The 113373-nt window shown below is 65.1% G+C and carries 107 protein-coding genes and 4 pseudogenes (1 of these 111 only partly in view); 44 read left to right on the top strand and 67 right to left on the bottom strand.

What is annotated here, in order from left to right; translation table 11 throughout:
- Positions 1–916: the 5' portion of a LysR family transcriptional regulator gene (locus tag GVL12_RS07135; protein ID WP_159912328.1), read on the bottom strand. The gene continues 20 nt to the left of window position 1, outside the view; the window shows 916 of its 936 coding nt (coding positions 1–916); the start codon lies at positions 914–916; its stop codon lies off the left edge, out of view.
- A gap of 615 nt (positions 917–1531) precedes the next feature.
- Here GVL12_RS07135 and nrdA point away from each other — a divergent pair.
- The 3 genes and pseudogenes from nrdA to yfaE all read left to right on the top strand — a co-directional run bounded on the left by nrdA (position 1532) and on the right by yfaE (position 5304).
- Positions 1532–3850, top strand: a pseudogene (nrdA, locus tag GVL12_RS07130) (class 1a ribonucleoside-diphosphate reductase subunit alpha).
- A 12-nt stretch (positions 3851–3862) separates the two neighbouring features.
- Entirely contained in the window at positions 3863–4996 is a 1134-nt protein-coding gene (gene nrdB, locus GVL12_RS07125) for a class Ia ribonucleoside-diphosphate reductase subunit beta (RefSeq protein WP_159912326.1), read from the top strand.
- Positions 4993–5304, top strand: a complete 312-nt coding sequence (yfaE, locus tag GVL12_RS07120; protein ID WP_159912324.1) for a class I ribonucleotide reductase maintenance protein YfaE — start codon at positions 4993–4995, stop codon at positions 5302–5304. The genes nrdB and yfaE overlap by 4 nt, the downstream gene beginning before the upstream one ends.
- Positions 5305–5579: 275 nt before the next feature.
- Here yfaE and GVL12_RS07115 read toward each other — a convergent pair whose 3' ends face one another.
- The 13 genes from GVL12_RS07115 to GVL12_RS07055 all read right to left on the bottom strand — a co-directional run bounded on the left by GVL12_RS07115 (position 5580) and on the right by GVL12_RS07055 (position 17467).
- Positions 5580–6674, bottom strand: a complete 1095-nt coding sequence (locus GVL12_RS07115) for an aromatic ring-hydroxylating dioxygenase subunit alpha (RefSeq protein WP_159912322.1) — start codon at positions 6672–6674, stop codon at positions 5580–5582.
- Between the two features lie 44 nt (positions 6675–6718).
- Positions 6719–7678 (bottom strand): PDR/VanB family oxidoreductase, encoded by a 960-nt coding sequence (locus GVL12_RS07110; protein WP_159912320.1) that lies wholly within the window; start codon positions 7676–7678, stop codon positions 6719–6721.
- A gap of 38 nt (positions 7679–7716) precedes the next feature.
- A complete protein-coding gene (locus tag GVL12_RS07105; protein ID WP_159912318.1) occupies positions 7717–8280 on the bottom strand; it encodes a MarR family winged helix-turn-helix transcriptional regulator in 564 nt (187 codons plus the stop codon).
- 28 nt (positions 8281–8308) lie between these two features.
- Positions 8309–9037, bottom strand: a complete 729-nt coding sequence (locus GVL12_RS07100; protein WP_159912316.1) for an ABC transporter ATP-binding protein — start codon at positions 9035–9037, stop codon at positions 8309–8311.
- Positions 9038–9041: 4 nt separating this feature from the next.
- A complete protein-coding gene (locus GVL12_RS07095) occupies positions 9042–9791 on the bottom strand; it encodes an ABC transporter ATP-binding protein (RefSeq protein ID WP_159912314.1) in 750 nt (249 codons plus the stop codon).
- A gap of 5 nt (positions 9792–9796) precedes the next feature.
- Positions 9797–10801 (bottom strand): branched-chain amino acid ABC transporter permease, encoded by a 1005-nt coding sequence (locus GVL12_RS07090; RefSeq protein WP_159912305.1) that lies wholly within the window; start codon positions 10799–10801, stop codon positions 9797–9799.
- An 8-nt stretch (positions 10802–10809) separates the two neighbouring features.
- Complete coding sequence (locus GVL12_RS07085; RefSeq protein WP_159912303.1) at positions 10810–11667, bottom strand: branched-chain amino acid ABC transporter permease; 858 nt, start codon at positions 11665–11667, stop codon at positions 10810–10812.
- A 33-nt stretch (positions 11668–11700) separates the two neighbouring features.
- Positions 11701–12885, bottom strand: coding sequence for an ABC transporter substrate-binding protein (locus tag GVL12_RS07080; protein WP_159912285.1), 1185 nt, complete (start codon positions 12883–12885; stop codon positions 11701–11703).
- 246 nt (positions 12886–13131) lie between these two features.
- Positions 13132–14073 carry an NAD-dependent epimerase/dehydratase family protein gene (locus tag GVL12_RS07075; protein WP_159912283.1) on the bottom strand — a complete coding sequence of 314 codons (942 nt, stop codon included), beginning with the start codon at positions 14071–14073 and terminating at the stop codon, positions 13132–13134.
- Positions 14070–15065 carry a fumarylacetoacetate hydrolase family protein gene (locus GVL12_RS07070; RefSeq protein ID WP_159912281.1) on the bottom strand — a complete coding sequence of 332 codons (996 nt, stop codon included), beginning with the start codon at positions 15063–15065 and terminating at the stop codon, positions 14070–14072. Before GVL12_RS07070 ends, GVL12_RS07075 begins: the two co-directional genes overlap by 4 nt.
- Positions 15062–15643 carry a cupin domain-containing protein gene (locus tag GVL12_RS07065; RefSeq protein WP_159912279.1) on the bottom strand — a complete coding sequence of 194 codons (582 nt, stop codon included), beginning with the start codon at positions 15641–15643 and terminating at the stop codon, positions 15062–15064. Before GVL12_RS07065 ends, GVL12_RS07070 begins: the two co-directional genes overlap by 4 nt.
- Positions 15640–16446 carry a cyclase family protein gene (locus tag GVL12_RS07060; protein WP_159912277.1) on the bottom strand — a complete coding sequence of 269 codons (807 nt, stop codon included), beginning with the start codon at positions 16444–16446 and terminating at the stop codon, positions 15640–15642. Before GVL12_RS07060 ends, GVL12_RS07065 begins: the two co-directional genes overlap by 4 nt.
- 10 nt (positions 16447–16456) lie before the next feature.
- A complete protein-coding gene (locus tag GVL12_RS07055; RefSeq protein ID WP_159912275.1) occupies positions 16457–17467 on the bottom strand; it encodes a tripartite tricarboxylate transporter substrate binding protein in 1011 nt (336 codons plus the stop codon).
- A gap of 191 nt (positions 17468–17658) precedes the next feature.
- Between GVL12_RS07055 and GVL12_RS07050 the strand changes: the two genes are divergently transcribed.
- Positions 17659–18567 (top strand): LysR family transcriptional regulator, encoded by a 909-nt coding sequence (locus tag GVL12_RS07050; protein ID WP_159912273.1) that lies wholly within the window; start codon positions 17659–17661, stop codon positions 18565–18567.
- A 442-nt stretch (positions 18568–19009) separates the two neighbouring features.
- Here the strand turns inward: GVL12_RS07050 and GVL12_RS07045 are convergent, their stop codons facing one another.
- The 10 genes from GVL12_RS07045 to GVL12_RS07000 are packed head-to-tail and all read right to left on the bottom strand — an operon-like array spanning position 19010 to position 32282.
- Complete coding sequence (locus GVL12_RS07045) at positions 19010–20926, bottom strand: adenylyl cyclase (protein WP_159912271.1); 1917 nt, start codon at positions 20924–20926, stop codon at positions 19010–19012.
- 40 nt (positions 20927–20966) lie between these two features.
- Complete coding sequence (locus GVL12_RS07040) at positions 20967–22124, bottom strand: MFS transporter (RefSeq protein ID WP_159912269.1); 1158 nt, start codon at positions 22122–22124, stop codon at positions 20967–20969.
- 7 nt (positions 22125–22131) lie between these two features.
- Complete coding sequence (locus GVL12_RS07035) at positions 22132–23265, bottom strand: FAD-dependent oxidoreductase (RefSeq protein ID WP_159912267.1); 1134 nt, start codon at positions 23263–23265, stop codon at positions 22132–22134.
- A gap of 22 nt (positions 23266–23287) precedes the next feature.
- Positions 23288–23623: a Rieske (2Fe-2S) protein gene (locus GVL12_RS07030; protein ID WP_159912454.1), complete on the bottom strand. Its 336-nt coding sequence runs from the start codon at positions 23621–23623 to the stop codon at positions 23288–23290.
- Positions 23624–23625: 2 nt separating this feature from the next.
- Positions 23626–24561, bottom strand: coding sequence for a VOC family protein (locus GVL12_RS07025; RefSeq protein ID WP_159912265.1), 936 nt, complete (start codon positions 24559–24561; stop codon positions 23626–23628).
- 26 nt (positions 24562–24587) lie between these two features.
- Complete coding sequence (locus tag GVL12_RS07020; protein ID WP_159912263.1) at positions 24588–25748, bottom strand: S9 family peptidase; 1161 nt, start codon at positions 25746–25748, stop codon at positions 24588–24590.
- A 2-nt stretch (positions 25749–25750) separates the two neighbouring features.
- On the bottom strand, positions 25751–28177 hold the full coding sequence (locus GVL12_RS07015; RefSeq protein WP_159912261.1) for an RND family transporter: 2427 nt from the start codon (positions 28175–28177) through the stop codon (positions 25751–25753).
- Positions 28174–29235, bottom strand: a complete 1062-nt coding sequence (locus tag GVL12_RS07010) for a YCF48-related protein (protein ID WP_159912259.1) — start codon at positions 29233–29235, stop codon at positions 28174–28176. The genes GVL12_RS07015 and GVL12_RS07010 overlap by 4 nt, the downstream gene beginning before the upstream one ends.
- Positions 29236–29239: 4 nt before the next feature.
- Positions 29240–30589, bottom strand: coding sequence for a DUF1329 domain-containing protein (locus GVL12_RS07005; protein WP_159912257.1), 1350 nt, complete (start codon positions 30587–30589; stop codon positions 29240–29242).
- Between the two features lie 19 nt (positions 30590–30608).
- Positions 30609–32282 carry a DUF1302 domain-containing protein gene (locus tag GVL12_RS07000; RefSeq protein WP_159912255.1) on the bottom strand — a complete coding sequence of 558 codons (1674 nt, stop codon included), beginning with the start codon at positions 32280–32282 and terminating at the stop codon, positions 30609–30611.
- 221 nt (positions 32283–32503) lie between these two features.
- Here GVL12_RS07000 and GVL12_RS06995 point away from each other — a divergent pair, with 221 nt between their 5' ends.
- From GVL12_RS06995 to GVL12_RS06955, 9 genes and pseudogenes are all read left to right on the top strand, one after another.
- Positions 32504–33439 carry a LysR family transcriptional regulator gene (locus tag GVL12_RS06995; protein ID WP_159912253.1) on the top strand — a complete coding sequence of 312 codons (936 nt, stop codon included), beginning with the start codon at positions 32504–32506 and terminating at the stop codon, positions 33437–33439.
- 726 nt (positions 33440–34165) lie between these two features.
- Positions 34166–35257, top strand: coding sequence for an ABC transporter ATP-binding protein (locus GVL12_RS06990; RefSeq protein ID WP_159912251.1), 1092 nt, complete (start codon positions 34166–34168; stop codon positions 35255–35257).
- Positions 35258–35316: 59 nt separating this feature from the next.
- Positions 35317–36609 (top strand): PotD/PotF family extracellular solute-binding protein, encoded by a 1293-nt coding sequence (locus tag GVL12_RS06985; protein ID WP_159912249.1) that lies wholly within the window; start codon positions 35317–35319, stop codon positions 36607–36609.
- Between the two features lie 91 nt (positions 36610–36700).
- On the top strand, positions 36701–37615 hold the full coding sequence (locus GVL12_RS06980; protein ID WP_159912247.1) for an ABC transporter permease: 915 nt from the start codon (positions 36701–36703) through the stop codon (positions 37613–37615).
- 1 nt (position 37616) lies between these two features.
- A complete protein-coding gene (locus tag GVL12_RS06975; protein ID WP_159912245.1) occupies positions 37617–38504 on the top strand; it encodes an ABC transporter permease in 888 nt (295 codons plus the stop codon).
- A gap of 13 nt (positions 38505–38517) precedes the next feature.
- Complete coding sequence (locus tag GVL12_RS06970; RefSeq protein WP_159912243.1) at positions 38518–39282, top strand: GntR family transcriptional regulator; 765 nt, start codon at positions 38518–38520, stop codon at positions 39280–39282.
- Between the two features lie 20 nt (positions 39283–39302).
- Positions 39303–40073, top strand: coding sequence for an aspartate/glutamate racemase family protein (locus tag GVL12_RS06965; protein WP_159912241.1), 771 nt, complete (start codon positions 39303–39305; stop codon positions 40071–40073).
- 104 nt (positions 40074–40177) lie between these two features.
- A pseudogene (locus GVL12_RS26240) lies at positions 40178–40318 on the top strand (rubredoxin).
- 178 nt (positions 40319–40496) lie between these two features.
- Positions 40497–40709: a molybdopterin-binding protein gene (locus tag GVL12_RS06955; RefSeq protein WP_159912239.1), complete on the top strand. Its 213-nt coding sequence runs from the start codon at positions 40497–40499 to the stop codon at positions 40707–40709.
- Between the two features lie 181 nt (positions 40710–40890).
- Here the strand turns inward: GVL12_RS06955 and GVL12_RS26235 are convergent, their stop codons facing one another.
- The 5 genes from GVL12_RS26235 to GVL12_RS06930 form a co-directional block, all read right to left on the bottom strand.
- Positions 40891–41061 (bottom strand): winged helix-turn-helix domain-containing protein, encoded by a 171-nt coding sequence (locus GVL12_RS26235; RefSeq protein WP_200843562.1) that lies wholly within the window; start codon positions 41059–41061, stop codon positions 40891–40893.
- A gap of 175 nt (positions 41062–41236) precedes the next feature.
- Positions 41237–41587: an RNA-binding protein gene (locus tag GVL12_RS06945; RefSeq protein ID WP_159912237.1), complete on the bottom strand. Its 351-nt coding sequence runs from the start codon at positions 41585–41587 to the stop codon at positions 41237–41239.
- A 118-nt stretch (positions 41588–41705) separates the two neighbouring features.
- Entirely contained in the window at positions 41706–41945 is a 240-nt protein-coding gene (locus GVL12_RS06940; RefSeq protein ID WP_200843561.1) for a hypothetical protein, read from the bottom strand.
- Positions 41946–42429: 484 nt separating this feature from the next.
- On the bottom strand, positions 42430–44052 hold the full coding sequence (locus tag GVL12_RS06935) for a gamma-glutamyltransferase family protein (RefSeq protein WP_159912235.1): 1623 nt from the start codon (positions 44050–44052) through the stop codon (positions 42430–42432).
- A gap of 35 nt (positions 44053–44087) precedes the next feature.
- Positions 44088–45083: a tripartite tricarboxylate transporter substrate binding protein gene (locus GVL12_RS06930; RefSeq protein WP_159912233.1), complete on the bottom strand. Its 996-nt coding sequence runs from the start codon at positions 45081–45083 to the stop codon at positions 44088–44090.
- 110 nt (positions 45084–45193) lie between these two features.
- Here GVL12_RS06930 and GVL12_RS06925 point away from each other — a divergent pair, with 110 nt between their 5' ends.
- Positions 45194–46078: a LysR family transcriptional regulator gene (locus GVL12_RS06925; protein WP_159912231.1), complete on the top strand. Its 885-nt coding sequence runs from the start codon at positions 45194–45196 to the stop codon at positions 46076–46078.
- Between the two features lie 665 nt (positions 46079–46743).
- Here the strand turns inward: GVL12_RS06925 and GVL12_RS06920 are convergent.
- The 6 genes from GVL12_RS06920 to GVL12_RS06895 form a co-directional block, all read right to left on the bottom strand.
- Positions 46744–47589 (bottom strand): tripartite tricarboxylate transporter substrate binding protein, encoded by an 846-nt coding sequence (locus tag GVL12_RS06920; protein ID WP_159912229.1) that lies wholly within the window; start codon positions 47587–47589, stop codon positions 46744–46746.
- Positions 47553–47816 (bottom strand): hypothetical protein, encoded by a 264-nt coding sequence (locus tag GVL12_RS06915; RefSeq protein ID WP_159912227.1) that lies wholly within the window; start codon positions 47814–47816, stop codon positions 47553–47555. Before GVL12_RS06915 ends, GVL12_RS06920 begins: the two co-directional genes overlap by 37 nt.
- Before the next feature lie 122 nt (positions 47817–47938).
- Entirely contained in the window at positions 47939–48940 is a 1002-nt protein-coding gene (locus GVL12_RS06910; RefSeq protein WP_159912225.1) for a LacI family DNA-binding transcriptional regulator, read from the bottom strand.
- 152 nt (positions 48941–49092) lie between these two features.
- The gene (locus GVL12_RS06905) at positions 49093–50688 is read right to left on the bottom strand and encodes a UxaA family hydrolase (RefSeq protein WP_235033816.1); all 1596 of its coding nucleotides are present in this window, start codon (positions 50686–50688) and stop codon (positions 49093–49095) included.
- Between the two features lie 16 nt (positions 50689–50704).
- The gene (locus GVL12_RS06900) at positions 50705–51916 is read right to left on the bottom strand and encodes a UxaA family hydrolase (protein WP_159912223.1); all 1212 of its coding nucleotides are present in this window, start codon (positions 51914–51916) and stop codon (positions 50705–50707) included.
- A gap of 3 nt (positions 51917–51919) precedes the next feature.
- On the bottom strand, positions 51920–52888 hold the full coding sequence (locus GVL12_RS06895; RefSeq protein ID WP_159912221.1) for a tripartite tricarboxylate transporter substrate binding protein: 969 nt from the start codon (positions 52886–52888) through the stop codon (positions 51920–51922).
- Positions 52889–53555: 667 nt separating this feature from the next.
- On the opposite strand from GVL12_RS06895, the gene GVL12_RS06890 reads away from it, so the two are divergent.
- Both GVL12_RS06890 and GVL12_RS06885 read left to right on the top strand, forming a co-directional pair.
- Positions 53556–54380, top strand: coding sequence for an amidohydrolase (locus GVL12_RS06890; RefSeq protein ID WP_159912219.1), 825 nt, complete (start codon positions 53556–53558; stop codon positions 54378–54380).
- 21 nt (positions 54381–54401) lie between these two features.
- Positions 54402–55367, top strand: a complete 966-nt coding sequence (locus GVL12_RS06885) for a tripartite tricarboxylate transporter substrate binding protein (RefSeq protein WP_159912217.1) — start codon at positions 54402–54404, stop codon at positions 55365–55367.
- A gap of 264 nt (positions 55368–55631) precedes the next feature.
- On the opposite strand, the gene GVL12_RS06880 is transcribed toward GVL12_RS06885, so the two are convergent.
- Positions 55632–56492, bottom strand: a complete 861-nt coding sequence (locus GVL12_RS06880) for a LysR family transcriptional regulator (RefSeq protein WP_200843560.1) — start codon at positions 56490–56492, stop codon at positions 55632–55634.
- 240 nt (positions 56493–56732) lie between these two features.
- On the opposite strand from GVL12_RS06880, the gene GVL12_RS06875 reads away from it, so the two are divergent.
- A complete protein-coding gene (locus tag GVL12_RS06875; protein WP_159912213.1) occupies positions 56733–57071 on the top strand; it encodes an H-NS family nucleoid-associated regulatory protein in 339 nt (112 codons plus the stop codon).
- A gap of 306 nt (positions 57072–57377) precedes the next feature.
- Positions 57378–58739, top strand: coding sequence for a Fic family protein (locus tag GVL12_RS06870; protein WP_159912211.1), 1362 nt, complete (start codon positions 57378–57380; stop codon positions 58737–58739).
- Between the two features lie 46 nt (positions 58740–58785).
- Here the strand turns inward: GVL12_RS06870 and GVL12_RS06865 are convergent, their stop codons facing one another.
- On the bottom strand, positions 58786–59721 hold the full coding sequence (locus GVL12_RS06865) for a LysR family transcriptional regulator (protein WP_159912209.1): 936 nt from the start codon (positions 59719–59721) through the stop codon (positions 58786–58788).
- An 89-nt stretch (positions 59722–59810) separates the two neighbouring features.
- Between GVL12_RS06865 and GVL12_RS06860 the strand changes: the two genes are divergently transcribed.
- The 4 genes from GVL12_RS06860 to GVL12_RS06845 all read left to right on the top strand — a co-directional run bounded on the left by GVL12_RS06860 (position 59811) and on the right by GVL12_RS06845 (position 63931).
- Entirely contained in the window at positions 59811–61031 is a 1221-nt protein-coding gene (locus tag GVL12_RS06860) for a CaiB/BaiF CoA-transferase family protein (RefSeq protein ID WP_159912207.1), read from the top strand.
- Positions 61032–61035: 4 nt separating this feature from the next.
- Positions 61036–61887, top strand: coding sequence for a CoA ester lyase (locus tag GVL12_RS06855; protein WP_159912205.1), 852 nt, complete (start codon positions 61036–61038; stop codon positions 61885–61887).
- A 37-nt stretch (positions 61888–61924) separates the two neighbouring features.
- Positions 61925–62893 carry a tripartite tricarboxylate transporter substrate binding protein gene (locus GVL12_RS06850; protein WP_159912203.1) on the top strand — a complete coding sequence of 323 codons (969 nt, stop codon included), beginning with the start codon at positions 61925–61927 and terminating at the stop codon, positions 62891–62893.
- Positions 62894–62968: 75 nt separating this feature from the next.
- Positions 62969–63931, top strand: a complete 963-nt coding sequence (locus tag GVL12_RS06845) for a D-2-hydroxyacid dehydrogenase (protein ID WP_159912201.1) — start codon at positions 62969–62971, stop codon at positions 63929–63931.
- 169 nt (positions 63932–64100) lie between these two features.
- Here GVL12_RS06845 and GVL12_RS06840 read toward each other — a convergent pair whose 3' ends face one another.
- From GVL12_RS06840 to tnpA, 4 genes are all read right to left on the bottom strand, one after another.
- Positions 64101–65645 (bottom strand): PAS domain-containing methyl-accepting chemotaxis protein, encoded by a 1545-nt coding sequence (locus tag GVL12_RS06840; protein ID WP_159912199.1) that lies wholly within the window; start codon positions 65643–65645, stop codon positions 64101–64103.
- 367 nt (positions 65646–66012) lie between these two features.
- Positions 66013–66171, bottom strand: a complete 159-nt coding sequence (locus tag GVL12_RS06835; RefSeq protein ID WP_159912197.1) for a hypothetical protein — start codon at positions 66169–66171, stop codon at positions 66013–66015.
- Positions 66168–66422 carry an FAD-dependent oxidoreductase gene (locus tag GVL12_RS06830; protein WP_159912195.1) on the bottom strand — a complete coding sequence of 85 codons (255 nt, stop codon included), beginning with the start codon at positions 66420–66422 and terminating at the stop codon, positions 66168–66170. Before GVL12_RS06830 ends, GVL12_RS06835 begins: the two co-directional genes overlap by 4 nt.
- A 94-nt stretch (positions 66423–66516) precedes the next feature.
- The gene (gene tnpA, locus GVL12_RS06825) at positions 66517–66945 is read right to left on the bottom strand and encodes an IS200/IS605 family transposase (protein WP_159912193.1); all 429 of its coding nucleotides are present in this window, start codon (positions 66943–66945) and stop codon (positions 66517–66519) included.
- 20 nt (positions 66946–66965) lie between these two features.
- Here tnpA and GVL12_RS06820 point away from each other — a divergent pair, with 20 nt between their 5' ends.
- Positions 66966–68213, top strand: coding sequence for an RNA-guided endonuclease TnpB family protein (locus GVL12_RS06820; RefSeq protein ID WP_159912191.1), 1248 nt, complete (start codon positions 66966–66968; stop codon positions 68211–68213).
- A 262-nt stretch (positions 68214–68475) separates the two neighbouring features.
- On the opposite strand, the gene GVL12_RS06815 is transcribed toward GVL12_RS06820, so the two are convergent.
- Complete coding sequence (locus GVL12_RS06815) at positions 68476–69378, bottom strand: LysR substrate-binding domain-containing protein (protein ID WP_159912189.1); 903 nt, start codon at positions 69376–69378, stop codon at positions 68476–68478.
- 151 nt (positions 69379–69529) lie between these two features.
- Here GVL12_RS06815 and GVL12_RS06810 point away from each other — a divergent pair, with 151 nt between their 5' ends.
- Positions 69530–70525 (top strand): tripartite tricarboxylate transporter substrate-binding protein, encoded by a 996-nt coding sequence (locus GVL12_RS06810; RefSeq protein WP_306770578.1) that lies wholly within the window; start codon positions 69530–69532, stop codon positions 70523–70525.
- A 40-nt stretch (positions 70526–70565) separates the two neighbouring features.
- The gene (locus tag GVL12_RS06805) at positions 70566–71705 is read left to right on the top strand and encodes a PLP-dependent aspartate aminotransferase family protein (RefSeq protein ID WP_200843558.1); all 1140 of its coding nucleotides are present in this window, start codon (positions 70566–70568) and stop codon (positions 71703–71705) included.
- A gap of 219 nt (positions 71706–71924) precedes the next feature.
- On the opposite strand, the gene GVL12_RS06800 is transcribed toward GVL12_RS06805, so the two are convergent.
- Entirely contained in the window at positions 71925–72824 is a 900-nt protein-coding gene (locus GVL12_RS06800; protein ID WP_159912183.1) for a LysR family transcriptional regulator, read from the bottom strand.
- Positions 72825–72960: 136 nt separating this feature from the next.
- Here GVL12_RS06800 and GVL12_RS06795 point away from each other — a divergent pair, with 136 nt between their 5' ends.
- Genes GVL12_RS06795 through GVL12_RS06775 form a run of 5 tightly spaced genes read left to right on the top strand, consistent with a single transcriptional unit; the run spans position 72961 to position 76908 of the window.
- Positions 72961–73827: an amidohydrolase gene (locus GVL12_RS06795; RefSeq protein WP_159912181.1), complete on the top strand. Its 867-nt coding sequence runs from the start codon at positions 72961–72963 to the stop codon at positions 73825–73827.
- Between the two features lie 38 nt (positions 73828–73865).
- Positions 73866–74696, top strand: a complete 831-nt coding sequence (locus tag GVL12_RS06790; RefSeq protein WP_159912179.1) for an SDR family NAD(P)-dependent oxidoreductase — start codon at positions 73866–73868, stop codon at positions 74694–74696.
- A gap of 55 nt (positions 74697–74751) precedes the next feature.
- Positions 74752–75729 (top strand): tripartite tricarboxylate transporter substrate binding protein, encoded by a 978-nt coding sequence (locus GVL12_RS06785; RefSeq protein WP_159912177.1) that lies wholly within the window; start codon positions 74752–74754, stop codon positions 75727–75729.
- Positions 75730–75734: 5 nt separating this feature from the next.
- Positions 75735–76253 (top strand): carboxymuconolactone decarboxylase family protein, encoded by a 519-nt coding sequence (locus tag GVL12_RS06780; RefSeq protein ID WP_159912175.1) that lies wholly within the window; start codon positions 75735–75737, stop codon positions 76251–76253.
- 4 nt (positions 76254–76257) lie between these two features.
- A complete protein-coding gene (locus tag GVL12_RS06775; RefSeq protein WP_159912173.1) occupies positions 76258–76908 on the top strand; it encodes a hypothetical protein in 651 nt (216 codons plus the stop codon).
- Between the two features lie 140 nt (positions 76909–77048).
- On the opposite strand, the gene otnI is transcribed toward GVL12_RS06775, so the two are convergent.
- The 6 genes from otnI to GVL12_RS06745 form a co-directional block, all read right to left on the bottom strand.
- A complete protein-coding gene (otnI, locus tag GVL12_RS06770; protein WP_159912171.1) occupies positions 77049–77867 on the bottom strand; it encodes a 2-oxo-tetronate isomerase in 819 nt (272 codons plus the stop codon).
- Positions 77868–77887: 20 nt separating this feature from the next.
- Positions 77888–78556 (bottom strand): aldolase, encoded by a 669-nt coding sequence (locus tag GVL12_RS06765; RefSeq protein ID WP_235033815.1) that lies wholly within the window; start codon positions 78554–78556, stop codon positions 77888–77890.
- Positions 78553–79824 (bottom strand): 3-oxo-tetronate kinase, encoded by a 1272-nt coding sequence (otnK, locus tag GVL12_RS06760; RefSeq protein WP_159912169.1) that lies wholly within the window; start codon positions 79822–79824, stop codon positions 78553–78555. Before otnK ends, GVL12_RS06765 begins: the two co-directional genes overlap by 4 nt.
- Positions 79825–79830: 6 nt before the next feature.
- Positions 79831–80739, bottom strand: coding sequence for an L-threonate dehydrogenase (ltnD, locus tag GVL12_RS06755; RefSeq protein WP_159912167.1), 909 nt, complete (start codon positions 80737–80739; stop codon positions 79831–79833).
- A 34-nt stretch (positions 80740–80773) separates the two neighbouring features.
- A complete protein-coding gene (locus GVL12_RS06750) occupies positions 80774–82141 on the bottom strand; it encodes a GntP family transporter (RefSeq protein WP_159912165.1) in 1368 nt (455 codons plus the stop codon).
- 251 nt (positions 82142–82392) lie between these two features.
- On the bottom strand, positions 82393–83166 hold the full coding sequence (locus tag GVL12_RS06745) for a FadR/GntR family transcriptional regulator (RefSeq protein WP_159912163.1): 774 nt from the start codon (positions 83164–83166) through the stop codon (positions 82393–82395).
- A gap of 376 nt (positions 83167–83542) precedes the next feature.
- Between GVL12_RS06745 and GVL12_RS06740 the strand changes: the two genes are divergently transcribed.
- Complete coding sequence (locus GVL12_RS06740; RefSeq protein WP_159912161.1) at positions 83543–84328, top strand: enoyl-CoA hydratase/isomerase family protein; 786 nt, start codon at positions 83543–83545, stop codon at positions 84326–84328.
- 33 nt (positions 84329–84361) lie between these two features.
- Here the strand turns inward: GVL12_RS06740 and GVL12_RS06735 are convergent, their stop codons facing one another.
- The 7 genes from GVL12_RS06735 to GVL12_RS06705 form a co-directional block, all read right to left on the bottom strand.
- Positions 84362–85192: an amidohydrolase family protein gene (locus GVL12_RS06735; protein ID WP_159912159.1), complete on the bottom strand. Its 831-nt coding sequence runs from the start codon at positions 85190–85192 to the stop codon at positions 84362–84364.
- Positions 85189–85731, bottom strand: coding sequence for a carboxymuconolactone decarboxylase family protein (locus GVL12_RS06730; protein ID WP_200843557.1), 543 nt, complete (start codon positions 85729–85731; stop codon positions 85189–85191). Before GVL12_RS06730 ends, GVL12_RS06735 begins: the two co-directional genes overlap by 4 nt.
- Before the next feature lie 111 nt (positions 85732–85842).
- Positions 85843–86811 carry a LysR substrate-binding domain-containing protein gene (locus GVL12_RS06725; protein ID WP_159912155.1) on the bottom strand — a complete coding sequence of 323 codons (969 nt, stop codon included), beginning with the start codon at positions 86809–86811 and terminating at the stop codon, positions 85843–85845.
- A 118-nt stretch (positions 86812–86929) separates the two neighbouring features.
- Entirely contained in the window at positions 86930–87748 is an 819-nt protein-coding gene (locus GVL12_RS06720) for an alpha/beta fold hydrolase (protein WP_200843556.1), read from the bottom strand.
- Positions 87749–87788: 40 nt separating this feature from the next.
- Positions 87789–88838: a tripartite tricarboxylate transporter substrate binding protein gene (locus GVL12_RS06715; RefSeq protein WP_159912153.1), complete on the bottom strand. Its 1050-nt coding sequence runs from the start codon at positions 88836–88838 to the stop codon at positions 87789–87791.
- Between the two features lie 140 nt (positions 88839–88978).
- Positions 88979–90046 (bottom strand): mandelate racemase/muconate lactonizing enzyme family protein, encoded by a 1068-nt coding sequence (locus GVL12_RS06710; protein ID WP_159912151.1) that lies wholly within the window; start codon positions 90044–90046, stop codon positions 88979–88981.
- Between the two features lie 19 nt (positions 90047–90065).
- Complete coding sequence (locus tag GVL12_RS06705; RefSeq protein ID WP_159912149.1) at positions 90066–91034, bottom strand: tripartite tricarboxylate transporter substrate binding protein; 969 nt, start codon at positions 91032–91034, stop codon at positions 90066–90068.
- Between the two features lie 175 nt (positions 91035–91209).
- Here GVL12_RS06705 and GVL12_RS06700 point away from each other — a divergent pair, with 175 nt between their 5' ends.
- Together GVL12_RS06700 and GVL12_RS06695 are read left to right on the top strand one after the other, a co-directional pair.
- The gene (locus tag GVL12_RS06700; RefSeq protein WP_159912147.1) at positions 91210–92448 is read left to right on the top strand and encodes a CaiB/BaiF CoA-transferase family protein; all 1239 of its coding nucleotides are present in this window, start codon (positions 91210–91212) and stop codon (positions 92446–92448) included.
- A gap of 70 nt (positions 92449–92518) precedes the next feature.
- On the top strand, positions 92519–93124 hold the full coding sequence (locus tag GVL12_RS06695) for a glutathione S-transferase family protein (protein WP_159912145.1): 606 nt from the start codon (positions 92519–92521) through the stop codon (positions 93122–93124).
- A 205-nt stretch (positions 93125–93329) separates the two neighbouring features.
- Here the strand turns inward: GVL12_RS06695 and GVL12_RS06690 are convergent.
- Positions 93330–93580: pseudogene (locus tag GVL12_RS06690) on the bottom strand (Asp/Glu racemase); the annotation flags it as partial.
- Complete coding sequence (locus GVL12_RS06685) at positions 93577–93999, bottom strand: acyl-CoA thioesterase (protein ID WP_368855039.1); 423 nt, start codon at positions 93997–93999, stop codon at positions 93577–93579. The pseudogene GVL12_RS06690 and the gene GVL12_RS06685, both read right to left, overlap by 4 nt.
- Before the next feature lie 448 nt (positions 94000–94447).
- Between GVL12_RS06685 and GVL12_RS06680 the strand changes: the two genes are divergently transcribed.
- Positions 94448–96058: a PAS domain-containing methyl-accepting chemotaxis protein gene (locus GVL12_RS06680; RefSeq protein ID WP_159912141.1), complete on the top strand. Its 1611-nt coding sequence runs from the start codon at positions 94448–94450 to the stop codon at positions 96056–96058.
- A gap of 90 nt (positions 96059–96148) precedes the next feature.
- Here the strand turns inward: GVL12_RS06680 and GVL12_RS06675 are convergent, their stop codons facing one another.
- A complete protein-coding gene (locus GVL12_RS06675) occupies positions 96149–96880 on the bottom strand; it encodes a tripartite tricarboxylate transporter substrate binding protein (protein ID WP_200843554.1) in 732 nt (243 codons plus the stop codon).
- A 43-nt stretch (positions 96881–96923) separates the two neighbouring features.
- Between GVL12_RS06675 and GVL12_RS06670 the strand changes: the two genes are divergently transcribed.
- Together GVL12_RS06670 and GVL12_RS06665 are read left to right on the top strand one after the other, a co-directional pair.
- Complete coding sequence (locus GVL12_RS06670) at positions 96924–97376, top strand: LysR family substrate-binding domain-containing protein (RefSeq protein WP_306770577.1); 453 nt, start codon at positions 96924–96926, stop codon at positions 97374–97376.
- Between the two features lie 63 nt (positions 97377–97439).
- Positions 97440–97970: a hypothetical protein gene (locus GVL12_RS06665; protein WP_159912135.1), complete on the top strand. Its 531-nt coding sequence runs from the start codon at positions 97440–97442 to the stop codon at positions 97968–97970.
- A gap of 335 nt (positions 97971–98305) precedes the next feature.
- Here the strand turns inward: GVL12_RS06665 and GVL12_RS06660 are convergent, their stop codons facing one another.
- From GVL12_RS06660 to GVL12_RS06650, 3 genes are all read right to left on the bottom strand, one after another.
- Positions 98306–98752, bottom strand: coding sequence for a DUF441 domain-containing protein (locus GVL12_RS06660; protein WP_200843568.1), 447 nt, complete (start codon positions 98750–98752; stop codon positions 98306–98308).
- 104 nt (positions 98753–98856) lie between these two features.
- Positions 98857–99891 carry a tripartite tricarboxylate transporter substrate binding protein gene (locus GVL12_RS06655; protein WP_159912131.1) on the bottom strand — a complete coding sequence of 345 codons (1035 nt, stop codon included), beginning with the start codon at positions 99889–99891 and terminating at the stop codon, positions 98857–98859.
- Positions 99892–99985: 94 nt separating this feature from the next.
- The gene (locus tag GVL12_RS06650) at positions 99986–101134 is read right to left on the bottom strand and encodes a M20 aminoacylase family protein (RefSeq protein ID WP_235033821.1); all 1149 of its coding nucleotides are present in this window, start codon (positions 101132–101134) and stop codon (positions 99986–99988) included.
- 308 nt (positions 101135–101442) lie between these two features.
- Here GVL12_RS06650 and GVL12_RS06645 point away from each other — a divergent pair, with 308 nt between their 5' ends.
- The 3 genes from GVL12_RS06645 to GVL12_RS26850 all read left to right on the top strand — a co-directional run bounded on the left by GVL12_RS06645 (position 101443) and on the right by GVL12_RS26850 (position 105307).
- Positions 101443–102417: a LysR family transcriptional regulator gene (locus GVL12_RS06645; RefSeq protein ID WP_200843553.1), complete on the top strand. Its 975-nt coding sequence runs from the start codon at positions 101443–101445 to the stop codon at positions 102415–102417.
- Between the two features lie 36 nt (positions 102418–102453).
- On the top strand, positions 102454–102945 hold the full coding sequence (locus GVL12_RS06640) for a DUF6882 domain-containing protein (RefSeq protein ID WP_159912125.1): 492 nt from the start codon (positions 102454–102456) through the stop codon (positions 102943–102945).
- Between the two features lie 247 nt (positions 102946–103192).
- Positions 103193–105307, top strand: coding sequence for a tyrosine-type recombinase/integrase (locus GVL12_RS26850; protein ID WP_159912123.1), 2115 nt, complete (start codon positions 103193–103195; stop codon positions 105305–105307).
- Between the two features lie 87 nt (positions 105308–105394).
- On the opposite strand, the gene GVL12_RS06630 is transcribed toward GVL12_RS26850, so the two are convergent.
- On the bottom strand, positions 105395–105790 hold the full coding sequence (locus GVL12_RS06630; protein ID WP_200843552.1) for a nuclear transport factor 2 family protein: 396 nt from the start codon (positions 105788–105790) through the stop codon (positions 105395–105397).
- Between the two features lie 122 nt (positions 105791–105912).
- Here GVL12_RS06630 and GVL12_RS06625 point away from each other — a divergent pair, with 122 nt between their 5' ends.
- Entirely contained in the window at positions 105913–106299 is a 387-nt protein-coding gene (locus tag GVL12_RS06625) for a helix-turn-helix domain-containing protein (RefSeq protein ID WP_159912119.1), read from the top strand.
- An 86-nt stretch (positions 106300–106385) separates the two neighbouring features.
- On the opposite strand, the gene GVL12_RS06620 is transcribed toward GVL12_RS06625, so the two are convergent.
- Positions 106386–107102, bottom strand: coding sequence for a DUF2807 domain-containing protein (locus GVL12_RS06620; RefSeq protein WP_159912117.1), 717 nt, complete (start codon positions 107100–107102; stop codon positions 106386–106388).
- A gap of 364 nt (positions 107103–107466) precedes the next feature.
- Between GVL12_RS06620 and GVL12_RS06615 the strand changes: the two genes are divergently transcribed.
- A complete protein-coding gene (locus tag GVL12_RS06615) occupies positions 107467–107829 on the top strand; it encodes a tyrosine-type recombinase/integrase (protein ID WP_159912115.1) in 363 nt (120 codons plus the stop codon).
- Positions 107830–107832: 3 nt separating this feature from the next.
- Here the strand turns inward: GVL12_RS06615 and GVL12_RS06610 are convergent, their stop codons facing one another.
- Both GVL12_RS06610 and GVL12_RS06605 read right to left on the bottom strand, forming a co-directional pair.
- Positions 107833–108807: a tripartite tricarboxylate transporter substrate binding protein gene (locus GVL12_RS06610; protein ID WP_159912113.1), complete on the bottom strand. Its 975-nt coding sequence runs from the start codon at positions 108805–108807 to the stop codon at positions 107833–107835.
- Positions 108808–108842: 35 nt separating this feature from the next.
- Positions 108843–109967 (bottom strand): mandelate racemase/muconate lactonizing enzyme family protein, encoded by a 1125-nt coding sequence (locus tag GVL12_RS06605; protein WP_159912111.1) that lies wholly within the window; start codon positions 109965–109967, stop codon positions 108843–108845.
- A 101-nt stretch (positions 109968–110068) separates the two neighbouring features.
- Between GVL12_RS06605 and GVL12_RS06600 the strand changes: the two genes are divergently transcribed.
- The 3 genes from GVL12_RS06600 (at position 110069) to zigA (ending at position 113113) form a co-directional block, all read left to right on the top strand.
- Positions 110069–110950, top strand: coding sequence for a LysR family transcriptional regulator (locus tag GVL12_RS06600; RefSeq protein WP_159912109.1), 882 nt, complete (start codon positions 110069–110071; stop codon positions 110948–110950).
- Entirely contained in the window at positions 110947–111741 is a 795-nt protein-coding gene (locus GVL12_RS06595; protein ID WP_159912107.1) for an inositol monophosphatase family protein, read from the top strand. The genes GVL12_RS06600 and GVL12_RS06595 overlap by 4 nt, the downstream gene beginning before the upstream one ends.
- A gap of 163 nt (positions 111742–111904) precedes the next feature.
- Positions 111905–113113 carry a zinc metallochaperone GTPase ZigA gene (gene zigA / locus GVL12_RS06590; protein ID WP_159912105.1) on the top strand — a complete coding sequence of 403 codons (1209 nt, stop codon included), beginning with the start codon at positions 111905–111907 and terminating at the stop codon, positions 113111–113113.
- Between the two features lie 38 nt (positions 113114–113151).
- Here the strand turns inward: zigA and GVL12_RS06585 are convergent.
- Positions 113152–113373, bottom strand: a pseudogene (locus GVL12_RS06585) (IS4 family transposase); the annotation flags it as partial.

The following is a 113373-nucleotide window of genomic DNA, read 5'->3' as shown; positions in this document are numbered from 1 at the left end:
GGGCGGCGACGCTGTTGGGAGCTGAGGCCGTGACAGTGCGCGCAATTTCCAGAAAATTGCGCAGCAGTGGCCGTTCGTCGTTGGCGCGCCAGGCCAATTGCATGGTGGCCATGGGAGCCACACCCCGGGTTTGCAACGTGCGGTAGACCACGCCTTTGACGGGGGCCTGAGCAGCAGCCTGGGGCACGATGGCGACCCCGAGCCCCGAGCTGACCAGTGACAGCATGGTGTGGGGTTGTGTGGCGCGCTGCGCTACACGGGGCTGGACCCCTGCGGCTGTGAGCATGTCGTCCACCAGCTCTTGCAGATAGCGTGCCTCGGTACTCGTGAAGCCGATCAGGGGCTGTCCTTGCAGTTGGCTCACCTGCACCTGAGACAGGGCGGCCAGCGGGTGGTCCGCAGGCAGTGCCAGAATCATCGGCTCTTGCAGCAGCGTCTGCCTGCACAGTTCAGCATGGTGTCGGAACGGACGCAGCAGTCCCATGTCCAGGCGCTGCTGGGCCAGCGCCTCAGCCTGCTCGCTCGACAGCAGTTCCATCAGCACCACTTCGACATAGGGGTGGCGCTTCTTGAAAGCCCGGATCAACGAAGGCAGCAATGTGAATGCACTCGCTGCGGTATAGCCCAGGCGCAGCAACCCGCGGTCGCCGCGCGCCATGGACTGCACCAGCTCCACCGTGCGCTCCAGCTCCGCATGGATGATGTGTGCCTGCGTGAGCAGTACCTCACCCGCGGGCAGCAGTTGCACGCCGCGGGGGCCGCGCTGGAAAAGCTGTACGCCGAGCTGTGCTTCCAGCTGTCGGATTTGCTGCGAAAGTGGTGGCTGCGACATGTGCAGCCGCTCGGCCGCTCGGCCAAAGTGCAGCTCTTCGGCGACAGCGACAAAGTAGCGCAACTGACGGGAATCAAGTTTCATGGAGCGCGGGGCCGTGATCGGTGCAATCAGAGGCCAGCAGCGAAGGAATGGTGAAGGGCGCGCCATGGTAGCCCATTCGACTTTGCATGCATACAGGGCTTTACGCTGCATTCGCGCAGGGCTCATCCTGCCAGGGGCTTGAGTCGATCTTGGCGTCTGAAAACTTCACGATCTCGCCGCACTTCTTGATGTCGGGATTTTGCGCCAGCCAGGCGCCGCAGCTTTGGCCAGATCAGCGCGCAGTTCAGCGACGCCTTGGCGTAACTCATGCCCCTGCACATGCTTGAGAGCCAAGCCACGCACACCAGAGTTCTGACCTACCTGCCGCAGCTCAGATGCATGCATCGCCCCCTGCGCCATGGACAAACAGCGCCGGCCTCACCGCACCGACCTGGGCCTTCTGCGCCGCGAAGTTGCAGCTGTCCCCAGCCCCCCTCCGGGCGATGGTTTTTGCCATTTAGCACACAAAAAAGGCGCTCGAGAGCAAGAAATGAAAAAACACAAAACGCTATATGTAGTGCATCTCATAAAAAAAAACACTACCTATAGCGTGTACGATGCAGGTTCGCCATCTCAAAACGATGGGCGTTTCTGGTGCTGCAGACCATGAAATGCATGCAACTTCCAACCGCTACAACACAAGCCGAAAGGACAACAGTGAACTCTCCACGCACCAACAAGGTGACCAAACGAAATGGCAGCTCGGAAGCCATTGATCTGGACAAGATTCATCGCGTCATCCGTTGGGCCGCCGAAGGCCTGAACAATGTCTCCGTATCGCAAGTGGAGTTGAGTGCTCACATCCAGTTCTACGACGGCATCAAAACGAAAGACATTCACGAAACCATCATCAAGTCCGCCGCGGATCTGATCTCTGAATCTGCCCCGGATTACCAGTACCTGGCTGCGCGCCTGTCCGTCTTTCACCTCAGAAAAATTGCGTTCGGACAGTTCGATCCACCACATCTGCTGGTGCATGTGCGGCACCTCACCAGCCTGGGAAAATATGACGGCCATCTGCTCAAGGACTACAGCGCCGAGGAATTTGGTGCGTTGAACGAGTACCTTGATCACTGGCGAGACATGAACTTCTCCTACGCCGCAATCAAGCAGTTGGAAGGCAAATACCTGCTGCAAAACCGCGTGAGCAAGCGTATCTACGAGAGTCCACAATTTCTCTTCATGCTCGTGGGTATGTGTCTGTTTGCCAAGTACCCCCAGCAGACCCGGCTCGGCTTCGTCAAACGCTTCTACGACGCCGTATCCAAGTTCAAGATCTCGCTCCCAACCCCCATCATGTCGGGAGTTCGCACACCACTGCGGCAATTCAGCTCGTGCGTATTGATCGAGTGCGATGACAGTCTGGACAGTGTCAGCGCCACCACCAGCGGCATCCTCAAATATGTGTCTCAGCGTGCTGGCATAGGCATCAACGCAGGGCGTATCCGTGCCGTTGGTAGCGAAATTCGTGATGGCGAGGCCTTGCACACGGGCTGCATCCCGTTCTACAAAGTTTTCCAGTCGGCTGTGAAATCCTGCTCCCAAGGCGGAGTCAGAGGCGGTGCGGCCACCTTGTTCTATCCGTTGTGGCACCTGGAAGTCGAATCTCTGCTGGTGCTCAAGAACAATCGCGGAGTTGAAGAAAACCGCGTCAGACATCTTGACTACGGCGTGCAGATCAACCGATTGATGTACCAGCGCCTCATCAAGGGGCAGCAGATCACCATGTTCTCACCACACGAGGTGCCTGGTCTTTATGAATCGTTCTTTGCCGACCAGGGTGAATTTGAACGGCTCTACACAAAATACGAGGAAGATGCTTCGATTCGCTCGAAAAGAATTCCTGCGGCAGAACTGTTTTCGCTGATGATGCAAGAGCGCGCAAGCACGGGACGGATCTACATCCAGAACGTTGATCACTGCAATACCCATGGCGCTTTCAAGCCCTCATTGGCACCGATCCGGCAGTCCAATCTGTGCATGGAAATCACTCTGCCGACCAAGCCCTTGAACGATGTGCATGACATCGAGGGGGAAATCGCCCTTTGTACGCTGTCGGCCTTCAACCTGGGGGCTCTGCAATCTCTGGAAGAACTGGAGGAGCTCGCAGAGCTGGTGGTGCGCGCGCTGGATTCCCTGCTCGACTACCAAGAATATCCCATTGCTGCAGCGCGCCTGTCTACGGAAAAACGCCGCTCACTCGGCGTGGGTGTCATCAACTATGCCTATTATTTGGCCAAGCATGGCACGTCCTACTCGAAGCCGGACGCTCTTGCTCTGACCCACCGCACCTTTGAAGCGATTCAGTATTATCTGCTGAAGGCTTCCACACGCTTGGCACAGGAGTTTGGTCCGTGCCAGGCATTTGGCGAAACGGTTTACAGCGATGGCTGTCTGCCCATAGACAGCTACAAGAAAGATATAGACGCCATCTGCGATGAGCCCCTGCACCTGGACTGGGAGGCATTGCGCCAACTCATCCGCACACATGGGCTTCGAAACTCCACGCTCACGGCACTGATGCCTTCTGAAACCTCCAGCCAAGTTTCAAATGCGACCAATGGCATTGAGCCTCCCCGAGGCCTAGTCTCCGTGAAATAATCAAAGGATGGAATTCTTCGACAGGTAGTACCTGACTTTGAACAGTTCGGGAGCCACTATGAACTGCTCTGGCAACTGCCGAGCAATGAGCCCTACCTGCGCCTTGTCGGAGTCATGCAGAAGTTCGTGGACCAATCTATCTCTGCCAACACCAATTACGACCCTGGCCGCTTTGAGGACGGCCGCGTTCCCATGACCCTGCTGCTCACGGATCTTTTGACAGCCTACAAGTATGGGGTCAAGACCCTTTATTACCACAACACTCGCGACGGAGCAGAAGACTCCCAGCAGGAATTCGAAGATGCCTGTGCTGGCGGTGCATGCAAGATTTGAGAGGCTATCCCAATGACCTACAGCATTTTTCCAAAGGCCCAAAATAATCAAATCAAGGAACCCATGTTCCTTGGCAGTCCTGTCAATGTTGCACGTTACGATCAACAGAAGTACACCATCTTTGAGAAGCTTATCGAAAAGCAGCTGTCCTTTTTTTGGCGCCCGGAAGAAGTGGATATCTCGCAGGACCGGATCGACTACGACGGTCTTCCCGCGCACGAAAAGCATATTTTCATCAGCAACATCAAGTACCAGACCCTGCTGGATTCCATACAGGGGCGCAGCCCGAACATTGCCCTGCTGCCCCTGGTGTCGCTACCGGAATTGGAGACCTGGGTTTCCACATGGGCCTTCTCGGAGACCATCCACTCACGCTCGTACACGCACATCATCCGCAACATCGTGAACGATCCGTCGGTAGTCTTCGACGACATCGTCGGCAACGAAAACATTACCCTTCGGGCCAATGACATCAGCTTCTACTACGATGATCTGATCCAATATTCGATGCTGTACACCCAGCTTGGTGTCGGTACGCAGCTGATTGATGGTCGCTCCGTGCAGATTTCAGCGTATGAGCTTAAGAAGAAGATATACCTCTGCCTGATGAGCGTGAACATTCTGGAAGCCATTCGCTTCTATGTGAGCTTCGCCTGCTCCTTCGCGTTTGCCGAGCGCAAACTCATGGAAGGCAATGCGAAGATCATTCGCCTGATTGCGCGTGACGAAGCACTGCACCTCACTGGCACCCAGCACATGCTGAACATCCTGCGGTCGGGACGCGATGACGCCGACTTCGAAATAATCGCCCGTGAAACGGAGACTGAGTGCTTTGAGATGTTCAGGCAGGCTGCGCTCCAGGAGAAAAAATGGGCAGAGTATCTGTTCAAAGACGGCTCCATGATTGGCCTGAACAAGGAGATCCTTTGCCAATATGTGGACTTCATCACGAATGCAAGGATGAGCGCAGTCGGTCTAAAACCCGCATTCGAAAAAGCTCGTAGCAACCCCATTCCCTGGATCAATACCTGGCTGACATCTGACACCGTACAGGTTGCACCTCAGGAGGTAGAACTGAGCTCCTATCTGGTGGGTCAAATCAATGCGGAAGTTTCTGCCGACGAACTTCGGGAATTCGAGTTGTGAATTTCGTTGCAACAAGAGACAAGGTGTTGTACTTGCTGGAGGGCGAAACACTGCTCGAAGGACTTGAGCGTACTGGTCACGAGGTGAATTTTCAATGTCGTGACGGCTTCTGCGACTTATGCTCCGTTGCACTGATAGCTGGCTCCGTCACCTACAGCAAGCCACCACTGGCCTTAATCCCCCCGGGGGAGATACTGCCTTGTTGCTGCCAGGTGACTGAATCTATCATTATCGATTGCAGCTTGCGCGAAGGCTTGAAGGACAAGTCGGCGATGCTTTCAGAGCATTTGTTCAACTCGATTGAGTGATCAACACAGCTGAAGTGGATTGGGGGCTGCCCAATTTTCCGCTGTGACGCATGGCCCGTGAGATGCGGCACAGCCTCATGTCGACCATGGCCTTCCGAACCGCCAAGTTGCACAATCACGTAGGCGAGCTTGAGCGGATCGCCACCTTGCTTGCTGCCCATGCCGCTGCACACGTCCACGGCCAGACGAGGTGGCCGCGAAGCGGATCAAGGCGGACGCCGCCGGTACCCTGGTCGCGGCGAGAGCACCCATACCTGGCAGGCAATGCCTGCGGCCTATGCCTCCTGGGCTTGCTGCTCCAGCAGCTTGGAGACAATACGCCGCGCGCGATTGCCGCCCACGTCGACATGGATGTCGGTCCAGGTCGCGCGCTCGCCGAACTCCAGCATGTTGCGGTACTGGGCTTCGATCACCGCGCGGTCTTCGTCGAAAGTGAACGCGGTCTGCTGGATCACGGCGTCGATGTTGTCGGGCATGTCGGGGTGCTTGGTGCTCGACATGCTCCAGAAGTAGTGGCAGGTGTCGTCGGTCTCGGGCGTGATGCCGTGAAAGCCGCGCATGTGAAAGCCACCGCGCTCGGGATCGTCGATGGCGTCGGTGCCCGGCTCGACCGCGCCCGTCCAGATGCGCAGATGGCTTACATCGAACTCGATTTCCTGCCAGCGATCGCACTTGTCGCCAAACGGCCAGGCCGCCTTGTAGGTAGGCGGCGGCGTCGAGCCGGGCATCAGGCGCACGACTTTCACGCGATCGCCTTCGGAGGTGACTTTCATCTCGGCGTTCATGTGCAGCCGCGCATTGCCGCCAATGGTCTGCAGGTGCACATAGCCCAGGTGGCTCAGGTCCAGCAGGTTGTCGTGGATCAGCTGCCAGGGCGAGTTGTAGTGGTAGTTGCCGCTGCCGAACTTGTAGCGCGGGTCATCGTGGAACGGATAGTCGGGCGGCGCCTTGGAGGCTTGCGCGCCTTCGACGCGCGGCATCCAGATCCAGACGATCTGGTTTTTCTCCTGCACCTGGTAGGCCAACACCCTGGCCTTGGCCGGAATGCGCTCCTGCCCGGGAATCTCTATGCACTGGCCGCTGGGCGCATAGAGCATGCCGTGGTAGCCGCAGCGCACGCCCGCGCCTTCCACGGTGCCGCACGACAGCGGCAGCGAACGATGACAGCAGCGGTCTTCGAGCGCCGCCACCTCACCTTCCCCGGTGCGAAACAGCACGACCTTCTGGCCCAGGAAAGTGCGCGCCAGCGGCTTGTCGGTGAGCTCGGACGAAAAACCGGCCACATACCATTGGTCGAGCGGGAAACGGCTGGCGTCCGGCGCGCGGGCGGCGGACTGGGCCTGGATGGGAATGCAAGCGGTGGCGGTCATGGGAAGTCTCCTGTCGGATCGGGGGTGGAATGGAAGTGCAGCCTTCAGAGATCAAGTACCAGCAGCGGTGTCTGGGCGCGGGAGCAGCAGGGCGTGAACTGGTCGTTGGCGGCGCGCTCGCTGTCCGTGAGGAAGCTGTCGCGGTGGTCGGGCACGCCGTCGAGCACGCGCGTCAGGCAGCTGCCGCAGATGCCCGATTCGCACGAATACGGCACGTCGACGCCTGCGGCGGTGAGTACTTCGAGCACGCTTTTGTCCTTGGCAATGGCGTAGCTGCGGCCCGTGCTGGCCAGGCGCACGCTGAAGGCGCCGTCCGTTTCCAATGCCGTGGCCGTGCCCGCGAAGAACTCGCGGTGCAGCTGCGCCTCGGGCCAGCCATGGCGACGGGCGGTGTCGAGCACATGGTGCATGAAGCCCGCGGGACCGCAGACATAGAGATGGGTGCCGGCCTCGGGCGCGGCAAGCAGTGCATCGGCGTCAAAGCGCTGGGCCTCGGCGCCATCGTCGGCATGCACCTGCACCTGGCCAGCGAACGGGACCTGGGAGAGCGCCGGCACGAAGGCCATGCGCGCAGCCGACCGGCCACAGTAGTGCAATGCAAAGCGCTCGCCCCCCGCATGCAGCGCCTGGGCCATGGCCCAGATCGGCGTGATGCCTATGCCCCCGGCCAGCAGCAGGCTGCGAGAGGCCCCCGCTGTCAGCTCGAAATGGTTGCGCGGCGCGCTGATCGTCAGCGCCTGCCCCACCTGCACCTGTTCGTGCATGCCCTGCGATCCGCCGCGCGACTGCGGCTCGCGCAGCACGGCGATGCGGTAATGGTCACGCGTCGCCGGGTCGTTGCACAGCGAATACTGGCGCACCAGCCCGGGCGCGACATGGACGTCGACATGCGCGCCGGCGGTGAACGCCGGCAGGGCCTGCCCCTCGGGATGGACCAGCTCGAAGCTGCAGATGCCTTCGGCTTCCACGCGCCGGCTGCGGACGATGACTTGCAATGCATTCATGGTGGGTAGCGGGCCTTGTCGCCCTTGTCTCGGTTGAATCAGTCTTCGGCCTTGCGCCGGCTGGAGCCGGCGGCCTTGGGGAAATGTTTTGCCGCATAGTCCTGCGTCGCGGTCTCCACCGCAGGCAGGTTCTCGTGCAGGCGCCGCAGCATGTTCAGCAGCAGATCGGTTTCACCGCGGTCGAGCACGGAGAGAAAAGCGCGCTCGCGCTCCAGCGCCATGCCCATGATCTGGTCGTGCAGCGCTCGTCCTTGCGGCGTGAGCACGGCGATGCGCAGCCGGCCATCGGAAGGATCGAGCTCGGTGCGGATCAGCCCGCGCTCCTGCATGCTCTTGAGACAGCGGCTGATCGAGCCCTTGTCCATGCCGATCACGCGAGAAATCTGCTGGGCCGAGATCGAGCCTTCGATGGCCAGCAGCACCAGGCAGCGCCAGGTCTCTATGCCCACGTCGAAAATGTCGAGGTAGTACTGCGACGCGCCGCGCGAGAGCTTGTTGGCGATCCAGGTCAGATAGGCCGGTACGTAGTGCTCAAGATCCACCACGCGCTGCGCGGCGGGGAGTTGTGCGTCGGAAGGCTTGCTGGCGTTCTTTTTGGTCATGGTCAATCAGGTTGGAAACAGGAGCTTGTCAGTGGACAGCCATGCCCACCCAACGCTCTAGCGTAGCTTCGTCCGCGCGCAGTTCGGCGGCCGCGGCCGTATGGACTACCGTGCCGTGGTCCAGAATCAGCGCGCGCTGCGCGTAATGCAGGGCTTCATCCACCTGCTGCTCGACGATGATGGTGGCGATTCCGGTCTGCTGCGCCATGCGGGCGAACGCCTGCAGCAGCTCCTGGCGGATCAGCGGCGCCAGACCTTCGAGCGGCTCGTCGAGCAGCAGCAGCGTGGGCCGACCCAGCAGCGCGCGCGCCACCGACAGCATCTGCTGCTCGCCGCCCGACAGCTGGGTGCCGCCGTTGCGCCGGCGCTCGGCCAGGCGCGGGAACAGCGCATAGGCTTCGTCGAGCGCGCTGCGCGGGCGGTGCTTGAGGCCGGCGAGCAGGTTCTCTTCCACCGTGAGCGACGGAAAGATGTCGCGCGTCTGCGGCACATAGCCCAGGCCCAGCGCGGCGCGCTGGTGCGGCTGCAGGCCGGCGATCTCCTGCCCCATGAACTGCAAGCAGCCGCTGCGCAAGGGCACGAGGCCCATGATGGCGCGCAGCGCCGTGGTCTTGCCCACGCCGTTGCGGCCAATCATTGCCAGCCGTTCGCCGGCATGCATCTCGAACGACAGGCCGTCGAGCACCGTGGTCGGGCCGTAGCCGGCAACGACATCGTGCAGCGCGAGCACGGGCGTGGAGTGTGTGGCGGTGGTCATGTCTTCAGCCTCCCAGGTAAGCAGCGCGCACCAGCGGGTCGCGGCGGATTTCGTCGGGGCGGCCATCGGCCAGCACCGCGCCTTCGGCCAGCACCACGATGCGGGTCGCAAAGCGGAACACCAGGTCCATGTCGTGCTCGATGATCAGCACCGCGAGCTCGGGCGGCAGCGCGTCAAGTGCGGCCAGCAGCCGGGCGCCATCGCCCTTGGGCACGCCGGCCATGGGCTCGTCGAGCAGCAGCACTTTCGGCCGCAGGGCCAGCGCCAGTGCCATTTCAATCAGCCGCTGCTCGCCATAGGCGAGGTCCTGCGTGGGCGTGGCGGCATGGGCGCGCAGTCCGAAACGCGCCAGAATGTCCTGGGCCTCGGCCTGCAGCGCGGGGTAGCTGTCCATGCTGCGCCACAGGCGTGCGGTCAGGCCTTCGCGCTCGAACAACGCCAGCTCGATCTGCCGCTGCACCGGGAAATGGGGCGCGAGCGTGGTGATCTGGAAAGTGCGCGCCAGGCCGGCGCGCACGCGGCCCGCCTGGCTGGTGCGGGTCACGTTCTCGCCGCGCAGCCAGATTTCGCCGGCGCTGGGCGCGAGCACGCCGCTGATCTGGTTGACCAGCGTGGTCTTGCCCGCGCCGTTGGGGCCGATCAGCGCCAGGCGGTCGCCAGCGCGCAGCGCAAAGGAAACGTTGCGCGTCACATGCAGGCCGCCAAAGCGCTTGTCCAGCGCCTTCACGTCGAGCAGGGTTTCGGGGGTGGACATGCCGCTCATCGCCCACCTCCCGCGCGTTGGCGCAGCCAGGCCCAGGCCTTGGCCGGCGGCACGAACACCACCAGCATCAACAAACCGCCGACGACAAACAGCCAGTGGTAGGGATTGATGGACGCCGCCGTGTGGTGCAGCAGCGTGAACACCGTGGCGCCCACCAGCGCGCCGGTCAACTGCCCTGCCCCGCCCAGAATGAGCATCACCAGCGCCTCGGCGGAAAGCGCAAACGACAGGCTGTCGGTGCCGACCACCGCATTGGTCTGGGCCGACAGCGCACCGGCCGCACCGGCGAGCGCACCGGCCACGGTGTACAGCAGCCACAGGCGGCGAAACACCGGCGTGCCCAGCGCCGCCATGCGGGCGCGGTTTTCGTGGATGCCGCGTACCGCCAGGCCGAACGGCGACTGCACCAGGCGTTGCGCCGCGTAGAACAGCACCACCAGCACCGCCAGCGCGTACACCGCGGCAACCCGGCCCTCCAGATCGAACTCGAAGCGGCCCAGCAGCGGCGCCATGGTGAATCCCGACAGGCCGTCGTCGCCGCCGGTCCAGTCACGCGCCTTCTGCACCAGGCTCAACACGATCTGCGATACCGCCACCGTCAGCATCAGGAACGTAAAGCCTTGATAGCGCAGCAGGAAGGCACCCGAAACCAGCGCCGTCAAGGCACCGGCCGCGATGCCCACACCCAGGCCCAGCAGCGGATCGGCATGCACCTGCAGCGCGAAGATGCCGGCCGCATACGCGCCCAGGCCGAACAGCGCCGCATGGCCCTGCGTGGCCAGGCCCGCGACGCCCACCACCAGATCGAGCGACAGCACGAACAGGCCGGCAATGAAGATGCGCGTGATGAGCCCCAGTTGATCGGGGAACAGCACGCAGGCCGCGAGGCCGGCAATCAGCAGCAGCAGCGGAGCACGCCAGGGCGGTGCACAGCGCGGAGCGGCCTGGGCCGGCTGTGCGGGCCCGGCCTCGGCAGCCGGGGCGGACACGGAATGGGTCATGGTGGAGTTCATCGCTTGAGAAGACCGTTGGGACGCCAGGCCAGCAGCGCGGCCATGGCGACAAAGAAGAACAGGCTGCCCCAGCCCGAAGCCAGGTAGCGGCTGGCGGTCTCGATCGTGCCCAGCAGCACCGCGGCGACCAGCGAGCCCGCAATGGAGCCCATGCCGCCCACAGCCACCACCACAAGCACCAGCACCAGGTACTTGAGGGCGTAATACGGCTCGAGCGGCATCAGCTCGGCGCCCAGGATGCCGCCGAAGCCGGCCAGCGCCGCGCCCGCGGCAAAGCTGGCGCACTGCACGGTGCGAATCGGAATGCCCAGCGCCGAGGCCGTGCCGCTGTGGTCCACCGCGGCGCGCAGCCAGACGCCAAAACGCGTGCGCGCGACGGTCCACGCGGCGACTGCCGCGACGGCCAGGCCTGCGCCAATGACCAGCAGGCGCTGCGCGGGCAGCGTGCGAAAGCCCAGGTCGACCGAGCCCGCGAGCAGCGGCGGCAGCGTGATCAGCTGCACCTGCGGGCCGGCGATGGCGTTGGTGGTGGCGATCAGCACGAAGCTCAGGCCAATGGTGAACAGCACCTGGTCCAGTTCCTTGCGGCGGTAGAGATGGCGCAGCACCAGCGACTCGAGCACCGCGCCCAGCAGCGCCGTGGCGGCAATCGCCATCGGCACGGCGAGCCAGAAGCTCCACAGGGCTTCGCGGGTAAGCCAGGCCGCGCAGTAGCCGCCGACCATGGCAAACGCGCCATGGCTGAGGTTGACGAAGCGCATCAGGCCCAGCGTGACCGACAAGCCGACGGCGATGACGAACAGCACCATGCCGTAGGCCAGCCCGTCGATCAGGATATTGAAAAGCGTATGCATGGCAACGACTCGGGGTAAGGTCGGTCTGCGGGCTTACTTGCCCAGTCCGAAGTCGGTCTGCGGTCCGAAGCTCTGCACTTCCTGGTTGACCAGCTGGCCGCCCACGCGCTCCACCTTGCGCAGGTAGACGTTCTGGGTGATGTGGCGCGTCTTGGCATCGATGCGCACTGGGCCGCGCGGGCTTTCCCACTGCAAGGTGCGCGCCGCGGCCAGCGCCTTGGCGCCGTCCTTCTTGCCGTCCGTGGCTTCTATCATCCTGTGGATCACATGCATGCCATCCCAGGCGCCGACCGAGGCATAGTTGGCGACCGCGGCCGGGTCGCGTTTTTTCAGCGCTTCGACGAACTTGCGGTTCTCGGGCGAGTCATGGGCGCCCGAATAGTGAAACGCCGTAGTCAGGCCCAGCGCCGAATCGCCGAATTTCTGCAGATCGAATTCGTCGGTCTCGGCCGTGCCCAGGAACTGCACGCCGGCCTTGGCCAGGCCGTTCTCGTTGTAGGCCTTGACGAAGCCCAGGTTGGGCGGACCGCCGGGCAGGAAGGTATAGACCGCCTGTGCGCCGCTGGCCTTGATGCGCTGCACGAACGGGCCGAAGTCGGTGGTGGCAATGGGCATGCGGATGCTTTCCACCACGGTGCCCCCCTGCTTGGCGAACTCGCTCTTGAACGCGGCTTCGGCGTCTATGCCCGGGCCATAGTCGGTCACGGCCGTCACCACCTTCTTCATGTTCTGCTGGGCGGCCCATTGCGCGATCGGCACGGTGACCTGCCACAGCGTGTAGCTGGTGCGCAGGAAGTACTCGGATTTCTCGGTGATCGACGACGTCGCGGCGTTGAAGACCACGGTGGGCGTGCGCGACTGCTGAATCAGCGGCGCCACGGCCAGCGCGTTGGGCGTGAAGACAAAGCCGCCGAGGTAATCGACCTTGTCCTTGACGATCAGCTCCTGCACCAGCGTCCTGGTCTGGCCCGGGTTGGGGCCGCCCGTGTCGCGGTAGATGAACTCGATGTCCTTGCCCGCGAGCTTGCCACCCTGGCTGGCCACATAGGCTTCGACGCCCGCCTTGAACAGCGCGCCGTAATGCGCGAACGGCCCCGAGAACGGCCCTATCACCCCGACCTTGACGGCCGTGCTTTGCGCCAAGGCGGGCGAGGAAGACAGGGCCAGACCGGTTGCGGCCATGAGCGCGCAGGCAAGCGTGCGACGGAAGGGGTTCATCGGGTGTCTCCTGGGTTGGCGCTTGCGTGACAAATCTGCCGCAAGTCGTGTTGATATGCGTCAAATTATGGTTGGCATACCAACCAGTTGCAATACCAACTTGTTAGGTGTTTACCCGGAAGAATGCATCAGGTGAAAGCACGGGAGTCACCGTGACAGCATGGCGATGCCACGGTGAACGCCACTGCGCTGCAGCGCGCAGAAAGAGACGCAGGGATGCGTGAACCCGCGTGAAGAAACGGACGTTCAACGCCCGAGCGCCCGCCGTACCAACGCCTCGGCGCTGTCGTCATCGCGCAGGCCGAGCACTCGCGCCGCCTGGTCGTCCAGCCGGGGGTAGCGGCCGAACATGGCCTCCAGCGCTGGTTGGGGCGCGTAGCGCACAAGGCGCTCGCCATCGACGCCGTAAACCCGCGACAGCGTCTGCACCATCTCGGCCATCGACAGGCGCAGCACGGGCAGCGGCCAGGCGCGCCGGCTGTCCGTTCCGGGGTCCATCGCGGCAGCGTGCACCAGGTTCTCGGCACAGCGCCGCGCCGACATCCACCACGCAGTGGCCTGGGGCCCCACCGGGCAGATGAAGGGCTCGCCGGCTGCCAGCGCGTGCAGCAGATCGCTCATGAAAGCCGAGGCCAGCCCCGACGGCGCGCGTGGGCGCGCGACGATGCCGGGCAACCGCAGCGCGCGCCCGTCGAGCAGGCCGCGCCGTGTGTGGTCTGCCAGCAGGATTTCGCAGGCCAGCTTGTGTGCGCCGTAGATGAGTGGCGGGCGCAGCGGCATGGTGTCGGTCACCCGTTCGGGCAGATCGCTGCCGTAGACGGCGATGGTACTGGCGTAGACCACCACGGGCGGGCGCTTGCATTGCATCGCGCCCAGCAGGTCGAACAGGTCCAGTGTGGCGTCCAGGTTCACGCGCCGGCTGGTGCCGGGATCGGCCTCGGCGGCACCGCCGGGCACGGCCGCGAGGTGAAAGCACAGGTCGGGCGCGAAGTCCGCGATGCGGGCGCGCACGCCAGCATCGCGCAGGTCGCCCTCTATGGCTTGCACTCCCGGTGGGTTGGCGGGAAGTTGCCGGTCCACGGCGGCAATGGCGGTGACCGCTTGGCCCGCGATGCCGCCGCCCTCCCCCAGCAGCTGCAGCAAGGTCGAGCCGATGAAACCACCGGCACCCGTGACCAACGCCCTCACGGCTGAGGTGCCGTGGCCTGCGCCACGCGCTGCTGGATCACGCCGAATGGGCCATCGCGCCCGTCATCGTATTTGGCCTGCATGCGTACGCGGTCGCCGAAGCGCATGAAGGCGGTGCGGATGGCGCCGTCGTCGATCTTCTCGATCACGCGCCGCTCGGCAATGCAGGCCGAACCCGCATCGCGCGACTGATTGGAGACGGTTCCCGACCCGACAATGCTGCCGGCCGTGAGTTGGCGCGTGCGCGCCGCATGCGCGATGAGCTGGCCGAAGGAATAGTTCATCTCACCGCCATGCGGCTCGCCGAAGCGCTCGCCGTTCCACTGCACGTGCAGGCGCATCCGCACCCGCCCATCGTGCCAGGCGTCGCCCAGCTCGTCGGGGGTCACGGCGATGGGCGCGAAAGACGACGAAGGCTTGGCCTGCAGGAAACCGAAGCCGGTCTGCATCTCATGCGGCCCCAGCGCGCGCAGACTCCAGTCGTTGATCTGCACCACCAGCCGCACGGCGCTCTGGGCCTGCTGCGGCGTTGCCCCCATGGCCACGGGAGCGACCACCACGCCGAACTCCCCCTCGAAATCGATGCCGTCGGCCTCGCTGGGCAAGGGAACGTCCTCATGCGGGCCCAGGAAGTCGTCGCTCGCACCTTGGTACATGACTGGAATGGTGTCGAAGTGCGGGATCGGCGGCGTGTTGAAGGCCTGCTCCATCAAGCGGCCATGGTTCAGGAAAGCCGAGGCGTCCAGCCACTGAGGGCTGCGCGGCAGCGGCGCGGCACAGGCATGCGGGTCGAAGGCGATGGCATCCGTGGCGTCACCCGCGTTCAGCGCCGTGTACCTATCTTCCAACGGCGCGCGCACCGCCTCCCACCGCTGCACAGCGTCCAGCAGGCTGGCAGCGATGCGTGGCACCGGCAGCGCGTGCCGGCCGTCGTGCGAGACCAGCACCAGGGCGCCATCGGGCGTGCCGTTTCTCAGGGTGGCGAACTTCATACCGACTTCTCCAATGCCGTCGCGATGTCCGGCGCATAGGTCCCATCGACCAGGATGAACAACATGCGGCAGGGCTTGCCCGAGCGGTTTGCCCAGGCGTGATTGGTGCCGCGCTGCACGACCACGCTGCCGGCTTTCAGCAGCACGTCCGAAGTGTCGAGCACCAGCGTCATCTCGCCCTCGATCACGATGCCGTAGTCCACCGATTCGGTGCGGTGCATCAGCGGGTGCGGCGAATCGCCCTGCACGGTCGAGGCCTCAGCGTCGCCGATCTGCGCGAACGCCTCGTGCATGCGCGCCGCGCCATGGGCCAGGAATTCCGCGGTGTCGGGCGGAATGTCGACAAAGCGCATGCGGGTTCCGCGCGCGGGCGGCGGCAGCACCAGCGGCCCCAGTGTCGGGTCGGCCGCATTGGAAATCAGCGCCGGGCTTTCGGCGGTGCTCCAGACCTCGTGGAACACGGTGCCGGGAATCGCGGCGACTTCAACCACCGTGGGCAAGGCCCCGCTGCTCGTGATCACGGCCTGGCCGCGCGCGTCGTGGCCGGTGACGACGCGATGGATGGGAGCCAGGCTCATGGCGCGTCCTCGGAAAAAATGGCGACCGCACGCGTCCAGCCCGCCGACGCGCCGCGTATCTTGTGGGGAAAGCAGCTGATGGTGAAGCCGTGCGCCGGCAGCGCCTCCAGGTTGTGCAGCTTCTCCAGATGGCAGTAGCCGATATCGCGGCCGGCTTTGTGCCCTTCCCAGATCAGCGCCTTGTTGCCGGTCGCGGCGACTTTCGCTGCCGTGTACGAAAACGGCGCGTCCCAGCTCCAGGCATCGGTGCCCGTGAGGCGTACGCCGCGTTCGAGCAGGTACATCGTCGCTTCGTAGCCCATGCCGCAGCCCGCGCCGAGGTAGTCGGCGTTACCGTAGCGGCTGCCGGCACGGGTATTGACGACCACGATGTCGAGTGGCTGAAGTTCATAGCCTATGCGCTGCAGCTCCGCCTCCACGTCGGCGGCGGTGGCGACATAGCCATCAGCAAAGTGACGGAAGTCGAGCTTCACACCGGGCTGGAAACACCACTCGAGCGGCACCTGGTCGATCGTGATCGACGGCCGCGCGCCGCCGAGCTTGGCGTCCTGGGTCGAGTGGAAATGCCAGGGCGCGTCGAGGTGCGTGCCGTTGTGCGTGGTCAGCGTGACCCACTCGGCAGCAGCGGCCTCGCCATCGGGATAGTCCTCGGGTGTCGTGCCCGGGATCATCGCCATGAATTCGGGCAGCGTATCGGCATGCTTCTGGTAGGTGATCTTCGGCGCCAGAGGCGGCGGGTCCGAGAGCACGTCGTTCTCCAGATAGATGGACAGGTCGACGAAACGGTGGCGAGGTTTCTTCATGGCAATGCCTTCATTCGGGCACCACGCCCACGGCGCGTGCCAGGGCCTGGTGGGTCTGGATTTCGGTTTGGTAGAACCTGTCGAGCGCATCCAGGCTCAACGGGCTTTGCGGATCGGTGCCCTGGCCGCGCAGGAAGGCCTGCACTTCGGGGTCGCGCATCGCCGCCTCGAAGGCCGCATGCAGGCGCTGGGTCGCGGCTGCGGGCACGCCGCGCGGCACGAGCATCGCGCCCCAGGCGGTATGCACGAAAGTGCGCAGCGCGGGGTCCAGGGTCTTGAGCGGCGCCACGTTGGGCAGCAATGCGGGTGACTGGTCGGCGGTGCTGCCGAAGGCACGCAGCTTGCCGGTCTGGATCAGATCGAGCGCCAAGCCTCCCAGCGGCACGAACGACAGATCGATCTGCGCGCCCGCGAGGTCCTGCACCGCGGGCGGCACGCCGCGGTAGGGAATATGGGACAGCTGCACGCCGCACATCTGCGCCCACTGCGCGCCCATCAGGTGGATCATCGAACCCTGTCCGATATGGCCAAAGCTCAGCGGCTTGCCCGCCTTGTCGGCATTGCGTGCCAGCACCATCAGTTCCGCATGGGTCTGCGCCGGCAGATCGGGGCGGCCGGCAAGCACATAGCTGGTTCTGCCAAGCAGGCCCACGGGCCGCATCTGGCCGGGCTTGTAGCGCACACTCGCCAGCGTCGCCGGCGTGAGAATGGGTTCGGTCTGCGAGACCATCACCGCGGTCATTCCGTCGGCTGGCGCATTGAGCATGCGCTGCACGCCAATCGCGCCGCCCGCGCCGGGCAGGTTTTCGACAATGACCGTCTGGCCGAGCGCGCGCTGCATCAGCAGTTGGATCTTGCGCGCGAACACGTCGCTGGGATTGCCTGCGGGCTGGGGCACGATGATGGCGACATGGCGCCCGGTCTGGGCCAGGGCCCAAGGAGCGAATCCGCCCACGGCCAGCGTCGCCAGCAGGGACCGGCGATACAGGGCCGGTCCCTGGGAAGTTGGTGGTTTGTTCATGCGTTGCTCCTATCGCTTCTTGTTGTTTCTTGGCGCTTTCAACCGAGCGCCAGACTGCACTCTAGACATCCCGCTTGTATTCTTGAAATGGATTCTTTAGATTCCAGGAATCCACGCGATGAATACCAAGACAAACCCGGTGCAATGCGCTTTCAAAACCACAGCCGTGTACTGAATCCAAACTCCGAGACATGCGCTTCAACAAACTCGACCTCAATCTGCTGGTGGCGCTTGACGCGCTGCTCGCCGAACGCAACATCAGCCGCGCGGGCGAGCGCCTGCATTTGAGCCAACCGGCCATGAGCAACGCGCTGGCGCGCCTGCGCGACTACTTTGGCGATGAACTGCTGGCAGCGCAGGGACGACAGATGGTGCTCACGCCGCGTGCGCTCGGGTTGATCGAGCCGGTGCGCGACGTGCTGATGCGCATCGACAGCACGATCACCACGCCGCCTTTCTTCGACCCTGCGAAGTCCACGCGGACCTTCGTGCTGCTGCTGTCGGACTTCACGACCTCGGTATTCATTCCGCCCCTGCTCGAAGCGCTGTACCAGCAAGCCCGTGGCATCGGCATCGAGCTGCGCACGCTCAACGACAAGCCAGCGGAGCAGCTTGAGCAAGGCGATGCCGATCTGCTGATCATTCCGACGCAGTTCGCCTCACCAGACCACCCTTGCGCGCCGCTGTTCGAGGAGCAGTACCTGTGCGTGACCTGGGCAGGCCACAGCCGCATCCGCGATGAACTCACGTTCGACGACTATCTCGGATGCGGCCATGTCGTCGCGAACTACGCCACGGGCCAGCAGCGCGCATCGTTCGACAGCTGGTTTCTCGACCGATTCGGCATCAAGCGCCAGGTCGAAGTGTCCGCCCCCACCATGGCGGCCCTGCCCCAGATGGTCGTCGGTACCGACCGCATTGCCACGGTGCACAAGCGGCTTGCGCTGCAGGCCGAAAAAGTGCTGCCCATCAAGCTCTGGCAGCCGCCGCTCGAAGTCCCCACGCTGGTCCAGACCTTGCAATGGCACCGGCACCGCGATGCCGACCCCGCGCTGCAGTGGATGCGCGAACTCGCGCTGCGCGTGGGGGGCACCATCTAGGCGCCAGCGCATTGACATCCCCCCACCTTGGCCGGAGGCCACCGCTTGCGCGCGATGGTGGGGGATTCCTGCTGCGCCGCGCAGAGCCAGGCTCTTGCGTAGTCGCTTCGGCGGGTTCCTGCTTCACCCAGGCGGGTTGTGCGGTGACCTTGCGGCTGCACTCTCCACAAGCGAACAAGCGCTGTCCACGCTCTAGAACATTGATCGCGCCGACCACATCGGCACGGGCAGCGCCCGCAGGCCGTCGCGCGACACCGGCACCAGCGCACCGTCAGGCGGGCCGTTTCTCAACAGTGGCGAATTTCATGGAGAATTTCACTTTTCAAAGCGACGGGGCCCCCGCTGCGGGGGCCCCGTCGACCAGATGGATGGAATTCAGGCAGGACTTGCCAGTCCTGCGCCGCGTGCCATGGCAGCTGCCAGCGCGGGAATGGCGGCCGCGTCAAGGGAAGCTGGCAACCTGGCGGATGGCGGTCAAGCCGACGACAAAGGATGCCGGCCCGGTGTGGTCGGTCGGGTCGCCCAGGCTGTTGAAGACATGCTCGAAGCCACCGACACCGGCAATCACGCCCGCCGTGGTGTTGGTAAAGCGCACGCCCGGCGCCACGGGTGCTTTCACCGCGCTGTGGGCATAGACCTGGTTGGGCGGCGGCCCGAACGAGGCAAAGAACAGCGCCCAGTTGCTCAGGCCCACGCCCTCGTGCGTGGTCACGTGGTCCGCCACCTGGTAGCAGGGATAGCCTTTCTCGCTGGCGTTCATCCAGGCAGCCTGCGAAGGCGGATCGTAGGGAGGCTCACACTCCATGAAAACGGTGCGGCCGCGCTCGCCGTTCCACAACACCTGCGTCTTCTGGAAGTGTTCGGCAAACAGCGCGACGGCGTTGACATCGTTGCCGTTGACCTCGAGCGCATGGTCGGCGGTGTTGATCGCCCAGCCCGTCGTGCCGGCGTTGCCGTGGTCCCCGCGCCAGATCCAGGTGTGGTCGATCACCACGTGATTCTGCTGCACCACCACCGCCGTACCCACCCGCCCCGCCGAGGGGCCGCCCACACGCACGTAAACATCGATCAGGCTGCTGGGGTTGGCCGCATCGCCGGCCCGGCCGCTGGCCGATCCCACCTGCACCAGAACCTCGGAGCGCGTGGTGTTGGCGTCCACTGTCAGTGAAGCCAGAACCACGCCGGGCACATCGTCCACCGTGATCGCAGCCGTGCCCTTGGTGGGCGTGAGCGTAGCCAGTCCCATGCCCAGCACCACCGTGTTGGCGTGGCGCACCCGCAGCGGCTGGTCAATGCGATAGACCCCGGGCGTCAGCAGCAGATGCTTGCCGTCCTGCAGCGCGGCGTTGAGCGTGGCCGCCGAATGCTCCGGCCGGCCAACGAAGAAATCGCCTATCGGCAGCGCCACGCCGTCGCTGGCCGCCGTACCCCAGTGCACACCACGGGTGTTGCGCGCCACCGCAGGCACAAAGACCTTGAACTGCGTGCCGTCGACGTAGAGGAAAGGAGCGTCGCGCGACACGGTGGTGGTGGCCAGCGAAGTCTTGTCGCCCGGGGCGAACGCGGTGGCAGGCGCGCCTTCCACACCCGAGAACACCAGGCTGACCTCGCGCCCCTGCACGCCTCCCACGGATCCGTCGCGCACCATGAACTGCGCGGGGCCGCCCTCCACGGTGCCGGTCGATGGCGGATTGCGGTCCTGCTGCCAGCCCGCGCCAAAGCGCAGGTCGCCCTCGACCCGGGAGTTGGCAATGTACGAGCCGAAGGAGACACCGCCCGTGAGATCCAGATGGCCGGCCACGCGCACGCGGCGCAGCGACGACGCCTGCGAGGTGTTCCAGCGCATCGTGAACGCCGGCAGATCGGCCTGGATGGGGTTGATCTTCAGGTTGGCAAGCGAGCGCCAGAACGTGGCCAGCGCGCCGACCTGGGGGCTGCCCACGCGCAGGTTGCCGTTGAGGGTGACCGCATCCGGCGAAGCGCCCAGGCCGTGCACCGTCATCATGAAGCCCACGGGCGAATCCACATGGCCCGTGGCTGTCGCGGGATGGAAGCGGCCCGCATCGCTGCCATAGGTGCCAGGCATGAAATAGACGGCACTGCGCGCATCGTCGAAACCGTCGGACTGCGCCGCCAGCGCGCGCAAGCGGGTGTTGATGGCATCAACGCTCATGGACGGGTCGAAGATCGTGACATTGGGACCAAAGTCCGGCGGCGCGGGATCAGGCTGCGTGACCTCAGGCGGCTTGACCTCGGGCTGCGTGGCGTCGCCATTGCCTCCGCAGCCCGCCAAAAAAGCTGCAGCCAGCAGGGCAGCACAGCCTGATCGGCGCCGCAATGACATTTTGTGTTGTTTCATGGCTTGTCTCCTGGAAATGGTGTCGTTGTAGTTATGTGTCTCAGGTCGGCTTGCGAGCCAATACGGACGCAGTCCTGCCCTGCAATCGGGAAAAGCACAGCAATGCCAGCAAGGCAATTGCTACAGCGGCGACGGCCAGGCTGCCGTAGCCAAAGGCCTTGACCAGCGTGCCGCCCAGTACGGGGCCGATGGCGGCGCCCGTCATCAGCATGGCGGGCGTGGCGGCCAACGCGCGACCACTGCGGTCCAGCTGGGCCAGCAGGCCGAAGGCAAAGGTGTGCGTGAAGATCATCACGGCCGCGAACACCGAGGCGGCGATCGCATAGGGCATGAACTGCGTGGACAGCATGATCACGCAGACCAGCAGCGCCTGCAGCGCGGCGCCGCCCAGCAGCACGCTGCGCGCGACCAGGCGCTTTTCCAGCCAGGCCGCGAGCGCGGGCGGCGCGAGGTTGACAATGCCCAGTGCCACCAGCACGCCGGTCACGGCGGCCGCGCCGAAGCCCCGGTCGCTGCCCACGCGTTCGAGAAAGCTGAACGCCATGGCCTGCACCAGGCCCATGCAGGCAATGCCGACGATGCCGCACCAGACGCTGGCCGACAGCGGCGCGCGCGCTCCGACCTGGGCGGGCGTGCGCACCGCATCGGGCACCGGGAACGCGACAGCGGCGGCCAGCGCCGCGACCAGCATCACGGCGGCAAACACCTGGAACAGCACCGGGCCGCCGAGCCGGGCCACCAGCGGCGGCGTCGCGCCCATGAACACGATGCCGAACACCGCCAGCGCCATGCCAACAATGGCGAACAGCCGGTGCGGGTGGCCGCTGCGCGCGATGGTGCCGTGCGTGGCGCTGAGCGCCGCGCCCGAAGCCATGCCGCACAGCGCGTGCAGCACCGCCAGGGTGGTGAAATCGCCCAGCGTGGACGCGTAGCCAAAGCCCAGCGCCGCGAGACCGAAGCCCAGCGTCGCCACCAGGCGCACGTTGAGCCGGTCGAAGCGTGCGGCCAGGGCCACGCTGGCCAGCACCGCGCCCACGAGAAACAGCGAGGCCAGCATGCCGGCCTGCTGCGGATCGAATCGGTACTGCGCGACCAGCGTGCCGACCCAGACCGGCAAGGCCACCAGGTCGACCATGCCGGCGCAGTGGCCGATCATCAGCGCCACGCGCCCGCGCTTGGAATCTGTTTTGAATGCCATGGCAGCCTCAGATCGGTTCGGCCAGGGCCATCAGCGAGCTGCGCATGATGCGCGCGTGCTCTTCCTTGTCGCCACCTTCGATCTCGATTTCTCCCAGGCGCGAGGAGTTCTCCACCACCATGCGGCAGCGCTCCCAGCGGCGCGCCTCGAACGCGGCCAGCGCCGCGGGCACGCCGTCTGCACCGCGGGCCAGTTCCTCGGACAGTACCAGCGCATCCTCCATGCCTATGCAGGCGCCCGAAGCCAGGTGCGGCGTGGTCGCATGCACGGTGTCGCCGATCAGCACGATGCGCCCTTGCGACCAGGGACGCGGCACCAACAGGCCCTCGAGCGGGCGGAACACGATCTGCGAGTGTTCGCCCAACTGGGCGCGAATCGACTGCAACGTCGGCGCGCTGAAGCCATCGAGCAGGCCGCGCAGCCTATCGACAAAGCTCGCCGGGTCCACAAAGTCGTTGGTCGGCCGCGGCTCGGTGACGAACAGGTACATCTCGGACTGCGACACCGGGTTCACGCCGGGCTTGATGCGCGGCCCCATCCACATGGTCGCGGCGTCGATTTCGGGCAGCCGCGGCAGCACCGCACGCCAGACCGCCTGGCCGCTGTAGACCGGCTTGGGCGCCTGGGGCAGCAGCGCTTCGCGCACCTTGGAGTACAGGCCGTCAGCGCCTATCACCAGGTCGTAGCGGCGGCGCTGGCCATCGGTGAACTCCACGTCCACGCCGTCAGCGTCCTGGGTGAAGCGCGTGAACGTGCAGCCCAGGCGGATATCGGCGCCGCTGGCGCGCGTGGCATCGGCCAGAATGCGCGCCAGCACCGGGCGCAGGATGGCACCGCCGCCGGGCACATCCGCGCCGGCGATGCGCGGCGTGGGCAGCTCGGCGACCTGCGGGCCATGGGGCAGGCACAGCCGCACGCCGTCGGCCGCATGGCCTTGCGCCAGGAACGCATCCAGAATGCCCAGCTGGCGGAACGCGCGCAGCGTCGCGCCGCCCAGGCTGATGCCCGCGCCGTAGTTGCGCCAGCCCGCGTCGAGCTCGACGAGGTCGACCTGGGCGCCGCGGCGGCGCAGGTCGATGGCGGCCGACATGCCGGAAAATCCGCCGCCGATGATGAGAATGCGTTGGGTTGCGAGGGTCATTTTTTGTCTCCAGATATTTTTTTCAAGGCGCCAGGCGCAGGCTGCCGTCGGAATGCACTTCAATCGCCACCGGCGTCAAAGCATCGCCCAGGCAGGGGCCCAGGGTGCAGACGCCGGTGAGCGGGTCGAACAGCGCGCCATGGGCCGCGCAGACGATGTGGCGGCCGGCCGCGTCCAGATAGGCGTCACGCCGCCAGGGCAAGGGCGTGCCGTGGTGCGGGCAGGCATCGCGCCAGGCGCGCAGCTGCGTGCCCTGGCGCACGACAAACACCGTCGCCTGGCCCGTGCCCTGCGGGTCGAAGCCACGCGCCGCGCCGTCAGGCACATCATTCGCATGGCACAGCCGCGTCGCGTCCATGCTCAAGCCGTTGCCTGGGCTGCGGGCGGTGGCGGGCCGCCCGGCGCCCACTTCTCGCGGTGCTGGAACAGGAACAGCTGCGAGGCGTCGGCGCCCATGGGCGCTTCGCGCGCCGCCCAGTGCTCGTCGTGCAGGTCCATGTCGGCGTCGTATTCCACATGGCAGCCCAGCGGCGAATTGAAATACCAGAACCAGTTGCTGCCAAAGCGGTGGCGCCCCGGCCCCCAGAAGCTCTGGTAGCCCTTCTCGACAAAGCGTGTGCCCGCCAGCATGACTTCGGTGGGGCCGCCGAGGTGGAAAGTGAAATGCTCGCAGCCCTTCATGAACGGCGGCGTCTGGATCATGAACAGCGTGTGGTGGTCCTGCGTGCCGGCGGGCCGCAGGAAGGGGCCTACGCCCTTGAAGCGGTCGGTGCAGACAAAGCCCAGCCGGGTATAGAAGGCTTCGGCCTTGGTCGAATCGGGCACGAAGTACACGACATGCGACAGGGAACGCGGCAGCGCGGGCAGCTCATCGTCCACGGCGGCGACATTGGGCGCGCGCTGCGCGGCCGCACCGGGCGCATTGACGGTCTCGGCCGGCAGAGCGATGGGCCGGCGCACGCTGACCTGGAAGGCCAGCGCAAAGCCCATGTCGTCAAAGCAGCGCAGCACACCGCCTTCGCTGCGGACTTCGCGGTCGCGCCGCAGCTCGGCCTCGATGGCATGGAGCGTCTGCGCGTCGGCCACGCCATAGACGGTCTCGCGCAGCAGGCTGGCCGTGCCCATGGCCGCGGGCAGCGCCGGGTCGTCCTTGGCGCGCAGCACGATGCCCGTGCCGTCCAGCGCCTCGAAGAAATCATTGCCCGCGTCGCGCAGGCCGTAGTCGATCAGGTATTGCCGGCAGGCCGGCAGGTCGTCGACACCAAAAACCAGGGCATCGGGTCCGAGGATATTCATGGAATGGTCTTTCTTGCTTTCTTGGTTCAGACGGCCGTGCGGCCCTGCAGGGTTTCGGCGACCCAGTCGGCGATGTACTGGCCCGCGTTGATGCTGTTGTCGAAGCTCGAGTGCTGCACGCCGCCTTCGCGCTCGGTGAATATCTTGAGTTCGCGCCGGGGACTGTTGACGAGCTGCGCGTAGGTGCGCTCGGCCCACTTGAGCGGAATCTGCGAATCCTTTTCGCCATGCGTCACCAGGAAAGGCACGCGGATCTTCTCGACCACGCCGTCGAGATGCACGTCTTCGGCAATGCGCATGAAGTCATCCATGTCCTTGGCCCCCCAGACCCATTGCACATGGCTCCAGTAGTGCGGCACGGGAAAGCTGCCTTCCTTTTCGAGCCGGCGCTTTTGCACCTCGCGCCAGTCGTGGTTGGCGCCCCAGACCACGCCGCAGGCAAAGCGCGGCTCCATGGCCACGGCGCGCGGGCAGTAGTAGCCGCCCAGCGACACGCCTTCCAGGCCTATGCGCCGCGGGTCTACGTCATCGCGCGTCTCGAGCCAGTCGACCACGCGGCTGGCCCAGTGCTCGCTGTCGTAGCGCGCCGTGAGCCCGTGCAGGCGCAAGGCTTCGCCCGTGCCCGGCTGGTCGACGATCAGCGAGGAAACGCCGCGCCGCGCCAGCCACGCGGGCAGGCCGACGCGGTATTTCATCTCCTTGGTGGAGTCCAGGCCGTTGACCTGGACCAGCAGCGGCGCTCGACCGTTCACGCCTTCGGCGCGCACATACAGAGCCGACAACACCTGGCCTTCGTAGGGAATCTCCACGCGCTCGCAGTTCTCGCCCGCCAGGCGCAGCCCCTTGGCGAACACCGCGAGAAAGCGCTCGTAGAGTTCGAGCCGGCCCGGCGCGCCATGCGCCTGCAGGCGCTCGCAGGTCAGGTAGTAGGTCGCGGCGCGGCTGTATTTCTCGCCCGCGGACAGCAGGCGCCCGCGCGCCTCGTCTTCCTCGGCGAGCGCGCACAGCTTGTCGGCCATGGCGGCCCAGGTCGCGCGAAAGGCCTGCGTGCCCGCGGCGTCGGGCGCCTTGGCAGCGTCTTGCAGCGGCGCGCACATGGCTTCGATCTCGCCGATGCGCGCGCCCATCTCGATGGCCAGATTGACGGACAGATTCCAGACGTAGTTGGTGGGAAAGTACTTGAACATGGTCAATAGTTCGGTGTGAGAGTGGTCGCCGGCATTGCTGCGGGCTGGGCCGCCGGCTGTACGGCCGGCTTGAGGAGGAAATGCGCGAGCGCGGGCAGCAGCACCAGCGCGCCGAGCATGTTCCAGAGGAACATGAAGGCCAGCAGCAGGCCCATGTCGGCCTGGAACTTGATCGGGCTGGCGACCCAGGTGATCACGCCGACGGCCAGCGTCACGCCGGTCAGCATCACCACCTTGCCGGTGAACAGCAGCGCGCGGTGGTAGGCCTGGGCCAGAGTCCTGCCGCGGCGCAGCTCGGCCAGCGTCACCGACAGGATGTAGAGCGCGTAGTCCACGCCAATGCCCACGCCCAGCGCAATCACGGGCAGCGTCGCGACCTTGACGCCCATGCCCAGGGCCACCATCAGCGCTTCGGCCAGCAGCGAGGTGACGACCAGCGGCAGCACCGCGACCACCACGGCGCGCCAGGAGCGGAACGTGACCAGGCACAGCAGCACCACCGCGCCATAGACCAGGAGCAGCATCTGCCGCCAGGCGTCGCGCACCACGATATTGGTCGCGGCTTCTATGCCCGCCGAGCCCGCGGCCAGCAGGAACTCCGACTGCGGCCCGTTGTTGGCCTGGGCGAAAGCTTCGACATGCGCGACCACGCGCGCCAGCGTGTCGGCCTTGTGGTCGCGCAGATAGGCATAGACCGTCAGCAGCGAGCAGGCGTCGTTGTACAGGCCGCGCGGCGCGCTGGCCGTGGCGGTGTTGAGCATGTCCTGGTTGGGCACGAACTCATACCACTTGGGATTGCCTTCGTTGAGGCCCGACAGCACGCGCCGGTTGAGCAGCGATAGCGTGTTGGTCGACTCCACGCCGTCGAGCTGGCGCAGCTGCCATTCGAGGGCGTCGACCTTGTTGAGCGTCTCGTAGTTCGCGCACTGACCCGGCGGCGTGCGCACCATCACCGCGAGCACGTCGCTGGACGCGCCGTAGGCCGCGTTGAGATAGGCAACGTCACGGTTGTAGCGGCTGTCGGCACGCATTTCAGGCGCTCCGGGGTCGAGATCGCCGATCTTGAGTTGCGTGCTGGCCGCGAAGCCCGCGACGCCCAGCACCAGGCCTGCGGCCACCGCGGCCGTGGCCCAGCGCCTTTCGGTAAAGCGCGTGAGCACACGCCACAGATGTCCGCCTTGCGCGCCCGACCGGCTGGCATCGTCATCGCGCAGGCTGCGCGCGGCCGCCTTGGCGCTGACACCGGTATAGCTCAGCAGAATCGGCAGCAGGATCAGATTGGTGAAGATCAGCACGCCCACGCCCAGCGAGGCGGCGATCGCCAGCTCGCGAATGGCCTGGATGTCGATCACCAGCAGCACCGCAAAGCCCACGGCGTCGGCCACCAGCGCCGTGAGGCCGGCGAGGAACAGCCGGCGGAACGTGTTGCGCGCGGCCACGAGCTTGCCGGCGCCGCGGCCTATGTCCTGCATGATGCCGTTCATCTTCTGCGCGCCATGGCTCATGCCAATGGCGAACACCAGGAACGGCACCAGGATGGAATACGGGTCGAGCACAAAGCCCAGCAGCGGCAGCAGGCCCAGCTGCCAGACCACGGCGACCAGCGAAGCCAGCACCACCAGCAGCGTGGAGCGCACGCAGCGCGTGTACCAGTAGACCATCACCGTGGCAATGGCCACGGCCAGCGCGAAGAACAGCAGCACCGCCCGCACGCCTTCGATCAGGTCGCCGACGAGCTTGGCAAAGCCGGTGATGTGGACGCGAACGCCCTCGCCTTCGAACTGGCTGCGCAGTGCCTCGAGCTGATCGGACAGCCGCGCATAGTCGATCGCATTGCCGTCGGCGTCCCTGGCCAGCAGCGGCACGAAGATCACCGAGGAGCGCGCGTCGCGCGCCACCAACTGGCCGATTTCGCCGGAACGCGCAACGTTGGCCGCGAGCTGCTGCAGGCTGGCGGCACCGCCGTCAAAACCATCGGGAATGACCGGGCCGCCTTCGAGGCCCTCCTCGGTCACGCCGAACCAGCGCGTGGTCGGCGTCCACAGCGACTTCATGCCCACGCGGTCGACACCGGGCAGCACGAAGACCGCGTCGCTCAGGCGGCGCAGCGTGTCGAGATATGCGGCGTCGTAGATGCTGCCTTCGGGCCCTTCGGCCCGTTCGACGGCGATGCGCACCGCATTGCCCAGGCCGCTGAGTTCGCTCTGGTGCGCCAGGTAGTTGGCGATATAGGGGTGGCCCGTGGGAATCGATTTTTCGAAGCTGGCCTGCAATTGCAGGCGCGTGGCCTGCCAGCCCAGCACCAGCGTGACCAGCGCGCACAGCACGACGACCAGCAGCCGGTGGTTGAACAGCAGGCGTTCGATGAACGAGCCCGAGCGCGGATCGAAGCGCGCTGCCGAGGGGACAGGGGAGGAAGAAGGCATCATTGTTCGCCTCCCTTCAATGCATGGATACCGTTCACGCCCAGGCCCAATAGCTGCTTGCCCGCAGCGACCAGGCCGGCCAGCGGCGCCTGGGGTGGGGTGTCCAGCGGCTGGAGCGCATCACCTTGCAGACGCAGCACCTGGCCGGCCTGGTTGGCCAGCAGCACCGCATTGCCCACGGGAAGCGATGCCGTGACCGACGCGGGGCGCGGATTCGCGATCTGCGCCCATTGTTCGCCGCCATCGGTGCTGCGCCAGACATTGCCGCGCATGCCGGCCAGCAGCATCTCCTGGCCGAGGATCTCGCCCGTGAACCAGCTGCCTGGGTAGGGGCTGGTCATGGACTGGAAGTTCTGCCCGTTGTCGGAGGAGCGCATCAACAGCCCTTGTTCACCGGCCAACAGCACCGTATCGCCCGCGCGGCGCGCAACGTACAAGTGCATGCCCTTGGGGTTGGGCAGGCGGTCCATCCAGGGCGTCCAGGTCTGGCCGCCGTCTTCGGTGGCGAACGCCAGCCCGAAAGCGCCCACGGCCAGAAAGCGCTTCGCATCCCAGACCAGCACGTCGAGAAACGGCTTGTCCGCGCCTTCGGCGACCAGGCGCTCGGCTTCGCGGATGCGCGCCGCATCGCCACTGCGTTGCGCGGCCTGCAGCGCCAGTTGCGCCAGGCGCAGGCCATCGAGCCGCTGCGTCCAGCGCTCGCCGCCGTCGGCGCTGGTCAGCACCGTGCCGCCATGGCCCACGGCCACGCCATGGCGCGCATCGGCGAAGCGCACTGCGGTCAAGGTGACGCTGGTGGGCAGCGCCACCTGGCGCCATTGCGCGCCGCCGTCGTCGGAGACGATCAACACGCCGCGTTCGCCCACAGCCACGGTGCGCTGGCCCGCGGCCGCCGCGCCCAGCAGCACGGCAGATGCGGGGCGCTGCACCATCACCGCGGGACGCTCGGCGGCCGGTCCCACCGGCGCTGCCGCCGCGGCGCCGGCCAGCAGACCGACGCACAGGGTCGCGGCTGCGCTGGCGCGCCAGCCCGGCGCGCTTGTAAAGGAAGTGAACATCATGGCCTCAGCGCACGCCTTCGCCAGCCATGGCCTCGGCCGTGAAGTGCGAGTCCGCGCGGCGCGGCACGATGCGGTAGTGCTGCTTGCGCTCGTTGACCACGCCGCTCGCATACCAGGCGCCGCTGATCAGGTCGTTGAAACCCCATTGCTGCTGGGGCGTGGTCGCGGGCAGATCGGGCATCACGACCGGGTGCGACCAGACCGTCTTCCACAGCTGGCCCTTGGCATCCCAGCGGTCGGCGAGCACCGCGACCCAGGTGTCTTCGTCAAAGTAATAGCGCGAGCGCGCGGCCTGGTGGCGCTGGCCGGGCTTGAGCGTGGCTTCGAGCACCCACACCCGGTGCAGTTCCCAACGCACATGGTCGGGGTTCAGGTGGTTGGCCAGCAGCAGCTCGCTGTCTTTTTCGGGCGTGTGCATGCGGTTGCTGTTATAGGGAATCAGCATTTCGCGCTTGCCGACGATCTTCCAGTCGTGGCGGTCGGTGCGCCCGGTCAGCACGTCGACTTCGTCGAAGCTGGCCACGCCGCTGGAAGCGGGCGTGGGCGTGTCGCAGCAGGAGTTGGGCAGCTTGCGCACGCGGCGCTGGCCCGTGAGGTAGACCCAGGTCGCGGTCTTGTCCTGGTCCACGTTCTGGCGCCCCACCAGGGCCTCGCCCGCGCGCACCGGCGGGCCGGAGTTGAGCATGCGGATCATCCAGTACTCGCCGTTGTATTTGGCCTCCTGGCCCTGGGCGTAGTACGGCATCTGGAAGTCGCCGGTGGCTTCGACCGACAGCACGCTCTGGCCGTTGGCCGTGCCGAGATAGCCGCGGAAATCGGTCTGCCAGGCCTCGCCGCGCCAGTGCATCTCGTGGTTGGCGATGACTTCCTTGGCGGTCTTGGGGATGGGAAACGGAATGCCGCCGAACGCGTCGCGCAGGATTTCGCCGTCGAGCCTGGCCGTGGTCGCATTCTTGAAGGTGTTGTCGTAGACCCATTGCGGCGCAGCCGCGGTGCGCATGGTCTTGTAGACATCGACGCGAAAGCTCGGGTATTTTTTCAGCAGCGCCTGCGTGCCATCGGTCAGCTTGTCGGCATGCTGGGCCATGTTGGCGGCATTGATCACATACAGCGGTTTGTCGCCGGCGAAGGGGTCGCCGCGGCGCCCGCCGTTCTTGAAGCCGGGCGTGGCGGTGGTGTAGCCACCGGTCCAGGCCGGGATGCTGCCGTCCTTGTTGCCCGCGCGTTCCGCGCCAAAGGGTGTGAGATCGGTCTTGAGCGTAGCGGCCTCTTCGGGCGTGACGCCGGCATGCGCGCTCAGCGCGCCCAGCAGCGCCGCGGCCAGCAGCGTGCCTTGAATCGAGGGGAAGTTCATGTCTGTCTCCGGATGGTTCTTAGAAAGTGGTGCGCAGCGAGAAGCTCAGGAAGTTGCGGTCCTTGAGCGCCTGGCGGAACTGGGCGTTGTTGTTGTTGTCCAGCGTCGGGCCTTCCTTGCCCAGGTAGTGCACGTAGTTCAGCGCGCCGGTCCACTTGCCGAGGTAGACGCCCGCCAGGCCGATGTTGAAATCGCCGCCCTGGTCGACGCCAAAGCCCGGGCCCACGGCCGACGAACGGCCCCAGGCATAGCCCAGGCCAATGCTGGGCGTGAGGTCCAGCCCCGGCAGGACCTGGCGGTACGAAGGCGCGAACACCATGCGCAGCGCCGTGGCGTCGCGGTCGGTATTCGGGTTGAGCATCTGCGCGTTCTGCGTGACCTTGAGCCGGCGGTTCCAGGCGATCTCGCCGAGGAAGCTGGCTTCGCGCGCGATGAAACTCGGCCCCAGGCTCGCGAGCCAGGAGAACTGCGCATGGCCGGTCTCGCCCACGGCGTAGCCCGGGTTGTGGCGGTTGTCGTAGCGCGTGCCCACGCCGATCGCGGGAATCACCGACTGCCCGCTGCTGGCCAGCGGCGCATTGCGCCGCAGCGACATTTCGCCGGCCAGGCCCCATGCGCCCACGGTCTTGGCAAAGCTCGCACCCAACGCGCTCACGCCTTCGTGGTAGGCCCAGCGGTAGCTGCTCGCGCGCAGCGCCGGCGGCGCGCCGCTGAGCGTGTTGTAGATATTGCTGGGCGTGGTCGCGTGGTAGCGCGTGGCGTAAAAGCCCAGGTCGGTGTCGATCGCATCGACGCGCCAGCGCAGCTGCAGGCCGCCCTGGCCCCGGTCCCGGGCATCGAGATCGCCCTGGCGCGCGAACGTGCCCGTGGGCCCGGCGTTGATGCGCTCGGCGCCCGGCCCCATGGAATCGCTGGTCGACAGATAGCTGCCCGCAGGCGCGAGACGGGTTTTCTCCCACTCATAGGTCCAGTACGCTCCCACGGCAACATCGCTCGACAGCTGCACCTGGCCCGACAGCTTGCCCGTGGGACGCACGGTTTCCTTGAATTGCGAATTGGGCACCGACAGCAGCTTGATCAGATCGAGCGGCGCCTGACCGCCCGCGATGCCATTGACGCCAAAGAACAGGCTTTCGCCCCACAGCAGCGTGTGGCGGCCCAGGCGCACGGTCGCGGGCTTGTCGGCCAGATCGAACTTGCCGAAGACAAAGGCATCGAGCAGCTCGGCCTTGCGGCCCATCAGCGATCGCGTGTCCGAGGTGAACGCGCTCGCAGGCGCGTGGTTGGCGCTGATGCCGGGGTTGTCGGTCGCGCGGTGGTAGACCGTGTCGTACCAGGCTGCGGCGCTGATGCGGCCGCCCCAGTTGCGGCCCGTCACGTCGAGCTCGCTCAACAAATCCGCGCGGTTGGAGACCAGGCCCTTGCCGAAGTTGTTGTTGCCGTCGTCCTGGTTCTGGTTGTTGGCGCCCACCACGCCGGCCGGGCCGAACTGCGTGAGCGACAGCCCGGGCGAACGGTCCTTGAGCCGGAACGCGTTGCTGTACTTGAGCGTGTTGTCCCAGCGGATCTTCACGTCGGGGTTGCCGGTATCGAACTCGAAGGCATTGCTCGCGCCGCTGGCCAGCAGCGCGGCAGCCGCCGCCGCCAGGGTGCGCGCCGCCCCGGCGCGGCGAGGGAAAAGGATCGTGGACATGGAAGGGTTTGTCTCCGTTGCATGAGGCCTTGCAGGCCGGACATCGGCTGGCACCGCTTTGGGCCTACGCCGCGTTTCTTCTGGTAGTGAGGCGAGTGTAGGAAGCGGACTTCATGCTGAAAAATGGTTTGAATCCATCCCAGCTATCGATGGCGCAAATACTTTTCGGGTTAACCCGCAAATTCCGGCCAGCCATTACGATGCCGTCCAGGAGACCCCCGATGCGCTTCAACAAACTTGATCTCAACCTGCTGGTGGCGCTCGACATGCTGCTGATCGAAGCCAGCATCAGCCGTGCGGCCGAGCGGCTGCACATGAGCCAGTCGGCCATGAGCAATGCCCTGGGCCGGCTCAGAGACTATTTCGACGACGAACTGCTGGTGCAGGTAGGCCGGCGCATGGAGCTGACGCCGCGCGCCGAAGTGCTCAAGGACACGGTGCGCGACGTGCTGCTGCGCATCGACAGCTCGGTGGCGGCCAAGCCCGAGTTCCTGCCGGCCAAATCCGACCGCGAGTTCCGCATCTTCGTCTCGGACTTCACGCTGGCCACGCTGATTCCGCATGTGCTCGCGCGGGCCCATGCGCAGGGCCCCGACATCCGCTTTTCGCTGCTGCCCCAGGTGCTCGAGCCGACACGCTCGCTGGACCGCGCCGAAGTCGATCTGGTGGTGATGCCCAGCGAATACTGCACTTCGAGCCACCCGACGGAAGCGCTTTTCTCCGAGCGCTTCCAGTGCGTTCTATGGCGCGATAGCCGGCTCGCGCAGGGCACGCTGAGCATGGAGCGCTATATGGCGGCTGGGCATGTAGTGACCATGCCACCCGCGACGAATGCCTCGTCGCTGGAAGACTGGTTGTTCAAGCGCCACGGACTGCAGCGGCGCGTCGACGTGACCAGCTTCAGCTTTGCATCGTCGCCCGCACTGGTGGTCGGCACCGAACGCGTCGCGACCATCCACAGCCGGCTCGCGCAGCAGGCCGCGCGCCATCTGCCCATCGTTGTGCGCGAAGTGCCGATGGCGCTGGCCGAAATGTCCCAGGTCATGCAATGGCACCGCTACCGCACCCGCGACCCCGGCATCGAATGGCTGCGCCGGGTATTCCACGATGCGGTGCGCGACATGGACGCAGCCGACTCTGTATTGCTGCGTACCTGACCTTGCCCCTGGAATCCCTACCCCATAACCAAGTTACGAGCGAGTTGCGACTATTGAATCAAATGTGTCCCAGACCGCGAATGGCGCAGATCAGTCTGGAGCAATCAGCCATTCCACGGCATTAAAGGCGCGCTTCTCGCCTAAAGATGACATCTGGCCTGCGCAATCGGCACCTTCGCAACCGCTGCATGGTCCACGCATTTTTACCAACGACAAGGGCCGCTTACCGCAGCCAGATCGGCCCAGACCACGCGGTCGCAGCATATGCAAATCACGGAAGGCAAGTGGTGGACTGATATTTCGTCTCGATCGCCCTGAGCTGGGTGCTTGCCATGTCGATGGCCAGCTTCGCATGGCTGCGTCATTCGGGGCAACGGCGCAGGCGAGAGCATCACACTGAACACGCTGCCGGCCAGCGTGGGCCGCGTCGGGTCAGGCGCTGGTCGATGACATAGACGTCTCGCGGTGCCCGCAGGCTGGCCGTGCGCGCCTGACCAGGCTGCCGGAAATTTAGCCGCTAAAAACCTACCCCTGGACCTGCGCCATAAAGCGGCCGTCAATCTGTGCCCCAGGAATGGAAGACCAGCGCGCAGCCAATCACTGTGCTTTACGGTGCATGCCGCCTTAACGCTGGGGCCGTTCACTCCCCGTCCAGGTGCATTCTGTATACAAAATGGTGCAAACATTGCGTGCAAAGCTGGCACGTCATTTGCATACATCATTGGCATGCAAGCCCACATCCCTGCACCCGCACCTTCCCAGTCCACATCGGCCGCCGCCGGCATTGAAGTCGTTGCGCTGACCAAGCGCTACGCCAGCGGCAAGCCCGCCGTGGATGCGATCAACCTGCGCATTGCCAGCGGCAGCTATTGCTGCCTGCTGGGCCCGTCGGGCTGCGGCAAGAGCACCACCTTGCGCATGATTGCGGGGCACGAGTCGGTGACCGGTGGCGACATCCTGCTGGAGAACCGCAACATCACCGACCTGCCCGCCGCGGCGCGCGGCACGGCCATGATGTTCCAGAGCTTTGCGCTGTTTCCGCACCTGTCGGCGCTGGACAACGTGGCCTTCAGCCTCAAGATGAAAGGCGTGGCCAGGGCCGAACGCCAGGCCAGGGCGCGCGACCTGCTCGAGCGTGTAGCGCTGGGCCACCTGGCCGAGCGCAAGCCGGCGGAACTCTCGGGCGGGCAGCAGCAGCGCGTGGCTCTGGCGCGCGCGCTCATCACGCAGCCACGCGTGCTGCTGCTGGACGAACCCCTTTCCGCGCTCGACCCCTTCCTGCGCATCCAGATGCGTGCCGAGCTGCGCCGCTGGCAAAAAGAGCTGGGCCTGACTTTCATCCACGTCACCCACAGCCAGGAGGAAGCCATGGCCCTGGCCGACACCATGGTGGTGATGAACCACGGCGTGATCGAGCAGGTGGGCAGCCCGCACGAGGTCTACAACCGCCCCGCCAACGAATTCGTCGCGCGCTTCATGGGCGGGCACAACGTGATCGATACGCCGCAAGGCCTGGTGGGGGTGCGCACCGACCATCTGCAGATCGCGCTTGCCGACGCCGAGCTGCCCAGCGGCGCCCAGCGCATGCAGGCCGTCGTGACCGACGTGGAGTACCAGGGCACCTATGTGCTGCTGGGCCTGCAAAAGCAGGGCGTGGCCCTGTCGGCCAATGCCACGGCAGCCTATTCGGTGATGGTGTCCGAGGCCGGGTTTGCCGCGCTGCCCTGGCAGGTGGGGCAGCCGGTGCAACTGCACTGGACGCCTCATCAAGCGCACCCGCTGTCTGCGCCCTCACCGGCCCTGGCGGTCGCCGCCTGAATACCTCCCGTCCCCCCCGTTTTTCATCCGTCCCCATCCGCAACCCAAGGAGTTTTCCCATGTCCGATGCTTCCCGTGCCGATTCCCCTGTCGTCGTTTCCGGTGCCACTGGCGTGCAGCGCCGCTCGCTGCTCAAGGGCACGGCGGGCATCCTGGCTGCCGGCGTGTTCCCGGCGGTGCACGCGCAGGAAAAGATCGTGCTGCGCTACCTGGGCACGGCGGTGAACCAGGACAAAGTGATTGCCGAAAAGTTCAAGGCCGACACCGGCATCCAGATCCAGTACGTGGCCGTGACCACCGACGACGTGAGCAAGCGCGCCGTCACTGCGCCCAACAGCTTCGATCTGATCGATACCGAGTATTTCTCGCTCAAGAAGATCGTGCCCACCGGCAACCTCAAGGGCATCGATACCAGGCGCATCAAGAATGCCGACAAGATCACCCCGCTGTTCACCACCGGCATGGTGGGCGGCAAGGCCGTGGGCGACCAGGGCACGGCACCCAAGAAGGTGATCTACCTGGAAGGCGAAAGGTCCAAGAAGTTCGCCAGCGCGCCCACGCAGTTCATGAGCCTGATCCCGACCGTGTACAACGCCGACACGCTGGGCATACGCCCTGACCTGATCAAGCGCCCCATCAACTCCTGGGCCGAACTGCTCAACCCCGAGTTCAAGGGCAAGACCGCCATCCTGAACATCCCTTCCATCGGCATCATGGACGCGGCCATGGTCGTGGAAGCCATGGGCATCTACAAGTACCCCGACAAGGGCAACATGACCAAGAAGGAAATCGATCTGACGATCAAGACCCTGATCGAAGCCAAGCGGCAAGGCCAGTTCCGCGCGCTGTGGAAGGACTTCAACGAGTCGGTGAATCTGATGGCGTCGGGCGAAGTGGTGATCCAGTCGATGTGGAGCCCGGCCGTCACGGCCGTGCGCACCAAGGGCATCGCCTGCAACTTCCAGCCGCTCAAGGAAGGCTACCGCGCCTGGGCTGCCGGCTTTGGCCTGCCCGCCACGCTCAGCGGCCGCAAGCTCGATGGCGCGTATGAGTTCATCAACTGGTTCCTGGACGGCTGGGCCGGCGCCTACCTGAACCGCCAGGGCTACTACAGCGCCGTGCTGGAAACCGCCAAGTCCAAGATGGAAGCCTACGAGTGGGCCTACTGGATGGAAGGCAAGCCCGCCGCGCAGGACATCAAGGGCCCGAACGGCGATGTGCTGGCCAAGGCCGGCGAGGTGCGCGACGGCGGCAGCTACGAATCGCGCATGGGCTCCATCGCCTGCTGGAATGCGCTGATGGATGAGAACAACTACATGGTTCAGAAGTGGAATGAATTCGTGGCGGCATAAAAAGCGGCCGCCCAGCGGAAGGCCCCGGCCTTCCGCTGCGTTAGTTCCAACGCCAGCGCGTATTGCCCCGGATAGCTGATTTGCCAACACCATGAGCTCTACCCACACCCCTACCCTGCCCGCCAGCGCCATCCCGGGGCGAAGCATCGCTGCCTGGTGGCAGGCCGCGCCGTTCACGCTGGTGTTCGCGCTGTTTTTCCTCATCCCGCTGGCATTGATCGTGATGGTCAGTTTCTGGGACTTCAACGAGTACGAATTGCTGCCCGGCTTCACGTTCAAGAACTACGTGTCCATCTTCGCGGGCTGCGGCGATGCGTCCGAAGGGCTGTGCGTCACGCTCAAGACGTATTACTCCACGCTCAAGTTCAGTTTTCTGGTGTGGCTCATCACGCTGGTGATCGGCTTCACCGTGGCCTATTTCCTGGCCTTTCATGTGCGCTCGGCGGGCATGCAGACATTGCTGTTCGTGCTGTGCACCATCCCGTTCTGGACGTCCAACGTGATCCGCATGATCGCGTGGGTGCCGCTGCTGGGGCGCAATGGTCTGGTGAACCAGGGCCTGGTGGGCGCGGGACTGATAGACCAGCCCATCGAATGGCTGCTGTTCTCCGATTTCTCGGTGGTGCTGGCCTTTGTGCACCTCTACACCATGTTCATGATCGTGCCCATTTTCAACAGCATGATGCGCATAGACCGCAGTCTCATCGAGGCGGCCAGCGACAGCGGCGCCAGCGGCTGGCAGACGCTGTGGAACGTGATCGTCCCGCTGTCGCGCACCGGCATCATCATCGGCTCGATCTTCGTGATCACCATCGTCATGGGCGACTTCGTCACCATAGGCGTGATGGGCGGCCAGCAGATCGCCTCCATCGGCAAGATCATCCAGGTGCAGACGTCCTACCTGCAGTTCCCGCTGGCGGCGGCCAATGCCGTGATCCTGCTGGCCGTGGTCCTGATGATCATCTGGGGCCTCACGCGCCTCGTCGACATCCGCAAGGAGCTGTGAGATGAAAGTCCGCGAAACCCGCCCCGCCAGCTTCTGGCCCCTGGCCACCGTGTTCAGCCTGTTCGTGCTGTTCATGTACGGCCCCATGCTGGTCATCTTCCTGCTGAGTTTCCAGGGGCCCGAAGGCGGGCTCACCTTCCCCATGCGCGGTGTGTCGCTGCACTGGTTCCACAAGCTCGCCGAGGGGCTGGGCGTGGTGGACATAGGCGCGGCGCTGTGGCGCTCGCTGGGCCTGGGCGCGGCGGTGATGCTCAGCACGGTGGTGCTGTCGGTGCTGGCCGGCCTGGCGTTTCGCAAGCGGCTGGCCGGCAGCAACACGCTGTTCTTCATCGTCGTGGCCAGCCTCATCATGCCGTCCATCATCGTGTCGCTGGGCATAGGGCTGGAGTTCCGGCTCATGGACAACGCCATCAAGGCCACGCTCGAATGGCTGGGCATGGAAAGCGCGCTGGAGGGCTATGGCACTTCGCTGGGCCTGTTCACCTCGGCGCTGGGCGCGCACCTGACCTGGACGCTGCCCTTCGGCCTGCTCATCATGTTCGCGGTGTTCAACCGCTTCAACCCCGCCTACGAAGAGGCCGCACGCGACCTGGGTGCCACGCCCTGGCAGGGCTTTGCGCATGTGGTGCTGCCGCTGATCGCGCCCTCGGTCGTGGGCATAGGCATGTTCGGCTTCACCCTGAGCTGGGATGAGATCGCACGCACCTCGCAAGCCATTGGCGATGTGAACACGCTGCCGCTGGAACTGCAGGGCCTTACCAGCACCGTGACCACCCCATCCATCTATGCGCTGGGCACGTTGACCACGGTGGTGTCGTTCGCGGTCATGGGCATCACGCTGGCGCTGGTATGGGCATTGGGGCGACGCGGCAAGGGCCGCACGGGTTAAAAACGGCACCCTTATGACAATAACTACCCCAAAGCCCCGGCGCGCACGCGCCGCGGTGACCCAGCCCCCTGCCCAGCCCGACGCGACCGGCCAGCTCAGCGACAACGACATGTACGACCGCATGGTGTCCGCCATCCTCGATCACCGCCTGCCCCCTGGCACCAAGCTGGTGGAAGACAAGCTGGCGACGGCGTTTGGCGTGTCGCGCACGCGGGTGCGGCCCGTGCTGGTGCGGCTGGCCAACGAACAGGTGGTGACCCTCACGCCCAATCGCGGGGCCTCCATTGCCCAGCCCACACCGCAAGAGGCACTGGAGGTGTTCGAAGCCCGCCGCCTGCTGGAGCCGCGGCTGGTGGAGCTGTTCATCGCCAACGCCACGGATGCAGACATCGCGGCCTTGCGCAACTGCATCGAGAACGAAGAGGCGGCGCGCGCCAGCGGCGACATGCGCCGTGCGATTCGCCTGTCAGGCGACTTTCATCTGCAGATCGCGCAGGCCGCCGGACACCAGACGCTGGGCCGCATCCTGCGCGAGCTGGTCTCGCGCACCTCGCTCATCCTGATGACCTACAGCCCCTCCCACGCCCAGACCCGCGAGGAGGCCACGGCCTGCGGCTGCCGCGAGCACCGGGCGCTGATCGACGCCATTCGCCTGCGCGACGCCAAGGAGGCGGCGCGCCGCATGCTGGACCACCTGGTGCGCATCGAGGCGCAGCTTGAATTCACGCCCCCGGCAGCCGACACGCTCGATCTGACCCGGTTGCTGGGCGGTGTCTGATCTTCAACGCCCCGCGACCCATGCGCCAACTGCTCGTCATCAACCCCAACACCTCGGCCCGCGTCAGCGCGCTGCTGCGCCAGCATGTGCAGGCCGCCGCAGGCTCGCATGTCGCGGTGCGCACGGCCACGGCGCGTTTTGGCGCCCCCTACATTGCCTGCGAAGCCAGCTACGCCGTGGCAGCCCATGCCGCGCTGGATGCCTGGGCCCATGACCTCGCGCAACCCCAGGCACGGCCCGATGCCGTGCTGATAGGCTGCTTTGGCGACCCCGGCCTCATGGCCTTGCGCGAAAGCAGCCCGGTGCCCGTCACCGGCCTGGCCGAGGCGTCATTCATCGAAGCCGCGCGCCATGGGCGTTTTGCCATCGTGACCGGTGGCGAGCGCTGGGGCCCCATGCTGCAGCGCCTGGCGCAGCAGCTCGGGCAGGCCCATGCGCTCGCAGGCATCCACACCGTGGCCCCCACGGGCGCCCAACTGGCGGCAGACCCGCAAGCCGCGCGCACCCTGCTGGCCCAGGCCTGCCGCGACGTGGTGCGCCAGATGGGCGTGCAGGCCGTGATCCTGGGTGGCGCAGGCCTGGCAGGCATGGCCGCGGCGGTGCAGCCCCAGGTGGCGGTGCCGGTGATCGACAGCGTGGTGGCCGGTGCCACCTGGGCGTTGCGGGCGCATCCCGTGCCGCCCGAGCGCAAGGCGGCCGGGTTTGATGCGGCGTGGGCTGGGGTGTCGAATGAGTTGGCTGTGTTGGGGGCGGGTGGAGTGGCTGAGCCGAGCAGCGGGTCAACGACATGAAGCTCACACATGTCGCCATTACTGCGTGTGTCAAGGCAGTTGTCGCCTTGGCCGTTAGGCCACCTGCTTATCGATGTCGCGTGCCACACGCTCAAGGTTCAGGCATGCATTCTTTGCATGACCAGGAAGACTGCGCGCCGGAGCACGGCATCGCCCCTGGAACGCCATGAGCGGCCGTGCCCGCCGACTGGCTGTGTCCCGACTGCGGCGTCGGAAAATCCGATTTCCAGATGATGGAGCTGTAGGCACAGCGGCCCGATAAGAGACTTGCCGGGAGCACGGTTTCGATACTGAACGGTGCTTTCGTGGAAACAGCGGCCAAAGCCTACTTGGCATGTTTCCTCAGCGTGGACAATGGCACGGTGCGTGTCCTCGCACCCCTACGCTGCAACGCAGCATCAACCAGCCATTTTGGAGTGAATCATGAAAATCAGTGCGCGCAATGTCCTGTCAGGCAAGATCCTGGCCATCGTCCGCGGACCCGTAACCACGGAGATCACCCTGGAGATCGCGCCAGGCGTGCAGATCACTTCGACAATCACCAGCACTTCTGCTGAGTCCCTGGGTCTCAAGGAGGGTGCGCAGGCCTATGGCGTAATCAAGGCGTCTTCCGTCATGATCGGGGTCGACGACTGAGGCCTGCGTCGCTCAAATTCCGCTGCAGCTATTTGAGAAGCGCCAACAGGACCTTCAACTCTTGATCTGCGGCCTGTTGGACAATGTTTTCAACTGCCCGGTAACGGGCCACGACCTCCCGCCCCGTCACCGTGAGCTGTGCTCCGCCCCGACGCCACCACCGGCTGCACCAACGCCTGGTTCATCTCGTCGACCAGATTCCAGGCTCGCCGATACGACTGCCCAAGCTGCGCGCAGCTGCGGAAATGGACTTGTGCTTCTGAATTGCTTCCAGCAGTTGGACTTTGCCTGGACCTATGGCGATGACATCGTCACGGTAGAGACGCAGGCGAAAGAGCGCATTTTTCTTCATTGAAAGCATCCAACAAGTCGCAAGCAGCTGATTGAGATGAGACCGAGGGTTCTACAGACTCTGGGCTCCGCCAGCGATATCGCAGCCAAGCCTGCCTGACCATCGAGCAACGCCGATCGAGACGAAAAAAAACCGACTCAGGAAAGAGCCGGTCTTTCACAGGAGTCGACTGGACTCAGTAGCGACCACCGCCTTGGCCACCATTGCCATACCCAACGTCCGAACGATTGCTGGAAGTGTAGCCAGCCTCGCTGCGGCCACCCGAGCTCCTGCCTTCTTCGCGGGGGCGCGCCATGTTGACGACAATCGAGCGTCCATCGACGGACATGCCGTGCAGTCCGGTGATCGCGGCCTGGGCGGCTTCAGCAGAAGCCATTTCCACAAACCCGAAGCCCTTGGAGCGGCCGGTTTCGCGGTCCATCATGACCTTGGCGGAAGAAACGCTGCCAAACTCGGCAAAGTTGCTTTCCAAGCTGGAATCGGTCACGGAGTAGGGCAAGTTGCCCACGTAGATTTTGCTGCTCATGAAAGAGCCTTTTTAAATAGTGGCGCACAACGAATAGCGCACCGTTGGAATAAGAACGTACGGATCGGGAGTCCGCAGCAACGGGAAAGCGGGGATTGGATCTGGGGTGAACAGAGCATCAGCACGCAGAGAGGTGCGGCATGCACGTTTGCAGCCAGCCCTGGGTCACAGCAAAGATCCGGGCGGCTTCGCGCGAGGCAAAGGTTTTGTCAAAACGGAACACACGGCAGTAGCTGCCGTTGCTCTGGGACCGATGGACCGAAAAAGAGGCGCTGAAGCGGCCACATTTGGTCTGGTGTGTCGCGGGCGAAACGACGTACTTGCCCATGGAAATGGCGGTCTGTGAAATCTGGTTCATTCAGGGACGCAGGCTTGAATCGACCTGCGTGAGCTTCTAGGAACTCGGTTGGCTGCAGCTCTACAGCCAACTGGGCGACAAAGGTCGCAAAAGGCACCCTGCCTGGGTGCAGATTGCCGGCACTGGGCAGGGGTTGCGGCGTCTGTAAAAGACAGTCGCTGCAGTTGGAATCACTCTATTATATCGATATTTGCATTAAGCAAACAATTAATATTCTATTTTGTTTTGAAGGTATCGCCTTGGCTGCGCACTCCCGGGGTGAGGTGCTGGGTGTCACCACGATGTAAGCGGCCCGCCCCGTCAGCAGTGCCCCTGTCTGCGGGCAGCAAAAGTCGGCCTCCCCCTCCACCCCGCCCTGCCCGTGCTCCACCAGGAAACGATTTTTGCGCGTGCGGGCCTGGCTATCCCGCTCCACCCCGGCGCAGGTCGTTGCGGCAAGGCTGAAACATTCAGGGGGCTCATGCCTGGAGCGGGAAACCTGCTGCTAAAAACCTGCGGCCAGGCCGTCGCGGCGCGGATCGCTGGCGAACTGGTAGCCCTCGACAGCGGGGTCGCCCATGCGCCAGATGAACTGGCCGGCGCCGAAGTCCTGGTAGGGATCGTCAATGACCTCCAGCTGGTGGCCCAGGGCCTGCAGGCCTGCAACAGTCGCGGGATCCATGCCGGCTTCGACATTGAGCGCCAGGCCCGCGTTGTAGCGCCAGCGCGGCGCATCGCAGGCGGCCTGGGGCGACTGGCCGTAGTCGATCATGCGCACCAGCGTCTGCATATGGCCCTGGGGCTGCATGTTGCCGCCCATGACACCGAAGCTCATCACCGGCTGGCCATCCTTGGTCAGGAAGGCCGGGATGATGGTGTGAAACGGTCGCTTGCCCGGGCCCACCAGGTTGGCGCGGTTGGGACCCTGGGGGTTGGCGCTGAATCCGTAGCCGCGGTTTTGCAGGCTGATGCCGAAGCTCGGTTCGACCACGCCCGAGCCAAAGCCCGCGAAGTTGCTCTGGATGAAGCTGACCATCATGCCGCTCTCATCGACCGCGCTCAGGTAGATGGTGCCGCCCTGGACCGGATTGCCGGCCTTGAAATCCTGGGCGCGCTGCGGATCGATGAGCTTTGCGCGCGCTGCCAGGTAGGCGTCGTCGAGCATTTGCGCGGTAGTCACTTCCATGCCGGCATCGGCCACATAGCGGTCGACATCGGCGAACGCCAGCTTCATGGCCTCGATCTGCAGATGCTGGGAAGCCACGCCATCGAGTGGCAGGCCGGCCAGGTCGAAATTCGACAGGATGCCCAGCGCGATCTGCGCCGCAATGCCCTGGCCGCCGGGCGGAATCTCGTGCAGGGTGTAGCCACGGTAGTCCTTGGCCACTGGCGTGACCCATTCGGCCTGGTGCTGGGCCATGTCGGCCATGCTCAGGCAGCCGCCGTGCTGCTGGACAAAGGAAGTGACCGCCGCGGCGATTTCGCCCTCATAGAACGCCTTGCCCTGGCTGGCACCGATGGCGCGCAGCGCGCGCGCGGCCGCAGGAAAGCGAAACAGCTCGCCCACGGCAGGCGGCCGGCCCGACGGCAGAAAGCTCTGGGCGAATCCCGGCTGCGCCTGCAGCTCTGGCGCGCCCGCGGCCCATTTTTGCTGCACCACGGGTGGCACCAGGTAACCGCGCTCGGCGATTTCAGCGGCGGGCTCCATCAGGCTGGCAAACGGCAGCTTGCCGAAGCGCTCGTGCAATGCGACCCAGGCGCTGACGGCCCCGGGCACGGTGATCGAGTCCACGCCGCGGCGCGGCGGCCTGGCCTGCCGGCCGTAGCGCTTTTCGAAATACTCCGGCGTCCAGCCCTGGGGCGCCCGGCCCGAGGCATTGAGACCGTGCAACTGCGAGCCATCCCACAGAATGCAGAACGCGTCCGAGCCCAGACCGTTGCTGACAGGCTCGACGATGGCCATCACGGCCGCTGCCGCTATGGCCGCATCGACGGCATTGCCACCGGCCCACAGCATGCGCAAGCCGGCTTGCGCCCCCAGGGGATGGGAGGTCGACACGCCATTGCGTGCAAAAACGGGAACGCGCACGGAGCTGTACGGGTTGCCGGGGGAAAACGGGGCATTCATGGGAGTTCCTGACATGGGCGCGGGCTCTTGGAAATTCAGTCGGCGGAGATGCCCAGAACCTTGACGTCCCGGGTCCAGCGTGTGAGCTCGCGGTCGATTTGCTCCTTGAACGTCTTGGGGTCGCTGGCTTCGGGGGTCAGCCCCTGGGCCTCGAGTTGCGCGCGCACATCGGGGCGGGCAATGATCTTGCGCACTTCCTGTGCCAGCTTTTCAACGATCGCCGGATCCGTGCCACCGGTGGTGAACAAGCCATACCAGGAGGTGAAGGCATAGCCGGGCAGGCCGGCTTCGGCGACGGTGGGCACGTTGGGCAGGGACTTCACGCGCTCCTTGGTGGTCACCGCCAGAATGCGGGTCTGGCCGGTCTTGGCGGAGGTAATGGCGGGCGGAATGCCCGAGAAGATGGCCTGGACCTGGCCTGCGGAGACATCGGCAATGGCCGGGCCATTGCCCCGGTAGGGCACATGCACCAGATTCACGCCCGCCTGCTGCGCGAACAGCGCGCCTGCGAGATGCAGGGTCGAGCCGCTGCCAGAAGATGCGTAGTTGATGGTGCCCGGTTCCTTGCGGGCGGCGCCTATCATTTCCTGGACCGTCTTGTAGGGCAGCTTGGCCGTCACCAGCAGGGCGTTGCCCGACTCCGCCACCAGGCTGATCGGCTCCAGGTCCTTGCGCGGGTCGAAGGAAAGCTTCCTGGAAAGCACCGGCGCGATGGTGTTGCTGCCGATGGAGCCCAGCAGCAAGGTGTAGCCATTCTTGGGCGCCTTGGCCACGATGTCATTGGCGAGCAGGCCGCCCGCGCCGCCCTTGTTTTCCACCACCACGGTCTGGCCCAGGCTCTGCTGCAGCTCCTTGGCCAGAATGCGCGCAACCATGTCGTTGGCGCCGCCCGCGGCAAAGCCCACCATGATCTTGAGCGGCTGTGAAGGCCAGACATCGGCGGCGAGGGCCGGCGTGGCCAGGCCCGTGGCGCCGCAGGTCAGCAAGGTGGCGCAGCAGGTGAAAAGCCGGCGGGACATGTGTTCAAGCATAGAAAACTCCAGAATTAATGCAGCTTGCAGGACTGATGACGCCGATTTTGATGATAGAAAGCGCTTTGTGAAAGCTGGACTTTCTTCCGTTTCTTGAAAGAAAACCATTTATGCCAAGCCTGCGGATTCTTCGCACTTTTCTGGCCGTCTCCACGGAAGGTTCGTTCACGGCTGCCGGACATCGTGTGGGGCTGACCCAGGTGGCCGTGGGCCTGCAGATGCGCACATTGGAGACAGACCTCAAGCGCAAGCTGTTTACCCGCCAGGGCAAGCAAGTGGCGCTCAACGAGCAGGGCCGGGCACTGGTGCCCATTGCCACGCAGCTGGTGGCACTGTACGAGCAGGCCAAGCACGGCACCCAGGCGGATGCGCCGCTGGCCGGCACCGTGCAATTCGGCTCCATCGTCTCGGCACTGAGCCAGTTGGTACGCGCCACGCTGGAGCTCAAGCGCCATCATCCAGCGGTGGACCTGCATGTGGTCTCGGGCAAGTCCAACCGGCTGATTGCCCAGGTGGAAAACCATGAGCTCGATGCGGCCGTGGTGGTGCATGACCCGGCCCTCAAGCGCCCCTCGCTGGTCTGGACTCCGCTGTACGCCGAGCCCATGGTGCTGCTGACGTCGCGCTCCTCCAGGCTGGCCGAGCCTGTCATCATGGTGGAGCGCTATCCGTTCATCCGGTTTGACCGCACCGAACACACGGGCGAACTGGTCGATCGCACGCTGCGCCGGCTGCGCGCCAAGCCCCAGGAGTTCATGGAGCTGAACTCGATCGAGACCATTGTGGAACTCGTGAGCGACGGCATGGGCGTGGCCATGCTGCCGCTTCTGGCCAGGCATGCCTGGGAAAACAACCCGCAGCTGCGGGTGGTACCCATTCCCCAGGCAGCCGAAAGCCGCCAGATCGCCCTGGTGCAGCTGCGCACGGCGGCACGCGCCGAGGTGGTCACGGCGGTGGGGCAGCAGTTCATGGCGGCGCGGGGCACGGCGGTTTGAGTTGCGCCAGCACTCGAGCAAGGCCCATCTTTAGTACCGACAAGGGCCGTTTGTCACAAGCCAGTTGCACAGGCGCGTCCATCCGGTATGAAAGCTGCCCACGCGACTCGTCCTGCGGCGCTCGCGGCCCATGCCTTGCCCCCGGTGCCCACGACGTTCGCCAGAAAGAATCCATGCCGCTTGGCTTGAAGAAAGCCCATGTCAGGCCGCGGGATCCGGTACTGGGCCATCAGCGCAGCTGAAGGCGTGCTCTGCAAGCCCATCGTCTTCGCATGCACCGAACAACTTCGGACCGAGGCTCCGGCCCGGGTTCCATAAATTGCGCCACACTGCCATGTCTTCGACCAATGACTTGCTGAACAGCATTCGGACTTGCGAAATCGGTTTGACGCTGGCGGAGCTTTTTCTTGCCCGCGTCATAGCCCTTCAGGGCTGCGGTATCCGCATTCTTCAGGAATCTGGAGACGGACCTCAAGCTCATTGTTCGGTTCACGACTCCGGAGCCGCGGGAGACGGTTTTTCTGTACCAAGACGCAGTGGAGCGAATTCGAAAGGGTGCTTCCATCGCATCACCGCGCAGTGCATCCCCGCCCCCGGCGGCATGGTCGGCCGGGAGGACGTGATCGCCGTGGGGACAGTATCAATGTCCAGCCCTGCCAGAAGCGTCAGTCGACGCGCACGCCCGATGACTTGACGATGGGAGCCCAGCGCCGGATTTCGTCCTGCACCATGGCATCCATCTGCTGGGGCGTGCCGCCGACGACATCGAAGCCGCTCTCGTTCATGGACTTGACGAAACCGCGCGACTTGACCGCCTCCATGGACGCCTTGGACAGTCTGTCGATCACCGCCTGCGGCGTCGCGGCAGGCACGGACATGCTGAACCAGCCAGACGACTGGTAACCCGACAGGCCGGCTTCGGCCACGGTGGGAACATCCGGCAGGAACTGGCTGCGCTGCGCACCAGTGACCGCCAGTGCCCGCAGTGTTGCGCTCTTGATGTGCTGGATGACGGAAGGAATGTTGTGGAACATCATGTTGACCTGCCCGCCCAGCACGTCCGTAGTGGCCGGCGCGCCGCTTTTGTAGGGCACGTGGCGGATGTCGATATGAGCCATCTGCTTGAACATCTCGCCCGACATGTGGGTAGTGGTGCCGTTTCCACTCGACGCAAACGTCACCTCGCCCGGCTTGCCTTTGGCATAGGCGATCAACTCTTTCATCGAGGTCACCGGCAACGTGCTGTTGACTACCAGAACGTTGTCGAACGATGTGAGAACGATGACCGATCGCAGATCCTTCACCACGTCGTATCCCAGTTTGGGATAGACCAGCGGCGCCACGCCATACAGCGCACTGACCGTCTGCACCAGCGTGTAGCCATCAGGCGTGGCTTTGGCCCCGGCTTCGGCGCCGATGGTGCTGCCGGCGCCCGGCCGGTTTTCCACGTAGACCTGCTGGCCCAGCGCCTTGCTCAGTTCCTGTGCGAAGGCGCGGGCGTCAGATCCCATGCCTCCACGACCGGAATGCCCGAGGTCGCGAGCCGGCGCCGCGTGGCGAGCGACCGACTCACACCGGTCAGGTAGATCGCTTCAGGGCGGCGCGCCAGGATGGCCGTAACCAGTTCGTCCTCCCGCGAATCCGGATAACCCGACATGGCGAACATCACCTGGTAACCGTGCTGCCAAAGTACTTCGCTGAACGACTGGATGGTTTCGATGAAGATCGAATTGACCATTTGCGGGACGATGGCCGCCACCAGTCGACTGCGCTGTGAAGACAGTCCTCCCGCCAGCATATTGGGAACGAATCCGCTGCGGGCTATGACGCGCTGGCCGCGGCCTTTGCCCCAAGCGGCCGTCAGGCGCTATCGCGTTCGATCAACGTGAAACCGACATCCTCAACGTACCCAGCCTCGGCAACGCCTTCGATGCGGTCGATCAGCACGGCGGCGACACGTCGGCCGAGCGCTTGGCTGTCCACCCTTACTGTGGTCAGCGACGGATCGGTATCCACCGCGAAGTCCGCGTCTCCGAAACCGACGACAGCCAGTTGCCGCGGCACTGCAAGCCCCCTCGACCGCGCCTCGATCAGGACGCCGAGCGCCACAAGGTCGGTAGCGCAGAAGATCGCGTCGATGTCCGGATGGGCGTCGAGCAGCAGCGCCGCTCCCTGCCTGCCGTGCCGCAGCCGCGAAGGCGTGGGACAGCGCCAGTGCGGCACTGGTTCGTTGCGCCCGGTCAGCCCCAGCTTTCGAGCTGCCTTGATGAATCCCTGTTCGCGCAGGATACCTCGCGGCTCGTCGGTAGCGATGACCGCGATCCGCCGCCGCTCCTTGGAGAACAGGTAGCGCGCGGCGTCGCGGCCCACCTGCTCATGCGAAAACCCCACCATCGAATCGATGGGCTTGCCGGCCATCGCCCAGGCTTCCACGAGCGGTATGCCGACCTCGCCCAGGCGGCGCCGCGCCTTTGCCGAGTGCACCGGCCCCATGAGAACCAGGCCCTCGGGTCTGCGTGCCAGCATGCCTTCGACCAGTTGCTCCTCATCGGCCGCGTCGTATTCGCACTGGCCGAGAATGACCTGGTAACCGGCGACCTTGAACTCCTCGCTCATGGACTGCACCGCATCCATGAAAACCGAACCGGCGCCAATGGTCGGCACCAGACAGGTGATCAGCCTGGTGCGGTTGGACCGGAAAGCCCCGGCCAGGATGTTCTGTACATAACCGGTCCGGGCGATGGCGTCCTGAACCCGCTTGAGCGTAGCCTCCGACACGATGCCGGGATTGCCCAGCGCACGCGAGACCGTCATCTTGGAAACACCCGCCACGCGGGCCACGTCTGCGAGCGTCACGCTCACCGTGCCGGCGGTTGCGGAAGGACGGGGGAGCGGGGCTTTGGGGGGAACGGCGGGCACGCGGTGTTTGACCGACGCAGGGCGCACTGCGCCACAGCGTGAGTGGAGTGGATAAAGCTGGTGATTCTAGAGGTAACTGCCCCAAGCCCGCCCTTTCAATCCCTCGCGCCCAGCGGCCAAGGGACGAACTCATTCACGCCGACGCCCAGCTTTTCACTCTTGGTAGGCTCGCCGGAGGCGTGTTGCAGGATGCGTTCGAAGATGACCTGGCCGATGTCTGCCAGTTCAGCCTCGCCGTCGATGATGGCCCCGCAATTGATGTCCATATCGGCCACCATGCGCTGGTACATCGGCGTGTTGCTTGCCAGCTTGATGGTGGGCGCAGGCACCGATCCGAAGCAGGACCCACGGCCGGTGGTGAAGCAGATCAGGTTGGCGCCGCCCGCGATCTGGCCAGTGGCCGAGACCGGGTCGTAGCCCGGCGTATCCATGAAGACCAGCCCGTGCTCCCGGATGGGTTCGGCATATTCATACACGTCCATCAAGGGCAGGTTGCCGCCTTTCTTGGCGCCGCCCAGCGATTTTTCAAGCACGTTTGCCAGCCCGCCAGCATGGTTTCCGGGGCTCACCTGCCCGTTGATCTGGGTGTCCCGACCTTCGCAGTGCCGCAGCCACCAATCCATGCGCGCCACCAGCCTGCGGCCGACCTCCGGCGTGCGGGCCCTGGCAGTCAGCGTATGCTCGACGCCGAATATTTCGGTGGTCTCGGACAGGATCGCAGTGCCGCCGTTGCGCGCCAGTATCTCCGCAGCGTAGCCGAGCGCGGGGTTGGCCGACAGCCCCGAGAAACCGTCCGAGCCGCCGCACTGCATGCCCACCACGATGTGTTCGGCCGATACCGGCTCGCGCCTCGCCATCTCGGCCTCGGGCAGCATTTGTTCGACCAGCGCGATGCCCCTGGCCACCGCGTTGCGTATGCCTCCCTCCTCGCGCACGCTCAGCGTCTGCAGTCGGGGGGAGCGCGTCAGTTGCTGGTCGGCCAGCAAGCCCTCCAGTTCGTTGTCTTCGTCGCCGAAGGAAATCACCAGTGAGGCAGCGATATTGGGGTGGCGCATGTAGCCGCCCAGGGTGCGGCGCAGCACCTGCATGGGCTCACCGCTCAGTTCCATGCCGGCGCCCTGGTCGTGTGCGAAGGTGGCAACGCCGTCGACGTGCGGATAGGCGGCCATGGTGTCTTCGTCAAACGCGGCCCCGATCTGCCGCGCCACTACGGCAGCCTTGTGGCTGACGATGAAGACGCCGATGTAGTTGCGGGTCGCGACCCGGCCGTCCGGGCGCACGATGCCCTGGAACCGGGCCCGTTGTTCGGGCGGCAGTATCTCGGTCGGCACGTAGCATTCGCCATGCCGGTAGTTTTTCTCCACATCGCTGAACGCGATGTTGTGACTGTGCACCCAGGTGCCGGGCGCTATGTCCTCGGAGGCGAATCCGATCACGGTGTTGTACTTGAGAACGGCGTCGCCCTTGGAGAACGCACGGGTCGCCACCTTGTGGCCGGCGGGTATCGCCTGGAGCGTGGTCAGGCCTTCAACTGGCACCGACAGGCCCGCTGGCACATCGGCCCGGGCGACCAGCACGTTGTCTTGCGGATCGAGGCGGATGAACGGGTTGCGCAGGCCCGCCTGCGCGGTACTGGCGGACGCTGCCGTCATGGGCGGCAGATCGAGCCGGGTAGGGGCAAAAGTCGACATGTTGCGAAATCCTTGTTCAAGCAATGACACCAATCGGCCAGGGAACGAACTCGCCCTCGCCCAGGCCCAGGTTCTCTGCACTGGTCGCAATGCCGCTGGCGTGGTGCAGCCAGCTTTCATAGATGGTGCGGCCCACTTCGGAGACCGGCATCGCACCAGACGCAGCTTCGCTGCAGTCGAGGTCCATTTCTTCGGGCGAGCGGGCAAACAGGCCATGGCTGGCGGCCAGCCGAACGGTGGGCGCGCCGTTCGCACCTAAGGCACTTTCTGCACTGGTCAGCAGGCACACCAGCGTGGCGCCGGCGGCGACTTGGCCTGTAACGGACATCGCTTCGTAACCGGGTGAATCCATCATCACTACGCCCCGCGACCGGGCGGGCACGGCATAGGCGCAAACCTCCTGCAGGTCTTGTCCGCCCATGTATGACACATCCGTGTCGCGAGCGGTTTCGGAGCGGACCGAGCGCACATCGCGACCGGCCGAGTAACCATGCCACCAATGCACGCGCTGCGCCAGGGCGTCGGCGGTCCGCGGCGCGGACGCTTTTGCGGCGAGGGCCGATGCGTTCCGCGTGGTGGCCGAGACGATGGCCGTGCCACCCTGCGCCACCAGCAGATCCACCGCCGCTCCCAGCGCCTGGCGGGCATGGTGATCCGCGGCATCGACGTCGATGGTCTGCAGGCCGAGCACCAGTTCACTCACCGGTACTGGCTGCCTCGGCACCGCATTGGCCAGCGGCAGCATGGCCTGCACCGCCGCAATGCCCTGCTCGACCGCAGCAGCCGTGCCGCCGACTTCCTGCAGGACGACCGTCTTCAGCAGCGGCCCGGCCACCAGCTTTTCCTGCTCCAGCAGGCCGTAGATGTTGTTGCGCTCGCAGCCCAGGGCCATGATCACCGAGCCGGCCAGGTTGGGGTTGCGGACGGTGCCGCCCACCGTGCGCCGCAGCAGGTCCATGGGTTCGCCGGACTTCTCCATGCCGCAGCCCAGTTCGTGGATGAAGGCCAGCACACCGTCGACATTCGGATAGGCGGCCAGGCGGCGCGAGGTGAAGTGACGGGCCACCAGGCGCGCGGCCGTCGCCGCACAGTTGCCGGCGATGAAAACGCCGATGTAGTTGCGTGTGCCCGCCCTCCCTGCATCGCGCGGATAGCCGAGGAAGGAGTCGGTCGGCGAGTGCCCGGATACGGAGTGCCGCGCAGCGGTGACTTGCTCATGCGTGTCCATGGCTCACTCCGCCCTCACGCCGGCCACGTCGATCACCGTTTTCCAGCGCTGTATTTCAGACTGCAGCAGCGCCTGCGCCTGCGTCGAGTTCAGAGAGACGACTTCGAACCCTCCCTGCTCCAGCGATTTGACGACGCTGGGGTCTTTCAACGTGGCAACCAGCGCCGAGGTGATCTTGTCGCGGACTGGCTGGGACAGCCCTTTGGGTGCGGCGATGCCCTGCCATGAATACACGTCCAAGCCCTTGACGCCGGACTCGGCCACGGTGGGCACGTTGGGAAGTTCGGCAATACGGTTTTCGGCCGTCACCGCGATCGCCTTGAGTCGGCCGGCCTTGATCTGTGCGAGCAGGACACTGAGATTGGTGATCAGCACGTTCGCATGCCCGGCCATCACATCGGTAAGGGCTGCTCCACCGCCCTTGTAGGCGACGTTGAGGCCTGCCACGCCCGTTTTTTGCCATAGCAGCATGCTGGTGAGATGGTCGGTCGAGCCTTCGCCGGAGTTTGCAAAGGAAACCTTGCCAGGATTCTTCTTCATGTAGTCCAGCAACTCCGGCAGCGTATTGGCCGGAAAGCTGGGCGTCACCACGATCACGTTCACGGTGCGTACCGGGATGCCAAGCATGTCCACGTCCTTCAGCGGATCCCACTTCACCGCCTTGATGAGCTGTGGCGAGATGGCATAGGTGCCGACCGAGCCGATGGTGAGCGTGTAGCCGTCGGCAGGTGCGCGCAAGGCCAGCCCGACGCCCAGGGTGCCGTTGACGCCCGGCTTGTTCTCGAGAATGACCGGCTGACCGAGGTTCTCGCCGAGCTTGATGGACAGCGCACGCATCGTGGCATCAGACGACCCCCCTGGTACGAAGGGCACGACCACGGTCACCGGCTTGTGCGGAAACGCCTGCGCCCAGGCTGCGGAAGTTATCAGGATGCCGGTGGCGATCCCACCAAATACACGGGCAAGTTTCATCTAAGTGTCTCCAAGTCGTTGTAATCAACCAGCACCACGCCAAATCATGTTACCGGTATCAGGCCGCCGATGGTACCGGTAACAATTCATGATGACACCCGTGGAAACACTGAGACTCGCTGGATTTGGCCAGCCGTTGGCGACGAATCCGGCGGCATCGTCCCGCTGTTTAGCTCGGCCCTGCCGAACGGCCTGCCATGGCGTGATCGTTGGACCCGCAGCCAGCCCTTGAAGCTGTCCATCCAAAAATACGTGTGCAAGCTTCCGGAACGGACTGCGAAGACAAGTAATGACAAGGGCCGCTTATAGCGAATCAGTGCAGCGGAGCATCCATCGGCAGCAGATCCCGGCGCATATGCACGCTCGGCCCAAACCCTCTCCCGAGTTGCTCATTCTTCAAGGCTTTACCGAGGACATTTCCAGGGGCACGGAACTGTCGCTTGGCAGCCAGCGGCCATCCCAGACGGACGCCTCCCGAATACAAAGGGACTGTGGTCCGCAGTCACCCAAGACAGCGACCGGTGCGCCCGGCTCCAGGCTCACGCCGCGCAAATGACTGGTGTGGCGTGGACGGTGGACCGAGATGGCGCTTTGCCATAACGGCTGCTTATGGATAGGCATCAGCGCCCCACTCACGTCCGGGCACAGGGGAACATACAGTCGCTCCATGACTGCACCTCTCCGGGTGGACACCCACGCACATGTCTTTCTGCGCCAGATGCCGCTGGCAGCTGCACGCCGCTACGCGCCCGACTTCGATGCCACGCCCGGCGAATACCTGGACCTGCTCGACACGCACGGCTGCACCCATGGTGTGCTGGTGCAGCCCAGCTTTCTGGGCCTCGACAACAGCTACCTGCTGAGCGTTTTGCGCCAGCACCCCCGGCGCCTGCGCGGCGTGGTGATGCTCGAACCTGCGGCCACGGAGCAGGAACTCGCCGCGCTGGCCGCCGCCGGCGTGGTGGGCGTGCGCCTGAACCTGGTGGGCCAGCCTCTGCCCGATCTCACGCGGCCCCTATGGCAGGCATTTCTCGCGCGCATCCGGGCACTCGACTGGCACCTGGAGCTGCATCGCCAGGCCGCCGATCTTTCGCCCCTCATCGAGGCCGCCGCGCCGGCGGGCTGCCGCGTGGTCATCGACCATTTCGGTCGGCCCGACCCTGACCAGGCCAGCACCGACCCCGGCTTTGCCGCGCTACTGCGCCATGCGGATTCAGGGCGGGTCTGGGTCAAACTGTCCGCCGCCTACCGCAACGCCCATCACCAGAGTGCGCGCGACGCGGCCGCCGCCCGCGAATGCGCACGCCAGTTGCTGGCCGCCTTTGGTCCACAGCGCCTGGTATGGGGTAGCGACTGGCCGCACACGCAGCACCAGCACCTGGCCACCTATGGCCCCAGCCTGGCCGCCCTGGCCGACTGGGTGCCGGATGCGGCCCAGCGTCGCCAGATTCTGGGCACCACGGCGGCCGAACTGTTCAATATCCCCCATTAATTCAAACCAGCAGGAGACAACATGCAACGACGTTCCATAGCCTTCGCCCTCGCCGCCCTGGCGCTGGCCCCCACCGTGCAAGCCCAGACGGTTTTTCCCAGCAAGCCCGTGCGCCTGGTCGTGACCTACCCGCCCGGCGGCACCGTGGATGTGGCAGCGCGCATTCTGGGCACCAAGCTTTCCCAGATCTGGGGCCAGCCCGTCGTGGTGGACAACCGTGCGGGCGGCGGCGGCATCATTGGCGCCCAAGCCGTGCTGACATCGCCGGCCGACGGCTACACGCTGATGGTGGATGCATCCAACCATGCACAGAACCCGGCGCTCAAGAAGCGCATGCCGTTCGACACGCTGACGGCTTTCGCGCCCGTGTCGCTGCTCGTCAAAGTGCCCAGCGTGCTGGTGGTCAATCCTGCTTTCCCCGCGCAATCGGTCCAGGAGCTCATCGCCTACACCACGGCCCACCCCGGCAAACTGGACTACGCATCGTCGGGCAACGGCTCGGCGCAGCACCTGGCCGCCGAGTTGTTCGCCATCAAGACCGGCGCCAGAATGACCCACGTGGCCTACCGCGGAGGCGGCCCGGCCATGGTGGACGTGATGGGCGGCAACGTGCCCGTGTTCTTCGCCAGCCTGGCTTCGTCCCTGCCCTTCATCCAGAGCGGCAAGCTGCGGCCCCTGGCCGTGGCAGGCCGGCACAGCTCCCCCGTGCTGCCCAATACGCCCACCTTCACCGAGGCCGGGGTAGCTGGCGTGGATGTGTACGAGTGGAATGGCTTGTTCGCTCCTGCGGGCACGCCCGCCGCCCTCGTGGAAAAGATCAGCAAGGACGTGTCTGCCGCACTGAACGACCGCGAGGTCAAGGCCCGGCTGATGTCGCTGGGTGCCGAGGTGATCGGCTCCAGCCCGAAGGAGCTCGATCAGTTCCGCCGCGCCGAAATCAGCCGCTGGACAGCGCTGGGCAAGCAGGCGAGCATTTCGCTGGACTAAGAACGTGTTCACGATCTCAACGCGTCGCGTTGGGACGCAATCGGGATGAGTTCGAAGCGCTGCGGCGCAGCTTGCACCGGGGTGCAAGCAAGCTGCAGCGCGAAGAAATCGCCCGATTTCGTCCCAACCCTTCGGGACAGTGCCTTGGCGGGCGGTCTGCGTCGTTGCAGATCCTCGCAATAGCGGGGCTATTGCTGCGGTACTGCGCCTAGCATCCCATCCCGCCCAGGCTCTGTCGCGGCGCGAAGAGATCGTAAACATGTTCTAAAGCAGATCGGCCAGCTGGCCCGCGATGGTGGCCCTGCCTGACGCCTGCCACAGCACGCTCAGCTCGAAGTACGGCAGCCGCTCGCCGTCGCACAACGGCGCAAAGCGCACGCCCCGGTGCTGCAGCACTTCGGCCGATTGCGGCAGCAGCGATGCGCCAACGCCCGCGGCCACGCATGACAGCACCGTGAGCGAGCGGTTGGCCTCCTGCACCACGCGCATCGCCAGCCCGGCGCGCGAGAACGCACCCGCAATGCCCGCGCGCAGCGTGGGCAGCTGCGCTTCGGGAAACCACACCAGTCCCAGCCGCTCCAGGTCGGCCAACGCGGCTCGGCCATCGGCAGGCAGCGGGTAGTTGGCGGGAAGAACCGCCACCAGCGGGTCGCGTCGCACCAGCTTTTGACGCACACGGCCCTGCAAGGCCACCGGCGTGTGCAGCATGGCCAGATCGATGCGGCCTTCGGTGAGGGCCTGCATCAGATCGGCATTGCCCATTTCAGACAGGACCACCTGCGTGCCGGAAAACTGCGCGTGCAGCAGCTTGAGCGCCGTAGGCAGTACGTCGTACACCGCATGGGTGACAAAGCCGATGTGCAGCCGTCCCGTCTTGCCGTCCGCGATGGCTCTGGCATTGCGCTCCGCGCACTCTGCGAGCGCCATGCTTGCGCGCACGTCGTCGATCACTGCCAGGCCCGTGCTGTTGAGCACCGCGCCGCGGCGTGAACGCTCGAACAGGCGCACGCCGAGCGCTTGCTCCACGCGCCGCAGCGCCTGGCTCAACGCCGGTTGCGCCACACCCAAATGCGCGGCAGCGGCGGTCATGCTGCCCAGGTCGGCCACGGCGAGCAGGTAACGCATGGTGCGGGTATCGAAGAGCATAGGCCGCGAGAATACCCGCAATTCATGGCCGCCAATGGCCTGCGCCGTGACCAGGCCTGCACCGGTTGAGCGTGCGCCAGCGGCATCAGGCGCCATCACCGGACACAAGGAGCTGCCACAGTGAACGGTGCTCCCAATCACTGAACCTGTGCCCCACCAAAAACCAAGATAATCTCGGCAACGTGTGGCTGTTCCGCACGACATGATCGAAACGCATAAATGACGAAGACACTGAAGGAACTCCTGGCCGAACAAGCGCAGCTCGATGCCAGGATTGCAGCAGCCCGCAAAGAGGCGTCCCAGGAAGCATTGAAGAAGGTACTTGAGCTGGTGAACGAGTTTGGCTTCACCGCCCAACAGGTGTTTCCCTGGAAGCCAGTCGCAATGACAGTGACAGCCAAGTACCTGGACGAGAAAACGGGAGCGACCTGGACCGGTCGAGGCAAGCCGCCCGCGTGGATCGCCGGCAAGAACCGCGAGGACTTTCTCATTGAACGTACGCAGCCCCAGGAAGGCCCATTCCTCGCACAGATGGCGGCAACAGCTCACCGAACGTAGCAACACGGCAAACCTCGCAGGCTCCCGGCTGCACCTTTGACCCCACGAGGGGCCGCTTGAGACCGTATTGCCACCGGCCCCCGAGGGCATATGCGTTAACTTTATTGAGCGAGTAGCCGATTCCACCGCCGATCATGTGATGGGGGGTACGGCTGTCCCGATCTCCCGTTACCCGCCCCTGGTACGCACCGGCATGCCTTTGCCACGGGTCGCCATAAACTGCGCCATATTGTGCCGGCAAATGGCGCAGTTTGATAAACTGCGCCAAAACCACGCCACATTTTTGGTAAACAGCGCCACACTGCCATGTCTTCTACCAATGACTTGCTGAACAGCATACGGGCTTCCGGCAGCGGTCTGACGCTGGCGGAGCTCTTGACCAGGCACCCTGAAATTCCCAGGAGGACGGCCCAACGTCTGATCGCCAAGCTGATCGAGAGCGGCCAGGTGACTGCGCAGGGTGAGGGCCGAGCACGGCGTTATTTTGGAGCGCCCCCCCCCATCGGCAGGGACACGCAGGCCGGCAAAGCCGATGGCTTCCCTCCCTTTATTCCCCTGTCTGCCGACAGCCAGGACATTCTTGCCTACATCGATCAACCCGTGCCGGCGCGCAAGCCCGTGGGCTATCAGCGTGACTTTCTCGATGCCTACAGCCCGAATGAAACCTGGTATCTGTCCGAGCCGCTGCGCCGCCAACTGCACAAGATGGGCAGAACCGCTGATGTGGGCGCACCTGCAGGCACTTACAGCCGCGCCATTCTGGACCGCTTGCTGATTGATCTGTCATGGGCATCGAGCCACCTGGAGGGCAATACCTACTCCCGGCTCGACACCCGTGAACTCATAGAGCATGGCAAGGCAGCACGGGGCAAGGCGGCCATCGAGACGCAGATGATCCTGAACCACAAGACGGCGATCGAGCTGCTGGTCGAGAACGTCGACAGTGCCGAATTCAACCGCTACACGTTGATGAACCTGCACAGCGCGCTGGCGGAAAACCTGCTGCCCAATCCCGCCGATGAAGGACGCATTCGCCAGCACGCCGTCGATATCGGACAAAGCGTCTACCGTCCGCTGTCCACACCGCAGCAGATCGAAGGCGCGCTGGATGTACTGCTGGGCAAGGCCAACCGGATTCAAGATCCGTTCGAGCAGTCGTTTTTCATGATGGTGCACTTGCCCTATCTGCAGCCTTTTGCCGACATCAACAAGCGCACCTCCCGCCTGGCCGCGAACCTGCCGCTGTTTCGCGCCAACCTGTGTCCGCTGACCTTTCTGGATGTGCCGGAGCCGGCATACAGTCGTGCCACCCTCGGCGTATACGAAATGACCCGCGTCGAACTGCTGCGCGACCTTTACGTCTGGGCCTACGAACGCTCGACGCAGGAGTATCTGGCCATCAAGCAGGATCTGGCGGAGCCCGACCCCCTGCGACTGGCCTGGCGTGACTTCATCAAGCAGACTCTGCGAGACGTCATCACCCACCCGCAGCTTGACCCACTGTCCCGCATTGAGCGCTGCGTGACAGAGCATGTTCCCCAGCAAGAGCGCGCAGATGTGCAGGCCTTGGTGATCGCGGAGTTGAGGCGGCTGCATGAGGGCGTGCTGGGGCGCTATGGCTTGCGACCGTCCGAGTACTCGGCATGGACGGCACTGCATGGACGCTGAAGCCCGTGGCATGGGCGTTGGAACACCGCACCCGGCCTGCCGGATTTCAACGCCCCGAGGGCGCAATCCACTGCGCCGGCCAGGCCCCGCTGTGCACCAGGCCCTCGATCTGCTCGGTGACGATGGCGATCATTGCCGCGGTCGCCGGCGTCACCGGCCGGGTGACCGACGTGGCACATGCGACCTGGCGAGAGATATGCGGGTCGGAGATAGTTGTCATGGAAAGCGTACCGTCGTTGACTTCATCCGCCACTGCGCCCGGCGAAAGAATGGTCGCCCCCATGCCGGCGCACACCGCCTTCTTCATGTTCGGCAGCGAGTCGACTTCGGCAATGACATTGAGCTGAACACCGTGCTGCGCGCAGATACGGTCAATGATTCTGCGCAGCCCGTGCTCCTTGGACGGCAGCAGCAGCGGGAGCTCGCTCAGCGAGCACAGCGATGTCTCCTTGCCGCGCGGCGCGTCATGCGCCAGCGTGACCAGGCCCAGTTTTTCCGACAGCAGCGGCCGGCACTCGAATGCGGACTCGTTGCCTGAGACAAAAAGCACCGACAGATCCAGCCGCCCGGCTTGCAGCCACTCGCCGAGAAAACCGCTATGGCTCTCGATGATCTTCAGCTTCAGATGCTGGAAACGCGCGCGCGTCGCCTGCAGGATGGGAAGCGTGGCCACCAAGGCCACCGTAGTCGGCAGCCCGAGTGCCACCTCTCCCCCGATGTCGCTGGAAAGCGAGTGCACCGCGTGCCGCGCGCGCTCGACATCGGCCAGCACGACATGCGCGTGCTCGACCAGCGTGCGGCCTTCGGGCGTCAGCGTCATGCCCCGATTGGTCCGCAGAAAAAGCTGCACCCCGAGTTCATCCTCGAGCGCCGCGATGCTCTGGCTCAACGCGGGCTGCGCCACATGCAGCGTGCGCGAAGCTGCCAGCACCCCTCCCGCCTCGCAGACCCCAATCAAATAACGCAATTGCCGCAGTTCCATTGGTATTGATTTATTTGATAGTCAGTAGATTTCCAATGTATTTTACAGATATCTAGCGGCCGGCGAGACTCACGCATCAGGAGTCATCAATGGAACAACCGCATCTCGAATCGCAGGACGAATCCGTCAAACCCCTGGACCGCGTGAAGGTCATCGATCTGTCCCGGCTGGTCTCCGGAAACATGCTGACCCATGTGCTTGCCGATCTGGGCGCGACCGTGATCAAGGTGGAGCCGCCGCGCAAGGGCGATGAGTTGCGCGCCTGGCAGCGCGACGGCATGAGCACTTACTGGCTGGCGTACAGCCGCAACAAGCACAGCGTGGAACTCAATCTGCGCACGCCCGAAGGAATGGACGCGCTGCGCGGACTGCTGAGCGACGCCGACATCCTCGTGGAGAACTTCAGGCCGGGAACGCTCGAGCGCATGGGCCTGGACAAGAACATGCTCAATGCCCTCAATCCCAAACTGGTGGTGGTGCGCATCTCCGGCTGGGGCCAGACGGGCTGCTTTGCCAACAAGGGCGGCTTCGGCTCATTGATCGAGGCCATGAGCGGTTTTGCGGCAATGAACGGCTTTGCAGACCTGCCGCCCGTGCTGCCGCCGTTTGCGATGGCCGATTCGGTCGCCGGCATCTATGGCGCCGCGCTGGCGCTCGCCGCGATGCATGGGCAGCGCAATCGCGAGCAACCCACGATCCAGGAGATCGACCTGTCGCTCTTCGAGCCGCTGTTCTCCATTCTGGGCCCCCAGGCCGCCGAATACCAGCTGACCGGCAAGACTACGCCGCGCTCCGGCAGCCGCTCACCCACGCATGCTCCGCGCAATGTCTATCGCACCAAGGACGAGAAGTGGGTCGCGCTGTCAGCCGGCATGGAGGGCACGCTGGCGCGCCTGTTCGATGGCATCGGCTATCCGCAGGGGCTGACCGATCCGCGTTTCGCGACCCATGAAGCCCGGCTGAAGAACATCGATGCGCTCGATGCGCTGATCCAGGGCCACCTCACCAAGCTTTCGCTCGCCGAGGCACTGGACTTCTTCGCCGTGCGCGATATCACCGCCGGCCCAGTGTGCGACATCGCCGACCTGCTGACGCACCCCTACATCCTCGAGCGCAACCTGCTGGTCGAGCAGCAGGCGCCGGATGGCCGCAAGGTGTTGGTGCACGCCGCGCCCTACCGGATCAACGGCAGCCGCCCCACGATTGCACGTGGTGCGCCGACGCTGGGTCAGGACAACGAAAGATGGCTCGCCGCCACGCCCGCGACGCCCACCCCGGGCCAGACCCAGATGACCACGGAGCAAATCTGACACCATGAAAATCATTCGTTCCTTTCTCTTTGTCCCCGCAGCCAACGAGCGCCTGCTGCAAAGCGCGCTGGACAAGACCAGCGACGCCGTCATTCTCGACCTCGAAGACGGCACCCACCCTTCATTGCGCGCGCAGGCCCGCGAATGCCTTGCGGAATCGATCGCGCGTGTGAAAGCCAGCGACAAGATCGCGGCGGTGCGCATCAACGGGGATTGGCTGACCACGGTGGTGGATCTTCAGGCCGCGGTCGTGCGGGGCCTCGATCTGCTGGTGCTGCCCAAGGTGGAACACCCGCGCGACGTTCAGATCATCGACCAGATGGTCACCGATCTCGAGAACCGCGGCGACCTGCCCCCCAGGCACATCCGTTTCCTGCTGCAGATCGAAAGCGCCCAGGCATTGCCTCGGCTGCATGAGATCGCGTCCGCTTCCAGTCGAACGATGGGAATGATGCTGGGCAGCGAGGACTACTCGCTGGACTGCGGCAGCCTGCCCACGCCCGACGCCCTGCTCTACCCCAGCATGGCCGTACTCACGGCGGCGCGCGCGGCGCGCATCCAGCCCATTGGCTTCCTCGCCTCGATTGCCGATCTGGGCTCCGTCGACGCGTTCCGGCAAGTGCTGGAACGTGCGCGCACCCTGGGTTTTCGCGGCGCCGTGATCGTGCACCCCAAGTTCCTCGATGCGGTCAACAAAGCCTATACCCCGTCCCCGGAGGCGCTGGCCCAGGCGCAACGCATCGTCACCGACTTCGAAGCGGCGCTGGCGCGCGGCGAAGGTGCGATCAAGGTCGAAGGCGTCATGGTCGACAAGCCGGTCTACCGCCGGGCGCTCGATCTGATCGCCCAAGCCTGAACGTTCCCCCATCACCACAAAATAACGGAGACAAGACATGCAACAGAACCGACGCGAATTTGGCTTGCTGGCGGCAAGCGCACTGATCACCCTGCCCGCCTTTGCGGACACCTACCCGTCCAAGCCCGTGACCATCCTTGTGCCCCAGGCGCCTGGCGGCACCAACGATGTGGTGGGGCGCATTCTGGCGCAAAAGCTGACCGAGCTGGCCCACAGCAGCTTCATCGTCGAAAACCGGGCGGGGGCCAACGGCAACATCGGTACGGACTACGCGGCGCGCGCACCCAAGGACGGCTATACCTTGCTGCTGACCATCAGCAGCACCCAGGCGATCAATCCGGCGCTTTACAAGAAAGTGGCCTTCGACCCGGTCAAGGACTTTGAGCCGGTGGCGCCCGTCGGTGTGGTCCCCAACGTGCTGGTCGTCAATCCGTCGGTGCCGGCGAAAACGCTGGAAGAGTTTCTCAAGCTCGCACGCACGACCCAGCCCGAGCTGCAATACGCGTCGGCCGGCAACGGCTCGCTCAACCACCTGCTGGGCGCGATGCTGTCGAGCAAGTCGGGCGTGCCCTTGCAGCATGTGCCTTACCGCGGCGTGGCACCCGCCCTCACCGATGTCATGGGCGGGCAGGTGCCGGTGGCATTCGCGAGCCTGCCGTCGTGCATCCAGTTCATCAAGGACGGCAAGCTGCGCGCGCTTGGCGTGAGTTCCGCGAAGCGCTCGCCCGCACTGCCCGACGTTCAGGCCATCAACGAAGTCGTGCCGGGTTATGTCGGGGAGCTGTGGGTGGGCCTGTTCGCGGGACGGGGTGTGCCCAAGGCAGTGACTGCACGCCTGGCGGAGCTGGTGAGCGCGGCCGTGGCTTCTCCCGATCTGCGCGAGCGCTTCAAGACTGCGGGGGTCGAGCCTTTGACCGGCGGTCCTTCACGCCTGGAGCAGATGCTGCAGGAAGACATCGCCCGCTGGGCCCCGATTGTCAAAGCCTCGGGGGCGGTGATCGACTGAACATGCTGGAGACTGGCCGTAGGCGCCATGCCGATGGCCAGCGCCAGGCTTTTTTTGGCGAGCTTGAGAGTACCTATGAAGATTGTTTTCCTTGACCGCGCCACGCTGTCGCCCGAAACCACGCTGCGCCTTCCGTCCTTCGCGCACGAACTCGTCAGCCACGACAACACCGCGCCCCATGAAGTCGCGCAGCGGATTGCCGATGCCGACATCGTGATCACCAACAAGGTCAAGCTCGGCGCCCAGGTGCTGCAGCAGGCCGCGCGCCTGAAGCTGGTGGCGGTCGCGGCCACCGGCACCGACAGCATAGACCTGCAGGCCTGCGCCGCGCGCGGCATCACCGTCAGCAATATCCGCAACTACGCGGGCAACACCGTGCCCGAGCACACGTTTGCGCTGATGTTCGCGCTGCGCCGCAGCATCTGCGCCTACCGCGACTCGGTCAAGGCCGGCCGCTGGCAGGAATCCGGACAGTTCTGCTATTTCGACTACCCGGTGCGCGACCTTGCGGGATCGACCCTGGGCATCATCGGCGACGGCGCGCTGGGCAATGCCGTGGCGACGATTGCGCGTGCACTGGGCATGACGGTGCTGATGTCGGCGCACAAGGGGCGCCCGGGCATGGGCAAGCTCTATACGCCCTTCGAGGAGGTGCTCGCGCGCGCCGACATCATCACGCTGCACTGCCCGCTCAAGCCCCAGACGCGCCACATGATAGGCGCCGCGGAGTTCGCGCAGATGGCGCGCAGGCCGCTGATCATCAATACCGCGCGCGGCGGTCTGGTCGACGAGGCGGCGCTTGCCGCGGCCTTGCGCAGCGGGCAGATTGCGGGCGCGGGCTTCGACGTGGTTTCGGCCGAGCCGCCTGCGGCCGACCACCCCTTCATGGCGCTGCTGGACCTGCCGAACTTCATCCTGACGCCGCATGTGGCCTGGGCTTCCCAGCAGGCCATCCAGGGCCTGGCCGATCAACTCATAGCCAACATCGAGGCCTTTGCGGCCGAACATGCGACGAATGTGGTCACAGCTACGGCATGAACGATACGCGCGCATTCCTGCGCCAACGGCCAAGAACGGTCAAGCCCTGCCGCGGCCGCCTCATGACCCAACTCGGCGTGAGCGACCTGCCAGCGCTGGTACGGCTGGCGTGCGCGAAGGTTTGGTCAGCGCGGATGCTCGCTGACCGTGGCTTGGGCCGGTATCGATCTCAACGGAACACACTCACCGCTTCCACCAGGCGCTGCGTCTGCTGCTGCAGGCTTTTTGATGCAGCGGTGCCCTGCTCCACCAGCGCGGAGTTCTGCTGCGTGACCTGGTCCAGGTGGCCCACGGCCTGGCTCACCTGCTGAATGCCGCCACTTTGCTCGATCGTGGCCGAGCTGATTTCGCTGATCAGGTCCGACACGCGTTGGACCTGGTGCACGATCTCGTTCATGGTCTTGCCAGCGTCATCGACCAGACGCGTGCCGGCTTCCACTTTGTCCACACTGGCGCCAATCAGCTGCTTGATTTCCTTGGCCGCTTCGGCGCTGCGCTGGGCGAGGTTGCGCACTTCACCGGCGACCACCGCAAAGCCACGGCCTTGCTCGCCCGCACGGGCCGCTTCCACCGCTGCGTTGAGCGCGAGGATATTGGTCTGGAACGCGATGCCGTCGATCACGCCGATGATGTCCTGGATCTTGCGCGAGCTCTCGGTGATCGCGCTCATGGTGCTCACCACCTGCGACACCGCCTGCCCACCGCGCGAAGCAGCATCGCTGGCCGCGCCCGAGAGTTGATTGGCCTGGCTTGAGGTTTCGGCGTTCTGCCGCACCGTGGCGGTCATCTGCTCCATCGACGCGGCAGTCTGCTGCAGGCTGGAGGCGGCTTGTTCGGTGCGTTGGCTCAGGTCGTTGTTGCCCTGAGCGATGTCGGTCACCGCGGTCTGCACGGTCAGCACCTGCTGGCTCACATCGTCGATCAGCCAGCGGAACATCAGGCCCAACTGGCTGATGGTGCGCATCGTCATGCCGATTTCGTCCACGCGGTCCATGTGCGCCACCTTCTGCGTGTCGCCCGTGGCCACACGCAGCGCCTGCTCGCGCAGGAACTCGAGCGGGCCGGCCAACTGCGATTCGAGGAACCAGCCTGCCAGGCCCACGCCCACGGCGCTGAGGCCGGCGAACTGGGCCCATTGCATGCCCTGCATGCCCAGAGCCCACGCGCCACCGACCAGTCCCGCCAGCAACACCGCCAGCGACAGGCGAATGCGGCTGCGCACGCGCATGGTCTTGAACGCGGTCGTGATGCCCATCAGGCCGGTGCGCAAAAGCAGGCCCTTGTGCAGTTTCAGGTGTCTGGCGCGACCTTCCCGCATGTCGGCGTACAAGCGCTCGGCGCTGGCAATTTCTTCCCGCGTGGCCTTGGTGCGCACCGACATGTAGCCCACCGCCTTGCCGTTGCGGATCACGGGCGTGGCGTTGGCGCGCACCCAGTAGTGGTCGCCGTTCTTGCGGCGGTTCTTCACCAGCGCGGTCCAGGGCTCGCCGCCCTTGAGCGTGGCCCACATGTCGCCAAAGGCTTCCTTGGGCATGTCCGGGTGGCGCACCACGTTGTGCGGCTGCTGCTGGATTTCTTCCACCGCAAAACCACTCACGTCCACAAACGCCGCGTTCGCATAGGTGATGTGGCTCTGGGTGTCGGTGGTCGACATCAGGGTCGCATTGTCTGGAAACTCGTACTCACGCTGGGTAACGGGGCTGTTGACACGCATGAAGAACCTCGCCTGAAGTGAACGGTATATCCATACTATCGGCGTGTGACTAGTAGTTCATTAGCCCGAATAGCCACTGCAATCCACGCCAGATCGCACCTATGGCCCTGCGCCAGGCTGCGGCCCATCCGACACCCCCGTCATCGCCCCCCATTTCCGGCTCGGGCATGCCGTGCCGCCGGCCAGGGGGCGCCTGGTGCGCATGGGCGGCTGTCGGTTCCACATTCGCGCTCGCGTGTGGGAGCACGACGGCGAGCGCCTGGTCCTCCAGCTCTGCACATGGGCGATGCCCACGCGCCTGGCGTTGCGACGTTCGGCTGAGCCGCCGGCAATCGCCCATCAAGTCTCCCTTGCGAGGCCAGGCCGGTCAAAGAAAGCGCTCGGGACGGTACTTTGCGGGTACCGCAGCCCTTTCCTGGGTCAGGATTTCCAGCGCAGCGTACTTGCCCATCACCGGTGCCTGGGTGACACCGCTGTGCGTGGCCACCATGTACATGCCTTTGGCGCCAGGCACATGGCCGATCATCGGCAATGGGTGTTGACGGTGCTCGGGTTGATCCAGGCGAGGGAAGCCCGGGTCGCAACGGATGCAGGTTCGCCTTTCTCGAAGATGAGGACCTCTGCGCCGGCCTCCACAAGGTATGCGGCAATCGAGGCACCGATAATCCCTGCGCCAATGATTCCAACCCTGGATTTGTTTCCAGAAGCAAAAGAAATCGCTGGCAAAGTCCCTGCCGTCAATGCAGCAGCCTGAAGAAAATTACGCCGTTGAATCATGATGGAATATGAGTGATTTGATCCGGTGCGCGGCAAACCTTGCCCTTCAGGGCGGGGAAGGATAGCGCGGACGCCGTAGGCGTCCTACACGGCGTTAATGTGGCGTCTGCTGCTGTTCGATGTACTGCTGGATGGTTTCGATGGACGCTCCACCGCAGCTACCGGCAAAGTAGGACGGCGACCACAGCGCACCGCCCCATAGCTTTTTGCGGATGCTTGGGTAACTCTTCTTGCGGATCATCCGGCTAGATACGCCCTTCAAACTGTTCACCAGCGACGAAACCGCCACCTTGGGCGGATAGTTCACCAGCAAATGAACATGGTCATCCTCGCCATCGAACTCGACCAACTCCGCCTCGAAGTCGGCGCAAACACCCGCAAAGATGAAGCGCAGGTCATCCAGGATGGCTTTTGTGAATACCTCACGCCGGCACTTGGTTACGAAGACCAAGTGAACGTGCATGAGAAAGACGCAGTGCCGCCCATGACGTAGGTCGTTGTTTTTACTCGATGCATCATCCATAGACCAACTATACTGGACACATGCAGCGCCTTCAGGCATTCAAGTACGAACTCCGGCCAGATGGCCAGCAAGCGCGCCAGATGGCGCGTTTCGCTGGCTCGTGCCGGTTCGTGTTCAACAAGGCGCTGGCCCTGCAAAAAACCAACCATGAGGCGGGAGGAAAGTTCATCGGCTACGTGGCAATGGCCAAGGAACTGACCGCCTGGCGCAACAGCAGTGAAACGCCGTGGCTCAAAGATGCGCCCGTGCATCCGCTGCAACATGCCATCAAGAACTTGGAGCGGGCCTACAAGAACTTCTTCGCCAAACGTGCGGGCTTCCCGCGCTTTGCGAAGAAAGGGCAGCGCGATAGCTTGCGCTACCCCGACGCCAAGCAAATCAAGCTCGATCAGGCCAATGCCCGCATCTTCCTGCCCAAGCTGGGCTGGCTGCGCTACCGCAACAGCCGCGATGTGCTGGGCACGGTCAGGAATGCCACTGTCAGCCTATCGGGCAGCAGGTGGTTTGTGAGTATCCAGACCGAGCGCGAGGTCGAGCAGCCAACTTCGCACTCGACGAGTGCGGTGGGCATCGACATGGGACTTGCCCGCTTCGCCACGATGAGCGACGGCAGTTACCTTGAGCCGCTATGGAGCTTCAAGAAGCACGAAATCCGCCTGCGCCGCTACCAGCGGGCCATGAGCCGCAAGACCAAGTTCAGCAACAACTGGAAGAAAGCGAAGGCAAAAGTACAACGCCTCCATACCCGCATCGGCAACTGCCGCCGCGACTACCTGCACAAGGCCACGACCACGATCAGCCAAAACCACGCGATGGTGTGTATCGAGGACTTGCAGGTGCGCAATATGAGCAAGTCAGCAGCAGGCAATGCCGACAAGCCGGGTAAAAGCGTTCGGGCCAAGTCCGGCCTGAACAAAGCTATCCTCGATCAAGGATGGTTCGAGTTCCGCAGGCAACTGGACTACAAGCTGGCGTGGGCTGGCGGCTGGCTCATCGCTGTGCCGCCGCACAACACAAGCCGGACGTGTCCGGCTTGTGGGCATATCCATGCGGACAACCGCAAGACGCAGGCGAAATTCGCGTGCGTCGAGTGCGGACATGAAGATCACGCCGATGTCGTCGGCGCAATCAATATCTTGGCGCGGGGACACCGCGTTGCAGCCTGTGGAGAGGACGTAAGCCGTGCGAAGCCTGCAAGGGCCAAGCGTGCAGCCTCTGCGAAGCAGGAACCCACCGAAGCGATTCAGGCTGGCTTCGTGCACGCTTGAGCGCCGTAGGAATCCCCCACCTTCAGGCGGGGGAGGATGTCAAAAATCTGGCTTATCCGGAGAATCAAATAATCGATTCTTCAAACGGCCAAAACGTCGCAACCTCCCCCCAGTCATGAGTGGCACCGGGCAACTCACATACAGTCGTCAAATAATAAACAGGGTTCGCATCGGGAAAGGGCGTGATCACTTTAAGGCGGCATGCCCTATGTGAACAATGACAATATCAGCACTTGTCATTAGCAAACCTGATGGATCTGAATCAGTTCACCACACGCTCCGCGCGCGCGTTGCGTGCTTCGAAGAGGCACGAGGCCAGGTCGCGGACGATGCGTGACTTGGGCAGGTCCGGGCGGAAGATGAGCAGGGTACGGAAATGCACGGCCGCCGAGAACGGCCGGAAAACGACGCCCCGCGACGCGTAGCCGTCGGCCGCATACGGGTTCACCAGGCCGACGCCGAGTCCTTCCATCGCCAGCGCGCAAACGGTAGACGAGTTGGGTGTCTCGGCGACGATTTTTGGCCGCACATTGCTTGCCTGGAAGACTTTCTCCAGCTTGTGACGCACCGTGTCTTCGGGCGACAGCGCAATGAACGACTCTTCGGCGAGGTCTTCGGGCGTGATGACCTTGCGCTCGCTGAGCCGATGGCCTGCGGGCATGGCGCACACCGCCTTGGGCGTGGCGAAGAGCTGGTGCTCGAGGCCTGACACATCGATTTCGTCCGCGGCGAGCCCTACGTCAAAGCGGCTGCCCATCACCAGTTCTCGCACCGTGGAGGAGGCGCCTACCTGGAGCGTGACGGCGATGTCGGGGTGCTGCGCGCGAAACAGCCGCAGGGCGTGCGGCACCAGCGTAGAGCCCATGGCCGCAAGACTGGCCATGCGTATGTCCCCCGTGCCGAAGTCACGGATGCGGGCGGCGCTGACGCGCAGCCGGTCCAACCCCTGGAAAGTCTGCTCCACATCGCGGAAGAACAATTGCCCTTCCGCCGTGGGCACGAGGCGGCCACGAATCCGGTCAAAAAGCTGAAAACCGGTGACCTTCTCCAGCTCCAGGATGCTGCGGCTGATGGCCGGCTGCGTGATCTGCAGCAAGTCCGCTGCCCGTGAGGCAGAGCCCGTGATCATCACCGCCCGGAAGGCCTCGACTTGGCGAAAGTTCATTGACAGCCCATAAGGTTTTCACATGGATGACCGCAGTTCGGTCATTGATTTTAATTGGTGGCGATTCTAGAGTACCTACCTGGCTTCCAGATAAACGCATGCCGTTCATCTGGCTTTATATGGCACAGTAAATGGGCATTGGTGCATTCAAATGAATTACTCTCTCAATCGTCGAAGTGCGTTGGCTGGTATGGGCGGCGCTGCCATCGGCGCGCTGGCTCCCTTGGGTAAATCGTGGGCGGATTCGAATTACCCCAACCGTCCCATCAAATTAATTGTTCCCTGGTCGGCGGGAGGCAGTACCGACGTTCTTGCCAGAGCGGTCGGACAGAATCTGACCGATGTGCTGGGTAAACCCGTGGTGGTCGATAACCGTCCTGGCGCTTCAGGCCGCCTGGGCGTAGACGCCATGGCCAAGTCGCCGGCGGATGGCTATACCGCCTGCGTCATCGAGCTGGCCCACGCCATTGCACCCTCGGTGTTTCAGCGGGTGTCCTATGACATCATGAACGATACCGCTGCCGTGTCCTTGCTGGGCGACTCCCCGCTGGTGCTGTTTGTGGGCGCGCAAAAGTACAAGGAAGGTCAGTTCCAGAATTTCCTGGCCGATGCCCGCAAGGCCTCGGACCCGTTCACCATCGCCACCAGCGGAAATGGCAGCATCAGCCACCTGGCCGCCGGCCTGCTCACCCAGGAGATGAAAGTCCCACTCGACTTGATCCCGTACAAGGGCTCGGCGCCTGCGCTCACCGATGTCGCGGCAGGCATTGTCCTGGGCCACTTCTGCACGCTCGCCAGCGCAAGCAGCCTGCTGGCAGCGGGGAGGATTGTTCCGCTGATGGTCACGGGCAGCCGCCGCATTCCCCAATTGCCCCATACGCCCTGCGCGAGCGAGTTGCGGCTGTCACGCATGGACTTTGGCCAGTGGTGGGCGCTGGTCGTGCCCGCCAGGACGCCCGCCCCCATCATCGACACCCTTTACCGCGCCACCGCGAAGTCGCTGGGCGACAAGCGCGTGCAAAGCCGCATCTCCAGCCTTGCCATCAACCTGAACAGCCAGGCGCCTGACGACACCATGGCCTTCGTGCGCGCGCAAGCCACCAAGTGGGCCAAGGTGGTGGCCGACCTGGGCATCAAGCCTGAATGAAGCCCTTGCGAGAATCCAGATGACAGAGAAAGCTCCCAACATGGACAAGAGAATGGAAGGTTTCCGCAGCTTGTCGCCGCCCGTGTGGCGCGCGTCAACGGTCCTGTTCGACAGCATCGACGACTTCACGACGCGCAAGGAGCGGGTGTTCGACGGCTACACCTATGGCGTCACCGGCACACCGACGACGCGGGCGCTCGAGGAACGCATCGCGCACCTGGAAGGCGCGCGTTTTTGCGTGACTGCCCCTTCGGGCCAGTCCGCCCTGTGCCAGATCGCGCTGGCCCTGCTGGGCGCGGGCGACCATGTGCTGATTGCCGACTCCGCGTACGGCCCGCTGCGCACCTTCGCGCAAGACTACCTGCAGCGATTTGGCGTGATCTGCGAGACCTACGACCCGACGGCAGGTGCCGAGATAGCGCAGCGGCTCAAGCCCAATACCAGGCTGATCTTCATGGAGTCGCCGGGCTCATTGACGATGGAGATGCAGGACATCCCGGCCATCGTGCAGGCCGCGAAGGCGGCCGGTGTGCTGACCGTGCTCGACAACAGCTGGGCCTCGCCTTTGGGCTTCCAGGGGGTTGCCGCCGGCGTCGACCTCGTGGTGCAAGCCGCCTCGAAATGGTTCGGCGGTCACTCCGACCTGCTGCTGGGCTCCATTGCCACGGACAGCCGCACGCTCTACGAGAAGTTGCGCACGGCCCAAAGTGTGCTGGGCCAGGCCGTGAGCCCGGATGACTGCTTTCTTGCGCTGCGGGGCCTGGACACGTTTGCGCTGCGCTACACACACCAGTGCGCCTCGGCATTGACCCTGGCGCAACGGCTTGCCAGCCATGCGTCGGTGGACAGCGTGCTGTTCCCTCCGCGCCCCGGCGACCCTGGCCATGCGCGCTGGGCGGCGTCGTTCCAGGGCGGGGGATGCGTGCTGTCGTTCGTTCCGAAGCTGAAGTCGACCGAGGAAGTTCATCGCTTCTTCGACGCGCTGACGGTGTTCCAGATTGGCGCAAGCTGGGGGGGCGTGCACAGCCTGGCGGCCTACTATCCGCCAGCCGAACAGGCCAAGAGAAGCTACTGCCAGGTCACCGGCGGCATCGTGCGCCTGTCCATCGGCGTGGAGCCAGCGCAAGCGCTTGCATCGGACATAGAGCAGGCGCTGCGGATGGCGGGCCAACCGACGTGAGGGCCCCTGCTTCGGCGGCATGACCCGCCGGATTCCGGACTGCCTTGAGTGCCAGCGCTTTTGAAGCACGCCATGCCGCCGTCGCCGCAGGGGTGCCGGCAATGCGCGCTTTGCAACCGCTGTCGCAAAACCAAAATAGTGGCGGGCTCGGCGCGCGTCAAGGCAATGGACGCCCGCCCATGCAGCCATGCATATCCTTGGAAGCCGTCGCCATGGCGATCAAATCGCTGATTGCTGGCCCAGGCGCTCGGCGACCACCCGCTTGAGCAATTGCTCGGCAAAGCGCGTCACACGGCTCGAAGGGCGTGCGCGCGGAATGGAAAGCACCAGGCGGTTGCGCATCACCGGCGCGACGACTTGGGCAATGGAGAGCGTCATCGGTGAGGCGCCGCTCTTGGTGGCGCTCCACGGCAAAACGGAGTCACCCATGCCGCGCTCCACCAGGGACAACACGGTGTGAACCGAATCCACCTCCGCCAGCAACCGCAGCGGCAAGCCGCGCGGCACGGTATAGCTTTCAAGCAGCTTGCGCAGTGCATTCGGTCCCCGCGCCATGACCAGGTCGCGTTGCGCCAGCGCCGCGAGCTTCACCTTCGCAGGCAGCGGCCCCTTGCTGACCAGCACCAAGGGCTCACGCAACAGCGTCTCGGTCGTGATCTGCGGCGAGTGCGGCGGATCGAACAGCAAGGCCATGTCCACGCGCCCGGCAATCAGCCACTCGCGCAGGCTGATGCTCAGGTTCTCCTCGATCGAGATGGTGACATCGGGGTACTCCTGCAGGAAACCCTGCACCAGATCGGCCGCGATCGAGCGCGCGACCCACGGCGGCAGGCCAATGCTGATGCGCCCGCGCGGACTGCGCAGCCGGTCCTGCATATCCGACTCGGCATGGGCGGCCAGCGCAAAAATTCCCACCGCATGCTGCAGCAGCGCACGCCCCGAATCGGTGACCACCACGCCGCGGCCGGTGCGCTCGAGCAGACGCTGGCCCAGCGCGCTTTCCAGCAGTTGCACCTGCCGGCTCAAAGCGGGCTGCGACAAATGCAAGGCAGCGGCCGCCCGGCTGAAACTGCCGGCCTCGGCCACCGCAACGAAATAGCTCAATCTCGCCAGATCCATTGATCTCTCCCTGGAAACGTCACAGCCGTGCTTTTTGCTGATAGCAGATATCAGCAAAGTTTATGTCCAGATGATGGGGCTGCGACCCACAATCGTCATCAACCGCGACCCACCAACGTATCGACTTATCGCTTTCATGCCTGCAACTACATACACGCCAACGCCGTCCAAGCCGTCCGTGCAACTGCCGGACGGCGCCTGCGACACCCATGTGCACGTATTCGGCCCCGGCACGCAGTTCCCGTTTGCGCCCGAGCGCACGTTCACACCGGCCGATGCCGGCAAGGAGACGCTGTTTGCGCTGCACCGCCATCTGGGGGTGTCGCGCTGCGTGATCGTTCAGTCGGCCTGCCACGGGTTTGACAACAGCGCGGTCGAAGACGCCATCGCCGCGGGCGCTGGCAACTACCTGGGCGTGGCGCTGGCCCCGGCCCATGTGACCGACAGCGAGCTTTCCCGCCTGGCGGTGGCGGGCTTTCGTGCAGTGCGCTTCAACTTCATGCGCCATCTGGCCGGCACCCCCATTGAGGACGTGCTCGCGCTCACCCCGCGCCTGGCCGCCGTCGGCATGCATTTGCAGGTGCACTTCGAGAGCAGTCTGGTGCACACGCTGGGCAAGCAACTGCAAGCCAGCGCGGTACCGGTGGTCATTGACCATATGGGCCGGGTCGACGCCCGGCTCGGCGCGGACCATGCCGACTTTCTGGGCCTGCTGGCGCTGCTGGCCGACAACCCGCAGTTCCATGTCAAGGTCAGCGGCATCGACCGCATCGACGCCCGCCCGCCGTATCTGCATGGCAAAGCCCTGGCCCGCCAACTCGTCGAGCGCTTCCCCACGCAATGCCTGTGGGGCACCGACTGGCCCCACCCCAACCACACCCACGTCCCGGACGACGGCCAACTGGTCGATGCCCTGGCGGACATCGCTGCCACGCCGGCGCTGGCCCAGGCCCTGCTGGTGGACAACCCGCAGCGCCTCTACCGGTTCCGGGCTCCTGCGTGAGCCACTGAGCCCTTCCCCCAACAAAGAGACCTCGCTCCATGCCATTCGATATCCATACTCCCGTCAACCCCCAGGGCCGCCTGGCCGGCAAGGTCGCCTTCATCACCGGAGCCGGCTCGGTCGGCCCCGGCTGGGGCAACGGCCGCGCCATGGCGATCCGCTTCGCGCAGGAAGGCGCCAGCGTGTTTGGCGTGGACCTCGATGCCTCCCGGCTCCAGGAAACCCAGGCCATGATTGCGCAGGCCGGCGGCCAATTTGCCACCGGAAGCTGCGATGTGACCAGCAGCGCTTCGATCGCCGAGGCCGTCAATTCCTGCATGGGGCAATTCGGCCGCATCGATGTACTGGTCAATAACGTGGGCGGCTCGGCCAAGGGCGGCCCCCTGGAAATGAGCGAAGAGGTGTGGGACGCGCAGGTAGATCACAACCTCAAAAGCGTGTTCCTCACCTGCAAGCACACCCTGCCGCACATGCTGGCCCAGGGCAGCGGCGCCATCGTCAACATCTCGTCGACCTCGGGCCTGCGCTGGACGGGCGCGGCCCAGGTGGCCTATGCCGCCACCAAGGCCGCGGTGATCCAGCTGTCGCGCGTGCTGGCCGTGCAGTACGCCAAACAGGGCATCCGCGTGAACACCGTGGTGCCAGGCCAGTTGCATACCCCCATGGTCGAGACGCGCCTGGCGGGCCAGCGCGCCGGCGGCGATGTGCAAAAGCTGCTGGAGCAGCGCCAATCACGGATCCCGTTGCCCTTCATGGGCGATGGCAGGGATACGGCCAATGCCGCCCTGTTTCTGGCCTGTGACGAATCACGGTTTGTCACAGGCACGGAAATCCTGGTCGACGGAGGCATGTCCGTGCGCTGCGACTGAAAACGCGTTGTTTCTGGCCTTGCCTTTTCTTATTACATCCAAAAAGGAGACATCCATGACCCATCCTCATACCAAGCGCCGCCTCTTTTCCTTGTGTGCTGCACTCGCCGTCACGGCGTGGTCAGGCCTGGCGCTGGCCCAGCCGCAAATGACGCGCATCATTGTCGCCTTCCCCCCCGGCGGCCCGGTCGACTTTGTGGCGCGCACACTCGCCGAGCAATTGGGCAAGGAGCTGGGGGGCACCGTGGTCGTGGAAAACAAGGCGGGGGCCAATGGCGCCATCGCGGCCGATTTCGTCTCGCGCGCCAACCCCGATACCCGCACCCTGTGGCTGACGAGCGTGGGCGCGGTGGCCATCAACCCCTCGCTCTACCCCAGGCTCAGCTACAACCCCGCCACCGATTTGACACCGGTCTCCCTGGTGGTCAGCAATGTGGAAATGCTGGTGGTCAGCGCCAAGGCACCTTACAACACCGGTGCGGAATTCGTGGCCGCGGCGCGCAAGGCCGGTGCCCCGCTGACCATGGCATCGTCGGGCACCGGCAGTGTGCCGCACCTGGCGATGGAGTTGCTCAAGGAGCACGCCAAGATCAAGCTCTCGCACATCCCCTACAAAGGTGCGGCCCCGGCCATTACCGACGTGATGGCAGGCCATGTGGACGGTTTCTTTGGCGACATCCCCGGCCTGATCGGACAGATCTCCGCCGGCAAGCTCAAGCCCATCGGCATCGCAGCCACCAAGCGCCACCCGCGCTTTCCCGACGTCAAGACCTTTGCAGAAATGGGCATCGACGGCGTGGATTCGGACAACTGGTATGCCCTGTTTGCGCCCAAAGCCACGCCTGCGGCCGACATCGAAGCCATGAACCAGGCGGTCAAACGTGTGCTGAACACGCCGTCGGTCAAGAACAAGCTGGAAGCCTCCGGCGCGGAAGTGGCCGGCAGCACCCCGGCGGAGCTGAGCAAAACGCTGGCCGCCGACACCCTCAAATGGAGCCGTGTGGTGCGCGCCAACGGCATCACCCCGGATTGATCCCCATGAGAATCACGCCAATCACCCCAGGCACGCATCCTGAACTTGCGGCCGTTGAGAGCCAGATCCTCGCCGAGCGCGGGCGCATCTCCGAGCTCTACCAGGTCCTGCTCAACAGCCCCCCCATCGCCCACGGCTGGGAGCAGATGCTATCGGCCGTGCGCAACCGCAGCAGCCTCGATCCCGGCCTGCGCGAGCTGGTGATCTTGCGGGTGGCGGTGCTCAACAACGCCCCCTACGAATTCACCGCCCACGTGCCCCATGCACAAAAAGCCGGCAAGAGCGATGCCGCCATCGAAGCCACGCGCAGCGTGCCGGCCGCCGCCGATGCGCCATGGACACCTCAGGAAGGGGTTGCACTGCGGCTCACCGATGCCATGACCCGCGACATCACCGTGAGCGACCAGGTGTTTGCCCAGGTCCAGGCCCATTTCAACGCCCAGGAGCAGGTCGATCTGGTGGCCACCATCGCGGCCTACAACATGGTGTCGCGCTTTCTCACCGCATTTCACATCGGGCATTGAGCAGATGAAGGACACGCCGATCACAACAGACAGCATTTTGCTGCAGTGGACGATGGAGGCCTCTGCGCAGGCCGCCGCCGCTGCGCTGGCACGCATCGCCTACAGCGATGCATTTTCCACGGCCATCCACCGCGCGGCGGGCCTGACAACCGGCCTTGCCGTCAGCCGCTTTGCCTGGTCTCCCACCACCGGGCGCACCTATGTGTACGCCGACCTGTCCCACCGCACGGACATCACGCCCGGGTCGCTGGCTTCGGTGCGGACTGCGGCGCAATCCCTGCTGAGCACTGGCCCAGGCCTCACGGCCTCACGACTGGAACTGGTCTTTGACCGGCACGGCGCCTCGCACGGGCAAACGCGCATCGCCCATTACACGGTGGAGATGGATCCGGCCGACGGCTGGATGCCCGAGATCTTCCGCTGGTACGATGAAGAGCACATGCCGGGCCTGGCCGCGGTGGACGGCAACATCCTTTCACGGCGCTACCTGAACCACGATGGCGGCCCCCTGTCACTGGCCTGCTATGACCTGGTCACCCCCGAGGTGCTGGGATGTCCTGCATGGCTGAAGGTCCGCGGCTCGGCCTGGAGCGACATCACACGGCCGCACTTCACCAACACCCTTCGCACCATGTTTTCAACCATAGACAAGTGATCCTGCGGCCGGAAAGCGGCGTTCTTGCACCCTCGCTGCAGCGGGTCGGCAAAGAGCGGCTTCAACGTCGGCCGCTCAAGAACAAACAGCCACTCTCGCGCTGACTTGTAGGCATGGGCCGGCTCCCAGGCATCAACGTCTCAATCGCCTGTCTTTTGCGCCGCCGCAAGCCAGCCCAGCCCGGCGGTGGTTCCGCCGGGAACAGCGCCACGCGCGGGGCGGTATTCGCAGCCTATCCAGCCGTCCCAGCCCTGGGCAGACAGCTCGTCGACCACGTCGAACAGGTAGGGATGGTTCAGCTCGCCGAGATCGGGTTCGTGGCGCATGGGCACGCCAGCGATCTGCAGATGGCCTACGCGGCCGGTCGGCAGGTACTTGCGCAGCTTCATGGCCACGTCGCCCTCGACGATCTGGCAGTGGTACAGATCGAACTGCACCTTCAGGTTGGACGCGCCGACGGCCTCGATGATCCGGTGCGCCTGGTCCTGGCGGCTCAGGAAGAAGCCCGGCATGTCGCGGCCGTTGATCGGCTCGATGAGCAGATCGCGGCCGACCTTGGCGGCCTCGGCTGCGGCCCAGCGCAGGTTGTCGATGTACAGCGGCTCGACATCGGCCACGGACTGGCCGGCAGGCACCAGGCCGGCCATCACATGCACCCGCGGGCAGTCCAGTGCCACGGCATATTCCATGGCCTTGGCCATGGCCGCACGAAACTCGTCCTGGCGACCAGGCAGGCAGGCCAGGCCGCGCTCGCCCGCGTCCCAGTCGCCCGGCGGCGCATTGAACAGAACCTGCTGCAGCTTGTTGGCCTTCAGGTGCGCGGCGATGTCGTCGGCCTGGTAGGCGTAGGGAAACAGGTACTCGACGCCTTGGAAGCCATCCTTTGCGGCGGCTTCGAAGCGGTCCATGAAGTCCAGCTCCGGGTAAAGCATGGAGAGGTTGGCGGCAAAACGGGGCATGTTGTCTTCTCTGAAATGGCTTACCAGCGCGCACCGAAAGTGCGGCGCAGGTCTTCTATGTGTTCTTCGGGCAAGGGCAACGCTGCGGGCATCAGCGCGCGCAGGCGGGCGGTTTCTTCCAGCTCTTCGAGCACCGACATGGCGGCCGCCGGGGTTTCGTGCCACACGTTCGGGCCCAGGCGCGACAGCATCACCGCACGAATCGGCATGCCGGTTGCGCCATGGCGCTCTATGGTCTCGGCCACCGCGTGGGCGGCTTCGGCGGCACCGGGGCGATGATAGGGAATCACCGGCACATGGCCCACCTTCATCACGAAATACGGGGTCAGCGCGGGCAGCAGTTCGTCGCTGGTGTCATGCAGCGTCAGCGCCACGCAATGCGTGCTGTGCGTATGGATCACGCAGGCGGTGGCGGCGTCGAACTTGCGCGCCGCGGCATAGATGCGGGTGTGCAGCGCGATGGTCTTGCTGCCTTTGTCACCCGACAGCTGCCGGCCCTGCGCGTCCAGGCGTGCCAGGCGCGCCGGCTCGAGAAAGCCCAGGCAGGCGTCGGTCGGGGTGATGAGAAAGCCGTCGTCCAGCCGCACGCTGATGTTGCCCGCGCTCGCGTGCACATAGCCGCGCTCGAAGAGGCTGCGGCCGACGCGGCAGATTTCGTCGCGCGCCTGGCTTTCCGTCATGCTGCTCATGCCAGCACCTTGAAGGCCTTGGTGAAGAAGTCATCCGCACCGAAGTTGCCGGATTTGAGCGTGACATGCACACCGGCGCCGCCGGCGGCTTCGGCCAGCACATGGGTCCATGGCACGCCCGGGTCGATCTGGGGGCCGATCTGCATCTGGCTCACACCCAGGGCCTGCACGCAGGCGCCCGACGTCTCGCCGCCGGCGACCACGAGTTGCCGCACGCCCAGCTCGACCAGGCCGCGGGCAATGGCCGCGATGGTGCGCTCCACCATCGCGCCCGCCTCCTCCACGCCCAGGCGGGCCTGGACGGCCTTGATGGCCTGGGTCTCGGCGGTGGAATACACCAGCACCGGGCCTTGCGCAATCAGCGGCCCGGCCCAGTCCAGCACCTCCGCGGTGACATCCGCGCCCGATGCGATGCGCAGCGGGTCTATGGCCATGGCCGGGCGGCCCGACTGGATGAACGCCATCACCTGCCGATTGGTGGCGATGGAGCAGCTGCCCGACACCACCGCCTGCAGTCCGGCGGCGGCAGGCAGTGCGCTGGCCTGCGACGAAGGCGCGAAGCCGAAATTGGCCGGCAGGCCTATGGCCACGCCCGAGCCGGCGGTCAGCAGCGGCAGCTCGCCCAGGGCCGGGCCCATGCGCATCAGGTCGTCGTTGGAGACGGCGTCGACCACCGCCATGGCCACGCCTTCGGCGCGCAGTTCGGCAATGCGCGCGCGCACGGCATCGGCGCCCCGCGCGACGACCAGGTGGTCGATCAGGCCGACCTTCCTTTTCGTCTGCGCCTGCAGCACGCGGACCAGGTTGGGGTCTGTCATGGGCGTCAGCGGGTGGTTCTGCATGCCGCTTTCGTTGAGCAGCACGTCGCCCACGAACAGGTAGCCCTTGAACACCGTGCGCTTGTTGTCCGGGAAGGCCGGCGTGGCGATGGTGAAGTCCGTGCCCAGCGCCTGCATCAGCGCCTCGGTCACCGGGCCGATGTTGCCGGCGGCGGTGCTGTCGAAGGTGGAGCAGTATTTGAAGTAGATCTGCTGCGCGCCCTGGGCCTGCAGCCACTGCAAGGCGTCCAGCGACTGGGCAACGGCCTCGGCCGCGGGAATGGTGCGCGACTTCAGCGCCACCACGACGCAGTCGACATCTGCCGCCAGCGGGGCGGTGGGCACGCCTATGGTCTGCACCACGCGCATGCCTGCGCGCACGAGGTTGTTGGCAAGATCGGTCGCGCCGGTGAAATCATCGGCAATGCAGCCGAGGCGGATAGTGCTCATGGCCCGTCAATCCTTCTTGCCGGATTTCGCTTCGGGCAGCGTGATGCCCGGGAAAATCTTGATGACCGCGCTGTCGTCTTCCTTGCCGTAGCCGGCGGTCGATGCCTGCATGAACATCTGGTGCGCGGTGGAGGCCAGCGGCAGCGGGAATTTGGAGGCACGCGCGGTGTCCAGCACCAGGCCCAGGTCCTTCACGAAGATGTCCACCGCCGACAGCGGCGTGTAGTCTGCGGCCAGCACATGGGCCATGCGGTTCTCGAACATCCAGCTGTTGCCGGCGCTATTGGTGATGACTTCGTACAGGCCATCGGCGGCCACGCCTTCGCGCAGGCCCAGGGCCATGGCTTCGGCGGCCGCGGCGATGTGCACGCCGGCCAGCAGCTGGTTGATGATCTTCACCTTGCTGCCGGCGCCGGCCTTGTCGCCCAGGCGGTAGACCTTGCCGGCCATGGCGTTGAGCACCGCGTCGGCGGCGGCGTAGGCGGCCGGCGTGGCCGAGGTCATCATTGTCATGCTGCCCGAGGCCGCCTTGGCCGCGCCGCCGGAGATGGGGCCGTCCACGTACAGCACGCCCTGCTGCGCCAGGCGCGCTTCCATGGCGATGGACCAGTTGGGGTCGACGGTCGAGCACATGATGAAGGTGCTGCCGGCAGGCATGTGGGCCGCGGCGCCGTTCTCGCCGAACAGCACCGATTCGGTCTGCGCCGCGTTCACCACCACCGACACCAGCACCGGGCAGGCAGCTGCGAGTTCGGCGGGATGGGCCATGGCGACACCGCCGTCCTGGGCGAAGGCCTGGGCCGCGCCCGGGCGCACGTCGCACACATGCACGTTGAAACCGTTGTTGCGCAGGGTCTTGGCAATCCCCAGGCCCATGGCGCCGAGGCCGATTACGCCGACATTCTTGGAATTCATCAAAGCTTAAATTTCTGAAAATGGTTGAAAAAGTTCAGGCGATCAACGCCCAGAGGACGGCCGTCAGCAGGAAGCCGACGACACCCAAGATAGTGGTCAGCACGGTCCAGGTGCGCAGGCCGTCGCCCACGCTCAGGCCCAGGTAACGCGTGACGATCCAGAAGCCGGAGTCGTTCACATGCGACAGGCCCAGGCCGCCGAAGCCTATGGCCACGGTCAGCAGCGCCACCTGAACCGGGCTGTAAGCGCCGGCGGTCACGGCGGAGGCAAGCAAGCCGCAGGTGGTCAAGATTGCCACGGTGGCCGAGCCCTGGGCAGCACGCAGGGCCAGCGAAATCACAAAGCCGGCCAGGATCAGCGGCAGATGCATGTCCGTGATGCTGGTCGACAGCGCGGCGCCAATGCCGGTGGCCGTCAGCACCTTGGCGAACACGCCGCCGGCACCGGTCACCAGGATGACGGTGGCGGCTGGCGGCAGGGCCGACTCCATCACTTCGTTGGTGCGCTCCCTGGACCAGCCCTGGCGCTTGGCAATGAGCCAGAAAGCCAGGCCGATGGCGACCATCAGCGCGAAGATGGGCGAGCCTATGAAGCCCATGGCGTTGCGCAGCGGGTCGCCCTGGGGCAGCAGGGTCGCGCCGGTGGTGCCTATCATGATCAGCAGCAGCGGCACGCAGATGAGGGTCAGGACCACGCCCACGCCAGGCGCCTGCAGCTTGCCCTTGGCCGGCTGGGTTTCGCCTGCCTCGAAGGCATTGAATTGCTCGGCTGTGGTCGGCAGCATGGCGTAGGGCTTGCGGTTGAGCCAGCCGGCGACATACTGCGACACCACCGCCAGCGGCAGGCAGATGGCCAGGCCGATCAGCGTGACCCAGCCCACGTCGGCACTCAGCACCGCGGCACCGCCGACGATGCCCGGGTGCGGCGGCACCACCACATGCACCGCCAGCATGATGCCGGCGACCGGCAGGCCGAACTTCACCGGATCAACCCGCGCGGCCTTGCAGAAGCCGTAAATGATGGGCACCAGGATGATGAAGCCCACGTCGAAAAAGACCGGGATCGACAGCACCAGCGCCGCGGCCGTAAGCGCCGCAGGCACCCTGGTAGGGCCGAGCAGCTGGGTAAAGCGCTGGGCCAGGCTGCCCGCGCCGCCCGAAACCTCTATCGTCTTGCCCAGCATGGCACCCAGCGCGACCAGGATGGCCACCGAGCCCAGCGTTCCTCCCATGCCGGCGATCAGGGTAGGCACGATGTCGGCCAGGGGCATGCCGGCAACAAGCGCCACCAGGAAACTCACCAGCATCATCGCGATGAAGGCGTGCACTTGCAGTCGGATGATGAGTACCAGCAGCAGCGCAATGCTGGCGCCGGCTATGCCCAGAAGCATGGGTGTTGTCATTTGTAGATGAACCAGTTGATTAAGTTATCAGGTTGTCATATGACTTTCGGCGTAAAAAATGGCATCTGAATGATGCCAATTCACGTTCAAAAGCGCACACGCTTGAATCCATCAGGTCATCATACAAATTAGAGCGACGGCCAATGTCAGTACTTACCCTTACTCATTGCCGCAAACTTGCTAACCGGGCTGGCCTGCCAGGGCTCCTGCACATGCACCGTCCGAGCCGTGCTGCCAGCGGCCGCAGATCCCTAGACCTCGTCCCGGCGCGTTAGCGGTTGGGCCAGGGCCTCGCCCTCCTGCTGCCAGAAGGCGGGATCCGCCAATTCAATGCGGCGGATGGCATTGTTCATATGCGCTGCTGCTGCAGCACGGGCACGGGTCGGGTCACCTGCCTCGATGGCGTCGACGATATCCAGGTGCTCATCGGCCACCTGCGCTGCAAAGTCCATGCGCCGAGCTTCATTGGCGCGCGTGACCCTGGTCGCACCGCGAAGGTACTGGCTCAAGAAGTTGAGCGTGTCGAGGAGAAAGGGATTGCGCGCTGCATCGGCAATGCTGCGGTGAAAGGCCAGGTCTTCAGCCACGCCGTCTCCCCCGCCCGCAACGGCTGCGGCAAGTGCAGCAATGGCCTGCCGGATGCGCCGGATGTCGTTCGAATCGCGCCGCTCCGCTGCCAGCCCTGCAACCTCGGCCTCCAGGGCGCGGCGTACTTCGACCATTTGAACAACGGCCGCCTGGGACCCCGCATGGCGCTCACCGAAATTGAGCGGTGCAAATCCGGCAGCACGAACAAAAACGCCGCTGCCCTGCCGGGAATCCACCAGGCCCAGAGATTTAAGCCTTGAGACCGCCTCGCGCACGACCGTGCGGCTGACCCCGAACTGTTCGGCCAAGGCCACCTCGGTGGGAAGTTTGGCTCCGGCAGCCAGGCGGCCCCCACGGATCTCGGCCTCCAGCGCATCGGCCACGCGGTCGGACAGGCTTGCGCTCGGCGACAAATATTGGAACAAATGGTCAGTCATGTAGTTTGCACGGTTACCAGACAACTTTAGCTGATCGCCGCCCATACTTGGCTGAAGATGTGCCAATCACTGCGCAACAGCCGCTGCCATCGGCTGGCAGCCAACAACATGCTGTCAGCAGAAGGTGCCGACGATGGGAATGGCGCCGTATTTTGGCACCTGGGGCAGTCACGGATGACAACTTCGTGCCTTTTACTCCCATGCAGTCGAGGCAGTTGCCGCCTGGCGCGCCGCGGCGCCGGTGCGCGTGCTCAACGTCTGATTGGCGCCTTGCCCGTTTGATCGAATCCGCATAGCAGAAGTGCTGCTGCAGACCTGGCCAGGATACGGGCCCCGTGGATAGACTGATTCTTTGTCACCACCCAAGGGAAGAGTCATGAGCGACTGGAAAGAATTGACGCAATTGAAGGAGGAGGTCGGCAACCATATCGCCGTCCTGACGCTCGACAGTCCGCCTGTGAACGCATTGACGCGCACCCTGAACGACGAGCTCACCTGGGCACTCGACCGTGTGTCGGAAATGGACGAGGTGCGCGTCGTGGTGCTGACGGGTGCCGGCAAGGTGTTCTGCGCGGGGGCGGATCTCAAGGGCCGGGCCGAGACGATCAAGGGGCCAGGTGACCTGATGGCGCACTCGCGGCGCACGCGCGAATGCTTTCACGCGATCCGCGAATGCGCCAAGCCCGTGATCTGCGCGATCAATGGCGCGGCACTCGGCTCCGGCCTGGCGATGGCCGCATCCTCCGACATCCTGCTGTGCTCGGACAAGGCCACGCTGGGCTTGCCCGAGGTGGACGTGGGCCTGCTCGGCGGGGGCCGCCACGCGATGCGGCTGTTCAGCCATTCGCAGCTGCGCCACATGATGCTCACCGGCTACCGCATGCCGGGCGCCGAGCTGTATCGCCTGGGCATCGTCCTGGACTGCACGTCGCCGGAAGAACTGATGCCCACCGCGATGGCGCTGGCGACCACCATTGCCTCCAAGAGCCCCGTATCGACGCGCATGGGCAAGCACACCTTGAATGTGATCGAGGACATGAGCCTGCGCGATGGCTATCGCTACGAGCAGGACATGACGGCGCAGATTGCCAAGACCGATGACGCCAAGGAAGCCCAGCTCGCGTTCAAGGAAAAACGCGCCCCGGTTTTCACCGGACGTTGACACCGGGCGGCGTGCATGGCGCGCCGCTCCCCGTCAGCCGTAGAGGCGTGCCGGATTGCCCTGCAGCACCTGGCGAACCCGTTCGTCGTCGCCGGCCCAGCGCTTGAAGGTGTCAAGCAATTGCTGCGCGTCGGGCACGGGCGTGACACGCAGATGGGGCCAGTCGCTGCCCCACACCAGTTGCTCGGGGTTGGCCTTGAGCATCAGGTCATGGAAAGGCCGGGCGCGCTCCAGATCCGCATCGCTCAGCACATTGCGGTAAGCGCACAGCTTGACCCAGACCGTGCCGGCCTCCAGCAAGGACAGCAGCAGCCGAAAGCCGGGCTCATCCACGCCAGCGGCGGCATCGAACCCACCCATGTGGTCGATGACGATGGGCAGTGGCAGCTTGCGCAGGCGCGGCGCAATGTCGGGCAGCGCCTTGCAATCGGTCCAGAGCTCGGCATGCAGGCCCTCGCTGGCGAGCGCGCCGGCCATGTCTTCCAGATCCTGCAATGATGCGCTGCCCGCAAAGTTGCTCCCCATAGCGCTGCGCTGGCTGAAGCGCGCGCCACGTACGCCGCGCGCGCGCAGCCCGCGCAGGCGATGCGCTGCCTCGGCGCGCATCACCACCACACCGCGCAACTGCGGCAGCGCGCTCAGCGTGTCGAGCAGCAAGCCGTGGTCTTCGCCATAAGCGCTAGGCTGCACCAGCACGCCGTTGGACAGGCCCAGGCGCTGCAGCAATGCCAGATAGCCGGCTTGCAGCGCTTCGGGCGGCGTATAGCTGCGGTCGGCACCCAGCGGATAGCGCGCGTAGGGACCAAACAGGTGGGCATGGCAGTCCCAGCCCTGGTCCATCGCGGACCTCACGGCGCCGCTCATGGCGTCATGCCCTGGTGCTGGGGCAAGGGGAAGGCGGGTTGCTGGCCTTCGGGCAGAGGAATCTCGTGGGCATTCAAGGTCATGGCGACCATGGTGTAGTAGCCCACCAGCGCCGTGAGCTCCACCACCGCGCGCTCGCCAAAGAAGTCCAGCGTGGCGGCGTAGGTCGCGTCGGATACCGAGCGCTGCTGATTGAGCTCCAGCGCAAACTGGTACACCAGTTGTTCTTCAGGGGCGCGAAAGGGCGGCGGCCTCCGGGCCAGAAGGGCTTCGAGAATGTCGGTCTCAATGCCGATCTTTTCCGATTCGCGGCGATGGGCATACCACTCGAAGGGCGATTGACAGGCGCGGCCCGTCACAAGAATGGCGATCTCCGACTGGCGTGGGGTCAGGCTGGTGCGGTAACGCAGCAGCGCGCCCAGCGCCTGCCAGCAGTCGGCCAGTTCCGCGTTGTGCAAGGCGGCGCGCAACGGGCCTTCGATCTTGCCGCGCGGGCCGGACACAACTTTGTCGTAGACCTGTCGCTGCGCAGGCGACATGGCTTCTGGGGCGGGTAATGAAATGCGGGGCATGGGTCTCCTTGGCTTGTGCAGGCCATGGATTTCACCATGCGTGCCGCCCGCCGTATCCCCCCAAAGCCGGCAAAGCTGCTATGTCTGCAAGGTGGATCGCCACATGCCGGCGCGCGCCTGTTCGCCGACGATCTGCGTGATCTGCCGTGCGACCGCCGCGGCGGCACGGCCCGGGCCCTTGTTCCTGGCGAAGGCCATGGACACGATGCGCTGCAGCGGCGGATTGACAATGCGCGCGGCGCTGAGCGTTCCCTCCTGCACTTCGCTCCAGACAGCGTGGATGGGCAGCACGGTGTAAAGCCGCTCCTGTGCCACCAGCGATCGCATCAGCGGCAGCGAATCGGCTTCGATGACCGGCACCAGGCTCATGTGCTCCTGGCGCGCCAGCGCGTCCAGCGTCGTGCGCAGGCCGTTGGGGGCGCTCGGCAGGATGAAGGGCAGATCGTGCAAGGCGGAAAATGGCACCTCGGCCGCTGAAGTCAGCGCATCGCCCGCGGGCCCGATCAGAAAGCTTTCCACGCTGGCAAGCGCCTGTTCTTGTTCAGACAACGCATGGCTGTAGCGATAGAGGATGGCGATGTCCACGCGCGCATCGGCCAGCCATTCCTCGACCTGGCCACTCGAGCCTTCGAGGATTTTCAGGTGAATGCCCGGGTGCTGCGCACGAATCTGCTGGAACAGCCGCCCTACGATGGGGCCGGAGATGGACGGGAGTGATCCCAGCGTGACACGCCCGGCGGGCTCGCGCGCTTCGCCGCGGATCTCGACTTCCAGCTGCTCGGCATCGGCCAGCAGATTCTTCACGTGGGGAAAGATGCGCTCGCCCACATCCGACAGCGTCATGCCGCGCCCGGTGCGGTTGAACAGCCGGGCGCCGCAGTCGCGCTCCAGCGCATTCAGTTGGCGGCTCAGCAGGGATTGATTGCTGTCCAGAAAAAGCGCGGCCCGCGTCAAGCTGCCCAACTCGGCAATGGCCAGAAATGTGCGCCATTTCTGCAGGTTGGAGGCGATGTCGAGCTGAAGGGTGGTGGCTTTGGCGCTGTGCATTGAAGAAAGGATGATGCATAGGGACGATGCATGATTAGACCCCATGCGCGGCGGCGCAGTCAGCCATGGCAACTCGGAGAACGGTGCGGTGTGCCGGGCCGCAGCGCCCACGCCCCGGTCAATCCGGCAGACCGGACACCCAGCGCGCAATCGCGCCCGCCACGGCGACGGGCTGCTCCACCACCAGCGCATGGCTGGCCTGGTCTATGAGCTGCACTGTCACACGCTGCGCCCCGAGCAGGTCCTGCAACTCTGCGCGGCTGGCCGGCGGACGCCAGGGGTCGTGTGCGCCCTGCAGGTCCAGCAGCGGCGCATGGGCCACCGTCCACCAGCGGTCCTTGGCCGGCACCGCCCCCGCCGCACGGTAGGCCGCACGCAGTTCGGGGTACCAGCCTTCCAGCCAGGCCGTGGGGTCGTTGCCCGGCGCGAAAAAAGCGCGCTGCAGATGCGCGCTGCGCAAGGCATCAGGCTGGCGGGAGTCGCAGGCAATGTCCAGCGACTCGGCCATGCCCGGCGGGAACACGCGCGCCGCAGCGCCCGCAACCACCACGCCGCGCACACATTGCGGGTGGTCCATATCGGCGACACGCGCGATGAAGTGGCCGAACGCGTGGCCGACCAGCACCGCACGGCCATCGCCCAGCGCGTTCACGGTGTCGATCACGTCCTGCGCCAGTGCGTGCAGCGTGAGTTGCTCGAGGGGCAGCGTCGTGCGCCCCATGCCGCGCGGCTGCGGCCGCAGCACGCGGTGGCCGCTGAGCGCGAGATGGTGCGCGAGCGCGTCGAAATCCAGCGAATCGCGCTGCGATGACGGCAGCAGCACCAGGGCCTGGCCCCTGCCGCCCGCGGGGGCATCGACCACCACATCAATCTCGCCGCCGCCTGCGCGGATCAGCTCGCGGTGGCGAAGCACGGCCTGTCGTGCCATGGTTTTCATAGCTTTCCATTCCATGATCGGTCGTCGATGGCGCTGGCCATCAGTCCAGTTTCGCACCGGACTGCTTGACGATGGCGCGCCACTTGGGGATCTCGTCGCGCACCAGCCGGGCGAATTCTTCGGGACTGCTGGACGCCGGCTCTATGCCTAGCTGGGTGAGTTGCTTGCGCAACTCGGGCGTGGCCATGGCGCGCACCAGCGCCGCATTCAATTTGTCGATGACGGCTTGGGGGGTGTTGGCCGGTGCCATCACACCCAGCCAGTTGGAGACGTCGTAGCCGGCCAGCCCCGACTCGGCCAGGGTGGGGATGTCGGGCAGCGAACTCAACCGGGTGCGCGAGGTCACGGCCAGCGCGCGTGCGCGCCCGCTGCGAATGTGCTCTTCGTAGACGGTATAGGAGTCGAACGTCATGTCGACCCGCCCGGCCAGCACATCGGTGAGCAGCGGCGCACTGCCCTTGTACGGCACATGCATCATGTCCACCCCGGCCAGGGATTCGAACAGCGCGCCCGACAGATGGCTGGAGCTGCCATTGCCGGCCGAGCCGTAGGTCAGCACCCCGGGCTTTTGCCTGGCCAGCGCAACCAGTTCCTTGACATCGCGCGCCGGCACCGAGGCGCCGACCACCAGCACGCGCGGGGTGGTGTGCGTGAGCGCTACCGGGGCAAAGTCTTTCACCGGGTCGTAGCGCAACCTGGCATACAGCGCCGGGTTGATGGCATGCGTGCCCATGGTCGCAAAGAACAGGGTATAGCCATCGGCAGGGGCGCGTGCGACGGCCTCCGCAGCCGTGGTGCCGCCGGCGCCGCCCCGGTTGTCAATGATCACCTGGCGCCCCAGCTCCGTGCCCAGACGCTGCGCCATGCCGCGCGCCATCATGTCGGCGGCGCCCCCCGCAGGAAATGGAACGACCAGCCGCAGCGGCTTGTCGGGAAACCCCTGTGCCTTGGCCAGGGCCGGAGCGACGGTACATAACGCGGCCGTCGCCAGTGCCAGCGTCAACTGGCGCCGGCGCACGCTGGCAACAGAGGCAGCGCTGAAAGACGCGGGGCCGCAAAGGCCGCCGGGGAAGCGTTCGGGAAATGTCATGGCGGTTGTCTCCTGATAATTATTGAAATCGTCATCCATCTGCCCGAGGCCGGCACCACGGTGCGTGCAGCCATGCGCAGACCACGCTCCATGTCTGCCTTTGCCGCGACGGCAGCCGGCCGGGCTGCCTGCGCCCATCGTCAGCTGCGGTAGCTCACGCCGCAGCCCGCCCCGCCGGGCAGGGACAAGCGGCCGGCGTGCACCGGCAGGGCCGTGAACGGATCGTCCTGCAGATGCAGGTGCTCCGAAAGCTCGCACGCATAGGGCAGCGCCTTCGGGATACAGGCGGCCTGCAGCGCCATGGCCTGCATCAGCGCCGGCCCGAACGCCGCGCCCACGCGACAGGCCACCTGCCCCGCCTCGCAGATGCGCACCGCTTCCATGAAGTGGCGCAGCCCTCCGAGATTCGTGACCTTGAGGTTGATCACATCGACCACCCGTTCGGACACCAGCCGGAACACATCGCGCACGCTTTGCGCGCTTTCGTCGGCCTCGATGGCCACCGGCAGCGTGCGGGTGAGCAACGCCAGGCCCGCAATGTCGGCCGCAGGAACGGGCTGCTCGATCAGCGCAATGTCGTAGCGCTCCATCCGGGCAAACGCGCCGATCAGCTGTTTGGCGTGGTAGGACTGGTTGGGATCGAGCGTCAGCGCCACATCGGGCCCCACCGCCGCGCGCACCGCTGCGATGCGCTGGATATCGGTTGCCGTATCTCCCGCCAGCTTGAGCTTGAGCTGGCGATAACCCTCTGCCGCCAGCCGTGCCGCGAGCGCCGCCATCTCGTCCGGCGGTTTGATGGGCAGAATGCGCGACAGCACCACGCCATCGCGCATCTTCCCGCCCAGCAGCACATGCACCGCAACCCCCAGGCGACGCGCCAGCAGGTCGTGCAGCGCCATGTCGATGCCGGCCTTGACCGTGGGGTTGAAGGCCAGCGTCGCATCCACCTCCTCCATCACCGCAGCAATGTCGTCGGCACGCCGTCCGACCAGCCGCGGCGCGAGGAACTCGAGGGCCTCGAGCGCGCCAGCGCCATGCGTGGAGATGGCGGGAATCGCGTGCACATAGCCGAGGCCGGTGTGGCCGTCCTCGTCCTGCAACTGCAATACCGCCCCTTCAAGACGCGGCACCTGCGCGCGGGCAAACTTCCATTGCGGGTCAGCCAGCCCCTGAATGCACGGCTTGACTGTGGCGTGGGCAATCTTCATGGGCAATCCTTGGCGTGCATCAGTCCAGCGTGATTTTTGCGCTGGCAATCACGCCGCGCCATTTGTCGGACTCGGCCTGCATCAAGCTGCGGTACTCCGCACTCGTGGAGGTGGCCGCGATGGCCCCTTGCTTGAGGAACTGCGCCTTCATCTCGGGCGAATTGATGGCGGCCAGTGCCGCGTCGCGCAGCTTGGCCTGTACCCCGGCAGGAATTCCTTTGGGCGCGATCAGCCCATACGTCGTCTCCATCAGCACATTCGGCAATCCCAGCTCCAGCGTGGTGGGAACATCGGGCAGTTGCGGCGCACGGGTCTTGCCGGCAACGGCCAACACCACCAGATTGCCGTTGGCGGCAAACGGCAAGATGGGAAGCAGGTCGACCATCGTCATCTGCACTTCGCCCGAGAGCACCGCGCTGATCGCGGGCGCCGCGCCTTTGTATGGCACATGCATGATGGCAACGCCGGTTTCGCGCTTGAAGAGCTCGAAACCGATGTGGGGCGTGGTGCCGGCGCCGGCAGAGCTGTAGTTCAGGCTGTCCGGTGCAGCCTTGGCCTTGGCAATGAGCTGCTCGAGCGAGGTAATGCCCGATTTGCGACTCACCACGATCACGCTGGGAATGCGTGCCGCCAGCGTAAGAAACTCCAGTTGCTCCAGTGCATACGGCACCCTGGTGAGATTGGGCATGCCGGCCAGCGGGCCAGGCGCGACCAGTGCAAAGTGATAGCCATCGGCCGGGGATTTGGCAGCAGCATCGACACCGATGGTGCCGCCGGCACCGGCACGGTTGTCGACCACGATGGGCTGGCCCAGCGCCGAAGCCATCTTGGTGCCTATCATGCGGGCGATGGCGTCGGTCGGGCCCCCTGCGGCATACGGAACGATGAGCTTCAGGGGCTTGCCGGGCCAGTTGTCCGCCAGGGCGGCACCACTCGCGAAAAGTGGGCCTACGGCGGCGATGAGGGTGGCAAAAGTACGTCTATGCATGGTCTCTGTCTCCTTTGCGGCAAGTCTAGACAGGGCAACCCGCCGCAGTAAGGCCTGCAATTCACAAGCCTGCTATGCGCATCGGAGCATCTCAGAATTGCCGCCGGCACGGCTAGGCGCTGCGCGGCGCCAGACCTAAAGTCCAGGCATTGCATAGCTGACTGGAGTCTTTCCGATGACCAATGCCAAAGTGGCCTCTGGCCCGTTGTCGCACCTGCGGGTGCTGGACCTGAGCCGCATTCTTGCGGCGCCCTGGGCGGGGCAGATTCTGGCCGATCTTGGCGCCACGGTCACCAAGGTGGAGCGACCGGGCGCAGGCGACGACACGCGCTCCTGGGGCCCGCCGTTTCTCAAGGATGCCGAGGGCCAGGAAACCAGGGAAGCCGGCTACTACCTTGCGGTGAACCGCGGCAAACGCTCCATCACCGTGAGCCTGGACACCGCCGAAGGCCAGCAGATCGTGCGCGACCTGGCCCTGCAGTCGGACATCGTGCTGGAAAACTACAAGGCCGGCACCCTGGCGCGCTACGGCCTGGACGAGGCCAGCCTGCGCAAGATCAATCCGCGGCTCATCTATTGCTCGGTCACCGGATTTGGCCAGACCGGGCCGCGCCGCGACCAGCCCGCCTATGACTTCCTGATCCAGGCCATGGGCGGCCTGATGAGCGTGACAGGCGAGCGCGACGGCCAGCCAGGCGGCGGCCCGCAAAAGGTCGGCGTGCCCATCGTGGACCTGATGACCGGCATGTACACCGCGGTGGCGGTGCTCGCGGCCGTGGCCAGACGCGACCAGAGCGGCGTGGGCGACGCCATCGACATCGCCATGCTCGATGTGCAGGTGGCAACGCTGGCCAACCAGGCGATGAATTACCTGGTGTCGGGCAAGGTCCCCCAGCGCAATGGCAATGCGCACCCGAATATCCAGCCGCAGGATGTCTACGCCTGCGCCGATGGCGACGCCATTCTGGTGGTGGGCAACGACGGGCAGTTTGCCAAGCTGTGCGCCGTGCTGGGCCATGCCGAGTGGGCACAGGATGCGCGTTTTGCCACCAATGCCCAGCGGGTGCGCAATATCCAGATCCTGTCGGCCATGTTGCGCCACGCGTTCGCCCAGCGCCCACGCGCCGACCTGATCGCAGCGCTCGACGGCGCCGGCGTTCCCTGCGGCGCCATCAACTCGGTGCCCGAGGTCTTCGAGGACCCGCAAGTCAAGGCCCGCGGCATGCTCAAATATGTGCCGCATCCCTGCGGTGTGCAGATTCCGCAGGTGTCCAGCCCCATGCGTTTCGCGCAGACTCCTTTGCAGGACCTCGCGGCCCCCCCCTTGCTGGGACAGCATTCGCGGCAGGTACTCGAAGAGCTGGGCTATTCGGCCGAGCGCATCGACAAGCTGCAGGCAGCCGGCGTGTTGTAGCACCAGGCTGACCCAAGGCCGCCATCGCGCTGGCACAGACCCTCTTTCGTTTTTAGCTCTCTCTTTTTCTATGCAACTGCACTGGTCTCCCAAATCGCCTTATGTGCGAAAAGTCATGATCTGCGCCCATGAGCTGCAGCTGGTGCCCCAGCTGGAGCTGGTTCGCTCCGTGGCCGCCATGCTCAAGCCCAATGCCGCGCTGATGCAGGCCAATCCCCTGTCGAAGATTCCCACGCTGGTGCTGGACGACGGCCAGACGCTGTTTGATTCGGTGGTCATTTGTGAATACCTGGACAGCCGCGCGGGCGGCTCACTGTTCCCCAAGGAAAGCCGGGCCCGCTGGGCCGCGCTGCGCTGGCATGCGCTCGGCGACGGCTTGCTGGATGCCTTGATTCTTTGGCGCAATGAACGCGAGCGCGCCGCGCCGCTGACGGCCTTGCTGGCGGCGTTCGAACTCAAGACCCGGGCCAGCTTGCAGTTGCTGGAGGGCGAGGTCGGCGCACTCAGTGCCAGTTCTTTCGGCATTGGCCATCTGACGCTGGTCTGCGCACTCGGCTACCTGGACTACCGCTTCGACAGCTTCGCCTGGCGCGAAAAGGCCCCCCAGCTTGCCACATGGTTTGCGCAGATGCAGCAACGCCCTTCAGTGGCAGCCACTGAGCCGGTTGACGGTTGACAGGGCGCAGGTCAGGACGCCTGTGCGAAACCCCTTGCCGACCGCCTGCATGCGCAACCGTGGAAAGAGGTGGGGTCCATCCATGCCGCAAGCGATGTGATCGCCAAGATTGAAGCAGCAGCGCAGCAGCCCTTGCGCTCGCATGCCGCGCGCCATCCTCTCGGTGCCCTGCGCGTCGTGCGCAGGCCCTTTATTTTCTCAATGGGCAGGCGGTGCTCATCACGTCCACCCGGGTATCTGCCAGTTCCGCGGCACAGCGCAGGCCTTCCCGGTTCATCGCAGCCAGCTCTTCCGCGGTCACTCGGTGCATGCGCATGCGCATGCGACTGGAGTGGAGTGGAAACTAAAGCGCTCCGGATGCAGCGCTTCCCGTGCCCGCAACATGGCCGGGATCTCGGTCTCCATCGTCGTGTTGGAGCTCGGCACGATCTGGCCGATGCGAAAAGGCGAATTCATTGCGGAGATCCTTGGCTGGAGTCGTGCTCCAACAGAAATGGTGCAAGTGCGGCATGCAGGGCCGCAGGAATCGGCGCCCGGACCCGAGCGTCGCGTCGCATGCAGATAGGCGAGAACCGTGCGCTGAAGATGCGTACGCCTTCTGGCTGCGTAGCCTCGATGCAGATGTCGTAGCTGTGCTCGCGAACCGCCGAAACATCCAGCCGCATCTCGAACTCCTCTTCGGGCCAAAGCGCGCGGTGAAACTCCAGCTCCATGCCTTTGCAAGGCGTGTCCACGCCCAGCGATTTGCGCCACTGCGCCGGATGCCCATCGCTCAGCTCGACATAGAAAAGTGAGACCGAGTCCAAGACGTAGTCGGTGAACCTGCCGGTATAGACCACGCCTGCAGGATCGCAATCGGACCCGGGTAACGACACGCGGGGCCTGCACCGCAGCAATCAGCATGCGGATCGATTTCCTTGTGTTCGGCCATGCGGTCGCCCGCAAATGAGAGGAAAGCGTAGACGCGGCCGCGCTGCGCGCGCGTTTTGCGCATTGCCTACGCCCTCAGAACGTGTTCACGATCTAAGAAAAATGGTCTGGAGGCCGAAGGGCTGGATGGCCTGTCACGCTGCTTTCTCCACTGACCACTCCCCAGTTTTCCGGATACGAGGTGACAGCGGGCAAGCTGTCCCGCAGCAGGCGCGCGCTCCAGCGATACGCCGTCTTCAGATGCCCCAGGCAACGCCTATTGCAAGACAAAAACTTTAATCAATCACATTTGTCATTCCTATCGAACAAAACAATCACCTCAACCATAAAATAGGAAAATTTTATCGACACCCTGGCTTTGAATCAATTTTCATATCAATTTCATAGACCTTCATGCGCAACAATCTTCCTATCTCCCAGCGGGAATTCACGTTTTCCCCGGATGAAACGCTCGTGTCCGTGACCGACCGCAAAGGAAGGATCACCTATTGCAACCATGCGTTCATTCAGGTCAGCGGCTTCCAGCGGGACGAACTGCTGGGTCAGCCCCACAACATGGTCCGGCACCCGGATATGCCCTCCGAAGCGTTCCGCGACATGTGGGAAACGATACAGTCCGGTCTGCCATGGACGGGCCTCGTCAAGAACCGACGCAAGGACGGAGACCACTACTGGGTGCAAGCGAACGCCACCCCCATGATGAATGGCAACCAGATCACGGGTTTTCTCTCGGTGCGAACGGTCCCCGGCCGGGAACAGGTTCGGACGGCCGAGGCGCTGTATGCGCAGTTGAAGCGCGAGGAAGCCGCAGGAAGGCTGAGCCAAGGACTCCAAGGCGGCCACCTGGTGCGCAAGGGATTGACCGGATGCTTCAAACGATTGAGCCAGCCCTCCTTGGCCATGAAGCTGACGGTCACACAAGCCGCAGCGATTGCAGCAGTGGTCATTCCGCATTTTCTGGGCGCACCGGTTTACGTCGTGCTGGGTGCAGCGGTGCTGGCTCTGTTGGCCAGTGCTTCGCTCATCCAGGCCTTCGCCGTCAAACCCCTGCATCGCTTGATCAGGGATGCGAACCGCCTCGCATCCGGCGACTTGTCTCGCAGCGTGGAAACGGGAGCCGCCGACGTGATGGGGCAACTGCAACAAGCACTGAATCAACTGAGCGTGAACTTGCGCACGGTCGTGAGCGACGTGCGACAGGAAGTGAGCCATCTGGATGTGGCGGTACAGGAAATTGCCTCTGGGAATAACGACCTCTCCTCCCGCACGGAGACGCAGGCCAGCAGCCTGGAACAGACGGCAGCTTCCATGGAAGAAATCAATGGCACCATCCAGAACAGCGCCATTTCGGCAAGCCATGGCGCTCAGATGGCCCACGCGACATCCGAAGTCGCGCGCAGCAGCGACGAAGCAGTCCAGCACCTCGCAAACACCATGGAAGGGATTGCTGCATCGTCCAAACGCATCGAAGATATCATCCAGTTGATAGAGAGCGTGGCATTTCAGACGAATATCCTGGCGTTGAACGCCGCAGTGGAGGCGGCCAGGGCAGGAGACCAGGGACGGGGCTTCGCGGTGGTGGCGTCCGAAGTGCGGGCACTGGCGCAGCGCACCACGTCTGCCGCCAAGGACATCAAGGAACTCATCGTCGAATCTGGTACACGCGTCAGCGCCGGCGTCGCCAGTGCCGGCCAGGCACGCGAGCGCATGCAGGCGGTGCTACGGTCCATCGGCCAGATGAACTCGGTGCTCGACGAGATCAGCACCGCCGCAGGCGAGCAGAAGGTCGGGATCTCCCAGATCAACGAGGCGGTGGCCCACATGGACGCCATCACGCAACAAAATGCAGCAATGGTGGAAGAACTGGCAGCAGCGGCACAATCGGTCCACGGCCAAGTACAAGGCGTCAGCAACTCCATGCGCCTGTTCCGTTTGAGGACAGACGAGGTATCACTGTCTCAGCTGGATGCGGTGGCATTTCGGCGCGCCGGCAACGCCACCTAGCTGTGACGTTCCAACAGGTCATACGCAACGTGGTGGCCAACGCCACCAGTTCTCTCCCCAAGCATCGTCCACCGCGCGCAGCGCGTCCCTTCAATCGGCCGTGATGCCGGACGCCTTGATCAGTTCGCCAAGCGAGGCGGACTCGGCCTGGATGAATTTCGCAAACTCGCCCGGCGTGCCGCCGACGGGGCTGGCGCCGATCTCGGAGAGCCGGCTCTTGACCTCGGGCGCTGCCAAGGCCGTGTTCAAGGCCTTGTTCAGCGTTTCTATGACCTGAGGCGGCGTGCCTTTGGGCGCATTGAGCCCCCACCACACCGTCGCCTGCACGTTGTAGCCCAGCGACTGGGCCGTCTTGACTTCGGGCAGCAGGTGCGAGCCCTTGGCATTGAGCATGGCCAGGGCACGCAGGGAGCCATTCTTCACATGGCTGACAACTTCCAGCGGATTGATGGTCATGAAATCCAGACGGCCGCCGAGCAAGTCGGTCACGGCCGCGGAGCCGCCCTTGTAGGGCACATGCACCGCCTCGAAGTTGCCGGCACGCACCAGCAGTTCGCTGGCCATATGGCCCGAGCTGCCGACGCCGGCCGTTTCGAAGGACAGCGCATCCGGCTTGGCCTTGCCGGCGGCAATCATGTCGCCCAGGCTCTGGTAGGGCGACTTGGCATTGACCACTACCACCAAGGGTGCCTCGCCGATGCGGCCAATCGGCACGAAATCGTTCAGTGGATCGAAGTTGAGCTTGGAGTACAAGGCCTTGTTGGTGGTCAGCGTGTTGGACGATGTCAGCAACATGTAGCCATTGGCAGGGCTGCGGGCCACGGCGGACCTGCTGCATTCGCGGGAGCTGTGACGCGATGAGCTGGTGGTGGCCATCGCGGCCAGCCACCCCCTGGCGGGGCAGGACATGGCGCCCATTGCGCTACAGGCATTGGCCGGCGAGGCCTTTGTGCTGCAGCCGCAGACGCTCGGCTGCGGTCTGTCGGAGCATATTGCCCTGCTCACCGGCAAGGCTGGATTCACGCCGCAGATTGCGCAGGAAAGCAGCGAAACCGCCACGACGCTGGCCCTGGTAGCCGCCCATCTCGGCGTATCGATTGTTCCCAGCACCTACCGCAGCATTCGCCCCAACGGAGTGCACTTCCGAACGCTGTCGGGCCAAGGCGGGCAATCATGCATTTTGGCAGCCGTGCGCAGGAACGAGACGGATGCCTGCGTGCAGACCTTTGTCGACCTCCTGCATCAGCAGCAGCGCCAGGAGGCGACTTTGCTGGCGGCGAGCGGTATTCACATCAACGCCGATAGCTCTGATCGATAATCGAGCGCTTGAACAAGGCCCGATCCCGGCGTTTGGATCGGGCTTATTTTTTTGGATGGGAACATGACGAGCATCACCGAGGACCTGCGCTTCGTAGGCATTGACGACGAAGGCTATGCGCAGGCAGTGGCCACGGCCAAGAGCTTCACGTATGGCGACGACGAATCCGGCTTCGCCTTCACGGGCAAGGCCACATTGATGTTCCAGCGCGAAGCGCAGGAGTGGGAGCACGGCGCGTTCAGCAGCACGGTCCTCATTACCTTCATTGATCCCATCCAGGGCGCGCCCGACGCGCAGGAGCCACAGGACGAAGACTTCCTGCGCGCCGTCAGCGACCGCGTGAGCTTCCTGCACATTCCATCGCAGTGCCAGCAGATGCAGGTCGATGATGTCTGGGGCATCGATTGCGAGTTCCTGATGTTTGCGATGCCGCATCCACAGGACGAAAACGCCACCGCCTGGCTGCTGATCCCCGGGCCGGACCACCGCGTCGTCTCGTCCCGGCATACCGTGCAGGACTACCAGTTGGCGGAATTGAAGCGCGCCGCTGCGGAACTGGGGCTGGACGGCTCGCAAGAGCCCACGCTGCAGTGATTCTCTAAGAACGTGTTCACGATCTCTTCGCGCCGCGACAGAGCCTTGGCGGGATGGGATGCTAGGCGCAGTACCGCAGCAATAGCCCTGCTATTGCGAGGATCTGCAACGACGCAGACCGCCCGCCAAGGCACTGTCCCGAAGGGTTGGGACGAAATCGGGCGATTTCTTCGCGCTGCAGCTTGCTTGCACCCCGGTGCAAGCTGCGCCCCAGCGCTTCGAACTCATCCCGATTGCGTCCCAACGCGACGCGTTGAGATCATGAGCACGTTCTAACAGGGCGTTTCGCTTCGTCAGGCCCGGGCGCGAGAGCGATGGGCGCGCACCGGGGAAAGTCACGATTTCCCGATCAGCAAGGACAGCAGCCCGGCCGCAATCAGCGGCCCGACCGGCACGCCGCGAAAGAACGCAATGCCCAGGATGGTTCCGACCATGAGCCCGGCCACCACGCCTGGCTGGGCGGCCATCAGCGTGACGCCGCGGCCGCCCAGCCAGGCGACAAAGATGCCGACGACGACGGCTGCGGCCGACTTCCAGTGCGTGAAGGATTTCAGCAGGTCCATCGCCGGAATCTTGCCGCTGGCAATCGGCACCATGACCGCAATCATCAGCAGAAAAATGCCGATGTTGAGCCCGTGCTTTTGCAGCCAGGGGAAGTGCAGCGCAAGCGGCGAAATGCGGATGATGATCAGCACCACCATGGCGGCCGCCACAGTGTAGTTGCCGGCGAACATGCTGAGCCCGGCAAGCGCCAGAAGGATGAGAACAATGGGCTCGAAAATGGACATGGCGAGACCTGCAGCTGCGGGCCATTAAGTACAAACCCTGATTTTCGCATCTCTGCCGGGGCCGTTTGCGTTGCATGCCCCTGTTCGAGCGCCCCGGATCAGTCCTTCATCTTCGCGAAATCGACCAGCCTGGCGTACTGCGCCATGTCGTCGCGCATCAGCGTGGCCAGGTCGGACTTGGGTGTGGGCAGCACCATGCCCGCGTCTTCGAGGCGGCGGCGCACTGCCGGGTCCTCCAGCGTGGCCTGGAGGCCCTGGCTCAGTTGCTGGCTCAATGCGGGCGGCAGGTTGCGCGGCGCGGCCATGGCGAACCAGCCGACCAGGTCGTAGCCCTTGAGCAGCGGGTGCTCGCCCAGGGCGGGCACGTTGGGCAGGGAGGGAAGGCGCGCGGCGCTGCTGATGGCCAGGGGCACCAGGCGACCGCTCTGAATGAAAGGCAAGGCGGCGGCGGGCGACAGTATGGCGAAGTCCAGCGTGGCGCCGGCCAGGTCGCTGGTGAGCGAGGCCGTGCCGCGGTAGGGAATATGCGTCATGAAGATGCCGGCGCGCTGCTTGATCAGCTCACCGGCAAAGTGCAGCGTGGAGCCCACGCCCGAGCTGCCGTAGCTGAACTTGCCGGGGTTGCGCCTGGTGACATCGATGAACTCGGCCAGCGTCCTGACGCCCGTCTTGGGGCCGGCCATCAGCAGCACGGGAGCGGTGGCGATCAGGCCTATGGGCGTCAGGTCCTTGACCGGGTCGTACTTCTGCGTGGGGTTCACCAGGCCGGTCGCCGCCATCTCGTTGCTCGAGCCCACGAGCAGCGTATGGCCGTCGGCCGGGCTGGACACCACGCGCTGCGCGGCGATGGCACCGGCGGCGCCGCCCTGATTGTCCACGACCAGCGTCGCCCCCAGCCTGGGGCCCAGCGCATCGCCGATGATGCGCGCGGCCTGGTCCACCGAGCCGCCTGGCGGGTAGCCGACGATGATCTTGACCGGCTTGGTCGGCCAGGCCGCCGGGCCCTGGGCCAGGGCCGCGGGCGCATGGCTGCCCAAGGTGACGACGGCAGCCGCCACGGCGAGCCGCAAGGCGCCCCGACGCGTCGGCCGTGCGGCGAAGGAGGAGATCAGGCAAGGGGTAGACGTGCGCATGGTGATGGGGTGTGGAATTGCAGGGAGGGAGAACGGGAATGAACAGGGCACGCGCAGATCAGGCCAGGCAGGAAAGGCGCCGCGCGTGCCTCGGTCAGCCTTGCGGCGCTGCCAGGAAGCGCTCGGTCAGCTTGACCCAGTAGGTGGACGCGATGGGCAGGCAGGCATCGTTGAAGTCGTAGCCGGGGTTGTGCACCATGCAGCCGCCGCTGCCATGCGTGTCGCCCACGCCGTTGCCGACGATGAGGTAGCTGCCGGGGCACTGCTCCAGCATGAAGGAGAAGTCTTCACTGCCCGTGAGCGGCTGCAGTTCGGGCATCAGGCCCTCCTCGCCCAGCCAGTCGAGCGCGACCTGGCGCGCGAAGTCGGTGCTGGCCACGTCGTTCACCAGCGCCGGGTAGCGCCAGTGGTAGTCGACTTCGGCCTGCACGCCCAGCGTCGCGGCCTGGGCCTGCACCAGCGCGGTGATGCGCTCGCGCAGCATGGCGCGGATCTCGGGGCGATAGGCGCGCACCGTCAGGCGCATGAGCACGCTGCCGGGAATCACGTTGGGCGCGTCGCCGCCATGGATGGCGCCCACGGAGATCACGGCCATCTCGCGGGGATCGACATTGCGCGAGACGATGGTCTGCAATGCCAGCACGATGTGCGCGGCCGCGACCACGGGGTCGGCCGCGAGGTGCGGCGCCGAGCCATGGCCGCCCCGGCCCTTGACGGTGATGGTGACCGAGTCGGACGAGGCCATGAACGGCCCGCCCAGGAAACCGAAGGTGCCCACAGGGTGGCCGGGCATGTTGTGCAGCGCGAAGATGGCGTCGCAGGGGAACTGCTCGAACAGGCCGTCTTCGATCATCTTGCGCCCGCCGCCCAGGCCTTCCTCGGCGGGCTGGAAGATCAGGTGCAGCGTGCCGTCGAAGCTGCGCTCGGTCGCCAGATGGCGCGCCGCGGCCAGCAGGATGGCGGTGTGGCCGTCGTGCCCGCAGGCGTGCATCTTGCCCTGGTGCGTACTCGCATAAGACAGGCCGGTTTCCTCGTGGATGGGCAGCGCGTCCATGTCCGCGCGCAGGCCCAGCACGCGGGAGCTGCTGCCCAGGCGCAGCGTGCCCACCACGCCCGTGCCGCCCAGGCCGCGGTGCACGGCATAACCCCACTCGGCCAGGCGCGCGGCGACCAGGTCGCCGGTGGCGAATTCCTCGAACGCCAGCTCGGGATGGGCGTGGATATGCTGGCACAAGGCCACCATTTCCTGCTCGATGGCGCGTATGCCGGGCAGCACCGGGTCGGCGCCGCAGGCAGGGGTGGCCTGGGCGGGCTGCTGTTCGTTGTCTCGTTCTATGACCTGGTTCATGGCGATTCTTCGTGGCGTGGCGAAATGGAAGGCGCAAAGCGGTTCTTGCGTGCTTGGGCAAAGTCTAGAAACCGTACCCGCCCGGCGACAGACAGGGACTGCCTCGCACCGCATGGCAGCGCCTGTCTTGCTGCTGTCATCCGTTTGTGATTGCGCCGGGTGCGGCAATGAAGAGGTGCCTGCACGGCCCCATAATCGGCGCCATGAAACTGCACCAGATGCGCTATATCGCCGCGGTGGCTGCGCATGGCAGCATCCGCGCGGCGGCGCGCGCGCTGGGAGTGACGCAGGCGGCCGTGACCCAGGGCATGCGCGAGCTGGAGGCGGACTGCCAGCTCGCGCTGTTCACGCGGCACAGCAGCGGCATAGGCCTCACGCCCGCAGGGCGCGATCTGGTCCAGCACGCTCAGCGCATCCTGGAGCAGATGCACCAGGCCGAGCAGGACCTGGCGCGCCACCGCGATGCAGGCGCGCCCCAGCGCCTGTCCATAGGCATCACGCCCTGGGTCGCGCAGACGCTGCTGGCGCGCGTGCTGCCGCCATTTCGCGCGGAGATGCCGCATGTGCAGCTGGAGCTTTTCGACGGCATCTCTGCCCTCGCCTATCCCAAGCTGCACGAGGGCAGCCTCGATCTGATGATCGGCCGCATCGCCGCGCCCGAGGAGATGCAGGGCCTGCATTCCACGCCGCTGTTCACCTACGAGGCCACGGTGATGGCGCGCGCCGGCCACCCGCGCGCGGGCGCAACGTCAATCCACGAGCTGCTGGACGAGGACTGGGTGCTGAACTTCGGCCCCGGCGGCGAAAAGGAGTTGATGGACCAGTTGTTCACCCAGCACGGCGCGGCCGTGCCGCGCCATCACATCCACCTGGCGCAGTCGGCCTCGCTGATGCTGACGCTGGTGCAAAAGACCGACATGCTCACTTTCTGCCCCTGGCCGCTGGCCGAGACCGCGTCGCTGCGCGGCAGCATGGTGGCGCTGCAGCTGCGCGAGCAGTTCGCGCCGCGCACCGTGGGCATCATCCGCCGCAGCAACCAGACCCCGTCGCTTGCCGCCCAGCGCTTTCTGGCGCACTTTGCCGAGCAGGTGCAGGCCAGCGTGCATTCGGACGACGCCGAGCTGCGGCGCCTGTTCTATTCGGTGGAGCTGGTGCCGACCGCGGAGGCCGGCGCTTGACGGACAATGGCGGCCAGAAAATTGAATGGACCTGGAATGAGTACAGCGCAACACCCCACCGACTGGAATGCCTGGAGCCGCGAGGCCGTAGCAACCATGATGGCCGGCAATGCCCAATGGCAGCGTGAGTTCGGGCTCGAGGGCTCGCCCAAATACCACTGGGATCTGGACAGCGCCACATTGACGTTCGAGGGCGCGCTGGGCCCGGTGCTGGCGACGGTCTGCCTGGTGGGCACCAGCAGCGACAGCGAAGGCAGCTTTCTGTGGAGCTGGGCCAACGAGGCCATTCCCCGCCAGCACGGCCAGGCGCTGGAAGTGGTGCACGAGTTCGGCCGCGAAAACCAGCTGGCCTTGCTGACCACCGCGCGCATCCAGGGCGGGCGCCCCGAGGCGATGGAGTGCCTGTGCATCGCGGGCCGTCTGCAACGGGCCCTGGGCACGTTCATCGACAAGCAGGGGGATGTGACGCTGTACTTCACTCTCCTGCACCTGCGCGTCGAGCCCGCAAAGGATCAGTTGCTGCACTGAGCCGCGGGGCCCGGTTTCAGCCTTCGCTGGCAGCGGCGGACTGCGTGCATTCGCCCTTCGACGCAGCCGCCCAGCAGCCGCAGGCCCAATTTTTAGCGGCTAAAACGCGAACCCGGCTCCGAAAGCCCCAAGTTCTCGCGCTGCGTCTGCCGCGCATCACGTTCCAGCCCGTGGCATGCAAGAGAAGTGATTGAAGCGGGCGCGGGAAATATATGATGCGTGCATCAATTCCCGCAAAAAATCCAGCATGCCCTTGTCCGACGGCCCCTTGGCGGGCCAGCCCATAGACCGCCTCCAGGTCGTGGACATCGAAGAAGACCCCGCGCCGCAGGGCGCGCCCGCACGCCCCGCGCGCCGGCGCGGCCGCCCGCCGGGCTCCAAGGCCGCGATCGCCAGCGCAGGCTCGCGCATTTCGGCCAGCGAAACCTCGTTCATGCGCGCCGTGCTCCAGGGCGTCGATGAAAAGCTGGCCGCCAACCGCTATCTGCTGCATCTGGGCAGCATGGACAGACGCGCAGCGGCCGCCTACCGCGACCTGCTGGAGCGGCGCATCCATCTGGCGCTGCAGAATTTCCCCGATCGCGCCCAGGGCGCGCGCATCCTGGCGCAATTGCTGGCCCAGCCCCAGCCCACGCCAGAGCTGCCCACGCTGGAGGAATTCGCCCAAGGCTTTGCCGAGGACATGTTCAGCGAAAAGGAGTTGATTGCGCTGTACCGCGAGCAGCTCGACGACCGCTTTGGCGACAAAGGCCAAAGCGCCGGCCCCACGGCCGCTGAAATCCTGCGCGGCAAGCTCGAAGCCATCCATTGGGTCCAGGCCCATGTGGCCCAGCATCCCCAGCCCACGGACCCGACCGCGCTGTGGCTCGATGCGGCGATTGCCGCCAAGCTGCGCGTGCACGGTGTGCTGTCGCTGAGCGACGCCATCCAATGGATCAATCTGCAGGGACGGCGCTGGCATGCGCAGCTGCCCGGGGTCGGGCGCACGCGCGCCCAGCGCCTGCTGCTGTGGCTCTCGGACCACCAGGAGGCAATCGGCGTGCGTATCCACCACCGCATCGCCCAGGAAATGATCTACGCCGACTTCGCGCCCGCGGCCCAGGCCACGCTGCTGCCCGCGAAGCTGGGCAGTGCCGCGCCTGCCGAGATCTTCGGCGTGGTGCCGCTGGACGCCCTCGCCTGGCCGCTGGAGCTGCTGGGCGACGACGGCCTGTTTCGCTCGCACCGGCCCAATACGCTCAAGGCCCACACCGACCGCGAAGCCGTGCAGGCCTGGTTCGCGACGCTGTCCGAGAAATCCGCGGCCACCCAGGACAGCTACCGGCGCGCGATCGAGCGCCTGGTGCTCTGGGCCCTGGTCGAGCGCCGCACCATGCTCTCGTCCCTCGCCACCGAAGACTTCATCGCCTTCAAGGCCTTTCTGCGCGCGCCGCCCGCGCACTGGTGCCAGAAGGCGCCCGTGACCAAGGGCTCCGAAGACTGGCGCCCGCTGCGCGGACCGCTGGCCGACCTGAGCATCCAGCAGACCATGAGCGCCATCGCCACCATGTACCGCGACTGGCATGCGAGCGGCTACCTCGACGCCAATGCCGTGGCCAGCGTGCGCGGCAGCAAGCGCCGGGACATGCAGATGGACGTGATGCGCTCGTTTTCCAACGAAGCGCTGCAGGCGATTCGCACCACCTTGCAGGACATGCCCGACGGCCCGCCCAAGCGCCGCCTGCGCGCGGCCATCCTGCTGCTGCAGACCGCGGGCCTGCGCCGCGCCGAAGCCGTCAACATGACCTGGGGCCATATCGAGCGCGTGCGCCTGGACAACATGGAGTCCGACATCTGGGCGCTGCGCTTTGCCGGCAAGGGCAAGCGCGAACGCATGGTGCCGCTCAAGCCCGAAACGCTGCAGGCGCTTGAAGTCCATTACCAGGACAGGCTGGCGCTGATTGAATCGGGCGCGCTGGCAAGCTACGCCGACATGGCCAAGAAGGACTGCCCGCTGCTGGGCGTGCTCGACGAGCGCCTGGCACAGGGCAATGCGGGCACGCTAGGCGACCTGGCCTCGAATGCGCGCCGCGAAACCAATGCCACCGGCGCGCTGTCGGCGGCGCGCCTGCACGGCGTGCTGAAAAACTTCTTTCGCCAGGTGCAGCAGCAGCCGGGCGCGGGCGACACCGACTTCCTCAAGGCCTCGGCCCACTGGCTGCGCCACACTTTTGCCCACCAGTCGCTGCGCTCCAGCGGCAAGGACCTGGCCGTGGTCCAGCAGTTGCTGGGCCATGCGGACATTTCCACCACGGGCATCTATGTCAAGGCCGACATGGCGTCGCGCGTGGCGGCGGTGCTGGGGGTGGAGGCAGCGGTCTGAAAGGGGTTGCGGGCAGGGGCGCAGCCTTATCCTCCACTGACCCCCACTGACCTCCACGCCAAGGGCGTCAAGCAAAAAGCTCGACGATCATCCCCAAAAGGCGTCTTCCGCTGCCTGGTCTTCGGAGAAAAGCCACACTTCACGGATTCGCCCGTCTGCGATGCGCAGGACATCCACACCCGACATCGAGATGGAAGCACCAGGCCTTTCCGCGCGGAAGTGCAGCCATGTCGTCACGAGATCGCCCTGGGCCATCAGCGGGCCGACGGTGTCAATGCGAAAGCTTCCGGCGCTGCGTTCCATGAACTGGCCCAGCAATGCGAAGACGGCCTCCTTGCCGCTATGCAGTCCTGACAGCGTCCCCTTGCCTGGCTGATGCCATTCGATATCGCTACTGAACGCATCACCAACCGCTGCCAGATCGCCCCGTGCCACGGCGTCGAAGTAGCGGCGCACGATCTCGATGTTCTGCTCTGTGCTCATACAGTTTTCCTTCATAGGGTTGCGTAGTGTTGCCCATCCATGGGCGCAAGACAAGCAGCGAGATTAGGTGCTAACATTATTTTTAGCAAGAAGGCACCTTAAAGTTATATAGGCACCCAAAAGTGACTAATGAAAATCAACCACCTCCCTGGAATCCTTACCTCGCCACCTGCCCCACCCGGCAGGTGCTCGACTGCGTGGCGGACAAATGGGCCGTACTCATCATCGGATTGCTGCTCGCCGGACCTCGACGCTTTGGCGAACTGCGCCGTGACATTGAGGGAGTGTCGCAAAAGATGCTCACCCAGACGCTGCGCTCGCTGGAAAGAGACGGTATCGTCAATCGCAAGGTTTTTGCATCCGTTCCACCCAAGGTGAAATATTCATTGACCACCCTGGGAGCCTCGTTGGCAGGCAAGCTGGACGGGCTACGCATCTGGGCTGAAGACAATATTGAAGCTGTTCTCGGTCATCAAAAGATATTCGATGAGAATTCGAAACGCTCATAGACGTAGAACATGTTCACGGCCTCGGCGCAGCGGCAACGGCTCCTGAAACGCAAGCTCTGCCCCTGCCTCGCCCCGCGCGCCCTCGTTCACTTGAATCGGATATTGCCGGCGCCCAGAACCCGGGTGTCCCGCTGGGCCGGGTTGCCCCAGACCGCAATGTCACCCGCTCCTGCGATATGCGCAGACAGCGACTGCGTGACATGGGCCTCGATGTCACCGGAGCCGGCCACCTGAAGCTCGGCGCTCTGGGCATGCAGATCCTTGGCCCTGACATCGCCAGCGCCGGAAATCTTCACGCTCAAGTGCTTGACGGCCCCTGACACGCGTATGCCTCCCGCGCCGGCGATGGCCAACTCGATGGCGTCCTGGCGCACATCGTCCAGACGCAGATCGACCGCGCCTTCGAGGTGCGCCGAGGGCAGTTCAGGCAGGCTGAGTTCGATCGTGACTTTTTGCCCTTCACCGCACAGCGACAAGCCGCCACGGAACGTGACGCCGAAATTGCCTATCCTGAAGCAGCCGTCGCCCGCGCCGCTGTGCGCGGGTTTTTGCGCGATCGTGAGAACACCGTTGCGAATGTTGGTGACCACGTTCTCGGGTTTTTCGGCAATGACCTGCATGGCCGGTGGGCCGCGCTTCACCCAGACATCGATCGCGCCGCGCGCCACCAACTGCTTGACGGGCTGGACAGGCCGGGACTCCTTCTGGAGGGCGGCTGCCGCGCCGCTCCCGGGCGCACTGATCAGCGCGCCTGCCAGCAAGCCAGCGCAGAGCAGCGCCGATCTCCGGGTGATGTTTGCCATGGTTTGACTCCTCGCTTTTTGCTGTTGGAAGCTCCACGCCTGGACAAGGCCGGAAGGCCAGCCACCTGCATCACCGGGGGCCCTTTCCAAGGCCGGGGCCTGGTGAATGGGGGGCGGCCGGGCTCGCGGTACCGGGCTTGTGGGTGGACCCCTTGGATGCAGTTGTCATGTCGCGCAGCGCCGTGGAACCCATTCTGAGAGGTCTGACGGGCATTCGCGGGGTCACATTGTCGACAAACCATGCAGGACCCGGCCCTGATGCCTGGCAAAACCGCTTTCTTCCGAAACGCTGCAGGCCCTTGAAGTCCATTACCAGGACCGGCTGGCGCTGATTGAATCGGGCGCGCTGGCAAGCTATGCCGACATGGCCAGGAAGGACTGCCCGCTGCTAGGCGTGCTCGACGAGCGCCTGGCGCAGGGCAATGCGGGCACGCTCGGCGATCTGGCCTCGAATGCGCGCCGGGAAACCAATGCCACCGGCGCGCTGTCGGCAGCGCGCCTGCACGGCGTGCTGAAAAACTTCTTTCGCCAGGTGCAGCAGCAGCCGGGCGCGGGCGACACCGACTTCCTCAAGGCCTCGGCCCACTGGCTGCGCTCCAGCGGCAAGGACCTGGCCGTGGTGCAACTGCTGCTGGGCCATGCCGACATCTCCACGACCGGCATCTATGTCAAGGCCGACATGGCATCGCGCGTGGCCGCGGTGCTGGGGGTCGAGGCCGCGGTCTGAGGCCTAGCTTTCAAGCTTGATGCCGCGCGCCTTGACCAGGGCCGCCCATTTCGTGCGCTCGTCCTTCATGAAGGCATCGAAACGCGCTGCAGAGCCGCCGCCGTCCTCGGCGCCGAACTCCTCGAGCCTAGCCACCACGTCGGGCAGCGCGAGGATCTGGTTCACATCCCGGTTGATGCGCGCGACCAGATCCGCGGGCATCTTCGCCGGGCCCACGAGCCCGAACCAGATGCTCGCGTTGAAGCCCGCAAAGCCTTGTTCCGCGACCGTGGGCAGGTCGGCAAACGCCTTGACACGCTTTGGCCCGGTCTGCGCCAAGGCCCTGACCTTGCCGCTCTTGATGAACGGCGCGGCCGTGGTCATGCCTTCGAACGCATAGTCGATCTGGCCGCCCATCAGGTCGGTCATGACGTTGGAGGCGCCCCTGTAGGGCACATGCAGCGCCGAGACCTGCGCCGCCTGTTCGAACAGCGCGAGCGCGAGATGCTGGGCCGAGCCCGTGCCCGACGAGCCGAAGCTCAGCTCGCCGGGCTTGCGCTTGAGCTGGGCCAGCAAGGCCGCCAGGCTGTCGGCTGACTTGGGCGCGGCCACCAGCACCTGCGGCGTCTGGCCTATGAGGGCCAGGCCCGCGAAGTCTCTTTCGGCCGAATAGTTCAGCTTGGAATAGAGCGCGGGCGCGATGCCCAGCGGATTGATGTGGCCCAGCATCAGGGTGGAGCCGTCGGGCGCGGCCTTGGCGGCTTCGGCGGCCGCGATCAGGCCGGCGGCGCCGGGCTTGTTCTCGACCACCACCGGAATGCCCCACAGCGTGTTGAGCTTGTTGGCGACGATGCGCGCGAGGATGTCCGTGCCGCCTCCGGCCGAAAAGCCCACCAGGATGCGCACCGGGCCCGCAGGCAGCTTGCCTTGCGCAAAGGACGGCAGCGCGCCCAGGGCGGCCGCGGCGGCGACGGAAGTCATGAAATGTCGGCGTTGCATTTTTTGTCTCCTTTTTTGTTTTCAGCAGCCGGCGCTCAGGACACCGTGGTCCAGCGGCCGTACTTGGCGACCTGCGCCTCGTCGAAGCCAAAGCCCAGGCCCGGCGTCTGGTGCAGCACCACGCGGCCCTTTTCGTGCGTCATCTGGCGGTCGATCAGGCGCCGGAAATTGAGCACCTGGTCGTCCCAGAAGAACTCGACGTAGCGCGCGTTGGGCGTGGCCGCGACCAGCGGCGCGTGGATGTCGTGGAACCAGTGCGGGCAGACCTGCACGCCGTAGCCCGCGGCCATGGCGGCGATGCGCTTCCATTCGGTGATGCCGCCGCAGACCGCGGCGTCGGTCTGCAAAATGGCGGCGCCGCCCATGTCGAGCAGCTGCTTGTGGTACCAGCGGCCGTAACCGATCTCGGCGGTCGCGACCGGAATGCGCGTGAGCTTGGCGAGCCGCGCATGGCTCTCGATGTCGTCGGGGCTGAACGGCTCCTCGATGAAGTACGGGTCGTACTGCTCGAAGCGGCGCAGGTATTGCATCGCCTGGACCGTGTCCACCCAGCCGTTGTTGCAGTCGAGCATGAGTTCGACATCCGGGCCTATGGCCGCGCGCGCGGCCTTCACGCGCGACTCCTCGCCCGCGGGGCTCCAGCGCCCGGTCTTCATCTTCACGGCCTGGAAGCCCAGCTCGACATAGCCGGCCATCTCTTCGCCCACCTGTTCGGCCGTCTTGCCTTCTACGTAATAGCCGCCGCTCGCGTAGGCCGGCACGGTGTCGAGCTCGACGGCACCCAGGTACTTGTGCAGCGGCAGACCGGCGCTGCGCGCGTTCAGGTCCCACAGCGCGATGTCCAGCGCGCTGAGCGCACGCATGACGGTACCCATGCGGCCCTGCAGCAGCGCCTCCTGGTACATCTCCTTCCACAGGCCTTCGACGGCCAGCGAGTCGCGGCCCAGCAGCACGGGCGCGAGCAGCTGTTCCACGGCGACGCGGAAGATCTCGCCCGCGGCATTGCCCACGTAGCAAAAGCCTATGCCTTCGACGCCGTCCGAGCTGCGCACCTTGACCAGGCCGTAATGGCGATCGACCACGGTGCGGTTGGCGAGATAGGTGACCTTGTCCAGCGGCACGCGGGCGACGCAGACTTCGATGGATTGGATGATGGGCATGGTGTCTCCTTGAAAAGCGGGGGGAATGGAGCCACTGTGCCGCGCCGTCGGCCAACAAAGAAGCTGCTTTTCCATGGTTCAGATAACGTAAAATACGTCGAATGGACAGCCGCTTTCTCCAGAGTTTCGTGACCGTGGTCGATTTCGGCTCAATCGCCGACGCCGCGCGGCGGCTCGATCTGCCGGCCACGACCGTCGCCCAGCAGATGCGCGCGCTCGAAGCCGACATCGGCGGCAAGCTGCTCAAGCGCGTGGGACGCACGGTGCGGCCCACGGTGCTGGGCTCGCGCATCATCGACCAGGCGCGCGAGGTGCTGCGCGGCGTGCGCGACCTGCGCTCGGCGGCGTCCGACACCGAACTGCCCGCCGGCCCGCTGCGGCTGGGCGCCACGCCCACGGCCTTGATGGGCCTGGCGCCGCCGCTGCTCAGGCGCTGGATGCGCACCTATCCCGACATCCAGATCTACATAGAACCCGGCACCTCCGCCGTGCTGCTCGACCACGTGATGGCCGGCGATCTCGACGTCGCCATCCTCGTGCACCCGGCGTTTGCGCTGCACAAGACCTGCGAATGGCGGCTGCTGCGCGAGGAGCCGCTGGTCCTGCTCGCGCCGCAGCGCATGCGCGTCGACGATCCGCTGATGACCGCAGCGCGCGAGCCTTTCATCCTCTATGACCGCAAGGTGATGGCCGGCAAGCTAGCCGATGACTACCTGCGCAAGCAGGGCATCAAGCCCAAGGTGCGGTTCGAGCTCGACGGCATAGAGCACATCGCGCAACTGGTGGCCGAAGGCTTCGGCGTGTCGGTGCTGCCCGACTGGCCGCAGCTGGGCCAGGCCGATCCCCGCGTGCGGCGCTGGCCCCTGCCCGCGGGCGCACCTGCGCGCCAGGTGGGCATGGCCTGGCTGCGTTCCTCGCCCCGTTCGCCACTGGCCAGCGCGCTGCATGCGCTGGTGAACTCAGTTGAATCCTCACCGATATGACACCGCTTCCCCTGGAACAGGTCGCCCCGCTGCTGCGGAGCGCGGCCAAGGAGTTGATACTGCCGCGCTGGCGCCAGCTCCAGGCCGGCGACGCGCAGCAGAAATCACCCGGCGAATGGGTCACGGTGGTCGACCAGGAAGTCGAGGCCCGGCTCACCACCGCCTTGCAGGCGCTGCTGCCCGGCTCCACCGTCGTCGGCGAGGAGCAATGCGCGGCAACGCCCGAGCTGCTCGAGCGCATAGACGACGGGCTTGTCTGGCTGCTCGATCCCGTCGACGGCACGGGCAACTTCATCGCGGGAACGGGCCCGATCTCGGTAATGCTCGCGCTGCTGGAAAACGGCCAAACGCTGGCGAGCTGGATGCTGGAGCCGCTGAGCGGCGTCATGCACCACGCGATCCAGGGCGGCGGGGCCTGGCGCGATGGCCAGCGGGTCTTGGCCGCCGAAACGGGCCCGCTGCGCGGACAAGGCATAGTCAAGACGCGCTTCCTGCCCGAAGACTTCAAGCAGCACCTGGCGCAGACCGCGCCCGACCAGGCATTCCAGGCCGGCAGCAATTGCGCGGGCGACGACTATCCGCAGGTGATGCTGGCCGACAGCGAATTTGCGCTGTACTGGCGCGTTCTGCCCTGGGACCATGCGCCGGGCGCGCTGTTCGTGCGCGAAGCCGGCGGCGTGGTCGCGCGCCTCGACGGCAGCGCCTATCGGCCGGGCGAGCAGAAGCCTGGCCTGCTGGTGGCCCGCAGCCAGGCTGCATGGGACAGAGCGCGCGCGTATTTTCCGGCGTGAATCGCTGAGAAGGCGCCACCTGCCGCGGCACGCCGCATAACGTAGGAAATCTCACACTCGTGGCCACGCACCCTGCCGCCCTATTTTGTTATGTTATAACGTCAAACAAGAATCTTAGATCCATGCGCATTTCGCTGGTCGCTTGCTTTTCCCGAACACCAAGATGCCCACCCCCGCCCTGCTCCCCAAGAAACTTCCCGTCACCGTGCTCTCCGGCTTCCTCGGCGCCGGCAAGACCACGCTGCTCAACCACATCCTCCATAACCGCGAAGGCCGACGCGTGGCAGTGATCGTCAACGACATGAGCGAGGTCAACATCGACGCCGCGCTGGTGCGCGGCGGCGGCGCCGAGCTGTCGCGCACCGACGAGAAGCTGGTCGAAATGAGCAATGGCTGCATCTGCTGCACCTTGCGCGAAGACCTGCTGATCGAGGTGGACAGGCTTGCCAGGGACGGCAGGTTCGACCAGTTGGTCATCGAATCCACGGGCATTTCCGAGCCGCTGCCGGTGGCAGAAACCTTCACTTTCGAAGGCGAGGATGGCCGCAGCCTGGGGGAAGTCGCCCGGCTCGACACCATGGTCACCGTGGTCGATGCCTGCAACTTCCTGCGCGACTACAGTTCGCGCGACAGCCTGCAGGCCCGGGGCGAATCGCTGGGCGAGGAAGACCAGCGCACGGTGGTCGATCTGCTGATCGCGCAGATCGAGTTCTGCGACGTGCTGGTGCTCAACAAGCTCGATCTTGTGAGCGCCGAGGAACGCGCGCGCCTGCTCGCCATCCTGCACAGCCTCAACCCGCGCGCGCGCATCGAGCTCGCAGAGTTCGGCAAGGTGGCGCTGGACCGCGTGCTGGCCACGGGCCTGTTCGATTTCGAGGCTGCGTCCCGGGCGCCCGGCTGGCTGCAGGAGTTGCGCGGCACGCATGTTCCGGAGACCGAGGAATACGGCATACGCAGCTTTGTCTACCGCGCGCGCCGGCCGTTTCACCCGCAGCGCTTCTTTGAGCTGGTCGAAAGCGAATGGCCGGGCGTGGTGCGTTCCAAGGGCTTCTTCTGGCTGGCCAGCCACCCGTCACTCGCGGGTTCGTGGTCGCAGGCCGGCGCCGTGGCGCGCCATGGGCCGGCGGGCACCTGGTGGGCGGCCGTTCCCGAAGCGCACTGGCCCGAGGACGCGCAAGCTGTGGCGCTGATCCGCGCCAAATGGGATGAGCGCACGGGCGATGCGCGCCAGGAACTGGTGCTGATCGGCATCGCCATGGACGAAGCCGCGCTGCGCGCGCGCCTGGACCATTGCCTGCTGACCGATGCGGAAATGGCCTGCGGCCCCGAAGTCTGGACCACCTGGCCCACGCCATTTGCCGACTGGACGTGAAGCCGTGACTTCGGCGCTTGCCCTTAGAATCATCCCTTTCAAGGTCTTTTCCCCGAAGCCTGTTTAAGCACACGAGCAGTGGAGACATGTGAGCGGGCGATGCGGCCATCGACATAGCCTTTGGCCTGAGCAGCCTTGGGCTTGCGCTTGGAGGTCGCCAACTGCTTGGGACTCATGCGCCCAGCCAGAAGTAGCAGGCGTTCGAGCAATTGCCGGGGCTCGTCATCGGCGCGCGGCAGTTGCTCAGGTGGCAGCAGGCG

The sequence above is a fragment of the Pantoea sp. 18069 genome (genome assembly GCF_902706035.1).
In the GTDB taxonomy this organism is placed as follows: domain Bacteria; phylum Pseudomonadota; class Gammaproteobacteria; order Burkholderiales; family Burkholderiaceae_C; genus Comamonas.
This window is presented reverse-complemented; position numbering and strand designations above follow the sequence as displayed.

Coding starts and splice junctions, on each gene's coding strand:
- GVL12_RS06740 (WP_159912161.1), top strand. CDS start 83,543: ATGAGCGACTGGAAAGAATTGACGCAATTGAAGGAGGAGGTCGGCAAC.
- GVL12_RS07020 (WP_159912263.1), bottom strand. CDS start 25,748: ATGTTCAAGTACTTTCCCACCAACTACGTCTGGAATCTGTCCGTCAAT.
- GVL12_RS06750 (WP_159912165.1), bottom strand. CDS start 82,141: ATGACAACACCCATGCTTCTGGGCATAGCCGGCGCCAGCATTGCGCTG.
- GVL12_RS07005 (WP_159912257.1), bottom strand. CDS start 30,589: ATGAACTTCCCCTCGATTCAAGGCACGCTGCTGGCCGCGGCGCTGCTG.
- GVL12_RS06830 (WP_159912195.1), bottom strand. CDS start 66,422: ATGATTCAACGGCGTAATTTTCTTCAGGCTGCTGCATTGACGGCAGGG.
- GVL12_RS06655 (WP_159912131.1), bottom strand. CDS start 99,891: ATGCGCACGTCTACCCCTTGCCTGATCTCCTCCTTCGCCGCACGGCCG.
- GVL12_RS06700 (WP_159912147.1), top strand. CDS start 91,210: ATGACCAATGCCAAAGTGGCCTCTGGCCCGTTGTCGCACCTGCGGGTG.
- GVL12_RS06850 (WP_159912203.1), top strand. CDS start 61,925: ATGCAACAGAACCGACGCGAATTTGGCTTGCTGGCGGCAAGCGCACTG.
- GVL12_RS06865 (WP_159912209.1), bottom strand. CDS start 59,721: ATGGAACTGCGGCAATTGCGTTATTTGATTGGGGTCTGCGAGGCGGGA.
- GVL12_RS06820 (WP_159912191.1), top strand. CDS start 66,966: ATGCAGCGCCTTCAGGCATTCAAGTACGAACTCCGGCCAGATGGCCAG.
- GVL12_RS07070 (WP_159912281.1), bottom strand. CDS start 15,065: ATGAAGTTCGCCACCCTGAGAAACGGCACGCCCGATGGCGCCCTGGTG.
- GVL12_RS06935 (WP_159912235.1), bottom strand. CDS start 44,052: ATGAATGCCCCGTTTTCCCCCGGCAACCCGTACAGCTCCGTGCGCGTT.
- GVL12_RS07115 (WP_159912322.1), bottom strand. CDS start 6,674: ATGACCGCCACCGCTTGCATTCCCATCCAGGCCCAGTCCGCCGCCCGC.
- otnK (WP_159912169.1), bottom strand. CDS start 79,824: ATGAGCACTATCCGCCTCGGCTGCATTGCCGATGATTTCACCGGCGCG.
- GVL12_RS07050 (WP_159912273.1), top strand. CDS start 17,659: ATGCGCTTCAACAAACTCGACCTCAATCTGCTGGTGGCGCTTGACGCG.
- GVL12_RS06775 (WP_159912173.1), top strand. CDS start 76,258: ATGAAGGACACGCCGATCACAACAGACAGCATTTTGCTGCAGTGGACG.
- GVL12_RS06835 (WP_159912197.1), bottom strand. CDS start 66,171: ATGATCGGCCATGTGCCTGGCGCCAAAGGCATGTACATGGTGGCCACG.
- GVL12_RS06895 (WP_159912221.1), bottom strand. CDS start 52,888: ATGAAACTTGCCCGTGTATTTGGTGGGATCGCCACCGGCATCCTGATA.
- GVL12_RS06595 (WP_159912107.1), top strand. CDS start 110,947: ATGACACCGCTTCCCCTGGAACAGGTCGCCCCGCTGCTGCGGAGCGCG.
- GVL12_RS07100 (WP_159912316.1), bottom strand. CDS start 9,037: ATGACCACCGCCACACACTCCACGCCCGTGCTCGCGCTGCACGATGTC.
- GVL12_RS07015 (WP_159912261.1), bottom strand. CDS start 28,177: ATGATGCCTTCTTCCTCCCCTGTCCCCTCGGCAGCGCGCTTCGATCCG.
- GVL12_RS06640 (WP_159912125.1), top strand. CDS start 102,454: ATGAGTACAGCGCAACACCCCACCGACTGGAATGCCTGGAGCCGCGAG.
- GVL12_RS07110 (WP_159912320.1), bottom strand. CDS start 7,678: ATGAATGCATTGCAAGTCATCGTCCGCAGCCGGCGCGTGGAAGCCGAA.
- GVL12_RS06785 (WP_159912177.1), top strand. CDS start 74,752: ATGACCCATCCTCATACCAAGCGCCGCCTCTTTTCCTTGTGTGCTGCA.
- GVL12_RS06930 (WP_159912233.1), bottom strand. CDS start 45,083: ATGCTTGAACACATGTCCCGCCGGCTTTTCACCTGCTGCGCCACCTTG.
- GVL12_RS06995 (WP_159912253.1), top strand. CDS start 32,504: ATGCGCTTCAACAAACTTGATCTCAACCTGCTGGTGGCGCTCGACATG.
- GVL12_RS06980 (WP_159912247.1), top strand. CDS start 36,701: ATGAGCTCTACCCACACCCCTACCCTGCCCGCCAGCGCCATCCCGGGG.
- GVL12_RS06730 (WP_200843557.1), bottom strand. CDS start 85,731: ATGTCGCCTGCGCAGCGACAGGTCTACGACAAAGTTGTGTCCGGCCCG.
- GVL12_RS06695 (WP_159912145.1), top strand. CDS start 92,519: ATGCAACTGCACTGGTCTCCCAAATCGCCTTATGTGCGAAAAGTCATG.
- GVL12_RS06880 (WP_200843560.1), bottom strand. CDS start 56,492: ATGCGTTACCTGCTCGCCGTGGCCGACCTGGGCAGCATGACCGCCGCT.
- GVL12_RS06615 (WP_159912115.1), top strand. CDS start 107,467: ATGGCCAGGAAGGACTGCCCGCTGCTAGGCGTGCTCGACGAGCGCCTG.
- GVL12_RS06900 (WP_159912223.1), bottom strand. CDS start 51,916: ATGGACACGCATGAGCAAGTCACCGCTGCGCGGCACTCCGTATCCGGG.
- nrdB (WP_159912326.1), top strand. CDS start 3,863: ATGACCTACAGCATTTTTCCAAAGGCCCAAAATAATCAAATCAAGGAA.
- GVL12_RS06890 (WP_159912219.1), top strand. CDS start 53,556: ATGACTGCACCTCTCCGGGTGGACACCCACGCACATGTCTTTCTGCGC.
- GVL12_RS06795 (WP_159912181.1), top strand. CDS start 72,961: ATGCCTGCAACTACATACACGCCAACGCCGTCCAAGCCGTCCGTGCAA.
- GVL12_RS26235 (WP_200843562.1), bottom strand. CDS start 41,061: ATGAAGAAAAATGCGCTCTTTCGCCTGCGTCTCTACCGTGACGATGTC.
- GVL12_RS06915 (WP_159912227.1), bottom strand. CDS start 47,816: ATGGTCAATTCGATCTTCATCGAAACCATCCAGTCGTTCAGCGAAGTA.
- GVL12_RS06970 (WP_159912243.1), top strand. CDS start 38,518: ATGACAATAACTACCCCAAAGCCCCGGCGCGCACGCGCCGCGGTGACC.
- GVL12_RS06735 (WP_159912159.1), bottom strand. CDS start 85,192: ATGAGCGGCGCCGTGAGGTCCGCGATGGACCAGGGCTGGGACTGCCAT.
- GVL12_RS07060 (WP_159912277.1), bottom strand. CDS start 16,446: ATGAAGAAACCTCGCCACCGTTTCGTCGACCTGTCCATCTATCTGGAG.
- GVL12_RS06645 (WP_200843553.1), top strand. CDS start 101,443: ATGAAACTGCACCAGATGCGCTATATCGCCGCGGTGGCTGCGCATGGC.
- GVL12_RS06715 (WP_159912153.1), bottom strand. CDS start 88,838: ATGACATTTCCCGAACGCTTCCCCGGCGGCCTTTGCGGCCCCGCGTCT.
- GVL12_RS06840 (WP_159912199.1), bottom strand. CDS start 65,645: ATGCGTGTCAACAGCCCCGTTACCCAGCGTGAGTACGAGTTTCCAGAC.
- GVL12_RS07105 (WP_159912318.1), bottom strand. CDS start 8,280: ATGACCAAAAAGAACGCCAGCAAGCCTTCCGACGCACAACTCCCCGCC.
- zigA (WP_159912105.1), top strand. CDS start 111,905: ATGCCCACCCCCGCCCTGCTCCCCAAGAAACTTCCCGTCACCGTGCTC.
- GVL12_RS06620 (WP_159912117.1), bottom strand. CDS start 107,102: ATGGCAAACATCACCCGGAGATCGGCGCTGCTCTGCGCTGGCTTGCTG.
- GVL12_RS07090 (WP_159912305.1), bottom strand. CDS start 10,801: ATGACCCATTCCGTGTCCGCCCCGGCTGCCGAGGCCGGGCCCGCACAG.
- GVL12_RS07065 (WP_159912279.1), bottom strand. CDS start 15,643: ATGAGCCTGGCTCCCATCCATCGCGTCGTCACCGGCCACGACGCGCGC.
- ltnD (WP_159912167.1), bottom strand. CDS start 80,739: ATGAATTCCAAGAATGTCGGCGTAATCGGCCTCGGCGCCATGGGCCTG.
- GVL12_RS06925 (WP_159912231.1), top strand. CDS start 45,194: ATGCCAAGCCTGCGGATTCTTCGCACTTTTCTGGCCGTCTCCACGGAA.
- GVL12_RS06955 (WP_159912239.1), top strand. CDS start 40,497: ATGAAAATCAGTGCGCGCAATGTCCTGTCAGGCAAGATCCTGGCCATC.
- GVL12_RS06790 (WP_159912179.1), top strand. CDS start 73,866: ATGCCATTCGATATCCATACTCCCGTCAACCCCCAGGGCCGCCTGGCC.
- GVL12_RS06945 (WP_159912237.1), bottom strand. CDS start 41,587: ATGAGCAGCAAAATCTACGTGGGCAACTTGCCCTACTCCGTGACCGAT.
- GVL12_RS06875 (WP_159912213.1), top strand. CDS start 56,733: ATGACGAAGACACTGAAGGAACTCCTGGCCGAACAAGCGCAGCTCGAT.
- GVL12_RS07035 (WP_159912267.1), bottom strand. CDS start 23,265: ATGACCCTCGCAACCCAACGCATTCTCATCATCGGCGGCGGATTTTCC.
- otnI (WP_159912171.1), bottom strand. CDS start 77,867: ATGCCCCGTTTTGCCGCCAACCTCTCCATGCTTTACCCGGAGCTGGAC.
- GVL12_RS07095 (WP_159912314.1), bottom strand. CDS start 9,791: ATGTCCACCCCCGAAACCCTGCTCGACGTGAAGGCGCTGGACAAGCGC.
- GVL12_RS06720 (WP_200843556.1), bottom strand. CDS start 87,748: ATGAAAACCATGGCACGACAGGCCGTGCTTCGCCACCGCGAGCTGATC.
- GVL12_RS06905 (WP_235033816.1), bottom strand. CDS start 50,688: ATGTCGACTTTTGCCCCTACCCGGCTCGATCTGCCGCCCATGACGGCA.
- GVL12_RS07010 (WP_159912259.1), bottom strand. CDS start 29,235: ATGATGTTCACTTCCTTTACAAGCGCGCCGGGCTGGCGCGCCAGCGCA.
- GVL12_RS06650 (WP_235033821.1), bottom strand. CDS start 101,134: ATGGTGGCCTTGTGCCAGCATATCCACGCCCATCCCGAGCTGGCGTTC.
- GVL12_RS07085 (WP_159912303.1), bottom strand. CDS start 11,667: ATGCATACGCTTTTCAATATCCTGATCGACGGGCTGGCCTACGGCATG.
- GVL12_RS06665 (WP_159912135.1), top strand. CDS start 97,440: ATGACGAGCATCACCGAGGACCTGCGCTTCGTAGGCATTGACGACGAA.
- GVL12_RS06860 (WP_159912207.1), top strand. CDS start 59,811: ATGGAACAACCGCATCTCGAATCGCAGGACGAATCCGTCAAACCCCTG.
- GVL12_RS06815 (WP_159912189.1), bottom strand. CDS start 69,378: ATGAACTTTCGCCAAGTCGAGGCCTTCCGGGCGGTGATGATCACGGGC.
- GVL12_RS07045 (WP_159912271.1), bottom strand. CDS start 20,926: ATGAAACAACACAAAATGTCATTGCGGCGCCGATCAGGCTGTGCTGCC.
- GVL12_RS07080 (WP_159912285.1), bottom strand. CDS start 12,885: ATGAACCCCTTCCGTCGCACGCTTGCCTGCGCGCTCATGGCCGCAACC.
- GVL12_RS07025 (WP_159912265.1), bottom strand. CDS start 24,561: ATGAATATCCTCGGACCCGATGCCCTGGTTTTTGGTGTCGACGACCTG.
- GVL12_RS06810 (WP_306770578.1), top strand. CDS start 69,530: ATGAATTACTCTCTCAATCGTCGAAGTGCGTTGGCTGGTATGGGCGGC.
- GVL12_RS06610 (WP_159912113.1), bottom strand. CDS start 108,807: ATGCAACGCCGACATTTCATGACTTCCGTCGCCGCCGCGGCCGCCCTG.
- GVL12_RS06780 (WP_159912175.1), top strand. CDS start 75,735: ATGAGAATCACGCCAATCACCCCAGGCACGCATCCTGAACTTGCGGCC.
- GVL12_RS06765 (WP_235033815.1), bottom strand. CDS start 78,556: ATGAGCAGCATGACGGAAAGCCAGGCGCGCGACGAAATCTGCCGCGTC.
- GVL12_RS07055 (WP_159912275.1), bottom strand. CDS start 17,467: ATGAACAAACCACCAACTTCCCAGGGACCGGCCCTGTATCGCCGGTCC.
- GVL12_RS06965 (WP_159912241.1), top strand. CDS start 39,303: ATGCGCCAACTGCTCGTCATCAACCCCAACACCTCGGCCCGCGTCAGC.
- GVL12_RS07040 (WP_159912269.1), bottom strand. CDS start 22,124: ATGGCATTCAAAACAGATTCCAAGCGCGGGCGCGTGGCGCTGATGATC.
- GVL12_RS06870 (WP_159912211.1), top strand. CDS start 57,378: ATGTCTTCTACCAATGACTTGCTGAACAGCATACGGGCTTCCGGCAGC.
- GVL12_RS06940 (WP_200843561.1), bottom strand. CDS start 41,945: ATGAACCAGATTTCACAGACCGCCATTTCCATGGGCAAGTACGTCGTT.
- GVL12_RS06630 (WP_200843552.1), bottom strand. CDS start 105,790: ATGAGCACAGAGCAGAACATCGAGATCGTGCGCCGCTACTTCGACGCC.
- tnpA (WP_159912193.1), bottom strand. CDS start 66,945: ATGGATGATGCATCGAGTAAAAACAACGACCTACGTCATGGGCGGCAC.
- GVL12_RS07000 (WP_159912255.1), bottom strand. CDS start 32,282: ATGTCCACGATCCTTTTCCCTCGCCGCGCCGGGGCGGCGCGCACCCTG.
- GVL12_RS06990 (WP_159912251.1), top strand. CDS start 34,166: ATGCAAGCCCACATCCCTGCACCCGCACCTTCCCAGTCCACATCGGCC.
- GVL12_RS06710 (WP_159912151.1), bottom strand. CDS start 90,046: ATGAAGATTGCCCACGCCACAGTCAAGCCGTGCATTCAGGGGCTGGCT.
- GVL12_RS07030 (WP_159912454.1), bottom strand. CDS start 23,623: ATGGACGCGACGCGGCTGTGCCATGCGAATGATGTGCCTGACGGCGCG.
- GVL12_RS06705 (WP_159912149.1), bottom strand. CDS start 91,034: ATGCATAGACGTACTTTTGCCACCCTCATCGCCGCCGTAGGCCCACTT.
- GVL12_RS06845 (WP_159912201.1), top strand. CDS start 62,969: ATGAAGATTGTTTTCCTTGACCGCGCCACGCTGTCGCCCGAAACCACG.
- GVL12_RS06885 (WP_159912217.1), top strand. CDS start 54,402: ATGCAACGACGTTCCATAGCCTTCGCCCTCGCCGCCCTGGCGCTGGCC.
- GVL12_RS26850 (WP_159912123.1), top strand. CDS start 103,193: ATGCCCTTGTCCGACGGCCCCTTGGCGGGCCAGCCCATAGACCGCCTC.
- GVL12_RS06920 (WP_159912229.1), bottom strand. CDS start 47,589: ATGGGATCTGACGCCCGCGCCTTCGCACAGGAACTGAGCAAGGCGCTG.
- GVL12_RS06725 (WP_159912155.1), bottom strand. CDS start 86,811: ATGCACAGCGCCAAAGCCACCACCCTTCAGCTCGACATCGCCTCCAAC.
- GVL12_RS06800 (WP_159912183.1), bottom strand. CDS start 72,824: ATGGATCTGGCGAGATTGAGCTATTTCGTTGCGGTGGCCGAGGCCGGC.
- GVL12_RS06975 (WP_159912245.1), top strand. CDS start 37,617: ATGAAAGTCCGCGAAACCCGCCCCGCCAGCTTCTGGCCCCTGGCCACC.
- GVL12_RS06680 (WP_159912141.1), top strand. CDS start 94,448: ATGCGCAACAATCTTCCTATCTCCCAGCGGGAATTCACGTTTTCCCCG.
- GVL12_RS06600 (WP_159912109.1), top strand. CDS start 110,069: ATGGACAGCCGCTTTCTCCAGAGTTTCGTGACCGTGGTCGATTTCGGC.
- GVL12_RS06985 (WP_159912249.1), top strand. CDS start 35,317: ATGTCCGATGCTTCCCGTGCCGATTCCCCTGTCGTCGTTTCCGGTGCC.
- GVL12_RS06605 (WP_159912111.1), bottom strand. CDS start 109,967: ATGCCCATCATCCAATCCATCGAAGTCTGCGTCGCCCGCGTGCCGCTG.
- GVL12_RS06745 (WP_159912163.1), bottom strand. CDS start 83,166: ATGACTGACCATTTGTTCCAATATTTGTCGCCGAGCGCAAGCCTGTCC.
- GVL12_RS06855 (WP_159912205.1), top strand. CDS start 61,036: ATGAAAATCATTCGTTCCTTTCTCTTTGTCCCCGCAGCCAACGAGCGC.
- GVL12_RS06805 (WP_200843558.1), top strand. CDS start 70,566: ATGGACAAGAGAATGGAAGGTTTCCGCAGCTTGTCGCCGCCCGTGTGG.